Genomic DNA, 105030 nt, shown 5'->3' on the forward strand with positions numbered 1-105030 from the left:
CGTCCCGCGCGCGCCGCCGTCGGACCCGGTCAGGCGCCGACGTACGCCGAGAGGTGTTCGCCGGTGAGGGTGGAGCGGGCGGAGACGAGGGCCGCGGGGGTGCCCTCGAAGACGATCTTGCCGCCGTCGTGGCCGGCGCCCGGGCCGAGGTCGATGATCCAGTCGGCGTGCGCCATGACCGCCTGGTGGTGCTCGATGACGATGACCGACTTGCCCGAGTCGACGAGCCGGTCGAGCAGGCCGAGCAGTTGCTCGACATCGGCGAGGTGGAGGCCGGTGGTCGGCTCGTCGAGGACGTAGACCCCGCCCTTGTCGGCCATGTGGTTGGCCAGCTTGAGCCGCTGCCGCTCGCCCCCGGACAGGGTGGTGAGCGGCTGGCCGAGGGTGAGGTAGCCGAGCCCGACGTCGGCGAGCCGCTCGAGGATCTTGTGCGCGGCAGGCGTGCGCGCCTCGCCGTCGCCGAAGAACTCCTCGGCCTCGGTCACCGACATCGCGAGCACCTCGCTGATGTCGCGGCCACCGAGGTGGTACTCGAGCACCTCTGCCTGGAACCGCTTCCCCTCGCAGTCCTCGCAGGGGGTGGCGACGCCCGCCATCATCGCCAGGTCGGTGTAGATGACCCCGGCGCCGTTGCACGTCGGGCACGCGCCCTCGGAGTTGGCGCTGAACAGCGCCGGCTTGACGCCGTTCTCCTTGGCGAACGCCTTGCGGATCGGTTCGAGCAGACCGGTGTACGTCGCCGGGTTGCTCCGTCGCGAGCCGCGGATCGGAGTCTGGTCGACCGATACCACCTGCTGGTCCTTGGGAATCGACCCGTGTACGAGGGAGCTCTTGCCGGAGCCCGCGACACCGGTGATGACCACCAGCGCCCCGAGCGGGATGTCGACATCGACCTCGCGCAGGTTGTTCGCCGTCGCACCGCGGATCTCCAATGTGCCGGAGGGCGTGCGCACCTTCTCCTTGAGGGCGGCCCGGTCGTCGAGGTGGCGGCCGGTGATCGTGTCCCCGGCCCGCAGCCCCTCCAGTGTGCCCTCGAAGCAGACGGTGCCGCCCGACGTACCGGCGCCGGGGCCGAGGTCGACGACGTGGTCGGCGATCGCGATCGCCTCGGGCTTGTGCTCCACGACGAGCACCGTGTTGCCCTTGTCGCGCAGCCGCAGCAGCAGGTTGTTCATCCGCTGGATGTCGTGCGGGTGCAGGCCGATGGTGGGCTCGTCGAAGACGTAGGTGACATCGGTGAGCGAGGAGCCGAGGTGGCGGATCATTTTGACGCGCTGGGCCTCGCCGCCCGACAGGGTGCCCGCGGGCCGGTCCAGCGAGAGGTAGCCGAGGCCGATCTCGACGAACGAGTCCAGGGTCCGCTGGAGCGCGGCGAGCAGCGGCGCCACCGAGGGCTCATCGAGGCCGCGGACCCATTCCGCGAGGTCCCTGACCTCCATCGCGCAGGCGTCGGCGATGCTGATCCGCTTGATCTTCGACGACCGGGCCCCCTCGCTGAGCCGGGTCCCGTCGCACTCGGGGCAGGTGGTGAAGGTGACCGCCCGCTCCACGAACGCCCGGATGTGCGGCTGCATCGCCTCCTTGTCCTTGGACAGGAAGGACTTCTGGATCTTGGGGATCAGCCCCTCGTAGGTGAGGTTGATGCCATTGACCTTGATCTTGGTCGGCTCCCCGTAGAGGAAGGCCTGCAGTTCCTTCTTGGTGTACTTGCGGATCGGCTTGTCCGGGTCGACGAAGCCCGACTGGGCGTAGAGCTGCACGGTCCACTGGCTGTCCGACTTCCAGCCGGGGATGGTGAACGCGCCCTCGGACAGCGACTTGGAGTCGTCGTAGAGCTGGGTGAGGTCGATGTCGGAGACCTTGCCCCGGCCTTCGCAGTGGGTGCACATGCCGCCGGTGCGGTGGTAGGCCGCCTTCACGGTCTTGGTCTTGGCGTCGCCGCGTTCGACGGTGATCCCGCCGCTGGCCCGGACGGTGGCGGTATTGAAGGAGTACGCACTGGGCGGCCCGATGTGCGGCTTTCCGAGCCGGCTGAAGAGGATGCGCAGCATCGCGTTGGCGTCGGTGGCGGTGCCGACGGTGGAGCGGGGGTCGGCGCCCATCCGCTGCTGGTCGACGGTGATCACGGTGGTCAGCCCGTCGAGGACGTCGACCTCGGGGCGGGCCAGCGTCGGCATGAAGCCCTGCACGAAGGCGCTGTAGGTCTCGTTGATCAGCCGCTGCGACTCCGCGGCGATCGTGTCGAACACCAGCGAGCTCTTGCCCGAGCCGGAGACTCCGGTGAACACCGTCAGCCGGCGCTTCGGGATCTCGATGCTGATGTCCTTGAGGTTGTTCTCGCGCGCGCCGTGCACCCGGATCACGTCGTGGCTGTCGGCAACGTGCGGCGCAGGCGGCTGTGGGTCCGTTCCCTTGGCCTTGCTCATCGTGTCTCCATCCGAACGGCTTCGAGCAGTACCTGTCCGGTTCTACTTCGTCTTCACGATCACGGCAACGGTCCGCCGGTCGGTGATCGACGTGTCGGCCGTCCGGGCTAAGGTGTGCCACCGGACGACCCGTACGGTTCGGATCGTCAACGACTGCGAGGACCGGGGGCGTTGGTGGAGTCTCTGCAGCCTGGTGATCTGCCGGAAATCGGGGGATACCGCCTGTTGGCGCGGCTCGGCGCGGGAGGGATGGGCGAGGTGTTCCTGGCCCGGACGGCCTCCGGCCGGCCGCTGGCCCTGAAGACCGTCCACCGGGACCTGAGCCTGGAGCCGGGGTTCGCCGAACGGTTCGCCCGGGAGATACGCACCAACGACCGGGTGCGCTCCCCGTGGACCGTCTCGGTGGTGGACTTCAGCCCGCCGGACACCTCGCCCCAGTGGCTGGCGACCGAGTACGTCGCCGCGCCCTCGCTGGGCGACTGGGTACGCCGGCACGGGCCGCTGCCGGAGTCCGCCGTACGGTGCCTGGCCCGGGAGCTGTCGGCCGCGCTCGTCTCCGTACGCGCGGCCGGGGTGGTCCACCGCGACATCAAGCCGGGCAACGTGCTGCTGGGCGCGGAGCGGCCCTACCTGATCGACTTCGGCATCGCCCGCGCCGTCCGCGACCCGCGCCGCACCCGGACGGGCACGGTCATCGGTACGCCCGGCTACCTCGCTCCCGAGCAGGCGACCGGCGCCGTGGCGGCGGCGCCGGCAGATGTGTTCTCCCTGGCCGCGGTCCTCGTGTACGCGGCCACCGGCCGCAGCCCCTTCCTGGCCCGCGGCGAGGAGCTGGGCCTGCCGGCCCTCCTGTACCGGATCGTCCACGACGAGCCCGTTCTCGACGGGGTGCCGGAGTCGCTTGTTCTGCTGGTGACGGAATGCCTGGCCAAGGACCCGGACCGGCGTCCGGCCGCCGAGGAGGTGCTGGCGCGGCTCAGGGCCGCCGAGGAAGTGGAGTGGAGCAGGGTGGTCCCGCCGGCCCTGGTGGCGGATGCCGGCAGCCGGGAGGCGGAACTCCGGGGTCTCCTCGCCGCATCGCAGCCGCCGGTCCACGCCCCTTCGGTGCCGGGCACCCTGCCGGCACCCCCGGCCACGGCCCCGGCCACGGCCCTGGGCACCCCGCTCCCCTTCACCCCCGCCCTCGTTCCCGTTCCCGCCGGGCGCTCCCGTCGGGCCTGGGTGATCGGCGCGGCGGCCGGCGCCGCCGCCCTTGCCGCGCTGGTCACGCTCCTGATCCGGCTTACCGGGGGTGGCGAGGGGGACGGCAAGGGGGCCGCGCCCGCACCGTCGTCGCCGTCCGCACACTCCTCCACCAAGCCGTCGCTGTCGGCCGCGTGGGAAGGTACGTGGTCCGGCGTCGGGCCCGGCACCCCGGACGCGGACGGCGTCACCCGGGCGCGGACCCAGGAGTTCGCCGTCACCGTCACCGTGCATCCCGGGGCGGTGGGCGATGTCATAGGACGGCAGGTCAGCGACCTCAAGGAGGTCGCCACCGGGCGGAACCTGGGCTGCACGGAGGCCCTGGAGCTGCGGCAGATCCGCGGGAACACCGCCATCCTGGCGGCCGTGACCAGCCACCCCACCGACCCCACGGCCGTCATCGACTGCCCCCGGGGCAACATCTACCTGGTGACCATGACGGAGCCGGACCGGTTGACGCTCGAGCTGGAAGGAGCACAGTCCGCCGGCGCCCCCGCATCCCTGACCCGTACGCGCTAGCTAGGGGGTGGCGGGGTAGACCTGCTTCACCTTGCCGTCCAGGCTTGCGGTGAGGTAGCCCGTCCCGCCGTATGCGTTGGTGAGGTAGATCTTCAGGCGCGGCTCGGCCTTGTCGAACATATCGGGTTCGATCACGATGTAGCGCATCGTCGCCTTCTCCACCCGGAGCTTGCGCTCGGCCTCCTGGAGGAGCCCGGGCAGGACGTTCCAGTCGACCTTGCTCAGGTCGATCGGCTTGGAACCGTCCCGCACCGTGCCGCCGGGACCGAAGCGCGAAACCCCGCCCCGGTACTGGTAGCTGTCGTAGGCGCCGGCCGGGGAGGCGACCGGCACATACGCCAGCGCGTACGTGTCGTACAGGGCCAGGCGTACGACCTCCCGGCGCCCGGTCTCCTCCTGCAGTGCCGCCGCCACGGCCCGGGCCCCGGCCGGGGTGTGCAGGTCGTCCGGTGCGTCGGGCGTGCTCGGAGCCCCGCTCTGGCGTGCGGCCGGGCTGCCCGTCGCGCCGCCGGCCGGCGCCCCGCCGGTCACTGCGTCCGGAGTGCGGCTCGGGCTGCCCCCGCCGGTGGGCCCGGCGGAGGCCGCCTTGTCGTCCTTCTTGCCGTCGCCATCGCCGTCCGGCAGCAGCCAGTTCACGGTCCCGGCAGCCCCGGCCAGCAGCACCCCGATCGCCACCAAAGACACCAGCACGGGGCGCCGGCGCCGGGCCGGCGGTACGGACGGGACCGGCGCCGTGACCGCACCGCCGGCCGGCGGACCGAAGCCGTTCGCCGGCGTCGGTGGCGTCGTCGTCGGCGGGTACACCGCGGCCGGACCGTACCCCTCGGGCACGGTCGGCGGCCCGGCCGGCCGCTCCCCGGCGGCCGTCGGCACCGCCCGCAGCAGCCGGTCCAGCCGCGCGGCATCCGGCCGGGCGGCCGTGTCGCGTACCAGGAGCTCGGTAAGTACGGGGGCGAGCGCGCCGGAACGCGAAGGGTAGGGGAGGGGCTCGTCGAGCACCGCGACGACAGTCGCCATTGCGGTGGCCCGGCGCAAGGGGTGGACCCCCTCCGAGGCGACGTACAGCATCATGCCGAGGGACCACAGGTCGGAGGCGGGGTTGCCCTCCTCGCCGCGCACCCGCTCGGGGGCGATGTACTCGGGGGAGCCGACCAGGTCGCCGGTGGCCGTGAGACCGGCCGACTCGGGCAGGGCCGCGATGCCGAAGTCGGTGAGGACGGCGCTGCCGTCGGGGCGCAGCAGGACGTTGGCCGGCTTGACGTCCCGGTGGTGCACGCCGGCTGCATGCGCGGCCCGCAGTGCGGACAGTACGTCCAGGCCGATCCGCACCACCTCGGACACGGGCAGCGGGCCCTGGGCGAGCCGGTCGTGGAGCGAACCGCCCTGGACCAGCTCCATCACGATCCAGGGGTGCGAGCCGTCCGGCGGTTCGACGATGTGATGGATGGACACGACGTTGGGATGGGCGAGCCGGGCCAGCGCCTGCGCCTCGCGGACGGCCCGCTGCCGCAGTTGCAGCGCGAGGTCCGGGCGGGCCTCGATCAGCGCCGGGTCCGCGGGCCGGACCTCCTTCAGCGCGACCTCCCGCTGCAGGGCGGTGTCCCGGGCCCGCCACACCGTACCCATGCCCCCGCTGCCCAGCCGGGCGATCAACTCGAAGCGGCCGTCGACGAGGCGTCTGCCGCCCTCACTTGTGTCCATGGCTGGACATGGTAGGGACTCAGGCCGGCTCGGCCACCTTCGGGGCTGCGGGCTCGGAGGCCGCCGCGACCACGGCGGTCCGGGGGCCGTGCCCGCCGCGCAGACCCAGCCACCCGATGAGTGCGACCAGGGCGAAGGCCACGGCCCCGATTCCGAAGGTGAGGGTGAACCCGGACTCCGCAGGCAGGTCGGGGGCGCCGGCGGGCAGGTGCTCGATGGTCTTCGACGCCAGGATCGTGGTGACGATGGCGCTGCCGATCGCGCTGCCGGTGGAGCGTGAGATCGAGTTGATGCCGTTGGCGATGCCGCTCTGGTGGTGCGGGACGCTCGCCATGATGACGGCGGGCATGGCCGCGTAGCCGAAGCTGACGGCCGCGCCGACGACCACGCCGGCGCCGATCACCGAGGCGGTGTGGCTGTGGTCGAGGGCGAGCCAGCCGAAGCCGAGGGTGCCCAGCGCGGCGGCCAGGCCGAGCGCCGCGCGCGGGCCGCGGTGGCGGACCAGCTGGCCGCCGATGGGCGAGGCGAGCAGTGAGACGATCGCGCCGGGCAGCAGGAACTGGACGGACGCGCGCAGGATCGAGGCGTCGAAGCCGTAGCCGGTGAGCTCCTTCGGCATCTGGACGAGATAGGAGACGCCGAGGAAGTTCGCGAACATGCCGAAGCCGACGAGGATGCCGGCCAGGTTGGCCATGAGCACCGGACGGTGGACGAACATCCGCATGTCGACGAGCGGCTCGCGCACCGTGCGCTCGACCCACACCCAGACGGCGGTCATGACGGCCGCGCCGGCGAAGCTGCCCAGCGTACGGCCGGAGGCCCAGCCCCACTCGTGGCCCTGCGAGATCGGCAGCAGGAGCAGCAGCAGCGCGATGCCGAGGGTCAGCGCGCCGAGGTAGTCGGTGCGCCCGCCCGTCTTGTGGCGGGTCGCGGGGACGAGGAACACGACCGCGAGCAGCGCGAGGGCCGCGAAGCCGGTCGCCATCCAGAAGGCGTTGCGGTAGTCGGCGTCGGTGCCGGAGGTGAGCAGGCCGGTGGCGACGAGTGCGAGCCCGCTGCCGAACGCGAGCGTGCCGCTGACCAGCGCCATCGCGCCGGGCAGCTTCTCCGGGCGGACCTCCTCGCGCAGCACCGACAGGGCGAGCGGGAAGATCGCGGTGGCGGCGCCCTGGAGTACGCGGCCCAGGATCAGCAGGGGCAGCGAGGTGGCCAGGGCGGCGATGACGGAGCCCACGACCATGACGCCGAGGACGGCCACCAGCGTCCGCTTCTTTCCGTGCTGGTCGCCGAAGCGGCCGAGCAGGGGGGTGAAGACGGCGGCGGAGAGGAGGGTGGCGGTGGTCACCCAGCTCACGCCGGCGGTCGAGGTGCCGAGGTCGGTGCGGATGAGGCCCAGGATCGGGACCGGCAGGGTCTGCATCATCGACACGACCATGGCGGCAAGGCTCAGGGCGAAGACGATGACCGTCTCGTTCCTGGCCTTGTTCTCGGCGGGGCTGGGGGCGGTGGTGCTCATGTCCGGGGAGACCTTCTCGCTGCTTCAGATCGTGGATGGTTGAGGTCATGAAGTAACTCGATCGAAGGTAGACCTCGATAGTTAAGGTGGTCAAGTAAATAATTGATAATGTCAAGGGTCCTCAAGTACGCTCCAGGCATGAGCACCACCACGACCCCCGGGCACCCCACCAAGCTCCAGCTGCTGGAGCTGCTCGCCGCCATCGGCACCGCACAGTGGCGGGATTTCGCCACCGCCGCAGCCCGCTACGGCCTCACCTCCACGCAGGCGAAGGTCCTCGCCCAGCTCGACGGCCCGCTCCCGATGCGCGGCCTCGCCACCCTGCTGGTGTGCGACGCCTCGAACGTCACCGGGATCGTCGACCGGCTGGAGGCCCGTGAGCTGGTGCGCCGCGAGCCCGACCCCGCCGACCGCCGCGTCAAGAACGTGGTGGCCACGGATCTCGGCCGCGAGACCATCCGGCGGGTCCGCGAGGAGATGCAGGCCACGCACGGCGCGCTCGACCTGCTCGGCGCCGAGGAGAGCGCGACTCTGTACGCCCTGCTGGAGCGCCTCCGTCCGGGTATGGAGAAGAACGCCTGAACGAACCGCTCGGCTACTGGGCGGTGAGTGCGGCGAGGGCGCGGCGGAGGGCGGAATCGTTCGGCGGGCGGTCGCGCCAGCGGGCGCCGATATGGCCGTCCGGCCGGATGAGCAGTGCCCCGTGGGGGCGGAGGCCGCAGCGGTCGGCGTGCTCGTCGGGAAGAGCCTCGATGCGGAGCGGCCACGGTGCGGCGCTCTGCTGCTCCCAGTGGGTGGGGCGCGGAGTGAGCAGGGTGAACCATTCGCCGCAGGCGTCGACCGTGGAGCGGTCGCGCGCGAGCCAGAGGTGCGGCATACGACGGCCCGGCTCCGCGGTGGGTACGTACCCCGTGCCCCCGTCCGAGTCCATGTCCGTGTCCGGGTCCTCGGCGAGGACCGCGCCGGACCGGTAGGTGACGCCGAGCACGAGGCCGAGCTGGGCGAAGTACCGCTCCGACCAGGGTGGTCCGGTGCGGGCCGATGCCGCCTCGCCGCTGTGGAGCTGCTCGCGGCGGCGGCTCTGTACCTCGAGCATGAGGTGGGTGTCGGCCACCGTCTGGCGGAGGGTCCGGTGGGCGACGGGCCGCCGTTCCGTCTCGTAGCTGTCCAGCAGGCCCGGCTCGGCCCACCCGTGGAGGACACCCGCCAGCTTCCAGCACAGGTTGTGGACATCGGCGACGCCGGTGTTCATGCCCAGGCCGCCGGTGATGGGGATGGCGTGCGCGGCATCGCCGGCCAGCAGGATCCGGCCGTGGCGGAAGCGTTCGGCGACGAACGCGTTCATCACCCAGTGCTGGACCCGCAGTGCGTTGACCCGTACGTCGGCGCCCGGGCCGAGGGCGCGCGAGACCAGCTCGGACCAGTCGGTGCGCGCCGCGTCTTCGGGTGTGGGGGCGAACCAGGCCCAGCCTCCCTCGGGGTAGAGCGGGGCGAACGATCCGTGCGCGGTGAAGTAGACCCCGGCGGGCTGACGCGCGGACCAGCGGTCGAGGTCGGCCTCGAACACGACGGTGGTGAAACCCCCCATCACTCCGGGCCCGTCGGTGTCGATCCCCAGCAGCTGCCGGGCGGTGGAGTTGGCGCCGTCGGCGGCGAGCACATGGCGGGCGCGCACGCGCGTCTCCTCGCCGCTCCGGCGGTCGACGAGCAGGGCCGTGACACCCTCGGCTTCCTCGGTCAGCCCGATGAGCTCGACCCCGAACCGCACCTGTGCGTCCGCTGCGGCGAGCAGCGTGGGCTCCAGCCGGTCCTGCGAGGTGACCACGCCGATCGCCGGGCTTTCGGGTACCGGTGCATTGACCCCGAGCATCGGCGCCGTGGCGAAGTCGGGGCCGTGCAGCGTGTCGCGGAAGCGGACGCGCCCGTACTCCGGCCCGAAGGCGTTGGCCGTGATCGTGTCGGCGAGCCCGAGCCGGCGGTAGATCTCCATCGAGCGCACGTTGACCAGCCGGGACCGGGGGAAAGGGGACAGCCGGCGGTGCTTCTCCACCAGCAGGGTCGGCACGCCCCAGCGCTCCAGGAGCACCCGGGCGGTGAGCCCCACCGGCCCGCCACCGACGATCAGGACGGCCACCTCGTCGTTTGCCATCTCTGGATCCTGGCCCGTTTCCCCGGCACCGTGCCGGTGCCGCGGAGTTGCATCAGAGTGATTCCGGCCCGGCAGCGGTGCGCCGCGGCGGCCCGGCGCGGGTTCACCCCGCAGCCTGCTCGGGGGACCCGGCCCCGGTGGTGAATGATTATGTAGATTGGTGCATACTCTTCCTATGTCCAAGGTTCTCACCTCACTGCCCGCCGGCGAGCGCGTCGGCATCGCCTTCTCCGGCGGCCTCGACACGTCCGTCGCCGTCGCCTGGATGCGCGACAAGGGCGCCGTCCCGTGCACCTACACCGCCGACATCGGCCAGTACGACGAACCCGACATCGGTTCGGTCCCCGGCCGCGCGAAGACGTACGGCGCGGAGATCGCCCGCCTGGTCGACTGCCGGGCCGCCCTGGTCGAGGAGGGCCTCGCTGCCCTCGCCTGCGGCGCCTTCCACATCCGCTCGGGCGGGCGCGCCTACTTCAACACCACCCCGCTCGGCCGCGCCGTCACGGGCACCATGCTGGTCCGGGCGATGCTCGAGGACGACGTACAGATCTGGGGCGACGGCTCGACGTTCAAGGGCAACGACATCGAGCGGTTCTACCGCTACGGCCTGCTCGCCAACCCCCATCTGCGCATCTACAAGCCCTGGCTGGACGCGGACTTCGTCACCGAGCTCGGCGGACGCAAGGAAATGTCGGAGTGGCTGCTCGCCCACGGGCTGCCCTACCGCGACAGCACCGAGAAGGCGTACTCGACCGACGCCAACATCTGGGGCGCCACCCACGAGGCCAAGACCCTGGAGCACCTCGACACGGGTGTCGAGACGGTGGACCCGATCATGGGCGTGCGGTTCTGGGACCCCCAGGTGGAGATCGCCGCCGAGGACGTGACCATCGGCTTTGAACAGGGCCGCCCGGTGACGGTCAACGGCAAGACCTTCCACTCCCCGGTCGACCTGGTGATGGAGGCGAACGCGATCGGCGGGCGCCACGGCATGGGCATGTCGGACCAGATCGAGAACCGGATCATCGAGGCGAAGAGCCGCGGCATCTACGAGGCGCCCGGCATGGCACTGCTGCACGCGGCGTACGAACGCCTGGTCAACGCGATCCACAACGAGGACACCCTCGCCCAGTACCACAACGAGGGACGGCGCCTCGGCCGGCTGATGTACGAGGGCCGCTGGCTCGACCCGCAGGCGCTGATGGTGCGCGAGTCGCTGCAGCGCTGGGTCGGCTCGGCGGTCACCGGCGAGGTGACGCTGCGGCTGCGGCGCGGGGAGGACTACTCGATCCTCGACACCACCGGTCCCGCCTTCAGCTACCACCCGGACAAGCTGTCGATGGAGCGCACCGAGGACTCGGCGTTCGGCCCGGTGGACCGGATCGGCCAGCTCACCATGCGCAACCTCGACATCGCCGACTCGCGGGCCAGGCTTGAGCAGTACGCGGGCCTCGGCATGGTCGGCACCGGCCAGGCCGCGCTCGTCGGTGCCGCGCAGGCCGCCTCGACGGGCCTGATCGGCGCGATGCCGGAGGGCGGCGCCGAGGCCATCGCCTCGCGCGGCGAGGTTGACGACGAGGAGATGCTCGACCGCGCCGCGATGGAGTTCGGCACCGACTGAGCACACCGCCCGTACGGGGCGCTGCCGCTGCCCGGGCAGTGCCCCGTACGCCGTGCCATCGTGGTGCCATGACCATCGATGTGCGCCCGGCCACGGACTTCGAGGACGTCCGTGCCGTGCTCGGCCCCAAGTCACCGACAGCCAACGTCTGCTGGTGCCTGAGCCACCGGATCCCGTCGAAGCCCAACAACGAGCTCCGCGGACCGGCCCGGGGCGAGTACGTCGCCCGCCTGTGTGCCGCGGACCCTCCGCCGGGAGTGCTCGCGTACGAGGGCGACGTGGCGGTCGGCTGGGCCGCCGTGGCACCGCGCTCGGCCACCGCCTACGCGCACAGCCGGACGATCCCGCAGGTCGACGACCTGCCGGTCTGGTCCCTGTGGTGCATCCGGGTCCGCCCCGGCCACCGCAAGAGCGGGATCTCGCACGCCCTCATCGCCGGCGCGGTCGAGTTCGCCCGCGCCCATGGCGCACCGGCCATCGAGGCGTACCCTCTGGACAACGACGATGCCAAGGTCGACCTGACCATGGCCTACGCCGGGCTCCGGAAGAACTTCGAACGTGCCGGGTTTTCCCATGTCGCCGACACCACCTCCGTGCTCGCAGGCCATCCCCGGATCCTGATGCGGCTCGACCTGAGCTGACCCTGCGGGCTTCCTTAGGGGAACCTGAAGAACACCTCCAGGGCGCTCTTTTGGCTGGTCACGGCCTTAGGCTCAGTCGTGATCCGCCCCCTTTCCCTGTGAGGTGTCACCGGCATGAGCCGCAGCCGAACCCCCGAACCGCAGTCCTCCCGAGCCGAAGCGCGACGGAAGAAGGCGGTGCGCACCCGCATCGTGCTCTCCCTCACCGCGGCAGCCGCGGCGGTGGCGGTCGGTGTCGCAGTGGCGGACACCGACGGCGACGGCGATGCACGCGTGGACCAGCGGGCCGACGGTGCCACCGGTACGGAGTCCCGGACGGCAGCCTCCGGCGACGCTGCGGGCACCGGCGCCCCGGCCGCGACCCTCCCCACGGGCACCGCCGACGCGGCGTCCCCGACCGGCCCGACGCCGTCCGGGACACCCGGCGACGGTGCCAAGGGCTCCGCCACGCCCACCAAATCCGCGGCAACGCAGAGCAGTCCGGCCCGTACGACGGCGACGGCGACGCCGACCCGCAAGCCCACGCGTACCACGGCCCCGACCACCGGCGGTGGATCCGGCGGCACGGGCGGCAGCTCGGGCGGCTCCTCCGGCGGTTCCTCGGGCGGCTCCGCCTCCGAGTCCGCGGTCCTCGCCATCGTCAACAAGGAGCGGGCCGCGGCCGGATGCGGCCCCCTGGCCTCGAACGCCAAGCTGAGCGCCGCCGCACGGGCGTACAGCGACACCATGGCCCGCAGTGGCGTCATGTCCCATACCGGACCCGACGGGTCCACCATGACCAGCCGGGTGGAGGCCGCCGGCTACAAGTGGTCCAACCTGGGCGAGAACATAGCCCGCGGCCAGGCCGACGCCGACGCGGTCATGAAGGCGTGGATGAACAGCTCCGGCCACCGGGCCAACATCCTCAACTGCGCCTTCAAGGAGATCGGCATAGGCGTCCACAAGGGTGACGGCGGCCCCTGGTGGACCCAGAACTTCGGCGCGCCGAGGTAGGGCCGGTAGGGGCCCCCGCCACCCCCCGGCCCCGCCTCCCCCCTCGGCCGTCGAATGCCACGTCCTCCGACCCGTACGCGGGCCAGGAGGACGTCGGCGTTCGGCGGTCGTCCGTCCGTCGGCCACTATGGGGCCGTGCCTCGAATTCCGCGGGTTCCGCGTTACCTGCTCATATGGCTGTCGTGTACGGCCACCAGCGTGACCGCCGTGCTCGCCACGGTGCAGTTTGTGGTCGGCTCCACCAGGCCGACGCCTCCCGTTGCCCGGTCCGCCCCCACGGTCCTCGACTCACCGCCGGCCTGGCAGGCGGAGCAGACCCCGTCACCCGGCCCGCAGTCCCCGACCGCGCCGGCGCCCGCGACCGTGATCGGTTCGCCCACCGCGGGGCAGCGGCCGTCCCCCTCGCCTTCGGCCGCCGTCCCGTCGAAGACGCCCTCGGGAACCCCCCGGACCACCGCGCCCAAACCCCCCGTCGACTGCCGGGAAGGCGGACCGGGCCTTTACACCATCCCCTCGCAGGGCGGCAAGGCCACCGTGCGGTACGGGAGTCGCGGCGTCTGCCTGATCTCGGCCGTTCCCGCCCGCGGGTTCAAGGCCGGTACCTCGCAGACCGCCGACCACACCCTGACGGTCACCTTCAGCAGCGCGGACCATCGGTCGGACATCACGGCGACGGTCACCCCCCAGGCGAAGGCCAGCGTGCGCGAGACCTCGTTCTGACCGGTTTGCGGGAGTTCCGGTGAAGCGGAAGGTGAGCTCTTCCTTAGGGGAACCTCAAGATCACGTCCAGCCGGTTCCGACAGGCCACAGCGGTCCTATGCTCGCGTCAACCGAGCCGTCCGAACCGCGCCCTGGGGTGTTTCCACCATGAGTCCTCGCCTCCTCCGACCTGCCCTTGCCGCCGCGGCCGTGCTCGCGGCGGGGCTGACCGCCGCGTGCGGGCCGTCCTCCCCGTCCGCCGGGTCCACAGCGCCGTCCGCAGCCGGACAGGCTTCGAACGCCCTCCCCGCCGGGACGGATTCCGCATCCGGGGCCCCGGAGGACTCCGGGGCCCCGGATGCGTCGGCCTCGCCCTCGGCCTCCGCCAAGGCCCTGCCCGGCTCCTCGCCGACCCCCTCGCGCACCGGGTCCGCCGCCCCCACCCGGACCCCCGCCGCCCGGACGACCCCCGCCAAGCCGCCCCGTACGTCCGCCGCCCCCGCGCCGGCCCGGATACCCGGTCCCGGCTACGACAGTTCGGCCGACGCACAGAAGCAGATCGACGCGGCGCTGCGCGCGGCCAAGGCCGACGGGCGGATGGTGCTGCTCGACTTCGGCGCCAACTGGTGCGGCAACTGCAAGGCCGCCGACAAGGTGTTCGCCCAGCCGAAGACGGCCGCGCTCCTCGGCGCCTCCTACCACCTGGTCAAGGTCGACATCGGCGGCAACAGCTCCGCCAACTTCTCGCTCCTGAGCAAATACAGCTCCGGGGGCGGAAGTTACAAAATGCCGGTGCTCATTGTCGTCACCCCCTCCGGCACGGTGCGGACCGATACCCACGTCACCGGCAACCCGTCCCTGACCTCGGACGGCATCAACTCCTTCCTGCGCAAGTGGGCATCATGAGACGACCGCACCCGACCCTGCGGCGGACGGCCCGGATCACGGCCGCCCTCCTCTCCCTGGCGGCGCTCACGGCATGCGGCGGCGAGCAGCCCGCCGGGCGCGACGACATCGCAGCGCCGCCCACCACACGCTTCACCGAGAACGGGGTCACCGTCACCCTCTCGGTGTCCGACTGGCGCGCCCCGAAGGGCACCCTGACCGCGGTCTTCACCCCCGAGGCCAAGGGATTCCACCTCTACAGCACCGATCTGCCGGCCACCGGAATCGAGGGCGTGGGCCGCCCGACCGCGGTGGGCGTCACCGGAGTCCTCGCAGCGGACGGGAAACTGACCGCCGCCGCGGAGGTACGGTCGATCAGCCTGCCGGGTGTCGACGCCCCCGTCCCCGTCTACCCCGACGGCCCCGTCACCACCACGCTGCCCATCCGCGCCAACGCCAACGGGGACGCGACCGTACTGATCGGCTACGCCAGCTGCAGCTCCCGGGAGGGCTGCACCATCCCCGTCTCCGACCGCCCCGTGCAGCTCCGCATCACCGACGACGGCCCGGCGTTCGGCACCCCTTAGCTGCGCCTAAGGTGTCCCCATGCCCAGCGTCCTGGTCGTGGAAGACGACCCCAGCATCCGCCAGTCCCTGATCGAGGTCCTGGCGGAGCACGGGTATGCCGTACGCAGCGCCCCCGACGGCTTCGGCGGCCTGCGCGAGGTCACCCAGACGCCCCTCGACGCGGTGGTCCTCGACCTGGGACTGCCCGACTTGGACGGCGCGGACGCCCTGCGCATGATCCGCGGCATCTCCTCGGTCCCCGTCCTGGTGGCCACCGCCCGCGACGACGAGGCGGAAATCATCAAGCTCCTCAACGCGGGCGCCGACGACTACCTGGTCAAGCCCTTCTCCGGGGGCCAACTCATCGCCCGCCTCTCCGCCGTCCTGCGGCGCACCAGCCACGTTTCCCCCGCCTCCGCCCCCGCCACGGGCGGTGCGCGGCCGGCACCCTCGGCCGAACCGCTGCGCCCCACCACCGTGGGGGAGCTGGCCGTCGACCCGGGCGCGCGCACCGCGTACCTGGCGGGCCGGGAGCTCCGCCTCACCCGCCGGGAGTTCGACCTCCTGGCCTTCCTCGCCCACCACACCGGCCAGGTCGTCTCCAAACGCCGGCTGCTGACCGAGGTCTGGCGCGAACCGTACGTGGACGACCAGACCGTCGACGTGCACCTGTCCTCCCTGCGCCGCAAGCTCGGCGAACGCGCCGCAGCCCCCCGCTACCTGCTCACCGTCCGCGGCGTCGGCATCAAACTGGTGGCGCCGCGTTGAGACGTTCCCTGGCCGGAGTGGCGCTCGCCGTGACCTCCATGGTCGCCCTCTCCTTCCTCATACCGCTGGCCGCCCTGGTGATGTCGCTGGTCAAGGAGCAGAGCGTCACCGCGGCCGAGCAGCGTGCCGCCGCCCTGGCGCCCGTCCTCACGCTGACCACGGATCCGTCCGCCCTGCGGGAGTCCGTCGCCGGCCTGGACGCGGCCGAGCGCCTGGTCGTCCATCTGCCGGATGCCCCGGCCCTGGGCACCTCCCAGGCGCCCGCGGCCCTGCTGGAACGGGCCCAGCGCGGACGGGAGTCCATCTCCCAGCAGATTCCGGCCGGCTGGATCTGCCTCCAGCCGGTCGTGCTCCCCGGCGACCGGGTCGCCGTCATCGAGAACTTCGTCCCCGAGGAGGAGCTGACCCGCGGGGTCAAGGAGTCCTGGGCGGTCATGCTCTTCCTCGCCGTGGGACTGATCGGCGGCTCCGTGCTGGTCGCCGACCGGCTCGGCGCGAAGGTGGTCCGGTCCTCCAAGAGGCTTGCGCAGGCTTCGCGGGCGCTGGGGGAGGGCGACCTGGACACCCGCGTGGACCCGATGGGCCCCAGGGAACTGCGCGACGCAGGCGTCGCCTTCAACGCGATGGCTCACCGGATGACCGAGCTGCTCGCCGTCGAACGCGAGCTCGTCGCCGATCTGTCCCACCGACTGCGCACCCCGTTGACCGCCCTTCACCTGGCCTCGGAGCGGATGGCCGGAACACCGGAGTCGGCCCGGCTCGAGGCGGCGGTGGGCGAGTTGGAGGCGGAACTCCACGCCATCATCACCGCGGCGCGCACCCCGCTCGCCGTGGGCCCCATGGGCCAGGGCATGCTCGGTACGGAACCGGGCCCGGTCGACCGGCCCACCCGGCGTCCCGTCGCGGGCTCCGTGGCGGGCCCCACCGGACCCCGTTGCGAGGCTGCCGAGGTCGTCCGCCGCCGGACCGCCTTCTGGGCGGTCCTGGCGGAGCAGCAGGACCGGCCCTGCTCCCTCGCCATCACCCAGGAGCCCACGGCCGTCAGCCTCTCCGACGACGACATCGCCGCGGTCGTGGACGCGCTCATCGGCAACATCTTCCGCCACACCGCGCCCGGGACCCCGTTCGGCGTCCATGTCGTACGCACGGCCCACGCGGTGGAACTGGTCGTGGAGGACGCCGGAGCGGGCATCCCCGAACCGGACCGGGCGCTCTCCCGCGGAAGCAGCACCGGCTCCACGGGCCTCGGTCTCGACATCGCCCAACGGGCCGCAGCCGCCACCAGAGGCTCGATGCACATCGCCCGCAGCCCCCTGGGCGGCGCGCAGATCACCGTGACCTTTGCGCTGGCCTCACCCTCCCTGTCCGGGCGCAGGTCGCGCATCTCCCGACGGCGGGCGGGATGGCCGCGCAGACGGTGAGAGGGCCGTGGTGGATTCGGCGAGAGACCGTCACCAAGCTGTGAAGCTCCCGCGGGACGCTGGTACTCAGCCCGGCGCACTCCGCGCTTCTCACCCAAGGGGAGCACCACCATGAGCACTGCCACGAGCACCGTACGCAGAGCCGCTGTCGTCCTCGCCGCCGTGTCCGCACTGGCCCTGACTGCCTGTGGGCCCACCGAGGACGACGCGTCGGGCGGGGCCGCGAGCCCGACCGCCGCGAGCCCCACGAAGTCCTCGCCGCCGGCGACCCCGGCGCCTTCGGCGAAGCCGACCAAGCCGACGACTCCGGCGAAGCCGACGGCATCCCCGGGCAAGGGCTCGCCCGCCGACCCGGACCACGACGTCTTCCCGTGCAGCACGTTCGACGTGAAGTTCACCGCGTCCCTGGCGGAACCCACGACCGGCAGCTACCTGCTGAAAATCACCAACAAGGGGTCCAAGGCGTGCCGGGCGCTGGGCCATCCGGTCGTGACCTTCGGCGCGCTGGACGGACAGGCCACGGAGCGGGGCTCGGCCCCCGGCATCGAAGATGCGCTCAGGCTCGCCCCGGGCGCGTCGGCCTACGCCGGACTCATGGGGGGCGGCAACGACGGCAAGGGGAAGACCGTCGACTCGATCGCCATGACCATGAGCACCGAGTCCGACTTGGCACAGAAGCCGCTCAAGGCGTCGACTCCCGGCCTGTACGTCTCGCCCGACCGGAACTCCGTGACCGCGTGGGTCGGCACCGCGGAGGACGCACTCAGCCTGTAGCCGCCCGCGGTCCCCAGGTCAGCGAACGCCGCGGTGGTCGTAGACGGTGAGGGACAGGGCCTTCATCGCGGCGTGGGCGCGCTCGGCGTCCACGCCCTGGTCGACGGCCTCCAGCGCGGCGGCGGCCGACACCCGCACGGCGAGCGGCAGGCCGTCGTAGGCAGCGACCCGGTAGGCGACGGTGCGGCGGGCCTCGCGTTCCTCGTCGGACACGCCGGCCGGGGTGAGAGGGAAGACCGCTGCCTGGTAGGTGGCGATGCTCACGAGGACTGCGTCGGCGATCCCCTCCGCGTACCCGTCGGCCCGGGCGGCGAGATCGTGCGGCCCGGGCCGGAAGAAGGCCACCACATGCCGCCGGGAGAGCAACGCCCCGACCCCCGCCCCCAGTCCGGCCGCACCCCCGGCGGCCAGAGCCGTCATCCGGCCCCCCAGCAGCAGCCCGAAACACGCCCCGCCGACCGACCCGCACATCACCAGCACAAAGGTGATCATCAGATGCATCCGGGTGGCGATCGAGGACGTCATGCCCAGCAGTATGCCCGGCTTCAGCCGAAGGGCCAGGCCTCGATGTCGCGGTAGTGGATCGGGCCCGGGCCGCGCCCGATGTTGCTGCCGACCAGGTGCAGGCGCTCGGCCTGCCACCGGCGCCCGGTGAACGCGGCGAGTCCGGCGGCGGCCTCCACCGCGCAGGACGGCTGGTTGCGGCGGGCGCGGGCCAGCGTCAGATGAGGGCGCAGCGGCCGGTCCGGAAAGGCCACCCCGCACTCCTTGACCACGGCGCGCACGTCGGTGGCGAGCAGGTGCAGCCCTTCGAGGTCCCCCTCGATCCCGGTCCACAGCACCCGCTCGTCGAAGTGGCCGCCGCCGCTGAGGGCCAGCTCCAGGGGCCGGCTCCGCGCCGCGAGGTCCGCGAGCGGCGGACGCAGCCGGGGCACGGCCGTGACCGGGAGCTCACCGAGGAACGCCAGGGTGATGTGCCAGTCCTCGATACGGTTCCACCGCATGCGCGGGTACGCCTCGTAGGCGGGGCGCAGCTCCCGCTCCAGCTCCTCCTTCGCGTCGTCGGGCGGGGCGAGGGCGATGAATATCCGGACGGTCGCGGCCTGGGTCTGTGCGTTCACAGAGGACTTCGTACCTTGCCCGGGCGGGTGAAGTCATCTTCGGTGCCGACGCGCGGTGCCGCCCGGCACGCGCAACGGGCAGGACACTGCCGTTCATGGACGCGGAATCGGTGGCACAGGAGTTGTACGGGCTGCGCCCGGCGGAGTTCACCGCGGCCCGGGACGAGTACGTCGCCCGGGCCCGGCAGGCCGGTGACAAGGAGCTGGCGGCTGCGATCGCCCGCTTGCGGAAGCCGACGGTCGCGGCATGGACGGCCGATCTGCTGGCGCGCAGTCGGCCGGAGGAGGCCCGGCAGCTGGTGCATCTGGGAGAGGCGCTCCGGGCTGCGCACCGGGCCCTGGACGGGGAGCAGCTGCGGCAGCTCTCGCGCGATCAGCACGTGGTGATCGCGGAGCTCGCGCGCACCGGGCGCGAGCTGGCCGCCGAGGCTGGCCAGGCGGTGAGCGAGAGTGCCCTGCACGAGGTGGAGCAGATCCTGCGCGCGGCCCTCGCGGACGAGGCGGTGGCCCGGGAATGGACCGAAGGGCGGCTGGTGAAGTCCCCCGAGGCGGCAGTGGGGTTCGCGGGCCTGGAACCGGCACCGGGCACCGCCCGGCCGCCCGCCCGCAGTCCGGCACGTCCGGCAGGCCCGGCGGCGGAGCGGGCAGCGCCGGAACGCCGGGAGCGCCGGGAGCGGTGGGAGCGGTGGGAGGCGGCCCGCAAGGAGCTGGCCGAGGCGACCGAGGAGGCGGACCGGCTGGAGGGCGAGCAGGCGGCGGCCGGCCGGGCGGCGGAGCAGGCCCACGCGGCGGTGGAGAGCGCCGAGGACGAGGTCAAGGCGGCCAACGAACGCCTCGGTGCCGCCCGCGCCGAGGACAGGCAGGCCCTCGCCCGGCGGCAGGAGGCCGGCCGGGCGGCGTCCAAGGCGCGGGCCCGGGCCGAGTCGGCCGGACGGCGAGCCGAGAAACTCCCCCCGCCGCCCGACGCATGAGGACGATGGGGTCAGGCTGCGGCCGACGGGCGGAACTCGGCCGCATGCTCCGCGGCCCACTGCCCGAAGGTCCGGGCCGCCCGCCCCGTGACCTGCTCGACCGTGTCCCGGACCCGCAGCAGCGCCTCGTTGACGTCGCCACCGGTCACATCGAGCACCGCGTCGGCGGTCTCGTCCCCCATGAGGGCGGCCAGACCGCGGTGCGCCTCCGCCCGGTCGATCCCGGCGAGCGGCACCGTACGGCCCAGCACCGCGGAGAGGGCCGCCACCTGCCGGCGGGGCGACATCCGCTCCGGTCCGGTCAGTGCGTACGTCCGCCCCCGGTGGCCGGGCTCGGTCAGGGCGGCCCGGGCCACCGAGGCGATGTCCGCCGGGTGGATCGTCGGCAGCCCGGTGTCGGGGTAGGGCACCCGGACCGGCCGTCCCTCGCGGATCTCGCCGGCCCACCAGCGGGCGTTGGAGGCGAACTGGGTCGGCCGCAGGATCGTCCAGGCCAAACCGCTGTCCTTGACCAGCCGCTCGACGGCCAGGTTCTCCCGCGCGGGCCCGAGGTGCGGATGGGTCTCGGCCGTCATCGAGGACACCAGGACCACCTGCTCGACACCCGCCTGCCGGGCGGCGCCGAGAACCTCCCGGTCGGGGCCCAGCTGCGGGATCAGGAACAGCGCACGCACTCCCCGCAGGGCGTCCTGCAGCGAAGCCGGGTCGGCGAGGTCCGCCGCGACGGCCTGCACCCCGTCGGGAAACGCGGCCCGCCCCGGATCCCGGGCCAGCGCCCGCACCCCCTCGGCACCACCGTGCCCGGCCAGCTCCGCCACCAACGCACTGCCGATGTTCCCGGTGGCTCCCGTTACGAGAATCACGAGGCCTCCCTCCCGTCGTCCGGTGATCAACAAGAGGTGACGGTAGAAACTCAACCGCGCTTGAGGTCAAGCGGCGGGAGCCCTCAGTGGACGGAGAACCCGCCGTCCACGAAGATCGCCTGCCCGGTGACATAGCCGGAGGCACGGCCGGCCAGGAACACCGCCGCTCCGGCGAAGTCCTCGGCCAGGCCGTTGCGCCCGACCATGGTGCGCGCGGCCAGTGCCGCCACCTTCTCCGGGTCGGACGACAGCCGCGCATTGAGGGGGGTCATGACGAAGCCCGGCACCAGCGTGTTGCAGGTGACGCCGTACGGGGACCACGCCTCGGCCTGGGAGCGGGCCAGCGACTCCAGCGCCCCCTTGGAGACCCCGTACGCGCCGCTCTGCACGAACGCCCGGTGCGCCTGCTGGGAGGTGATGTGGATGATCCGGCCGAAGCCCCGCTCGGCCATGCCGGGCCCGAACCGCCGGCCCAGCAGGTACGGCGCGTCCAGGTTCACCGCCATCGTGGTGTCCCACACGTCCTCGTCCAGCTCGCCCATCGGCGGCCGGAGGTTGATCCCGGCGCTGTTGACGAGGATGTCGGGCTCGCCGAACACCCCGGCCGCCTGCTCGGCAGCCGCGCGCACCCCGTCCCGGGTGCTCAGGTCGGCGCTCACCCAAGCCGCCCGGCAGCCGTCCGCCGTCAACTCTTCGACGGTGGCGGCGAGTTCCGACTCCTTGCGCGCCACGATCACCACGCTCGCCCCCGCTCGCGCGAGAGCCCCGGCGATGGCCCGGCCGATGCCGGAACTGCCGCCCGTCACCAGGGCGACCCGGCCGTCCAGCGAGAACAGTTCGGAGAGGTAGCTGTTCGAGATCATGACCGCACCCTAAAGGCCGTCGTCAGGCCGTCATGACCCAGTTCGCGGCTCAGCTCGTGTTGAGCGCGACCGTGGGGTGGAGGCGGGAGGCGCGGATCGCCGGGTAGAGCCCCGCCACCACGCCGATCACGAGCGTCGCGCCCAGGCCGCCGGTGAGCGACCACACGGGCACCACCGCGGTCCAGCCCTGCGCCCGGGCGAAGGCGACCGTGGCCGCCGCCCCGAGGACGGCCCCTGCCACCCCGCCGAGCGCGGACAGCAACAGGGACTCCGTCAGGAACTGGAGCCGGATCGCGCCCCTGGTGGCTCCGATGGCGCGGCGCAGGCCGATCTCCTGCCGGCGCTCGAGCACCGAGATCACCATGGTGTTGGCCACGCCGACTCCGCCGACCAGCAGCGCGACCGCGCCGAGACCGAGCATCAGAGCGGTGAGCCCCTTGTCGGTGGCAGCCTTCGCGGCCAGGGCGTCGGAGGGCCGGGAGACCTTGACCGCACCCGGGTTCCCGGGGTTGACGGTCCGCGCGAGCACCGCCCGTACGTCCTCGACCGAGGCGTCCGAGGACCGCTCAAAGACCGTCGTGGGATGGCCGTCGAACCCCAGGTACTGCTCGGCCGCCGGGAAGCCGACCAGCGCGACCCGGTCGAGGTTGGGGACCAGCTCCACCGGCTTCAGGATCCCGACGACGACCACGTACGCGTCATTCATCATGATCTTCTCGCCCGGTTCGGTGATGCCCAGCCGCTCGGCGGCGACGCTCCCCAGGACCGTGACGGGCAGCCGCTCCCGGCCCAGGTCGAGCCAGATACCCCGGTCGACCTCCGCGCCCAGCGCGGCCAGCAGATCCGGCCGGGCCGCCTGCACCGTGACCCCGGCAGTCCGCTCCTCCGGCACCACATCGCTGCGCCGGATCCGGGCATCCACCTGGGCTGTCGCCGTGGCGTGCCGGACCGGGCCGATCCGCTCCACCATGGCGACCGCGCTCTTCGGCAGCTTCACCTCCTGACCTGTCGCGTCCTTGCCCGCCTCCGCGGTCAGCAGGTTGGTGCCGAGCCGGTCGAGCCGGGCCATCAGATCGGCACGGCTGGACGTGGACAGGCCGACCACGGCGACCATGGTGGCGATGCCGATCGCAATCCCGAGGGCGGAGAGCACCACCCGGGCGCGCCGGGCCCGCAGCCCGACGGCGCCGACGCGCAGGACGTCGGTCGCGGCGAGGCGGCCGGGCCGCAGTTCGGTGCGGGTCACTGCGCCATCTCCTTCGGTCCGGCCGTCCGGGAGTCGGACACCACGGCGCCGTCCCTGAACCGGATGCGGCGGGGCAGCGAGCCGGCGATCTCGTTGTCGTGGGTGATCACGCAGATCGTGGTGCCCGCCGCATGGAGTTCCCGGATGAGCGTCATGACGACGTCGCCGGACGCCGTGTCCAGAGCGCCGGTCGGCTCGTCGGCGAGGAGTACGTCGGGCTCCCCGACCAGGGCGCGGGCGATGGCGACACGCTGCTTCTCGCCGCCGGACAGTTCGTTTGGGCGGTGGCCGAGCCGGTGGCCGAGGCCGACCCGTTCCAGCGCGGCACGGGCCCTCGTACGTCGCGCCCGTGCCGGCACGCCCGAGTAGAGGAGCCCGTCGGCCACGTTGTCCACCGCGTTGCGGCCCGCGGCCAGGTGGAAGTGCTGGAAGACGAAGCCGATGTGGCGGGCCCGCAGCGCCGAGAGCCGGCGGTCCGAGAGCACGCCGACGTCGTGGCCGGCCACCCGGACCGTGCCCGTCGTCGGCTTGTCGAGCGTGCCGATCAGATGGAGCAGGGTGGATTTGCCGGACCCGGAAGGGCCGACGATCGCCGCGAGTTCGCCCCGGTCGATCCGGAGGTCCACCCCGCGCAGGGCGTGGACACCGCCGGGGTAGGACTTGGAGACTCCCGAGAGTTCGATCACCGGCGGGGCCGCGCCCACCGCCACTTCGCCGCCCACCTCCATTGCGCCGCCTACCGTCATGGCCGCGCCGTTTCGACCGTCATGCCGTCCGCGAGGCCGCTTCCGCTGACCTCGATACGGCCGTCCGCCGTCATGCCGGTCTCTACCCGGACCATCCGCGACCCGCCGTTCTCGAGGATCTTCAGCCCGTAGCCGCCGTTCTCGCCCCGCAGCGCGACCACCGCTTCGACCGGCACCACCAGCACATCCGTACGGCTCTCGCTGACGAAGGTGACGCTCACCGTCGCCTTGGGGTCCTCCGCGGAGACGGCGGAGCCGCCGCCGTCCAGGGCGACCTCGACGGTGATGCCGTCCCGGCCCGGATTGCCGGCCTCGCCGGAGGCCGGGGTGTTCACCGTCCCCGACACCTTTCCCCGGACGGTCTTGCCGCTGCCCAGAGCGACCTCGACCTGCGTCCCGCTGCGGGTCAGTGCCGTGTCGGTCCGGTCCAGATCGGCCCTGACGACCGGCTTGGTCGAGGCGACCGTGAGCACGGCCTGGGCGGGGCCGATCCGGTCGGCGAGCGCGGCGTCCGCCGACACCACCCGGACCGGGCCCGGCTGGAAGACCACATCGCCCTGGCCGACGCTGCCGGAGGGGTTCTCGATCCCGAGCGACTTCTGCCACTTCTTGACGGCGGCCTCGGTGTTCTTGTCGTACCGGGTGTCGATGTACAGGCCGGCGCCGAATCCGAGGTCGCGGAGGTTGCGCTCCAGCTGCAGCACGTCGGGGCCGCGGTCGCCGACCTTCATGTCGCGGAAGGCCGGAGTGGGCCCGTACATGAGGGTGATCGGCCGGGCGTCGCGCTCGTACAGCCGCTGCCCCATCCGCACCTCCCGGTCCACCTCGCCGGCCTTGGTGACGGTTCCCTCCACCGGGGACTTCACGGTCCGGCGCTGCGCGTAGTCGAGCCGCCCGTCGACGGTCTTGCTCTGGACGAGGTCGGTGCGGTTGATCGTGGTGGTGGCCGGGGGAGTGGCGCTCTTTCCGGCCTTGGCGTCCGCACCCTGGCCGTCGCGTCCGATCATCAGCACACCGGCCGTGACGGCGGTCGCCGCCACCGCAGCGGTGGCGGCCAGTCCCGTACGTCGCCTCACTGCATGCCGTCCAGACCGTCGAGCAGCTTGTCCTTGCACGCCTCACGGGCCTGCTTGTAGGCGGGCGATTCCCGGTCGATCTGCGGCGAGGCCGGGGACGGGTCGCCGCCGGGGATCACGTTGCCGCTGGACAGGGTGGGATTGGTGAACTTCGACACGCCCTTCTCCCGCATGCAGGAGGCGTGCGCCAGCATCGACTCGTAGTCCTTCTGCGTGTCACGCGGCGGCTCCAGCTGCATGGCCGCCTGCAGCTCCGGCCCGCAGGCGGCGCCCTTGCCGCCCTTCACAGCCTCGCTCGCCGCCCCGGGCGGAAGGTTCCGGGCGACCTCGTCGATCTTGGCCCAGTCCAGGTAGCCGCTCAGTTTCGGGTCAGGGAAGTCCTTGACGCCGCCCTTGCTGCGCATGCACTGGACGTACTTCATCTGCGCGTCGAAGAAGGCGCCCTTGCCGCCGGCGGGCTGCTCCTTCCCCGGCGCGGATGTCTGTGACGAGTCCGCGGCGGATTCGCCGGGGACCGTGGCAACGCCCTCGTCCCGGGTCCCGCCCGCTTCGCCGCCGCAGCCGACGGAGAAGGCGAGGACGGGGAGGGTGACGAGTGCCGCCAGACGCAGGCGGGCGGCGCCGCGGGCCCCGCGGACTGTGTTGCGCGTGTTCGTGCTCAGGCTCATGCCGCCCATCTCAGGGCGGCCACATGATGGGGTTTCCATGGCGAGATGATGAGAACGTAACAAAGCCCGCCGGGCCCCGATCCGGCCGCCGGAGGGCGTTGAGCAGGCGGGACGCTCACGCATAATCGAACCCATGCCCAGTGTCCTGCTCATCGAGGACGACCCCTCCGTACGTGACGGAATGGAGCTCGTCCTGCGCCGCCACCGCTACGAGGTGGAGGTCGCCACCACCGGTGAGGAGGCGCTCGACCTGCTCGACGGCCCCCGTGGGAAGGGCATCGAGCTGGTCGTGCTCGACCTGATGCTGCCGGGCATCAACGGCTTCGAGGTCTGCCGCCGCATCCGGACCCGCAGCACCATCCCGCTGATCATGCTGACGGCATGCGGCGACGACCACGACATCGTGGCCGGCCTCGAAGCCGGAGCCGACGATTACGTGGTCAAGCCGGTCACGGCCCCGGTCCTCGAAGCCCGGATCCGTGCGGCGCTCCGCCGGGCCGAGCCGGCCACCGGCTCCGCGCCGGGGGAGAAGCACGCCGGGCTCGCCATCGACCGCGCCGGGCTGACCGTCGCCAAGGACGGCACCTCGATCGCCCTGCCCCCCGTCGAGCTGCGGCTCCTGCTGGAGCTCTCCGCCTCCCCCGGGCGGGTCTTCAGCCGCGAGCAGCTCCTGGAGACCGTGTGGGACCACGGCTTCCTGGGGGACTCGCGGCTGGTGGACGCGGCCGTGGGGCGCCTGCGCGCCAAGATCGAGGACGTACCCGCACGGCCCCGCTTCATCCAGACCGTACGCGGCTTCGGCTACCGCTTCGGCCCGCTGTGAAACGGCGCCTCCGCTACGGCGGGCTGCGCAGCCGCCTGCTCGCCGCGTTCGTCCTGGTGGCCCTCGTCAGCGCCGCGACCGCGACCGGGCTCGCCTACCGCGAGTCCCGCACCGCCGTGCTCAAGCGCGCCCAGCAGGCCGTCATGGCCGACTTCCTCGAACAGGTCGGCGAGGCCGCGGCCGACGTGGACATGCCGCCGGACCGGCGCAGCCTCATCCGCTTCGCGGAAAACGTCTCGAACGGCCTGGACCGTGGCACCCTGGTCGTCGCCCACTACCGGGACCTGCGGGTCACCTCCGACACGATGGCGGACCAGACGCGCATCACGCCCGAACTGCGCGCCGCGGTCCGGGCCGGCGGCCGGACGAACTTCCAGCGCGTCGAGCGGGACGGCGAGCCCTACCTGGTCGTCGGCACGGCCGTCACCTTCGACGACGGCAGCACGTCCGGACTGGAGGTCTTCACCCTCGTCTCGCTCCGCGAAGAGCAGGAGGACCTCGCGGGACTGCTGGACGCGGTCCGGGAGGGGATCCTCGTGGTGGTCCTGATGTCCGCGGGGATGGCCCTGCTCGCCGCCCTCACCGTGCTCCGCCCGGTCCGGGACCTGGGCCGGGCCACCCGCAACCTCGCCTCCGGAGACCTCTCCACCCGCGTCGGCGTCAAGGGCACGGACGAGCTGGCCGATCTCGCGGCGACCTTCAACCGGACGGCCGACGCCCTCGAGACCACCGTCGCCGAACTGCACGAGCAGCGGGAGCAGGCGCGGCGCTTCGTCGCGGACGTCTCGCACGAACTCCGCACCCCGCTCGCCGCCATGACCATGGTGTCGAGCGTGCTGGACGAGGACGCTCCCGGACTGCCCCCGGACACGGCCCAGGCCGCCCGGACCATCAGCGAGGAGACGGCCCGACTGTCCCGGCTGGTCGGGGACCTCATCGAGATCTCCCGCTTCGACGCCAAGGTCATCCGGCTCAACTCCGCCGAAACCGACCTCGGCGAGATCGTCCGCTCCACGCTGGCACTGCGCGGCTGGACCACCGAGGTGCGGGCGGAGCTGCCCGAGGGGGTGCACGCGGTGGTCGACAAGCGCAGGATCGACCTCGTCGTGGCCAACCTGGTGGGCAACGCACTGCGGCACGGCGCACCGCCCGTCGCCGTGGTGCTGCAGTCCTCGGACGAGGAGATCACCATCGAGGTCACGGACTCCGGCCCCGGGCTGCCGCCCGAGGTGATGCCCCACGTCTTCGACCGCTTCTACAAGGCCGACTCTGCCCGCACCCGCTCCGACGGCAGCGGACTCGGCATGGCCATCGCCCTGGAGAACGCCCGCCTGCACGACGGGACCATCGAGGCGGCGAACCGGCCGGAAGGAGGCGGGGCGGTTTTCACGCTGCGACTGCCGCGCCAACGCCCCGAGGGCGACCGACACCCGGGGAGCGACCGATGAACCGGCTCCGCAGATCCATCCGTGCGGCCGGAGCTGCCGTTCTCCTCCCCGCAGCCGTCGCCGGCTGCGGGGTCAAGCCCACCGGCGTGATCGACGCCGGCGAGCCCGCGAGCGGCCTCACCAAGGGCATGCGGCTCTACTTCGCCTCCGACACGGGCCTGCGCGGCGTCCCGCGGCCCGACCTGAAGGTGAAGGACCTCAACGACACGTTCAAGCTGCTCCTCGCGGGCCCCGACGAGGCGGAGCGGCAGAGCGGCCTCACCAGCCTCGTCCGTTCCATCAAAAGCTACCGCGCCACCGGGGAGGCGGGCCGGATCGTGGTCGAGGCACCGGAGGCGTACCTCCGCCCCGAGGACCGGCTGCTCCTCGGGCAACTGGTGTGCAGCCTGGCCCGCACGTACTCCGTGCTGCACCCGGAGGTCCGGCCCGACGACGTACGGGTCACCTTGAGGCCCCAGGGCGAGCCGCTCGGCCCGTACCACTGCTCGCCGTTCCTGGCCGGCTGACGGCCCCGGTCAGAAGTCGGGCAGGGCGTCGGTGACGCGGTTCCACAGGGAGCGGGAACGGGTGGCGCCGAAACCGCTCTCGTGCGTCCAGACGTGGGTGCACGCGGGGCACTGGAGGTGGAGGAGGCTGCCGGTGTTGGTGAGCAGGTAGCGCCAGTGGACGGAACAGCTGCGCCGCTGCTCACAGGGTTCGCAGCCGCGCGCGTCCTGGCACTGCGGGCAGGCCACCCAGGCACGGCGCCCGGGGTCGGCCTGCGGGTCAAGCGGCAGCACGGCCGTCTCCCCGCGCGGGCAGCACACCGGCCGCGACCAGCTCGTCGTAGAGGCGCTGCTGCTCCGCGTCGAGTCCGGAGTAGAGCAGGTCGTACGCCGCCTCCTCGCCGAGCAGCACCTCGAGCGGATCCCAGTCCGGGCCGAGCGCCGCCGTCACCTGGGCGCGCCGGAGCACCTCCTGCGAGGTGAGGTCGACGGCGAAGTCGACCAGCGCGGGCGCGCCGGAAGCGTCGGACGCGCCGGACGCGTCGTCGGAGGGGAGGTGGTCGTGGGGGGCCATGAGGTCGAACTTAGGTAACCCTTCTTTCCCGGGTCAAGGGAGGGTGGGCGGAGTCACAGGCCCCGGGGCCGCGGGCGCCGTGGCCGCGGGCGGGCCGGTGATATGCCACAACTTTCGGCCACGAGTTCTGGCGGATGTACCCCTTCCCGGCGTGGACATGCTCATTGAGGATCATCTGGCGCCCGGAAGCGCTCCATCCGCTTCGTCGCCCCCCACTCCGATGAGGACCCATGCTCGCTCCCAACCGGCGGAACCCATCCCGAACGGCGGACGGAGGAGCGCTGGTCCGTTGAGATTCAGGCTCAGTCGCCCAGCGAGCAGTACCCCCGCACCTCCGGCGGACGAGAACCTTCCCCCCACCCCCCTCGTGCGCACCCGTGAGCCGGAGACCGCCGAAGCACCGTTGTCGGACGAGGAGATTGCCCTGATCAGGGCCTCCGTGTCCGTGGTCGAGCCGCTGGCGGCGGATATGACGGTCTACTTCTACGCCATCCTGTTCGCCCGCTACCCCGAAGTCCGCCCGATGTTCCCCCCGGGAATGGACGCTCAGCGCGGTCGCCTGCTGCGCGCGCTGCTGCGCATCGTCGACCTGGTCGACGAGCCGGAGCACCTGGTGCGCTTCTGCGGACACCTCGGCCGCGACCACCGGAAGTTCGGCACCCTGGCCGCTCACTTCCCGGCCGTGGGCGAGTGCCTCCTCGCCTCCCTGGCCCGGTACGCCGGATCCGCCTGGACCGCGGACATCGCCGCCGCCTGGACCAAGGCGTACGGCGTGGTGGCCCAGGTCATGATCAGCACGGCCGAGGAGGACGAGGCGGTACGTCCCGCGGTGTGGCCCGCCACGGTCGTCCACCGGGTCTCGCGCGGACACGGCATCGCCGAGATCACCGTCCGCCCCCACATTCCGTACGAGTACTCCGCCGGCCAGTACGTGAGCCTCGAGACCCCGTGGTTCCCGAAGCAGTGGCGCTACTACTCCGCCGCCAACGCGCCCCGCGCGGACGGCACCCTCACCTTCCACGTCCGCGCGGTGGCCGACGGCACGGTCAGCGGGGCACTGGTGCACCGGGCGGTGGTGGGCGACGTACTCCGGCTGGGGTCCCCGATGGGTGACATGACCCTGGACGCGGCCGTCCACAACGACCTGCTCTGTGTGGCCGGCGGCACCGGCCTCGCCCCGATCCGCGCCCTCATCGAGGACGTCGCCCGTCGAGGCGGACAGCACCAGGTGGACCTTTTCCTCGGCGCTCGCACGGGTGCCGAGCTGTACGGGGTCAACGACATGCTCCGCATGGCCCAACGACACCACTGGCTGACCATCAGGGGCGCGGTCTCGCACGAGCACATTCCCGGAATCCGCGGTTCCCTGCCGGACGTCCTGGCCGAGTACGGGCCGTGGCACCAGCACGATGTCTTCCTCAGCGGCCCGGCCGCCATGGTCGTCTCCGCCGGCGAGAAGCTCACCCTGGGCGGCACTCTGCCCGAACATATCCACCACGACCCGTTCGACACACCCGTCCTCGCCACGCCGTGACCTGCTCCCTGACCCGCCCGGCCACGACCCGTCCCGCCCGAAGGACCCGGACTACTTCACCGGGCCCGTCAGCTGACCCGGGCGGCGATGGTCCGCGCGCAGGCCAGGGACTCGGTGTGCGTCGTGTCCACCTCCAGGTCGTAGAACACCCCCGCGTGCACCACATCCGCCTGCAATGCGGCCATCCCCTGGACCCGGTCTCCCCGCGCGACCTCGCGGCCCGCGGCGACCGTGCTCTCACACCGGACGCCGACCCACAGCACGGGCAGGTCGCCCAGCGCCTTCTGCCACCGCTGCTGGGACCCGGCTCCGCCGAGGAAGACATCGTCGATGATGATCCGCGCACCCGCCCGGGCCATCGCGACGACGCCTTCCGTCCACGCCGCCTCCAGCGCCCGGAAGTCCGCCCCGACACTCACCCCGCCGTCCGCGGCGAACGTGATCCCCTCGTCCGATGCCTGCATCCTGGCGGGCATGGCGTCGACGAAGGAGTCGCACCCGAACGCCAGCCACGGATCCGGCAGTACGGCCTGCAGGCACCGTACGATCCCGGACTTCCCCGAGCTGGAACCACCGTTGAGAATGATCATCTGAGTCGTCACCGCGCCACACTAGGGCGCTGCCCACACGGCACGAAGTGAATATCGGCACGAAGTGAATATCGGACAGGCGGTCACCCGGCCGGGGGTCGCTGCCGCCATTCCTCGGCCGCCCGGATCATGGTCCGGCCGACGTGTTCGAAGAAGTCGCCGATGTCCTGCATCCGGGTCCCGGCGGGGGTGGCCGGGCCGAGGGTCCGGGCGCTGTGACGGGCGAAGTCGGCCAGCATGGTGTTCTGGCGGGCGCTGGCCATCCAGCCGCGGAACCAGGCGTCGGCGTCGATGACATACCGGTCGCGCCGTCGGCCGGGGTCGCGTTCGCGCCGGATGAGCTCCTGCTGTTCGAGTTCGCCGACGGCCTTGGAGACGGAGGCCGGGCTGACCTGGAGCCGCTGGGCGAGCTCGGTGGCGGTCAGGCTGCCCGAGTCGGTGACGTACAGACAGGTCAGCACGCGGGCCGTCATCCGCGGCAGACCGGTGCCGACCATCATCGCGGTGAACTGTTCCGCCAGTTCGTGGACCGCCTCCGGGTCGCGCCCGTGTACGTCATCCACGGTCCGGGAGGCTGCCGGGGCGGCCGGGGCCGGGGTCTGCTTGCGGCGGCTGGCGCGTGCCGTGGTCGCCCGATGTGCCGCCTCGGCCCGGTAGCCGCCGGGGCCGCCGTTGCGGGCCACCTCCCGGGTGACGGTGGAGACGGGCCTGTCCAGGCGGCCGGCGATCTCGGTGTAGGTGAGTCCCGCCGTCAGTCCCTCGGCGATCTCCCGTCGCTCCTGGTGGGTCAGTCTGCCCCCGGGCATCGGCCGTACCTCCGTATCGCGTCGTCGAGATGGCCAGTATTGCGTTCGCAGACAGTCCATTGCAAGACAGCTGAGCTCGAATGTGCATTCACCTTCAGGGTCATTGCAAGAATTAATGGCCGTTGACCTGCGCATTCGCGGTTCCATGCCGCTTTCTTGATTGACGAAAGGGTGAAAGCAATTTAGCTTTTAGTCATCCGCGAACGAGACCTCCTGAAAGGAAAACGGACATGACCACGTCCTCCTCCGACCGCTCCGCGCTGCAGCACGCTCTCGACCACGCCGTCACCCGGAGCGGTGCCCCCGGCATGGTCGTCGAAGTCCACGACGACCGTGGCACGTGGTTCGGCTCGGCGGGCGTCTCCGACACCGGGACCGGGCAGCAGCGCCGGCCGTCCGAGCAGTTCCGGATCGGGAGCACCACCAAGGCGTTCACCGCCACCGTGGTCCTGCAACTGGCGGCCGAAGGCCGGCTGAGCCTCGACGACACCGTGGAGCACTGGCTGCCCGGCCTGGTGACGGGCAACGGCTACGACGGCCGCGCGATCACCGTCCGGCAGCTGCTCAACCACACCAGTGGCATCTTCAACTACGGCAACGACCCGAAGTTCTTCGAGCAGGGCATCGGCGAGGCGTGGTACCAGCACCGCCACGACACCCACGCCCCCGAGCGGCTGGTCGAGATCGGGCTGGCCACCCCGCCCCCCTTCGCCCCGGGCGAGGCCTTCCTCTACTCCAACACCAACTACTTCCTGGCCGCCCTGATCGTGGAGAAGGCTACGGACCGTACGTTCGGCGAGGAGCTCAGCCGGCGGATCTGCCACCCGCTGCAGCTGAGCGGGACCTACCTGCCCGGCACCGAGGCGAAGATCCGGGGGCCGCACCCCCGGCACTACTCCACCCTGTTCTCCTCCGATGCCGAGCCCGAGATCCACGACGCGACCGAGATGAACCAGTCCTTCGCCTGGGCGGCCGGCGGCATCGTCTCCACCACCGGGGACCTGCAGCGCTTCTTCAGCGCGCTGCTCGGTGGCGACCTGCTGCCCGCCGACCAGCAGCAGGAGATGTTCACCACCGTCGAGACCACCGGCCCCGTCCCGTGGATCCCCGGCACCCGCTACGGCTTGGGCGTGTTCTCCCAGACCCTGCCGAGCGGCGTCACCGTCTGGGGCAACGCGGGCGCAACGTACGGCTCATGGACGTACGCCGTGGGATCCCGGGACGGCAAGCACCTGCTCACCAGCCAGGTCAACGGCGACTGGAGCGGCCTGGCCGTCTTCGACGGCATCCTCGGCGCCGAGTTCCGGCCGGCCGAATCCCGGTAGAACACCTCACCAGTACATGAAGGCGGCGTTCCCCGTGCCCCAAGCGGAGTAGAGCCGGGCACGGGCCACATAGCGGCGCCCCTGGAAGAGTTTCACCGTCAGCTGGCCGTTGTTGTTGACGCCGCTGTCGTCGACGCCGGTGAGGAACCGAGGTTCGCCGTCGACGTTCTCGAAGAGCACCAGCAGGATGTCGGAGTCACCGAACGTTCTCAGCTCGTAGTTCCGGGTCTCGGCCGGGACGATCTCGAAGTCCACCTGGCCGCCGGAGGAGAGGTCCAACTCGGCGGACTGGAAGGGCTTCAGCCCGCGCGGTGCGGCACCGAGGGGCGGGTACCACTTCTGGACGAACTCCTTGTCGGTGGCGGACAGGGTGAGCGGGAAGTCGATTCCGGCCCGGTACTTCTCCGGCTGCAGGATGAGGCCGGCCGGGAAGCCGTACTGCATGATCGAGTCGGGGTCCCAGGTCGATCCCTCGACCTCCTCGGTGGACAGCTTGCGCAGCACGTTGTGGAACGTGGTCTGCCGGGGCCAGTTGTTGGGAGGGCCGCCGAGCTCTTCAAAGACCGCTTCCTCGTCCCACACGATGCCGGCGAACGGGTTCTGGTGCTCGTGGCCGTTCCCGATCAGGTGGCCGATCTCGTGCCGGGCGGTCGCCTGGCCGTGCGGGCTGGTGAGGTCCCAGCCGAAGTTCATGGTGCGCTCGCGCCGGCTGATGCCGAGGGCGTCCTTGCCGACGTAGGACCAGGAACCGTCGCCCTGCTGGAAGCCGATCCGCACCTCGGAGTCGGCAGGGTCCTCGACCTCCACGAAGTCCAGCCCGATCCCGACGTTCTTCCACTCCTCGAAGGCGCTGCGCACCTCATCGAGCTGGATCTTGCTGAAGCTGCTGCCGCCACCACCGCCGGCGCCGGGCTCGTCGAAGAAGCAGTAGTGCAGTACGGTGCCGTTCAACCACTTTGAGCGGCCCACCAGTATTGCCCTTGCCCGGTCGGGGCTGAGGTCCGGCCGCAGGACGGGTTTGGTCTGCGGAGGCTGGGCACAGTAGAGGGGTATTCCGTTCGGGGAACCACGGTTGTCGGCCATGACGGCACTCCCCATCTGGGGTGACGAATGCAGGATGGATCAGGATCAGGTCGTCCGCGGCGGCAGGCACACAGACACGGCCGCCGCCCGGAACTCTCGCGCAGGACGTGACTGCGCAGGGGATGAAACCATCGTCTCTCCGCCCGCCCACCGCCGCAACTCGCGCTCCGGGCAACGGACTCAGGGCGCTTCCCGGAGGCAGGCGGCGATCAGGGCGGGGTCGGGCCGCCCGGGTCAGCGCAGGCCGAACGGCCAGGTCCGGCCGCCCGCGGCCCGGCGCTCGGCGCGGACGGCCCGGCGGAACCGGGACCGGGTTTCGGTGACCTCCCGGGTGAGCCAGTGGGTGCCGCCGAAGGCGATGTGCAGGCGGTGCAGCAGCGGCTTGATCATGGCCAGGGCCTGCTCCGGATCACCGGACTCGCCGATACTGCGAGCCGCCCGGTAGGCCACCTCCACATTCCCCCGGCGGGCGAGGGCGTCAAGGTCCGGGTAGAGCTGCCGGTGGATACGGGCCGCGGTGGCGAAGTCTCCGGTCAGCCAGCAGTCGTGGACCAGCCTGGTGCGGACCTCGGCCACCAGCGGGTCGCCGGCCGGCAGGCACCGCTCCAGGTCGGCCAGGAGCGGGACGAGCTGTTCGGCCTCCGCCGCCGCCCGCTTCGGATCGCGCTCCTGCCAGGGCTCGTCCTTGGCGCGGGTGCCCCGGGTGAGGCCGAGGGCCAGCTGCCAGCGGGCGGTCAGGGTCAGCCGGTCGTCCGGCCCGAGCACCCGCGCGGCGTCCTCGATGATCTCGCGCAGCGCTTCCTCGTGCCGTCGGCCGTCGCCGGGACCGTACGCGGCGGCCTCACCCACGTACGCGACCCGCGCGGTGATGGTGTCGCGGTCCGCCACGCCCAGGATCCGCATCATGCGCGGCAGGATCCGTTCCAGCTCGGAACGGTTTTCGTGGCGTACGGACATGGCCCGGTGATGGGCGGCCCGTACCGTGAGCGGGTCGTCCGCGCCGAGTTCTTCGGTGAGGGAGTCGATGAGCAGGGCCAGCCGGTCCGTCCGGTCGGTGGAGCGGTCCTCCAGCAGTTCCGCGAGCCGGTCGCTCAGCATCCTGCGGACCGGGTCGTGGGCCGACTGCTGCACCGCGGAGGGCGGGGCGGCGGTGTCGAGCGCGGTCGGCACGTAGCCGCGCGGTTCCTGCGGCCCACCACTCGTCGTACCGCTCGCGATCTCCGCGAGCCGCCGCACCACCTCCGCCGCGTGCGCGGGCCGGTGCCGAGGGTCCTTCGCCAGCAGGTCGAGGACCAGGCGGTCGAGCGCGGCAGGCACCTCCGGCCGTAGCCGGGAGGGCGGGGGCGGTGCCACCTGGAGATGCTGGGCGAGCAGCTCGTACGGCTCGCGCCCGGTGAACGGCAGGCGTCCCGTGAGGAGTTCGGCTAGCACACAGCCCAGGGCATACAGATCCGCGCGCCCGTCGACGGGCGTGCCGTCCGCGCCGCTCGTCCAGCGTTCCGGAGCCATGTACGGGAAGGAGCCGATGATCATCCCCGCGGCCGTCAGGTCGGTGGTCTGGGCGCCCTGCGCTTTGGCGATCCCGAAGTCGAGGACCTTCGCCACCCGTGTTTCGGTGATCATCACATTGGCCGGCTTGACGTCCCGGTGCACCACGCCCGCGTCATGGGCGGCCCCGAGCGCAGTGGCGATCTGTGCGGACCAGTCCAACGCATCGGACAGGGAGGGCAGCCCGCGGGCAAGGATCGCGGCCAGGCTGTCGCCCTGGAGCAGCTCCATCACCAGGAAGACCATGCTGCGGCCGGCCCGGGTGCCGCGACCGAAGTCGTGGACGACGGCGATGTTCGGGTGTGCAAGACCGCCCGCGAGACTGGCCTCCCGCTCGAAGCGGCGGGCCTCCTCGGCGTCCTCGGGGTAACCGATCTTCACGGCCACCCAGCGGCCCACGCGATCGTCCCAGGCCCGCCAGACCTCTCCGAACCCGCCCCGTCCGAGTAACTCGTCCAGTGCGTAACGGCCTTCGATGAGCTCCCGCACCCGCGCTGTCCCCCTCCATCGCCCCACCGACGCGGCCCGGCCACGCTGCCGGGTCATTATGCGCGACCCAGGGCCCGCTGTGCGGGAGGGGTACGGCAGGCGGTCGGGCAGGCCGAATACGCCTCCGGGTTATGCCTGAAACATGACTGTCCGCGATCAGGCGATGTCGGATAGCAATGGGTCGGAGCCTGGAGCGGTCCGTCGACGGTCGGCGGCGAGTCCAGCGCGCCGAGAGAGGATTCCTCCCGTGATCCGCACCCGTATCGCCGTTTTCGCCGCCACGGCCGTCACCGCCCTCGCGATCGGCGCGAGCCCCGCCTCCGCGGCTCCCGGCGACACGCTCAACGTCTGCGGCAGCACCCTCACTCCGGCCGGCTGGGTGGACGTCCAGTGGTGGAACAGCGGTGGCTGCGGCTCCGGCTTCACGCCCAACGCCAAGCAGATCAAGGACCTCACCGGCTACCCGGTGGGCACCCAGGTCAATGCGTGCGCCTCCACCTGGCCGCCCGCCGGCTGGACGATCGTCAGCAGCTACTACTCGAGCGGCTGCCGCTACTCCGCGGTCCCGAGCCTGAACCACAACTCCTGGACCCTGAAGCGCACTTCCTGACCGCAGCGGTCCGCGGGCCCCGCCGTTTGCGGGCGGGGCCCGGTACGCGCCCGGCCGTCGCCGACGCTCCGGTTCACAGTGTCCCGGTCACGCTCGCGACGTACAGACCGACGACGGCGACCACGGCGGCGACCACCACCCACGACGCCACGCCGGTGTGCCTGCCCGTACGCGCGGGCCGGCCGCGCCGCCTGCGCCGCTCGGCGCCGCTCCCCGGTCTCCGCCCCGACGGCAGCGGAGCGGACGGACCGGCGGTCTCGGCCAGCAGGCTGCGGCAGACCGCGGCCAGCCCGGCGGTCCCGGCGGACAGGCTCGCGACCGCCTCGGAGCGTGCGGGGGCGGTCGTACCGCCTTCGAGGATCCGGCCTGCCCGCAGGAGTACTTCATCGCGGCCGGCGGTGGGCGCCAGGCTGATCCAGCGCTGGACGTGAGACCCCCGGATGACCACCGCGCCCGCGCGGTCCCGGTAGATGCTGTGTTCCCTCCACAGCACCTCCGCCAACTCCACCGCCGTTTCCCTCAGTTGCCCGCTCACCGCGGCCCCCCTGTCACTTTCCTTGATCGAACAAACAGGGGGACAGTAGCCGTCGCCACCGACAACCCCGCAGCCGGGGTCACCAGGCACCGCCCGCCGCCTGGCGCGGAGCAACCCCCGCACCCCCAACCGAGTCATGTCGATCGATTGATCGATTGACCGATCGATACGGCTACGGACGAGGGGAAGCACGTGAAGTTACGTACGGTACGGAGCGGTCTGGTCGGTGCGGTGCTGGCCGGGGTGGTGGGAAGCGCGGCGCTCGCCACTCCCGCCGTCGCGGCTCCCGATGTGCGCGCGGCTGCGACAACCGGACACGAGAAGACCCAGGCCGCGTTGGACGAAGCCGTCAAGGACGGCGCCGGGGCACTGATCCGGAGTGTGGACCGGCACCGCGTCTGGAAGAGCGCCGCGGGTGTCGGCGACCTTCAAACCCGGACGCCGCGCGGTGCCGACGACGTTTTCCGCGCCGGGAGCATCACCAAGACCTTCACGGCCACGGTTCTCCTCCAACTGGAGGCGGAGAAGCGGCTGTCCCTGGACGACTCGGTGGAGCAGTGGCTTCCGGGGGCCGTACGGGGCGACGGCTTCGACGGCAGCACGATCACTGTCCGTCAGCTGCTCAACCACACCAGCGGGCTCAAGGACGCCTGGGACGACCCGGACTTCCGCAGCAAGGTGACCGGAAGGGGCTTCCTGGAACACCGCTACGACACATGGACCCGCGAGCAGCTCATCGCCGCGGCGCTGCGACAGACGCCGGCGGGCAACGCGGACCAGGGGAAGCACGACTACTCGAACGTCAACTACACCCTGGCCGGGATGGTGATCGAGAAGGTCACCGGGAAGCCGTACGAGGCCGAGGTCAAGCGCCGGATCATCAACCCGCTGCGCCTGAGGTCCACCGTGCTGCCCGGGACCGACCGCCACATGCCCGCCCCGCACAGCCGTGCGTACCGCAAGCTCCTGGCACCGGCGGACCCGGAGGCCTTCGACGTCACCGAGTTCAATCCGTCCCTCTTCGCCTCCTCCGGCGACCTCATCTCCTCGGCGGACGATCTCAACCGCTTCTTCCGTGCGCTGCTGGGCGGACGGCTGTTGCCGGCGCAGCAGCTCAAGGAGATGAAAACGACGGTTCCGGACGGGGGCAGCGGGTACGGGTTGGGGCTGTCGCCCGTCACGTTGTCCTGCGGAGTGACGGTGTGGGGGCATGCCGGCCGCGTACCGGGCTCGGCCTCGGTCGCCGGTGCCACCACCGACGGCAGCCATTCCACCGTGATCAACTTCAACTCGGACTGGAACAGCGACCCTTCGCGCATCGTCGAGGCGGAGTTCTGCGGCTGATCCACCCCTGAGAGCGGGTGTCAGGGTTCGCGGTCCATGACCCGACGGGCTGCCTCGGCCTCCGCCGCGGGCGGGGACAGTTCGTCGAGGGTGTCGAGCTCGTCGTCCGAGGCCAGCTCCTCCTCCCAGGCCGCAGCGAGCCGATCCTGCTCCTCGCGCGGCCTGTTCCCGACGTCCTCCCGGTACTGCGGTTCCAGAGCCGCCAGGAAACGTCCGACCGGGTCCGTCGGCATGCTGTACTCCTCGTCTCGGTAGGGGAGGGGCGGCAGCAGCACGGTGCTGCCGCCCGGATCAGCATGGCGAACCCGGACCCGCGCCGGCCGCCCGACACGGCCTGCTGCCACCCGAATGACCGCGGGGCGCTCAACAGCCGTGCATTCGGTTCAGGCTTTCCTGAATTCAGGATCCCGTGTACCGTCGAAGCTGTGCTGACTCTTGCCTCCGATATCGAGGTGCTGGCCCGGTTCGGCCGCGCCCTCGCCGATCCCATCCGCTGCCGGATCCTCCTCAAGCTGCGCGAGGCCCCGGCGCACCCCTCCGACCTCGCCGACACCCTCGGTATCTCCCGTACGAGGCTGTCCAACCACCTGGCCTGCCTGCGCGACTGTGGCCTGGTCCTCGCCGTGCCCGACGGCCGCCGCACCCGCTACGAACTCGCCGATCACCGCCTGGGCTACGCGCTTGACGACCTGCGCGCCGCCGTGGTGGCCATCGCGGCGGACACGACCTGCCCGGACGCGGACGCGAAGGACTGCTGCTGATGACCGCGATATCCCTCGGGCCCACCCCGGCCCGCCGCGAGGCCCTCGCCCGCCGGATACGCCTTCTGGTCGCCGTGACCATCACCTACAACGTCATCGAGGCGATCGTCGCGATCACCGCCGGGACGATCGCCTCCTCCACCGCGCTGATCGGCTTCGGCCTCGACTCCGTCATCGAGGTCTCCTCCGCAGCCGCCGTCGCCTGGCAGTTCTCCGCCGCCGACCACACCGCACGCCAGGCGCGGGAGAAGACCACCCTGCGGATCATCGCCGTCTCCTTCTTCGCCCTCGCCGCCTACGTCAGCATCGACGCCGTCCGCGCCCTGACCGGCAGCGCAGAGGCCGACGCGTCGATCCCCGGCATCGTCATCGCCGCGCTCTCCCTCGCGGTCATGCCGTTCCTCTCCGCCGCCCAGCGCCGCGCGGGACGCGAACTCGGCTCCGCCAGCGCGGTCGCCGACTCCAAGCAGACCCTGCTCTGCACCTACCTCTCCGCCGTTCTCCTCGTCGGCCTGCTCCTCAATGCCACCCTGGGCTGGACCTGGGCCGATCCCATCGCCGCCCTCGTCATCGCGGCCATCGCCCTCAAGGAAGGCCGCGACGCCTGGCAGGGCAAGGGCTGCTGTGCCCCGACCGCGCATCCCGCCGCCGCCGTGCCGGACTCGGCGCCCGAGACGGACGGCTGCGGCTGCCGCCCCGGCTGCACCTGCTGCTCCTGAACACCGTTCACGTGCTGTGGTGCGCGGGACACGCCCCCGGGTGCCCGAATCGGCGGTCGCGGGGGCGCGGCAGCCTAGGCTCGCCGTATGGGTGAGAGGGTGTCAGTCGCTGACGAAGTCTTCGACCGGTTGGACGCGGACGGGGACGGGATGCTGGTCGCGGACGACTACCGGGCCAATGCGGAGCGGCTGCTCCAGTCGTACGGCATGGGCCCGAGCTCGCCGAAGGGACGCGCCCTGATCGAGGCGAGCCTCGCGCTGTGGGAGCGGCAGGCCGAGCAGGTCGACCGGGATCACGACGGCAGGATCGGGCGGGAGGAGTACCGCGAGTGGTTCGCCTCGCTGACCGCCTCGGCTTCGCCGGAGGTACTGGCTGTGCTGCACGCGCAGTTCAACGTGGCGGACCGGGACGGGGACGGGCTGATGGACCGCCATGAGTATGCGGTGTGGCGGTCGCTGAGAAGCGTGCCGACCGAGGCTGCGGAGGCCTCGTTCGAGCTGGCCGACACGAACGGGGACGGTGTGATCAGCTGGGACGACTTCGCCGCCGCCGCCCGCGAGCACGGACTGGCGGCGCTGCTGTTCGGGCCTTAGCGGGCGTCGGCACAGCAAATGGCGCTGCCTAGGTGTGGTCGCGGACGGCCAGGGTGAGCGAGCCGTCCGGCTCGGCTCGCACGGGTGAGCCGAAGCCGTGGCTGATCCGGTCCAGGGTCTCGCAGAGCCACTGACAGTCCTCCGGCGCCGCGCGCCGCAACCGCATCCGGTGGGCCTGGAGGGGGACGAGGCGCAGCCCGAGCAGTTCTCCGGTGCCGGGCTCCAGCGAGGGGAAGTAGAGCAGCCGCAGGTCGTCCCGGTACAGCTCGTAGCCGGAGATGCCCTCGTAGTCGTCGATCAGGTCGCCGCAACCGTAGGTGATCAGCCTTCCCCGGTACACCTCGAGCGGTCGGGGGTGGTGCGAGGAATGCCCGTGGACCACGTCCACGCCGCCCTCGACGAGCGCGTGCGCGAAGCGGATGTGCTCGCGGGGAACGAGGTACCCCCAGTTGGAACCCCAGTGGATAGAGGCGATGACGACGTCGCCCGGCTCTTTCACCTGCCGGATCCGGGCGACCACCGGGGCGGCCGTGGCAGCAGAGGGCTCGGTCACGAAGTCGATCCCGCTGCGGTCCGCCGTGGCGGCCCAGTCCGGCGGTATGCCGCTGGACGGCATGCCGAAGGAGAAGACCAGGATCCGCCCGCCGCCGTCGAGGGGGACGACCGCCGGCCGGCCGGCCGCGTCGGCATCGCGCCCCGCGCCCGCCGTACGGAAGCCCGCGCCGGCCAGAACCTCCAGCGTCTCCTCGAGGCCGGGCCGGCCGTAGTCGAGGACGTGGTTGTTCGCCAGCACGCACACATCGGGACGGGCGGCGGCCAGACAGGGCAGGTTGGCGGGGTGCATCCGGTAGTGGACCCCTTTGCCGGGGACGGGGTCGCCGTGCCGCGTGATGCTCGTCTCCAGATTGAGCACCCGGGCGTCGGGCGCAGCTCGCTCGAGCACGTCCAGCGCGTCCCCACACGGCCAGGAGAAGTCCACCGGCTGCGGGATCGGCCCGTTCGCCGCCTCCGCCAGCTCGACATACGAACGGGCGTCGCGCAGGTACGCCTCCGCCAGCGCCGGATCACCGGGGTGCGGGAGGATCTGGTCGATGCCACGGCCGAGCATCACATCGCCGGTGAGGCACAGCGTGACCGGCTCACCCTGCATACCCCCAGGTTAGACCTGTCCGCACCCGGCGGCTTCGACTCGAAACCGACCGCACTTTGTGTCAGGTCGGCGGTCTGTGCGCCGGGGCGGCCGGGCGTGGGCCCGGCCGCCCCGGCGGGTTGCTCAGGGGGTGAGCGGGGCCGGCGCGGGCGTTCCGTAGAACGTGATGGGTGCCCAGCCGCGCGCCTCGGCGAGCTCGGTCAGGGCGTTGGCTATGTCGATGGGCGCCACGCCGTTCGAGGCCGGGGCGTCCATGACCGCCACGCTGAAGGTGATCGCCAGCTCTCCTTCACCGCCGGTGGTGGCGGCTCTTCCCTTGAACTGGGTCCCCGGGGGGAAGGTGGTTGCGGCCTGGGTTCCCTGCGCTGCGTTGGCTGCGGCGGCCCCGGTGCCCGTCGTGTCCGCAGCCTGGGCAGCGCCGGCGGTGCCGAGCGCCGCTCCTGCCGCGGCTGTTCCCGAGTACCCCAGCAGCGAACGCCGTGAAATTCCTGACATGGTTCCCCTCCATGGCGAAGACGTGTCGTAGTGCCGGCAAGTGATCGTAGGCGCCGCCGGCACCGCCCACGGCTGAATACGATCTTCCGGACGGCTGCGACTTACGCGCTCAGGCGGTGGCGGCGCCGAACCACCTCGGCAGGTGGCTGAGCAGGTCCTGCTGGTCCTCGCCGACCCAGGCCACATGGCCGTCCGGCCGCAACAGCACCGCCGGCACGTCCAGTTCCTCGCTGACGTCCACGACGTGGTCGACCCGGTCCGCCCAGCCCGCCACCGACAGCCGGCCGGTCTGGTCGAGCAGCAGCCCACGGCCACCGTGCATCAACCCGTACAGGCGTCCCCGCTTCAGTTCGACATCCCGCAGCCGCCGGCCGAGCAGGTCGTGGCCCTCGCCGAGGTCGTAGCGGACCCCGACCGCTGTGATCATCTCGGTCACGTACCGGTTCACCTCCTCGAAGTCCAACAGCTTCGAGAACAGCTCCCGCAGCGCCTTCGCACCGGAATCCGCCTCCAGCAGCAAGCCCTGCGCACGGGTTTCGGCCAGCACACGGGCGCCCTCCGGGTGGCGCTCGGCGTGGTAGCTGTCCAGCAGCCCTTCCGGCGCCCAGCCGGCCACCTCGGCGGCCAGCTTCCAGCCGAGGTTGAACGCGTCCTGGATGCCGAGGCTGAGCCCCTGCCCGGCGGTCGGCGGGTGGATGTGCGCCGCGTCGCCGGCCAGCAGCACCCGGCCGACCCGGTACCGGTCGGCCTGCCGGCTGGCGTTGCCGACCCGGGATACCCAGCGCGGCGAGTGCACACCGAAGTCGGTGCCGGCGAACACCCGCAGGCGCTCCCTGAACTCCTCGAAGGTCGGCGGGGTCGCACGGTCCTCGGCCAGCCCTTCGGCGGGCACGATGATGCGGTACACCCCGTCGCCCATGGGCACGGCGCCGAACCGTACGTGGGTCTTGCGGATTTCGGCCGTGACGGCGGCGAGCGTCGCCGGGTCCTCGGCCACCTCCACATCGGCCAACAGCGTCTCGACCGTGGCGGGTTCACCCGGGAAGCCGACACCGAGCAGCTTGCGCACCAGACTGCGGCCACCGTCGCAACCGACCAGGTAGCGGGCCTGCAGCCGTGTGCCGTCGGCCAGTTCGGCGGTGACGCCGTCCCCGTCTGCGGACTGACTCAGCCCGACCAGTTCGCAGCCCCGCCGGATCTCGGCACCGAGTTCGACGGCGTGCTCGGTCAGCAAGCGCTCCGTGACCGGCTGCGAGATGGAAATGCCGTACGGGTGGGCGGTGTCCACCCCGTCGGGCCACTGCTTGATGATGCCGGCAAAGAACCCCCCTGCCTGGAACTTCTCGCTGACGGCGAGGAACCGGTCGAGCAGGCCACGCTGGTCCATCATCTCGACGGTGCGCGCGTGCAGTCCGCGCCCGCGGGACTGCCCGGTCGGCTCGGTCAGCTTCTCCAGCACCACCACGTGCACACCATGCAGCCGTAGCTCGGCGGCAAGCATCAAACCGGTCGGTCCGCCACCGGCAACAATCACGTCGACCATCACAACCCCCATGTATTTGTGCAGGTCCTGGCTTCGACTGGCGATTATGCGGCAAGATCTGGATCTTGCAGAAAGCGTGACCGACCGGGCGGCGTACCCTCGGTTCCATGCCCCGCAATCCGAGGAAGCCCCGCCGCCTGGTCGCCGACGGGCGCGTGTACCTGTGGTCGCTCCGCCACAGTCACCGTGTGACGGACAGCGGCCGGTCCGCGGACTGCCGCGAGACCCTCACGCTGCACCCGCAGCCGGCCGGCACCGGTGGCTCGCTGCGCATCGTCTTCGCCCAGGAACCGGGCCGGTTCGTCCCGGGCGGGGCCCCGCTGGGCTCCGGGGACGTGGGATTCATCCGGGGCGCCTCCCTGAACCTGCATGAACCGGGCGCCGTCCGGGCCCTGCTCGACGCGGCGACGGCCCGCGGGTGGCAGCCGGGGGAGCGGCGGGCGGTGGAGCTGGACGGCTGGTCCCTGCTGGAGGCGGCGGCAGCCGCTCGAGCCGAGGACGCCGCCGCTCAGCCTTGACGATCGGCATTTGGGCTTTCAGCCGATGGAATGGTGCGGCCTTGGTCCGGACAGCACATTGCCTACGGGGGTGCCGGCAGCTTCGATTGCCAAGATCAAGACGGCCGGGGCTGAAGGAAGTGAAAGCGGATGACATCCATGCTCGACGGCTGCACGCCCTGGCCCGAGGAGTTCGTCGACCGCTACTGGGCGGCCGGGCACTGGCGTGGCAATACGCTGGACAACCTGCTGCGCGGCTGGGCCCTGCAGTACGGGCCGCGGACGGCGCTCGTACACGGCGGCACCGGCACCGGCACCGGCGCTGGCACCGGCGCCGGCACCCGCCTCACGTACGCGGCCCTGAACCGGCGCGTGGACCGGATGGCCGCCGGATTCCGGCTGCGCGGCCTCCGGCCCGGGCAGCGCGTCGTCGTCCAGCTGCCGAACGTCCCCGAGTTCGTCATCACCGTGTTCGCGCTGATGCGCGCCGGCGCGGTCCCCGTGTTCTGCCCGCTCTCGCACCGCACACCCGAGGTGGCCCACCTCGTACGGGTCACCCAGGCCGTCGGCTACGTCGGTCCCTCGACGTCCGAGGGCTTCGACCACACGGCGATGGCCGCGGACATCGCGGCCCGATGGCCCTTCCTGCGGCGGGTGTTCACCCTTGAGGCGCCGGGCGCCTCGTCCCCGTACGGCGGGCTCACGACCGACCCGTCGGGCTGCCAGTACAGCCCGCTGGGCTCCATCGACGCCGCACCCGAGCCGGCGCTCGCGCTGAGCGCCGACCAGGTGGCGTTCTTCCTGCTGTCCGGAGGCACCACCGCGGCGCCCAAGCTGGTTCCGCGCACCCACAACGACTACGCTTACCAGGCGCGGGCCGCCGCCGAGCTGGTGTCGCTCACCGAGAACGACGTGTATCTCGCCGCGCTGCCCGCCGAGTTCAACATCACCTTCGGCTGCCCCGGCATCATTGGCACCCTCTCCGTCGGCGGCACTGTCGTGCTGGCCGAGAACCCGGGACCCGCCGAGTGCCTTCCGGTGATCGGACGGGAGCGGGTCACCATCACCTCCGTGGTGCCGGCCGTCGCCGAGCACTGGCTCGACGTACGTCCCACGGTCCAGGCAGACCTGAGCAGTCTGCGTCTCGTGCAGACCGTCGGCGTCGCGCCCCTGCACCGGGCGACCGCCGAACGGATCGGCCCCGAACTGGGCTGTCGCCTGCAGCAGGTCTATGGCATGGCCGAGGGGCTGCTCACTCTCACCCGGCCCGCCGATCCGGACGAGACCGTGCTCGCCACGCAGGGCCGCCCGCTCTCGCCCGACGACGAGATCCGCATCGTCGACGCCGACGGCAAGGACCTGCCCGATGGGGAGCCCGGCGAACTCCTCGCCCGCGGCCCGTACACCCTGCGAGGCTACTACCGGGCCCCCGACCACAACGCACACTCCTTCACCGCCGACGGCTACTTCCGCACCGGCGACCTCGCACGGCGCACCCCGGACGGCAACCTGGTGATAACCGGCCGCCGTCACACCGGACCGGTGCCGGACAAGTCCTAAGGGGGGAAAGGGGGCGAGCGGCGGTCCCGACCGGCGGGGCGGGACCGCCGGCCCCTAGCGGCGTGAGCGCTGGGCCTCGACGATCTGTCGCACGGAGCCGTCGATGTCCGCCCGGGCCTGGATCCGCTCGGCGAACCCGGGGAACTGCCCGGCGATGGCGCTCAGCAGCCGCAGCTCCAGCGGTGCCACGTTGACCTCGCACCGGTCGCGGCGGACGGCTCGTACGACGCCGTCGGCGACCTGGCCGGGCGTGACCGTCCTGATGCCGTTCGGCGTCGCGGCACCCGTGGCCGCGAACATCCCGGCGTCGCGGACGAAGCCGGGCTGGACCAGGGACACCCCCACCCCCGTGCCCCGCAACTCCTGGCGCAGGGCGAGGGCGAATCCGCGCAGCCCGAACTTCGTCGCGTTGTACAGGGAGGTCGACTTGGTCGCCGCCTTGCCGGAAATGGAACCGACCAGCACGATGTGGCCCCGGCCGCGGGCCACCATGTGCGTCGCAAGCAGCCGCGACAGCAGGACGGGCGCCCGCAGGTTGACGTCGAGGGCGCGGTCGAGCTGCTCCTCGGTGTAGTCCAGGAGGTCGCCGCTGGCGGGCAGGGCGGCGTTCGCGACGAGGACGTCCGTCTCGGCGCAGGTCTCGGCGAGCCGGACGACGTCGGACCGGTCGGCCAGATCGGCGACCACGATGCGGGGGGCCGGTACGCCGCAGGTGTCCGCGGTGGCCTTGAGGGCTTCCTCCCGCCGCCCGGTGACCGTGAGGCGGGCCCCCTGCACGGTCAGGCGCGCGGCCAGGGCGGAGCCGATGCCTCCGGTGGCCCCGGTGAGCAGAACGTTCGATCCGGATATGTCCACGACGACTCCCGTGCGGCGTCCCTCTACTGTTCGTTCGAACGAACAGTAGGGATCGCTCCGCCCCTTGTCCACACCTCCGGCGTCCCCAACTCCCCGGCCCGGCCCGGGCGGACACGTCGGCCAATGGGGCAGAATGTCGACATGCCCCATGCTTCCGACACCCGCCAGAGCATCATCGACGCCGTACTGCGGATCATCGGGCAGGACGGCATCGCCGCCGTCACCAACCGCCGGATCGCCAAGGAGGCCGGAGTCTCCCTCGGTTCCGTCACCTACCACTTCGCCACCCAGCACGAGCTGCTGCGCGAGAGCCTGCTGCACTTCGTGGCCGAGGAGACCCGGCACTTCACGGAGCTCGCCGACACATGCTCCGACGAGCGCTTCGACATCGGGCAGGCGGCCGAGGTGGTGGCGCAGGTCGCGGGCGGCAACGCCTTCGACAGCCGCCACATCGCGCCCTTCGAGCTGTACGTCCAGGCCGGCCGCGACGAACGGCTGCGTGCCGCCGCGGCCGAGTGCTTCGCCGCCTACGACCTGCTGGCCACCCGGATCCTGACCCACCTCGGCGTGCCGGACCCCGAACGCCTGGCAGGCGTGGCCGTCGCCCTGGTCTTCGGGCAGCAGCTGCGCCGCCTGGCCACCGGCGCCCCCGCCGAGGACCTCGTCGACACCCTGCTGATCCTCACGAACTTCACCCCGACGCAGACCCCGTAGCCGTCGGCGGCTTGCCGGGGCGGGGGTGCAGGCCGGGGCCGTGCTTGGCGCCGTGGTCGGGGCCGACCAGGGGAGTGGGGGAGAGGTCGGCCGGTTCTTCACCGGTCTCCAGGAGGGTGTCGGCGGCGCCGACGATCAGGGGGTCGGGCCGGCCGACTGCTGTGGCGTTCTTCCGGTCGTAGTCGATGCGGGACAGCAGGCTTCGGATCGCCTCCAGCCGGCCCCGCCGCTTGTCGTTGCTCTTGACCACCGTCCACGGCGCGTGCTCGGTGTCGGTGGCCCGGAACATGTCGATCTTGGCTGTGGTGTACGCGTCCCACAGGTCCAGCGAGGCCACGTCCGTGGGCGACAGTTTCCACTGCCGCACCGGATCGACCTGGCGGATCGCGAAGCGAGTGCGCTGCTCGGCGCGCGATACGGAGAACCAGAACTTCACCAGCAGGATCCCGTCGGCCACCAGCATGGCCTCGAAGGCGGGACACTGCCGCAGGAACAGCTCATAGTCCTGCTGGGAGCAGAAACCCATGACCCTCTCGACCCCGGCCCGGTTGTACCAGGACCGGTCGAAGAAGACGATCTCACCGGCGGTCGGCAGGTGGGCGACATAGCGCTGGAAGTACCACTGTCCGGTCTCCCGCTCGGTGGGCTTGTCCAGGGCGACGATCCGGGCGCCACGCGGGTTGAGCCGCTCGGTGAACCGCTGGATCGTGCCGCCCTTGCCGGCCGCGTCCCTCCCCTCGCAGATCACCACCAGCCGGGCCCCCGACTCCTTCACCCAGCGCTGCAGCTTCAGCAGTTCGATCTGCAGGATCCGCTTGGTCCGCTCGTACTCGCCCCGCCGGATCTTGCGCTCGTACGGATAGTTCTCCCGCCATGTCCGAATCGGGGCGCCGGACGAGTCCAGCAGCACCGGCTGCTCCGGCCGGCGGTCGTCCACGCTCAGCCCGGCCAGCAGATCATCGGCCTCGGGCCGCTGAAGCCCGTGCTCGTTCATTTCGCCCTTTCCGGGAAAAGGTCCCTACTCGCCCCAAGCTGGCACATCCGGCCCGGACGTGCACGCCGGTTCGCTCATATGCGCGAAAGTGGAGGCCGGTGGGCCTCGGCCGCCGCCGTCAGTGCCGCCACGAAAGCGGCGGCCTGGGGGTGGGGCCGGCGGCGGCGTGGCGTGGCCACCCCGATGTGCCGCACCGGGCGCGGAGGCTCGACGTCGACCACGGCCACCCCGGGGGCCGGGTCCAGCGAGACCTTCGGTACCAGGGACACCCCCACCCCGGCCGCCACCAGACTCTGGGCGAAGAAGTAGTCCGTGGTGGAGGCCGCGACATCGAGGTCGAAACCGGCCCGCTCCGCATGGCGGCGCAGATACGCCTCGGTCTTCATACAGCCCAGCACCCACCGCTCCGCAGCCAGCTCCCCGAGGTCCACACCAGTGCGCCCGGCCAGACGGTGGCCGCGGGGCAGCACGACCGACAGCGGATCGTCCATCAGGGGGGTCCAGTCGATGCCCGGCCGCTCGCCCGGCCGGACCGGCAGGGGGCCGTCGAACCGGTAGGTGAGCGCAACATCCGCCTCGCCGCGCCGGAGCATCGGCAGGGCCGTCTCCGGTTCGCTCTCCCGTACGGTCAGCTCCACCTCGGGGTGCGCGGCCACGAAACGGTCCAGGGCTCCGGGGAGCAGGAAGCGGCCACCGCTGGTGAAGGTGGCGACGGTCAGCCGGGGCCGCCCGGCGTCCAACCGGTCGATCTGCCGGCGTACGTGGTCGATCTCGGCCGAAATGGTCTCGGCGGCCTCCACCAGCAGCCGGCCCGGTTCGGTCAGGGTCACCCCGCGGGTGCTGCGGATCGCCACCGGCCGGCCCAGGGAGCGCTCCAGCACGGCGATGTGCTGGGAGACGGCCGAGGGGGTGAGCAGGAGTGCGGCAGCGGCCCGGTTGAAGCTGCCGTGTTCGGCGACGGCCCGCAGGACACGCAGCCGCTGCACATCGATCATCAGTTTTCCTTCATACCCGTTCAGTGAGTGACCAGTTCTGCCGGTGACCGTATCGCGGCAGAGTCGAGGCATGCGAGACGTATGTGTGATCGGCGGAAGCCGGTACTTCGGCAGGCATGTGGTGGAACTGCTCCGCGAAGCGGGCGCGGCGGTGACGGTGGTCAACCGTGGCTCGGCGCCCGCGCCGGAGGGGGTGACCCACCTGGTGGCCGATCGGGACGACGAGCGGCAGCTGCGCGCTGCGCTGGGCTCCCGTACCTTCGACGTGGTCATCGACCAGATCTGCTACACCCCCGGGCAGGCCGCCGTCGCCCGCGAGGTCTTTGGCGGGCGGACCGGACGCTATGTGATGACCTCGACGATGGAGGTGTACGACCCGGCGACCATCCCGGCGGCCTTCCAGGCCACCGCCACCGCCACCGCCGCCGCCACCGGGGCCCCGGTCACCGAAGAACTCCTCGACCCGGTCGGTCGGCCGGCGCCCGGCGTCCCGGTCGGCACCGACGAGGCCACGGCGTACGCGGAGGGCAAGCGGCAGGCCGAGAGCGTGCTCCTGACCGACCCGGTCTTCCCGAGCACCGTCGTACGCACCGCCCACGTGCTGGGCGGCGGCCGGGCCGAGTTCACCGGACGGCTGGCGCACTACGTCGACCGGATCTCCGCCGGGCAGCCGGTCCTGGCCCACCGCGAGGCGTACCCGACCACCTTCGTCCACCACCGGGAGATCGCCGAATTCCTGCACTGGACGGCCCGGGCATCCTTCACCGGACCGGTCAACGCCTGCTCCCACGGCACGTTGACCGTCACCGACCTCGGCGAACTGGTCGGCGACCGCACCGGGCGGCGGCCCCGCTACGAGCTGGTGGAGCGCGGACTCGCCGCATCGCCGTTCTCCTACGACCGCCCCTACCCGATGGACAACGGGCGGGCGACCCGCCTCGGCTTCGCCTTCCGCAAAGTGGCGGACTGGCTGCCGGAGGCGATCGACGAGGTCCTCGCCGGTCACCTGGCCGGGCACCGGGACGGGGGTGCCCGTTGAGCGCCGAACGCTTCATCGGAGAGGTCCGGGTGTCGGCGGTCGGGCTGGGCACCATGCCCCTGTCCGTGGAGGGCAGGCCCGACCGCGAACGCGCCCTCGCCACCCTGCACGCCGCCCTGGACGCGGGCGTCACTCTCCTCGACACGGCCGACTCGTACCACTGGCACGCCGACGAGACCGGCCACAACGAGCTGCTCGTCGCCCGCGCGCTGGCCGCACGCGGCCCGGACCGCGACTCCGTACTGGTGGCCACCAAAGGCGGCCGAGGCCGGCCCGGCGACGGCTCGTGGACCGTGGACGCCCGTCCCGAGCGCCTCAGACTCACCTGCGAGGCCTCGCTGCGCAGGCTCGGAACCGAGGCGATCGGCCTGTACCAGCTGCACAAGCCCGACCCGAAGGTGCCCTGGGCGGAATCGGTGGGCATCCTGCGCGAACTGGCCGAGGAGGGGAAGATCCGCGCCGCGGGCATCTCCAACGTCACCGTCGAACAGCTCGACCAGGCCCGGGAGATCCTGGGCGACCTGCTGGTCTCGGTCCAGAACCAGTACTCTCCGGCCGTCCGCGACAGCGAGCCCCAGCTGCGCCGCTGCGCCGAACTGGGCTTGGCCTTCCTTCCGTGGAGCCCGCTCGGCGGGATTTCGCGCAGCTCGCTGGACGGCCCGTCGGGACCGACCTCGGCCGGCACGGCCTTCCACCGGGTTGCCGCCGAGCACGAGGTGAGCCCCCAACGGGTCTGCCTCGCCTGGCTCCTCTCCCGCGCCCCGGTGGTGATCCCGATCCCCGGCGCCACCCGCCCCCGCACGGCCCGCGACTCGGCCGCCGCGGCCGGCCTGACCCTGACGGCCACCCAAATCGGCCGTCTGGACGCCGCTGCAGCGGCCTGGGATCAGCCAGCCTGAGGGTGGTCGCCGCTCTCAGCGCCAGATCGTCTGGACGGAATCGAACTGGACCCAGGTGATCGGGTTCCCGCTGTTGCCGCCGTAAATGGTCAGCGAACCGGCGGTGTTGGCCTCGAAACGGCACGCATTGATGCCCTGGCTGTTGTTGCGCGGGGCGGTGGCGCGGACCAGGGCGGTGGGGCGAAGCCCGGCCGGCAGGGTGGCGACCTTCGTATCGGCGGCAAGGTTGCAGGTCACCGAGCCGCGCGCCTGGAGGAAGACCGTACCGGCGATGGTGATCAGCCGGACCTGTGGAGTCGCGCCCGGCTGGGCGGTGACACCGGGTTCGAGGAGGAGATCGGTCCACGGCTGCGCCTCGACGCCGCCCGCCGCGACGGCGGGGGCGGCGACCAGCAGGTTCGTGGCGGTCAGTGCGGCGGGCAGGGCGAGCGCGGCACCGAGGATGCGGCGGCGGTTGTGCGACATGGGTGATCGGTCTCCTTGGCTTTGGCCTTGGCGGAAGGTGGGGGCGAGAGCGGAACGGCGGTCGGGAGGTCAGCGCCAGATCACGCTGAAGTTGTCCAACTGGGCCCAGGTGACGGGGTTCGTGGAGCGTCCGCCGTAGAGCCAGAGCTCCCGGGCGGAGTCCGCCTCCGCCCGTGCGGTGCACACCCCGCCGCTGTTGTTGCGCGGCACACTGCCCTGGGCCGCCATGCTCGGCGCCAGGGCGTCGGGCAGCGTACCGATCCGGGTGTCCGCCTCGAAGGACCCCTTCACCCCGCCACTGAGCTGGAGCACCGTCGTCCCCGCGATGCTGATGAGCCGCCCCTGCGGGGCCCGGACGTCGGCGGTCACGCCGCTCGCCAGCGGGATCGGCTGCCAGTCGGCCAGCACCTTCACCCCGTCGACCTCCGGCGCCCCGGACAGCGACAGGATGGTGCAGCTCCGCGGGCCGGGATCCTCGCCGGCGAAGCCGAAGTGCACATGCGGTACCCCGCCTCGCACCGATACGGCCATCCCCTCGGGTTCGCGCAGCTCCAGGCCCGGAGCGGCGGTGACGAACTGCTGGTCCAGGACGGCGCCGGTGGCCCACTCCACGGCGGTCAGGTACGTGTTGCCGGGCGGCTTCACCGTGTCCGAGTAGGCCTTGCCGGCCAGCATGTACAGGACGCCGCCGAGGGAGGCGTACCCCTGGAAGACCCCCTTCGGGTCCGGCTGGGCGATCCGGGTCAGCGGCGTCCAGTCACCGGCCCTGGCCTTGTCCAGGTCGTACGACTCGAACATCATGCTGCCGCTCTTGAAGCGGACGATCAGCCGGTTCGTCGTCGGGTCGATGGTGCAGGTCACGTTGGTGGCACCGGCCACCGGCCGGTACGGCTCGGAGTGCTGCGAGGAGCCGTGGTCGAGGACGGTGCCGCTGCGGAACTCGAAGTGGGTGACGGCCGTGCCGTAGCCCTCCTTCTCCTCTTCCGGCACGTCGGTGCCCATGGGGATGGACGCCGTCTCCGTCCACAACCGCGAGACGCCGTTGTGGTGTTCGACGCCCATGGACACGCCGTGGCCGAAGCCCCGCAGGTACATGTACCCCGTGATGGTGCCCGCCTGGTCGAGCCGGGTCACGGCCAGGTCGCCGGCGTACGCCCGCTGCCCGCCGGTCCTGGGGCCGGACTCGCCCGGGAGCGTGAGGCTGCCCTGGACGACCTGGAGGACGAAGATCTCGCCGGTGACGGGGTCGATGCCGAAGGACTGCATCACCGTGGTGTTCTTCAGCGGCCGTCGGTGGAGCAGTTTGCCCACCGGACCCGTGAGGTCGATCTGTCCTTCGACGCTGATGCTCAACTGCGCCTCCTGTCCGTTCCAACAGTCTGACAAGCAGGTGAACGTACCAGGTCTCCAGGTGGGGGCTGTTGACCGAGGTGCGCGCCCGCCGCGTACGGTGGTCTGCCGGACCGGAAAGCCGGAGGGGGAGCGATGAGTGGGACCTGGGACGGGGTGCGGGAGCGGGTGCTCGCGCTGCGGGAGGCACCGCGGTGGCAGTCGGTGTTCGGCGCCGAGGGCGGCCACCGCTTCGAGCTGCTGCCCGTCCTCACCGAGGAAGAGCTGCGCGCCGTGGAGCGGTGGCTGGGCGCCGAACTCCCCGAGGAGTACCGGACGTTCCTCCTGCAGGTGGGGGCGGGCGGCGCCGGTCCCCACTACAAGCTGTTCCCGATGGTGCCGCCGGGGCCCGACACCCCGCCGGCCGACGGTCACTGCACGGTGCCCTTCCGGCCCGAGGGCACGGATGAGTTCCACGCGCATGACGCCGAGGAACCCCGGCCGGAAGACCATGCCGACGACGAGGCCTTCGCCGCCGCCTACGCCGCCTGGGACGCCCGGCGTGACGAGCTGGCCGACGCCCTGTGCGAGGGCACGATTCTCCTCGACCACCAGGGGTGCGCGTACTACACGCTCCTGGTGGTCACCGGCCCCGGGCGCGGCACCGTCTGGGAGGACGTACGGGCCGTCGGCGAGGGCGTGGCTCCCGTGCGCCTGGTCGGAATCGAGGGACCCGTGTCGTTCGCGCAGTGGTACCTGAACTGGCTCCGCCATGCGGAGCGCATCGCCTGGGACGAGAGCAGCGAACCCCCGCCGCGCCTTCAGTACTCCTCATGACCGGCCGGCCCAGCGGCGCAGGGCGGCGGTCGCCCGGTCGGCGTCGTTCGGACGCAGGCCGGTGATGGATATGTGGTGGTTGGCCTCGGGCACGTTGAAGAAGTAGGAGTCGCAGGTGCCGTTGCCCGGGCGGAAGTGTTCTGCGACCGCGATGTCGTTCTCGCCGTTGACGAACATGAGTGAGCTGCCGTGGCGGCGTACCCAGCGGTCGATGTCCGCCATGGCAGAGCGCTGGAAATGCAGGGGGATGTCCCGCGGCACATAGGTGCGGATCTCTTGTACGCCCGGGTGGCGCAGCAGACCTTCCAGATGGGGAGTGGCGAACTGCGGGTACCCGAGCTGGGTGCCCAGTTGGTAGAAGTACGGCGTGAAGGCTTCGAGGGTCTGGTCGGTGTAGACGGGCAGCTGGGTGACCTTGGCGACCCATGCGTAGAGGACATCGTCCGTGGCTGTGGCGGCGGGTATGGATGCGCAGCCGCCCGTGGGCTGATGCATCCAGAACATCATCGGGAGGCGCAGCACAGCGAGTTCGAACGCACGGTCCGCGCTGCCGACGGTCCGGAAGGTCTTCTTCTCGCCCTCGGCCCACCGGGCGTACCGCTGTGTCATTGCCTCGCGCCGTATCAGCGCCTCACGCTGAGCGGACTTGATCGCAGCGCGGCACTCGCTGCTGCCGACCTGTTCGAGGCGGGCATCATACGCGGTGTCGTCCCGGTCGTCTGTGTTGTTGGGGGCGGAATAGGCGACCGTACCGGCCACGTCTTGTGGATAGAAACGGCGGTGATAGACGGCCGTCATCCCGCCTTTGCTACCACCGGTGGAGATCCACGCGCCCTGATAGATCGTCTTGAGAGCGGTGACGAGACGGTGATGGTCACTGGCCGCCTGCCAGATGGTGAGCTTGGACCAGTCCGAGTCTTCAGGCCGGGACGTCCCGAAGAACCGCTGCTCGGTGGTGATCTGGTTGGCATCCAGCAACTCGGTCGGCTCGGTCAGGCGGTTCGGCGACGATCCGAGGTCGTAGCCACTGGAGTAGAGCACCATCGGGCGCTGGGCCGACTTGTGCACCAGAGTCAGCCTCTGGTCGAAGGAACCCTGGTCGGCATGCCGATGGTCGGTGGGCTGCCGGTAGGCGAGGTCGAGGATGATCTGGCCTGCGGCGGCGGGCCGTTCGCCGAGCACGCGCATTCCGGGGACGGCCTCGATCCGGGCCCGGATGTCGCCGTCCGACGGCTGAGCCAGAGCCGGCACGGACAGCCCGGTGGCCGTCAGCACGGTCATCAGGAACAGGGCGAGCAGGCGTGTTGTCGCGTTCTTCATGCCTCCAGACAACCGCACGCGGTGGGACCGGGGATCCCCCGAGCGTGGAAGGTGTTTCCCCCTCATGGGGGGAGACACCCTGTGCTCGGGGAGCTATGCCGCCGGGGGAGCCGGCGCGGGGTTCTGGAGCGCAGGCCGGGACCAGGGCGCGTCGACACCGTCGGACTCCGGCCGTAGCCCCAGCTCGCCGAGCTGGTTGACCACCATCATGGCGGTGAACATCGCATTCGGGTTGGCCCCGCCGACCCCCAGCTCAGTGATGGTTTCCGCGAAGCGGGTGGTGAACGCGCTCGGCCGGACCTGTCTGCCCTCCCCGGCCAGCCCGAGCGCCGCCGCCTGCAGGGCGGTGGCCTGCTCCAGCAGCCCGTCCAGATAGGACACCACCTCCGCGCCACGGCGCACGGCGAAGGTGTGCCCGTCGGTGAGGAGTGCGGCTTCTCCCTCTTCGAAGAGGACGGCGACGGCGCCGAGCACCGTCTGGATCTTGAGCTGGTCGGCGTCGGCCATCGCACCGCACGGCCCGTTGCCCTCGTCGGACAGGTGAAGGACGCCGCAGTCCCTCAGGTGCACGATCACATGCCCGGCGCAGTGGCCCTGACTGCGTAGCACCCGGACCGCACCGTCGGCGAAGGTCCAGCCGGTGAATCGAAGCGAGCCGATCCGAATCCGCTCCAGCGGTCGCTCCTCATAGGTCCGGGTCGTCGCACCGAAGGGCCGCATCGGCCGGAAGAGCGACACCACCGTGCCGGCCAGTGCGGGCGCCGCGGGCAGCGGCGCGAACCCGGCGATGCGGTCGAAGGACCGCACCCAGTACGACACCGGGTCCCGCATCTGGTCGAGGTCAAGGGCGGGGACGTAGTGCTCGACCGGCACACCCAGCTCGTCGGCCAGGTCGTTGTTGGCGACGTGGTCCGGATGGCCGTGCGTGGTCAGCACCAGCGCCCGGGACCAGGGCCGGACCCGCTCGGTCGCCTCCCGCAGCGCCGCGCGGAAGGCCGCCGTGACCCCGGTGTCGACCAGCACCAGGGTGTCGCCGACCCGGTGCACAAGGGCGTTGGCGACGTCCGGCTGATCGTGCAAGACATCCAGTTCCTGCCCGAGGACCAGCACGGTCCCGTCGTCGATCTCGATCAGGTCGCCGAGCGCGGTCATGGACCCTCCCGCGGTCTCGTCCCCGGTGAGCCCCCTGCCGACGAGCGTACGCCGCACCGGGCGCGATGTCCCCGGGAAGCCTCCGGCCGCTCGGCGACGGCGGCCCGGAGGCCTCCCGCACATGAGGTTCCGGCCCCCGAAAACCCGTGCGGTTTCCCGTACAACCCCGCGCCGGGCCGGGAGGTCTTGTCGACGTTGAGTTCGACTGGCCGGCCTGACGCCGGCAGGAAGTGTTGGGTGACCGTGGAGATCGCACGCGCCGTCGTGATCGGGATCGTGATCGCAGTGGCGACCGCCTACTACCGCCGCTTCACCGGTGATTCCTCCCCCAGGAGTTCGTCCCGTACGGCGGAAAAACTGGGCTTCCTGCCCCAGGCCAGGCAGAACACCGGGCGATCGGCCCCCGATCCCGAGCTGGAGCGGGCCGAGGCCGCGGCTGCCCGCGGCCGGTGGGAGCCGGCCGCACAACTGCTGGCCGCGACCCGGGAGCGCGGCGACTGGGCACGCCGCTCGTACTACGCCGGTGCCTTCGGCACCCACCAGGCCGCGCGCCCCGGCAGCTGGCTGCACACCTGGGAGGCGGCGGCCGGCCCGGACGACCCGGACGTCGCACTGGTGCGGTCGAAGGCGATGGTCAACCTGGCCTGGCACCTGCGGGGCGGCGGTTGGGCGAAGGACACCAGCCGGGAGCAGTTCGAGGGGTTCCACGCCACACTGGTCCGGGTGCCGCAGGAGAACGCACGCGCCGCGGAGCTGAACCCGGCCGACCCCGCGCCCTACATCAACGAGATCTGGGCGGGGTTGGGCCTCGGCTACTCCCACGACGACATGCGTGGGATCTGGAAGGAGATCACTGCCCGCGACCCGTACCACTACGGCGCGCACACCGCGGCCCTTCAGTACTGGTGCGCGAAGTGGCGTGGCTCGGAGGAGCTGGCCATGTCCTTCGCCCGCGAAGCCGCCGCCGCGGCCCCGCTCGGCAGCCTGCTCACCGCTCTTCCGCTCATCGCCTGGTACGAGCACCACGACACGGACGCGAAGGCGGCCGACTTCCAGGCGCCGCACCTCATCGCCGCGGTCGATGCCGCTCTCGCGGACGTGGCCGCGGCCCCCTCGGAGCACCCCGGCGCGGCCGATGTGCGGCACCTGCTTGCCTACTTCCTGGCCCGGCAGAACCGGCACGAGGCGGCGCTGGCCCAGTTCCGACTGGTCGACGGCTACGTGGACGCCCTCCCGTGGCGGTACTGGAGCGACCCGGCCGCCGCGTACTGCCGCTGGCGCGAGCACGCGGCCCGGGGCGCCCGCCGACGCTGAACGTCCACCCGGACCGCCGTGCCTGCCCGCTGCCTGCCCGCTCAGCCGGAGTGAAGGATCCGAAAGCGATCGGGGTCCGTCGGATCTCGATCCGCAACGTGGATCGGCGCCCAGGCCCACTGCCACACGCTGATGCCCGGCGTGCGGGAGAACCGGATCCGCCCGCGGGTGCCTTCGACTGCAACGCCCGGCCAGGATTCGGCAATGCGCGCCCGGTCCGCGCCGTGAGAACGCAGCACATCGGCGAGGACGGCGACCGTGTCGTAGCCCTCGAAGGCGACGAAGGAGGGCGCTTCGGCCAGCTGCTCGCGGAGGGCCATCGCGACTCGTGCGCCGAGTGGGCTGAGGCGCTCGGGCAGGTAGCGCAAGAACGGGATCGCGGCGCCGTCGTCGCCCAGCAGCCTCGCCCATTCGGTGAACTCCGGTTGCCCGGCCGGAGCACCGATCAGGACCTCGGCGAGGCGCTGGTCGCGGCGGACGGACTTGACGATCGACACGGCCGGCTCCGGGTTTCCGACCAGCAGAAGGAGCGCGGTCGCGCGATGGCCGACGAGTTCCTCGCACACGGCGGTGGGGGAGAGCGCGGCCATGTCGAGTTCGATGACGGTGCCGCCGCGTGGAGCGAAGTAGTCCCGCAGAATGCGGGTCCCGGATGCCCAGTAGACGCTCGGCTCGGCCGCTACGGCGATTCGGGTGTGGCCCGCGGCGAGGACGAAGTCTGCGTAGATCTGCCAGCCGCGGGACTGCGCCGGGGCGAGGCGCGCGACCCATTCCGTCGGCTGTTCGGTGAGCCCGTCGAGAACCGCCGACGAACAGAGGAACGGCAGGCCGAGGGCGTCGGCCCTGGCGGCAGCGGCGCGCGCGACGACGCTGTGATACTCGCCCGCCAAGGCAGCCACGCCCAGGCGAGCCAGTTCGTCCACGGCCGCCGCGGCCTTCTGCGGATCAGCCGCGGTGTCTCGGACCACCAGCTCGAGTGGCCTTCCGGCGATGCCGCCGGCGTCATTGACTTCGCGAACGGCCAGCTCGAGGCCAGCGAGCAAGTGCCGGCCTGCCTCGACCCAGCCAGGCCGAGTCAGCGGAACGAGAGCGCCGATCCGGACGGACGATCCGTCAGCCTGCTCCGCTCCGGGTGGTGATGGTGGCGTAGCCATGCGCTGCATCCGGGTGACCATGCCGGACATTGCATCCACCGCCATCGCCGACGGGCAACCGATTATTTGTTCGCTGCGCCGTCACCGGTCCGTCACCGGTCCGTGCCCGGCGCCGGCGCGTTGGCCCCCAGGGCCAGCCGGGCGTCCAGCCATACCCGCTCGAACTCCTCGGCCGAAATCGCGCCCGCGCGTGGCGCGTCCTCCCATCCCGTGAGCCGGCCCTCGGCGACGAAGCCGTACTGCTCCTCGTAACGGCTCATGGTGGCGATGTCCGCACGCTCCTGATACCGGAGAACCTCCTCCAGGGAGGCGGCGGTCACCGGGGAGCCGTCATCGCCGCGCAAGTCCACCTGCCGGAGAACCCACCCTTCCTCATCACCCTCGAAGTACTGCCACAGGTCCAGGGCCTCGTCATACGTACGGATCCACATCACCATGCCACCACGTTCGCGCAGGCGACGGGCATGCTCCAGGGCGGCACGCGCGTGGCCGCGCCCGGCTCACCCCGTCGCAGCGCGCCGGCGAGCTTGTCTCCGGCCCGCGTGTCGACGAGTGCGGGCTCCGCCGCCGGTCTACCGTTCAGAGCCATCGTTCCGGAGGGAGCGGCAGATGACCGATACGACCGATACGGCCGATGCGACGACTCTCGACCTCGGACCACAAGCCCGTCTCGTGGCCCGCCTCGCGGCCGGCGTCCCGGACGCCCGCCTCGCCGACCGGACGCCCTGCCCCGAGTACACGGTCAGCGACCTGCTGAGCCACCTCACAGGCCTCGCCGTCGCTTTCCGTGATGCAGCCCGCAAGGACCTGGGCCCCACGACGGACACGGCCCCCGACACGGCCCCCGACACCGCCGCCGCGCCTTCCCTGCCCGCCGGCTGGCGCGAGGAACTCCCTCGGGTCCTCGGCGAACTGGCCGAAGCTTGGCGGGATCCGGCCGCCTGGACCGGCATGACCCGCGCGGGCGGCGTGGACCTGCCCGGCGACATCGCGGGCATGGTGGCTGTCGACGAGCTCGTCATCCACGGCTGGGACCTGGCCCGGGCCACCGGCCAGGAGTACGCACCCGATCAGGCCGCGCTGCGCGCCTCGCATGCGTTCCTGCTGGCGTCCGTCGAGGACGAGGACCGAGGGGAGATCTTCGGACCCGTCGTACCCGTACCGGACGACGCCCCGCTGCTGGACCGGGCAGTGGGGCTGAGCGGGCGCGATCCGGGCTGGACGCCGCCAACGTCCATGTGACCCAGGCGGCCGGCCGGGCGCGGGTACGAGCTGGACGGCCGGTTGCGGAATCCGCCGAGGGGCGAAGACTGGACAGTGGAGGCAGTCTCATGCCCGAACCGACACCCTCCCCTGCCGAGAAGCCCGCGCCGCAGCCACCGCCCTGGAAGCGCGTGAAGGTCTGGATCGGGGGAATCGTCGGGATGGCCCTGACCACCGTGCTGGTGAACCATCTCTCCGGTGCGCTTGACTCCGCAAGTACGTCAGTGCGTGAACTCCTCGACGGCGACAACCGCTCGGTCGTGATCCGGGACGAACGCGGCCCCATCCTGGCGGCGACCGTCGAGCAGGGTGACGGAAACGGCTGCAACGCGCCCGGGTGGGTCTATCCCCAACCGCCCACGGCTCCCCTGATGAACACACCACCGGGAACCGGGCCCCGTGAGCACGGCAAGACCTGGGACGAGGATCCGCCCGCCTTCGGCGCCGCAGCCGTCGGACCGGTGACGCTCTACATCTCGGCCCGGGCGAGGGACGACCGCGCCATCATCCTCAACAACATCACCTTCCACGTCGTGGAGCGCAAGCCCCCGCTCAAGGGGACTCGCGTCAGCATGGCGGCAGGCTGTGGCGACAGCCCCACGTACCACATCGGCCGGGTCAACTTCGATACGCCGCCTCCTACTGGATCGCGGTCGGCGACTACATGAAGGAGTTCCGGACCGACGAGCTGAAGTTCCCCTACAAGGCAACGGCCTCCGACCCGGCGACGATCTACATCGAAGTGGACCCGGGCACCTGCAGGTGCAAGTGGCAGGTCGAGCTGTCCTGGACCGACGGCAGCACCTCGGGCAAGACGCTCATCGACGACGGCGGGAAACCCTTCGAGACAACCTCGGCGCAGGGGCTGACCATCTTCACCTGGGAGGACGGACAGAGGAAGGTCAGCGATGCCCGGACCTCGTAGGGGGAACGGGCGCGTAGGCGCTGCGGCCTTCATCGCGTTCCTGATGGTCCTCGGCGCGGTGCTGGGCTGGACACTCGGCACTTGGCCGGCCGGCAGATGGCCACGGAGCCAGCCGGATCCCGCCGTACACCTGACCAATGTGGCCGTCGGCAGCGCCTGGCAGTGGGCGGTTCCCGCGTCCCTGAAGGAACTCGGCACGCCACCCTCTCAGAACCCTTGCAACCCGACCGTACGGAAGTGGCTCACCGCTCGAGGTGCCGTTCCGGCCGGGCTCGACATCCGCTTCCACCTCGTCTCCGAGCGACCCCAGTCCGTCTCCATCACCGGGATCCGCGCCCGCCCGTACGAGCACACCACGAAACCACTGCGCACGATGGTCGAGGCGGAATGCACCGCGCACCACCTGGAATACGGCGAAGGCGAGGTCTACTCCCTCGAGATGGAAGTCGGCTCCGCCGGATCCGGCGCCCGCGCTGAAGGGGGCCTCCCGGGCAAGAGCCTCGTCGATCTCGATCTGGGCAAGGGAGACACGCTCGAATTCCACATCGCCTTGACGGCCAAGGGGCCCGGCGGCGCCGAGCGGTGGACCCTGGAACTCGAGTTCACCACAGGAGACGAGAAGCGGTACGTCCCCATCTCCGGCCCATTTGGCTCCTTCGTCGTAGCCCCGCCACTACCCGACAACGCACCCGCACTCCACCTCCCACCCCGCTGACCCGCCACAGGCAAAGCCCCAACGAGACACGACGGTTCTAGTGCGCGGCGGGCTCGTACGCCAGGGGGACGCCGTCACGCATCACCTGGCGCGCCACCGCATCGGCGGCCGGCCGGAGTTCGTCCTCGATACGCGTCCGGCCGGGCTCGTCGACCGTGATCGCCGCAGGGTGGTCCGGAGCGTTGGCCAGGCGCTGGATGCGCAGGGCGTCCGAAGGCCGTCCGGCAACCTCGAAGGGAGTACCGGGCGCGCCGGGCTCGGCGGACGGGTCACCGCCCCGCTGTTCGCGCAGACCTGCCGCGTGACGGGCGACCCGGTCCCAGAGATCCACCTCCGGCGGGGCCTTGGCGGAGCGGTCGCGTACGACGGTCCTCGCCTCAATGGCCAGGCGGTGCGTTTCGACGATGACCGCGCGGGCGAGGCACCGGTCGCGCAGTACGGCGATGACGGCTTCCGTGGAAGCCGTGCGGGCCGCGGTGTCGTCCGCCGCGAGCAGCGCGCGATGTGCGGCCGGCCGGGTGAGCCACAGCAGCAGGCGGGCCGTCGCGGTGACGGCCACCCTCGGGAGCCATAGCGCCCATTCGCTGGCCCGAGTACGGGCGTTGAAGCGGAGGGCTCCCTCCATCACGTCGGCCGCGTGCCGGGCCTCGGCCAATCCGATCCCGAAGACGACCGCCCGGCCGTCCGATCGCATCAGGTTCGCCCCGGTGGTCAGCGACCGGAGCGCCATGCCGACGAAGACGCCCCGCCGGACGTGGCCGGGATCGAGGTCGGCCATGGCGCGGGCCAGAACGGCGACGCGTTGCTGCGGGGAGTGGGCGGCCCAGAGCGGAACACCGAGGACGAGGCGACGTTTGCGGAAGAACCCGTACGGGAAAACGGTCGCGGCGAACTCCGTGGTGAGCTGGACCGCGTCGAGGCGGCGCACCCCGACCGCGTCCGCGATGCGGTCCAGCAGTTCGAACAGGGTCGGCGCATCGGCTCGGGTCAGCGTCGGCAGGTCGGGATCCAGCCGCCCCAGGCGCGGGCGCAACACCAGGGCCATGATGACCAGCGCCAGACCGAGCATGGGCTGGACGACGGTCTCGAACCCGAGCACGATCAACAGCACCCCACCGAGGAGCAGCCCCGCCGTCAGGAGATGGACCGCACCCGCGACGACGTACGCGGCGGCCGTCGCCACCCGGATGCGCGCTGTGCCCCCCGGCCCAGTGCGGCGGTCTGCCACCACCGACTCCCCTCCACGACAAATGTTCGTACCCGGATACCGGCGATACGACCAGCACACCGAGTACCCCACCACCGACTTGAGCAACATTTGAGGCTGGCCCGCCCCTGGCGGCGCCGCTCCGAGTCGTGTTGGCCTGACGGTTCGGCTGGTGTGATCAGCTGGATCTGTCGCGGACGAGGGCTAGTTCGGTGCTGGTCCGGCGGCGGGTGGGGCGCTGCGCGGAGCGGTCGGAGACCTGTCGGGCCGCCTCCCACGGACCGTCGGGTTCGGCGAACAACTCGCCGTGCGGGCTGCAGCGGTGTATCGGCCACCTTCTCGATCAGCATCCGCGCCACGCCTCGGCCGCGTGCCGCCTCGTCGACGAAGAGGCCGGCACCGCGGTGCGGTAGAACGCCTTGTAACCGCGCGCCAGCGCTTCCCAGGCGGCGCGATCCTCCGCGCGCAACGAACCAATGGTGATCACGACTGCCCATCCTCACCCGCGAGCCTCAACTGATCTGCCGATCTGCCGATTTGCCGGACACTGTTTCGGAGTCGCCCCGGCGGGCCGTGCCGTTGCCCGTGCGCCTGCGAGGCGCCACCAGCAGGCTGAGCACGTCGTACGGACGCGCCGCGACCGGGTGAGCCCCGGCACGGATACCGGCGCGTGCACCCCACCTCGCGTGCACTCCCAGCGATCCCGCGGCGTCGGCACAGCCCAGGTCCACTTCAGCGTCACCCACATAGGCGGTTGCCTCGGCCGGAACCCCGAGCTGCCGCAGTGCCAGCAACAACCCGTCCGGCGCCGGCTTGGGCCTGTCAACCTCGTCGCCTGCGACGACCACGCCAAATCGAGCGTCGATTCCGGCGGCAGCAAGCATGCTCAAGGCCACTCGCCGGGTGGCCGCCGTGAATACGCCCAGTCGCAGGCCCGCATCGGCTACTTCGTCGAGCAGGGCCGGTATGCCAGGGAACGGCCGCAGCTCGGCGATGGCAGGATCCAGGTGAGCGTGGAAGCGCTCGACCTCGGCGGGGCCGCAGGTGCGGCCGAGGAAGTGTGCAAGAACCAGCCCTGTGTGGCCGACATGCCAGGCGGCGACCACCTCATCCGGCGAGACCGGCGGGCCGCCGAGCGAGCGAATCGCGTCGGCGTACGCGCGGGACACCGTGGGGACGCTGTCCAGGAGCGTCCCATCCATGTCGAACACAACTGCACGCATGGCTCACGATCCTGACTGCGTCGTCGCGTTCGACGCCAGGGCCACTTCCCAAGCACTGGCTACATTCAGCGGGTTCTATGTCGCGGCAGGCGACTATCCTCCGGCCCGCTTCATCAGCTCCACCAGGCTGGAGAAGCTGTCCGCGGCATGTCCGGCGTCCATACCGCGCCGGAACAGAGCGGCCACGGCGGCCGGAAGCGCTGTGTCGACGCCCGCGTCGGCGGTGGTGTGCAGAACGTGTTCGACGCTGGCCATGCCCATGGCGAGGCGGTCCACATCGCCGCTGTGCTCGCCCGCGTCGATGCGCTCGGCGTAGAAGGAGAGGAAGCCCGGCATCCCGGTCATGGTCGCGGTGGCGTGGGGGAGGACGTCCGCCGCCGTGAGGCCGTTGGCGTCGGCGACGGCGATGGCCTGCCAATAACTGAGCATGGAGGTCCAGAACATGACCATGCCGATCTGGTACATGAGCGCGGCGAGGCCGGGATCCTCACCCTGGTAATCCGTGCCGGTCAGGACTTCGAGGGTGGACCGGTGCGCCTCGAACACCTCGCGGGGCCCGCTGTAGAAGGTGGACGACTCGGGCCGGCCGATGCCGGAAGGCGGGACAGTGACGCCACCGGTGAGATGGACCCCGCCATGCTCGGACACCCACCGCGCCCCGGCGCGGGTCTTCTCCGGGGTGTCGGAGCTGAGGTTGACGAGCACGCAGCCGGTCAGGGCGTGGGACGCCGGTTCCAGCACGGCGTACATCGCGTCGTAGTCGGTGAGGCTCAGGATGACGAGATCGTTGGCCGCCAGGGCGTCTTCGGCACTCTTTGCCAGTACGGCGCCGCGCGCGACGAGAGCATCGGCGCGGGACTCGGTGCGGTTCCAGACGGTGACCTGGTGGTCCTTGTCGAGTAAGGCGTGAACCATTGCCTGCCCCATGGGGCCGAGTCCGATGACGGTCACGGACTGCTTGCTGCTGCTCATGGGGAAGACCTCCGTGGTGCGAGTGACGACGACGGCTGATTAAAACGAGCGTTCTATCTAGAGCGCTGGAAGCAATGTAGCACGGCTCTAAAACGAACGCTCTAGCCAATGGGTGGGCGGCAGCAGGCAGTTGGGGCCACTGCCATCAAGTACAGCGGCCACGCGTTCGCGGCTGGCCGCCGGGAGGCCCTGGACGGCGCGGGCCCAGCTGAGCTGGTAGTCGAACCATGCCCGCCTCCGGCAGCGCGTCCAGCAACTCCTGCGTCGATGCTGCCAACTAGTCCGACAGGACCGTGCGCTCCCGGGGCACAGTCGGGTCGTCCTGCGGTGCAGACTTGGCCGTGGCGTCAGGCTCCGGAAACCGGACATCGAGCTTCATGGCCGACGCGGCAGGCGGCGCCATGCGATCAGTCAATGCGGAGGCAGTGTCGTCGCTGCGGCCTGCGTGAGGTGGTCCAGCAGCGCCGCAGTCGCCGGTGGGTCGGGCGCTTCTCCGTGCACCGCAGCGGTGATCAACCGTTCCTGATCGGGTAGGCGTACCAGCCGTACCGAGGGGTTGTGTTGGGCGGCCAGGGCCAGGGCCGGCAGTGTGGTGACGCCCAGCCCGGCCGCGACAAGTGCCTGCACGGCGACGTAGTCGTCGGTGGTGAAGGCGATGTCAGGCGTGAAACCGGCGGTGGCGCAGGATCGCACCAGGTGCCTCCGGCATCGCTCGCAGCCCGTGATCCACCGACGCTCGGCGTGGTCGGCCAGAGTGTCACCGGGCAGGCCGGCCGGGGTTACGAGGTAGATCGACTCGGTGAGCAGCGGCGTTCGGCGTAGCCCGTCGTCGGTCGGTGAGGTGTCCGGGTAGCTGAACAGCAGCGCCACATCGACCTCGCCCGATCGCAGCAGCTGTGCCGCATCGGGCGGTTCGGCCTCGGTGAAGCGCAACTCGACATCAGGGTGGGCGGCGGTGAACGCAGCCGCGGCCCGCGGGACGAACGTGCCCAGGGCGGAGGGGAACGCGGCCAGGCGGACCCGGCCCGCGCGCAGCCCTGTGTGCGCGGCAAGTTCGGCCTCTGCCGCGTCGAGGCGTCCCAGGATCTCCTCGGCGCGCTCAGCCAGCATCCGGCCCGCGTCGGTCAGGCGAATGCCGCGGCCCGCCCGCTGTACGAGCTTGCTGCCGGTCTCGGCCTCCAGCCGGGCCAGGTGGTGGCTGACCGATGGCTGGGCATAGCTGAGCGCCCGGGCCGCGGCCGTAACCGAACCGTGTTTGGCAACCGCGGCAAGCACCCGCAGGCGGGTCACGTCGAGCATGGCCTCCAACCTATCAATCCCATTGATGAATGCACAGGAAGAATGGCATTGGACCTATGGGACGGTCCGGCCCACGATGGCGACATGGAAAGGGAACACGAACTCAGCTTTGCCGACGTCCTGGCTGCACGGGACCTCCTGGCCGGGCACCTGCCCGCCACGCCGATGTGGTCTTACCCGGCGCTCGATGCGGTGACCGGCGCAACCGTCTATGTCAAGCACGAGAATGTGCAACCGGTCGGGGCCTTCAAGGTGCGCGGCGGGCTCACCCTGCTCGCCACCATGGCTCCCGCGCAGCGGGCCCGCGGGCTCATCACCTACTCCACGGGGAACCATGCGCTGTCGCTGGCCTACGCATGTGCCGTGTACGGCGCACCCTGCACGGTCGTGATGCCGGCAGCGGCCGGCGCGGAGAAGGTGCGTGCCGTTCGCGCGCTCGGTGCCACGGCGGTTCTGTACGGCGCGGACATGGCCGCGGCACAGGAGCGTGCCGAGCAGCTGGCGGCGGACGATGGCCGGCACCTGGTCAGCCCTGGCGATACCCCGGCCCTGCTGGCCGGCGTCGGCACCACGTATCTGGAGATCCTGGAGGCCCGGCCCGACCTCGACGCCGTGGTCGTACCTGTCGGCAGCGGCACCGGAGCCGCCGCGGCCGGCCTGGTCGCCGCGAAGCTCGCACCGGGATGCCGGGTCGTCGCGGTGCAGTCGTCCGCCGCGCCTGCGGCACATGATTCATGGCGGGCCGGCGCCTGCGTACGGCGTCCGAACCGGACCGCTGTCGACGGCCTGGCCACGGGACGCGGGTTCACGCTGCCGCAGCAGCTCATGCGTGCCGGCCTCGCCGACTTCCGGCTGGTCTCCGACACGCAGATCTTCGAAGCACAGCGGCTGCTGGCCAGCCATGCGCACACCCTTGCAGAAGGCGCAGGCGCAGCCGCGCTGGCAGCCGTACTGGCCGATCCGGACGGCTTTGCCGGACAACGCATCGCCGTGGTGTGCACGGGAGGCAACGCCTCTGCTGCCGAGATCGCCGCACTGGGCAGCGGTGCCGAACCTGTACGCCGGGCACCGGGCCGACAGAATCCGTAGCCGCGCCGGAGGCGACCGCGTCGCGGTCGACGAGTAGGGTACGGGAGCGGGGGCGCGGCATGAGGTCGGACGGATCGGCGGAGCGCGAGAACAGCATCCGAGGCGGGACGTTCCGCATGCCGGTGATCCAGGCCGGCGGCGACGTCACCGTCCACTACGCGAACCCCGACGGCCCGGTCCCGCCGCCCGGCCCCGTGGTGAGCACCGCGCCGCCGTTCGGGCTGCGGGACCCCGGGCGGCCCCTGCGCGGCCGGCACGAGGAACTCGATCGCCTCACCCGGCTGCTGTCCGGGCCGTCCGACGGGACGGTCCACGTGCTGTGCGGGCCCGGCGGGTCCGGGAAGACCGCCCTCGCACTCGAAGTGGCCCACCGGGTTCCGTTCCGGCGCTGGTGGATCGACGCCCGGCACCGGGCCTCCCTGGAGGCCGGGCTGCTCGCCGTCGCCCGTCGCCTGGGCGCTCCCCTCGAACACGGCACCGGCGACCCGGCGGACGGCCTCTGGGACCGGCTGACGCACCTCGGACAACCCTGGCTGCTCGTCGTGGACAACGCCGACGATCCCGCCGTACTGGACGGCAACGGCCGGCTGGCGGACGGTACGGGATGGGTCCGGCCCCACCTCGCCCCGTACGGGCACGTCATCGTCACCAGCCGCGACGCCGCCCGGAGTTCCTGGGGCGCGGCATCGACCCAGCACCGCCTCGGCGTCCTCGGGGAAGAAGACGCGGCCCGGGTGCTGCTGGACCATGCGGGCCCCCGCGCGGGAGGGCCGGCGGACGCCGCCGGACTGGCGCGACGGCTGGGCGGGCTACCCCTGGCCCTGTACACAGCGGGACGGTACCTCGCGGAAGCGACGGCCGTTCCCGACGCCTTCCGCGACGCCACGGTGCCCACCGCGTTCGCGGCGTACCGGGAGACCCTGGACGCCAGGCCCGAACTGCTCGACCCCGACGGGTCGCTCGCGAGCACCTGGGAGCTCTCCCTCGACCTGCTGGACCGGCGGGGCCTGCCCCGGGCCCGAGGCCTGCTCGGACTGCTCTCCGTCTTCGCGGACGCGCCCGTACCGTACGTCCTCCTCCTGCACCCGCCGACGCTCGCGGCCGAGGACGGCTTCACCGGCTTCACTGGCTTCACCGGCCTCGACGGCCCGGGCCTGTGGAGCCATCTGCGGGCCACGGCCGACTTCGGACTCCTCGACCTGCCCGCGCCCGAAGGCGACGCCCCGCACCTGCTGTACCTCCACCCGCTGGTCCGCGCTTTCAACGCCGACCGCTCCCTGCTCCCGCTCGCCGTCCGGCTCCTGAGCCGCGCGGCCGGAGCCGACCGTCCTGCGGACCCCACTGACCCCGCTGACCCCGCTGACCCCGCGTACCCCCACGAGGCCCGGCGGCGGCCGGACTGGAACGTGCTCGCGGCGCACGCCCGCCACCTGGCGCGGCGCGCCGTCGACACGGACGCCGCCGACGCAGTCGTCGAGCCCGCCCTCACGGCCGCGCTCGGGGCGGCCGTGCACCACCGCGACAACGGCCTGTTCCAGCAGGCCCACGCGGACATCGAGTTCGTACGCGACGCCGCGGAGCGACGCTGGGACCGCGAACACCCGGTCGTCCTGGCGGCTGCCCACGCCCGCGCCACGACGCTGCGGACGATGGGCCGGCTGCGGGAGGCCGAGGACGGACTGCGCGAGGTGGTGGAAGTCCGTCGCCGTACGTCGGGAGACCGGCACCCGGCCACCCTGGCCGCCCGGCACGACTTGGGCGCGGTCCTGAACTCCCTCGCCCGGCGTTCCGAGGCCCGGGCGGAGTTCGAACTCGTGCTCCGCGCCCGGGTGGAGCTGCTCGGCGAGCGGCATCCCGTCACCCTCAGGACCCGGCACCGGCTGGCCCGGGTGCTCTTCGCGCAGGGGGCGTACGCCGAGTCGCTCGCCGAGTTCGACGCGGTACTCGCCGGCCCGGGCGCCCGCGCCGACGACCCCGCCACGCTGACCACGCGTCACCACCGTGCCCGGGTACTGCTGGCCCAGGGCGACATGGCAGAGGCCACGGCGGAGTTCGAGGCCCTGCTCCGGGACCGGCGGCGCCTGCTCGGGCCGGACCACCCCCTGGTGACCACCACCCGTCACAACCTTGCCCTGGCCTTCCTCGCCCAGGGCCGCTCCGCGGACGCCGAACGCGAACTGTGCGCCGTCCTCCTCGACCAGCGGAAGGTCTTCGGCGAACGCCACTACTACACCCTCGCCACCCGCCACGAGCTCGCCCGGGCCGTCTTCGCCCAAGGCCGCCACGAGGAGGCCGAGTCGGAGACGGCCCTGGTCCTCGCCGCGCAGCGGGAGGTGCTCGGCGACGACCACTCCTACACCCTGGCCACCCGCCACACCCACGCCGAGACCCTCGCCGCGTCGGGCCGGACGGCGGAGGCGACGGCGGAGCTGGCGCAGGTCCTCGCCCGCCGCACCCGGACCCTGGGAGCGGACCACCCCCAGACGGGCGCCACGCGCACCGCCCTGCACGCCATCGCGCCCCCGCCCCCGCCCGGCGACGAGCACCTCAGAGGACCCGGTGCACCCGGTGCACCCGGTTGTGTCACACCTTCTCTTCCGACGTCCTGAGCACGTCGGTCAAGGCCGGCCCGGCCGTTGGGCCGTTCGGAGGCAAGCCCGCGTCGGTCGGCTGCCGTCCCCGCCCGAGCCGCCAGAATCACCGATCGGTGAGGGGGTTTCTGCACATCTGGGTTTCTGCACATCTCAGGAGGCGATCGTGGTGCTCTCGCGGCGCGGACTTGTGAAGGGAGCCGCCGCCGGCGGTCTCCTGCTCGGCTTCCCCGGGCTCACCGTCCAGTACGAGGCCGTGGCGGCGCCGCCCTCCAGACCCCTCGTCGACCCGGTCGCCGACGCCTGCGCCCGGCTCGCCGACCGCGGCTGGCGCACCCTGCTCCGTACCGTGACCCGGGGCGTACTCGACATCGGAGCCCCGGACCTGGGCTCCGAGCTCGCCAAACCCGTCCCCGACCTGGACCGCTCGGTGCCCGGCTTCGAGGACTTCTCCCCGGCCCTGCCCGCCCGTGGCATCGAGCCGGGGATCCCGGCCCGGAGCCTGCTCTACCACGCGTTCGCCTCGCCCCACGTGACCACCGACGGCCGGGGCCGGACCCTCGGCGCGTTCCCGAGCCTCGCCGAGATCGAGGCCGTCGAGAACTACGTCTACGGGGTGCGCCCGCCCACCCTGGCCCGGCTCCGGGAGATCGCCGGGGAGAACCCGCTCGGTGTGGTGGTGTTCGCCCTTGACTACCGCGACGCCACCGGCTCGGTGCACGGCCGCCACGCCGACCTCTGCTTCTCCCGGACCGGCATCACCCGCATGGGTACGACCGGCCCGCACTACAACGCCCGGACCCGCCAGTTCGCCCCGCTCGACCCGAAGCGGCCGTTCGCCTTCCGCACCGTGCCGCAGCGCTTCGCCCCGTACATCGCCATGCAGGTGACCGGGGCCGACGGCCGCACCTTCGGACCCCGGAACATCGTCTCCGGCGACGACGAGCGCGCCTTCTGGGTGCCGGTGCACAAACTGTTCCCCGGGCGGGAGTGCATCGAGGGCCTGGACCTGTCCCTCACCCTCGACTCGCACGTGGTCAACGAGAAGCTCAAGCGGATGCACCTCTACCTCCGGGAGCAGGGCTATCCGACCGAGTGGACCGGTAAGGACCTGGAGAAGTTCCCCTTCACGATCCGGGGCGAGAAGATTGCCGCCCTGCTGCCGCCGCAGAAGGGAGCGTACGGCTCCGGGGTGCTCGCCCCGAGTCCCGGGCCGCTCGCGCACCGGGCCCGGTTCGAGGGAGAGTGGCTCAGCTTCAACGTGTCCGCGGACCTGGTCCAGGACCCGGGAATCCTGTATTTCTCCTCCCTCCAGCTGATCCCCGGCTCCCTCGAGACCGAGCCGACCTACCTGGAGGGGACCGCCCCCGACAACGACCGGCGCGCCCCCGAGTACGTCAACATCCGCCACCGCCTGCACAGCGACGGCCGGCTGGAGGACCTCAACCTCAACCCGGACATGGACACGATCATCCGGGAGGGCGGCTACCGGGCCCAGCACTGGGTGGACTTCGCCGGGGACGGCTTCGTCTCCGTCGACTGCCCGCAACTGAAGTCCGAGATCGATACGTTCAAGCCCGCCTTCTGCAGCGTCGCGCCCCCCGACTTCTTCCCCCACGTCAACCAGCACGACCTCGCGGTGTGGTGGCGCACCGAGGTCCCCGAGGCGATCCGCGCCGCGCTGTGGGCGGTACCGCCGCACCCGCTCTCGGAGTTCCGGTTCGCCGGTGACATCACCCTTCCCAGGGGCTTCGACATCTACGACGACACCCTTACCGCCGTCCTCGGCCACCCGGCGCCCGGCGAGCCCGTCGCCCGCCCGCTGCCCGCCGGCGCGCGCGGCCGGTACACCGGCCTGCCGGACGCGGCGGCCGGGGTGACGGACCCCGGATGGGAGGTCAGCCAGGGCATCGTCTACAGCGAGCCCGGACTGCCGCTCCAGCGGTACATGCAGTCGCACAGTCTCGGCTCCCCCTTCCTGGAGGACGTCAAACTCTGTGCGGCCCTCGGCAGTTACTGGCCCTCCGTGTCGCCCGATGCGACCCGCACCTTCACCCCGCTCAAGGACGCCCCCGGCTTCGCCTACCCGTGGCCGACGATCGTCCCGCTGACCGACGCCGAGATCGGCATGGAGGAGGCCGCGGACGGGCTCGGCCGGCTGCCCTGGGACGGGATCCGGGGGCCGGAGGTCCGTACGGTGGGCAGCCGGCAGGTGGTCGCCTACCAGGACATCGACCGGGCCGACTACCTCACCACCCAGGACCGGTTCACCGCCCACCTCACCGCCCGCGTGGACCTCGCCGAGACCAAGTCCCGGGTCCTGGCCATGTCGGCGGTGTACTGGAGCCTGGGCATCCAAGACCCCGAGTTCGTGACCCGGTTCGGCGACCGGGCCGTCGTCGAGATCCTGAAGGCCAAATCGGCGTGGGCGGTACTGTCCTTCACCACGGTCGACGCCGACGACACCGGACTCGCGCAGGCCCAGCAGGCCACCGGCAGCCGGCTCACCGGGACCCGGCGCTACCGGGTCCGCAGCTACCGGCCCGGAGCCGAATCGCGGGATCCCGACGACATCCAGAAGGTCCTGGTGGAGATCGAGGAGGACGTGCTGGCCTTCACGGACGGTACGGCCGTCCTGCTGCGCAGGGGCGGAGGCCAGTGGACGCGCGACGCGACGATCCCGACGAGGTGACGGTGGACGACCCGCCGGCCAAGGACCCGGCCTGCGACGGCGCGGCCGTGGACGTGCTCATCGCCGGCGGCGGGCCCGCCGGCTGTGCCGCCGCGATCGTGTGCGCGGCGGGCGGGCTGCGGACCGTACTGGTCGAACGGGCCGACGCCCCAAGGGACCGGCCGGGAGAGGCGCTGCACCCGGGCGCCGAGGCCCTCCTCGCGCGCCTGCTGCCGGAGGGCTTCGAGTCGGTGGTCGGCGCCCGGCACGAGGGGATCACCGTCGGCTGGGGCAGCGAGCCGCGTTTCGAGCCCTTCGGCAGCGACGAGGACGGGCCTTGGCGCGGCTTCCAGGTCGACCGGCGGCGGCTGGACGGGCTGCTGCTGGACCGGGCCCGGCAGGCCGGGGCGGAGGTGCGGATGTCCTGCCGGGTGCTGGAACCTCTGGTGGAGGGCGGTGCCGTGACGGGTGCCCGCACCCGGGGACCGGGGCCGGGCCGGGCGGCGGTGGTCCGCGCGCGGACCGTCATCGACGCGACCGGCCGTGCTCGGTGGGCCAGCCGTACCCTCGGGCCCACCGGGGCCGGCCGGGCGCGATCGCCGCGGCTGCTGATCCGCTACGGCTACGCGGTGGGCGCCTGCCCGGTCCGTGATGCGGCGCCCGCGATCGTCGCGGACCACACCGGCTGGACCTGGACGGCCCGGGTGGGGGCGGCCCGGTACCAGTGGATGCGTCTGGACTTCGTACCGGAGCAGCGGTCGCGCAGCTGGCTGCCCGAGGAGTTCGCGGGCCTGACCCCCGAGGGCCCGGCACGGGCCGCCGACGTGACCTGGCGGCTGTGCGGGGCCGCGGCGGGGCCGGGCTGGTTCGTGGTCGGCGACGCCGGCGCCCTGCTGGACCCGGCCTCCTCCCACGGAGTGCTGCGGGCACTGCTGTCCGGCTGGACGGCAGGCGGCCTCACCGTGGCGGTGGCGGACGGCGCGCTCGATCCCCACCGGGCTGCGGTCACGTACCGGCGGTGGCTGTACGAGGGCGCGGAGCACGACATCCACAACCTGGCCGGCATGTACGCGACCCTCGGCGCGCAGGGCTTCGGCTGACCCTTCGAACGGTCGGGTGGTGCGCTGCCTCACAGGCCGCCGGTACGGAGCAGGGCGAGGGCCTCGGCGCTGGGGCTGTCGGGGTCGGCCTGGTAGACGATGAGTTGCTGACCGTCCGGAGCGTCGCGGATGTCGAAGGCGAGGTAGGTGAGGGTGAGCGGGCCGGCGTCCGGATGCAGGAAGTGTTTGGTTCCCTGCGTCTTTCCTGTCACCACATGGTTGTTCCAGAGGCGGCCGAAGTCCGTGCTGTGGCCGCACAGGGCGCTCACGAGTTCCCGCAGCCGCCCGGCGTCCGGGTCGAGGCCGGCCGCCTGGCGCAGATGTCCCGCAGTGGCTTCGGCCGTGGCATCCCACCGGGTGTAGAAGCGCCGGGCCGCCGGGTCGAGGAAGACCATGCGGGCGAGGTTGTCCATCCGCTCGAACGGTGAATGCAGGGCTACGGCCAGGTCGTTGGCCGCCAGGACGTCCAGGGTCCGGTCGATGACGAACGCCGCCGCACTCCGGTGGCTGTCCAGCAGCTGCCGCAAGGCGGGAGGGACCTGGTACGCGGCGCGGGCGCGCGGCACGCCCGGTACGGTGCCGGCCAGCCGGCTCAGGTGCGCCCGGGCATCGGCGTCCAGTCGCAGCGCGCGGCCGATCCCTTCGGTCACCTGGGCCGAGGGGTGCCGCTCGCGCCCCTGTTCCAGCCGGGTGTAGTAGTCGGCGTTCACTCCGGCCAGGACGGCGACCTCCTCGCGGCGCAGCCCGGGGACCCGGCGCACGCCGTGGCTCGGCATGCCCACGTCCTGGGGCCGCACGCCCGCCCTGCGCGCGCGGAGGAACTCTCCCAGCGGGGTTTCGGTCGTGGTCATGACCCCAAGGCTAGACCGGTGCAGGGGCAGCTGCCTGGGTGCCGTGCACCCAGGCAGCACACGTCCTGGTGGGGATGCCGGCGCCCTGCCAAGACTTGGCGGAGCACGCCGCACCGGCGGCGCGCACCCCAACGACAGGAGTTCACGGGCATGCAGAACACGTCCAAGGTCGTGGCAGTCACCGGAGCCAGCAGCGGAATCGGCGAGGCCACCGCGCGTCGCCTCGCCGCCGACGGCCATCGCCTGTTCCTGGGCGCGCGGCGCACCGACCGTCTTGCGGCACTGGCCCAGGAGATCACCACCGCGGGCGGCACCGCCGCGTTCCGACGGCTGGACGTCACGGACGCTGCCGAAGTCACGGACTTCATCTCCGCCGCCCACGACCGCTACGGACGCCTCGACGCGGTCGTCAACAACGCCGGCGTGATGCCGCTCTCCCCACTGGAGGCGCTGCGGACCACGGAATGGGACCGCATGATCGACGTGAATGTGCGGGGGGTCCTGCACGGCATCGCCGCCGCGCTGCCCCGGATGCGCGCCCAAGGCGGCGGCCACTTCGTGAACATCGCCTCCGTCGGCGCGTACGAGGTCTCTCCCACGGCCGCCGTCTACTGCGCGACCAAGTACGCCGTCCGCGCCATCTCCGAAGGCCTGCGGCAGGAATCCGCAGGGGACATCCGGGTCACCCTCGTCTCCCCGGGGGTGACCGAGTCCGAACTCGCCGACAGCATTTCCGATCCGGCGGCGAGGGAGGCCATGAAGAGCTACCGTGCCGTGGCGCTGCCTGCCTCCGCCATCGCGGACGCCATCGCCTACGCGCTCGCCCAGCCGCCGGAGGTCGACGTCAACGAGATCGTCGTCCGCCCCGCGGCAAGCCCTCAATGACCCGGCGGCCCGCACTCCTTCGGCGTTTCGCCGGCCAAGGGATACGAGTACCAGCGGCCGGCCCGACGGGCCCCGAGCCGATGGGCCCCGAGCCGATGGGCCCCGAGCCGACGGGCCCCGAGCGCCGACGGAGCGGAGCGTCGTCCACACGGCCGGTCCGATAATCGGTGGGGTCAGGGCCGCGCCATCCGGCACAATGCCCGCGATGATCTCCACTGCCGACGAGCTGCTCGCCGCGCTCGAACCCCTGCCGCACGCCGCCCGGCTCCGGTACACCGCCGTCACCGCCCACCGGCTCGCCGCCCGAGGCGGACTACGGCCCCTGCTCACCGCCCTGGACGCGCTCGGCCCGTACGAGCGTCGCCTCGCCGCGCTCGCCGCCCTGACCGCCGGGGAGACAGGCCACCTGGCGGCCCGCCTCGCCGACCCCGACCCGGTGGTACGCCGGTACGCGCTGCGCGGCGCCCGGCGACTGCCCGTTCCGGACGCCGCCGTCGAGGCCGCGTACGACGACGCGCCCGCCGTGGTCCGCGCCGACCTGGCACGGCTGCTGTCGGACGGGCGGCGGCCCGGACTCGCCGAGCGGCTGGTGCTCCGGGTGCGTACCGAATACAGCGACCGGGACGCGGCCCGGCTGCTGGCGGGCTGCTCGCGGGAGTTCACCGTGCGGCTGCTGCCCGAACTCGCCGGGGCGCTCGCGTTCGAGGACTGGAGCAGGCTGGCCGTGCGCCATCCCGTCGCCGTCCTCGACCACGCGGAGCGGGAACTCGGCGACCTGCGCGACGGGTTGCGCGACCGCTGGTGGAAACGGCACGCCACCGGAATCGCCGCCGCCCTGCCCGCCGCGCCGGGGCGCGTGCTGGACCTGCTGGAGCGGTATGGCCCGGACAACCTGCCCGGTCCGGTGCACGACCGGCTGGGCGACCTCGTTGCGGTGGACGCCGAGCGCGTCGTGCGCTGGCTCGCCGACACCCGCCGGGCGGCAGCGCGGTGGGAACGGACACCCGGCCGGGCGGTCATGCGGCAGCTGGTGGCGGCAGATCCGCCCTCCCTGCCCGGGCTCGGGGCCCGGTGGTTCCGCCGGAACGCCTTCGGCATTCTGCTGCGAGCGATGCCACCGGCGCGCCGACCCGGCTTCGTGGACGCCGTCGTTGCCGCAGGCAATCCCGGCAGGAACGTCCGCGCACACGAAGGGGTGCTGGCCCTGCTGCCCGCCGCCCAGCGGCACGCCCGGGCCCGCGTCGCGGTCGAGGCCCTCCGCGCCGAACGCAGCCCCGGCTGGGACCTCTGGGGCCCGCTCGCCCTCCTGCCGCCCGCCGAGGCCCGTCCCGAACTCCTGGCCGCCCTCGCCACCGGTGACGCCGACGAGCGCGGGACGGTCTGGGACCGGCTGGCCGCCAACGCCGGCCACACCCGTGACCCGAAGGAGGTCGCGGAGGTCCTCGCGCTGGCCGCCGGCCGACTGACCAACGAGCGCGACCCCGTACGCGGGGAGGCCCTGGCCGCCTTCGCCGACCTGCCGGCACCGCTCCTCGTGGCGGCCCTCGGGGGCCGGACCGGGGGTGAATCCCTGGAACGGCTGTGCCTGGATGCCCTGCGGGCCCGGGACTGCTCGTCCGGGACCCGGGACACGATCCGGACCCTGGCCGTGACGGTGCTCACCGCCGCTGCCGTGGCCCCGGCCGCGGCCGACGGCGCGGGCACCGCGGACGCACCTGCCGACGCGGACACGACTGCCGAAGCCGGTGGTGCCGCCGCCGCCCTGCGGACCGCCGTACGCATCGTGGAGGCACTGACCACGCACACCGGCACGGTGGAACTCGGCCGTCCGGGCAGCGTGCTGCCCGGCAACGGGGTACGCGCCGTGCTCCACGCCCTCGGCCCGTGGCTCGACCGGGCGTCCGCCCGCGGGGACCTCGCGCCCCTGCTCGCGCTGGTCACCTCCTGCGGACACCGCGCGTACCGGATCCCGGAACTCCAGGACCGCCTCGAACAGGCCCTGCGAACCTGCCCGGACGGGGTGTTCGGCGAGGTCGCCGCGGCCTGGCTGGCCGACCCCGCGACCCGCGGCGCCCGCGTGGCCGAGCTGCTGGAGCGGGAGCCCTCGGCGGTCTTCGTGCCTCCGGTGCTCGCCGTACTCGCCGCGGAGTGCACCGACCTGCTGGACCGCGCGCTGTCCGAGATCCCGCTCCCCGGCGGCCGGTTCCCGGTGGCCGGAACCTTCCGGCCGCTTCCCCCCTTCCGGTACGCCGACCGGTGGCTGCCCCGGCAGCAGCGGGCCGCGGTCCGGCTGGCCGAGGCCGTCGTCGCCGATCCTGGCCGGGGCCTCGACGAACGCGCCGCGCTGCTCCGCGCGGTGGCCCGGGTGCCGGAGCACGGGCGGGCCCTGCTCCAGCGGTACACCGCATCCGTGCCGACCGCAGCCGGCCCCGAGGCCACGGCGGGGTCCGCGGCCGGCCATGCCGAGTCCGCCCTGACGGCAGCAGCCCTGACGGCAGCAGCCCTGGACGCGGCGGCCCACACGGACGACCCGGCCTCCGCCCTCGGTACCCTGCTCGACCACGCCGGTGACGACCGGGCCGCAGCCGCCTGGTCCGCTGCCGGCCGCGCCGCCGCCCACACCCGGCCCACCCACGTCGCGGCCCTGCTCCGTGACGTCCTGACCCGCGAGAGCGGAGTGAAGGTCACCGTCCGCAAGGCCGCCGCCCGGCTCGCCGCCCGCCACCTGCCCCCGGGCGCCGCCACCGAGCTCCTGTCCACGGTGGGCCGCACCCCGGGCGTCCATCCGGACGTGTACGCCACCGTCGTCGGTGTGGCCACGACACTGCTGCCGGCCGAGGAGATGTGGGCCCTGCTGGAGTCCGCGGTCGCCGACGGGCCGGATGCCGCCCGCAGCGCGCTCCTGGACCTGAGCTCGGAGGATCTGGCCCCGGCCCACCGGTCTCGGTACGGGGAGCTCGTCGCCCGGCTGCCCTTCGTCGCCGGGGAACAGGCGGCGGATCTAGCCCTGTTCGTCCTTGGCGACTGGGCGCCGTACACGCCCGCCGCCGGCACGGCGCTGGCGGACGTATACGCCGACCTCGCCTCACCCCTGAGTATCTGGCGGGCGAGCTACCGCCTGACGGAACTGGCCCAGTCCGAACTGCCCCACCCGATCGGCGGCGTGGAGCCCGGCAGCCTTCTGCACGGCGTCGTGGACCGGCTTCTGGCGCTCATCGCCGCCGGCGAACCGGAGGGCGGCCCCGGGCCTGGTGAGGACCTTCCGGCACGCCGTCGCCTCGAAACCCTCATCGGCTCGTCGATCCGGGACCCCGGGATGTGCGCGGTCCTGGCCCGGCAGCTGACGGCGGAACCGGCAGTGACCGCCATCCGCACCGCCCTCCTGGTACGGGCGGTCGACCTGGCGGCAGCCGAGCCCGAACTGCTGCTCTGGCTCCGCGAGTTGACGACAGCGATCGAGGGCCGCCCCGTCCTCGCGGTCCGGGTGGCCGAGGACCTGGAGGAGGCACACCGGTACGGTGACCCGCTCGCCGACCCCGCCGCGGCCCTTGCCGCGGTCCGTGCCCTGAGCACCGACGGCGGTCTCGTGGAAGGCCTCCTCGCCGTCGGCCTCGCCACGGCCCTCGGAGGCCGCCAGGGCTGGCCGGACACCTGCCGGGCCGCCATCGTCGAACTGCGCCGCCACCCGGATCAGGAGGTGCGGGAGACGGCGTACGCCACGGTCCTGAGGGGACACTGAATCCGGGCCCGGGGTGTGTGTCAGTGGTGCTGGATATGGTGCGCGCCATGAACAGGGATCAGCTGGTCGGGGAGCTCACGGGTTCCTGGGAGGCGACGCGGGCGGTGCGCGACGCGTTGGTCGAGCGCGGGGCCGAGGTCGTGGGGCCGGTGCTCGAGGTGCTCTGCGACGAGCGGTCGCCGGTGGAGTGGACGGTTTCTTCGGATGTGCTGTGCCGGATCGGGCAGCCCGCACTTCTGCCCCTGGCCGGGGCCATCGCGTCAGCGGATTCGCCCGAGGTCGAGCGCAGGGCAAGCTACTCGCTCGGACGGCTTCAGGTGCACGATCCGGCGGTCTACCTCCCCTTGCTCACCCACCCGCATCCGACAGTCCGTGCCGACGCGGTCTTCGCTTTCCAGTGTCTGGGCGAGGCCGCCTTGGCTTTCGCAGACCGGCTGATGCCGTTGCTGGGCGATGCGGATACGGCGGTCAGGCAGCGGGCCGTCTGGGCATTCCGGGCGATCGGTGCGGCGGCGGTTCCGGCGTTGCAGCGCATACGCCGGGCGCCTGCTCCGGGCCGGCGGCTTCGGAGCGGTGTCCTGGAGGCCCTCGCGGCCATCGGGGGGCCGACTGCCCTGGACGGGCTCGACCGGGACGCCGTACGCCGGCTGACCCGCATCAAACAGGCGGACGAGGTGCTGGAGGGTATGCACCTGTGTGGTTCCTGGTACGCGGTGCCCACAGATGATCAGGGTGCGGTCCTGGAGGCCTTCGACCTGGGCGTGGGGGAGCCGGTCACCGTACGAACAGGGGCTGCCGCCTGGAACCACGATCACCACAACTGGAGCCGCCGCGACCACGACGCGTGCGCGCGGGTCTTCGTCAGCCCCGTGCTCGACGGCTTCACGCTCGTGTTCGGCGACTCCTCCCAGGACATGCACCGCATCGAGGACGCCGGCGACGACGGCCGGGACGAGGCCATGGAATGTGTGGTGCGAGAGCGGTGCGCCGACCTGAGCCGCCGGTTCGGGGCCGCGCAGTGGTACGGGATGAGCTGCGGGGACGGGTGGACTGCCTGGTGCATCGCCGAGAACGGTGAAGTGGTCCGCTTCTACGACGCGTTCGACGCGGAAGAGTCCGGCGACGACGGCCACGACGGCCACGACGGCGACGGCCCCGGACATCCGGCGGAAGCCGGCTACTTGCTCCCGCATGAGGACGGCTTCCCGGACGACGCCTTCGACGGGGTGAACCTTTCGGATCCCGAGGCGTTCACGGCCCGCTACAAGCAGGTGAAGGAAGAGCTCGACATCCCCGACACCTGCTATGCCGTCGACGTAGCCGCGCGGCTGTCGGTCGACCCCGGATCGCTCGGAGCCGCCACCCCTGTCAGGGGCCATGGCCTCCTTGCCCTGACGGCGTGCGGCCGGGAACACGGCCACCCCGCCGGTGCCCTCCCGGTCTGACCCACCAAACCTGTCGGGGTCCGACCGTCATACCCCGCCGAGCCAGCTTGTGGCGTCCAGCCGGTAGGTCGTCTCCGCCGGTACGACGGTCCGCAGCGCGGCCTCCATGTCCCGTACGCGGTCGGCACCGACAGCCGTTGCCCATTCCGCCCGCAGTTCGTCGAAGATCGCGGCTGAGCGGGCCAGGGCGTCGTACCCGCGCGGTGTGAGGCGGACGAGCTTGCGGCGGGCGTCAGTGGGGTCGTCGGTGCGCTCGGCATAGCCGACGGCGAGAAGGCGGTCCACGGTCTTGCCCGCGGCCTGCTTCGAGACGCCGAGCCGACGCCCGATATCGCTGGCGGTCGCCCCTTGCGTGCCGATGGCCTGCATGGCGAAGCCGTGCGCGGGGCGCATGTCGGGGTGGCCCTCGGCGGCGAGACGGGCGTGGAGCCGGTCGATCAGGGTGCGAAAGCCGGCGAAGAGGAGGAGCGGCAGCTCGTATCCCGGCTCATATCCCTTGCCATCATCGACAACCTGGTTTACGTTTTCCTCATCGACATAGTCAACCATGTTGTCCATTCTAATCCATCTCACCTGGAGCTGCCTTGCACAACGATCTGACCGCCCGCACCGCCAACGCCGTCGCCCTCCTGAAGGAGTCTCCGCACACCCTGGACGGCTTCCTGAAGCTCAGCGAGATCTTCGAGTCCACCACACTGGACCCGCACTCCCGCGAGACCGTCATCCTGACGGTCGCCGCCCGCAACCAGTGCCACCTGTGCGTGGACATGCACGAGTCGAAACTCGCCGCACTGGGCCCGGCCCCGGTCCCGGAACGGCTCGAAGCCATACGACAGTTCACCCTCCAGGTCCTCGCCTCATCGGGTGCGGTGAGCGACGACGAGCTCCGGCGGTTCCAGGAGTTCGGCTATACGCGCCAGAACGCCTTGGAGGTAGTCCTGGGCATCGGCACATACACGGTGTCGACGTTCGCGAACCGGCTTACGCGAGCCGCATGATGCGGAGCAAGCCGTCGGGCGCCTGACGCTCGCGTGGCATACCGGTCAGACCGCTGGCTGCATATCCTTGTGGCCATGACTGCCCAGACTCCGGAGCCCTCACCGCGCCCTGCTCCATCAGGAGAGCTCCGCGCCTCTCACGACGACCGGGAAGCAGTGGTGGAGCAGCTGCGCGATGCGGCTGCCGAGGGGCGAATCGATTTCGATGAGCTGGATTCACGCCTGGAGCAGGCGCTGACGTCCAAGACTCACGCCGAGTTGGCCGTCCTGACCGACGACTTGCCGAGGCTGAATTCCCCTGAGAGCCAGCCGCCGCTGGTGCTCAAGGGCGGCATGTATGGCGTGACTCGAGGCCCCGGGCGCTGGGAGGTTCCCGGCCATGTGATCGCTCACGGAGGCTTGGGGGGTGTGCAGCTTGACTTCACCCGGGTTGAGTGCCGCCTCACGGAGGTCGCAGTGGAGGCGTACGGGGAGACATCCGGTGTCACGATCGTCATCCCCGACGCCTGGGCCGCAGACGCCAGCGGGATGGATCCCAGCGTCGGCGGCCTGAAGGACAAAACCACTCCCGACCGGCTCCCGGGAACTCCGCTGATCCGGCTCACTGGGTCCGGCGGCGCGGGAGGAGTAGTCATCCGCCACCCCAACCGCCGGGAACGGCGCAAGCTGCAGAGCAACCCGGCTCAGGGCTAGGGCGCGTACCGAGGCGTTGATTGGTGGCGGGAGTCGCCACGCGCTACGAAAACTCGCCGTCCGCTTGCGGAATCGCCCGGCCTACGCTGTCCGTCATGCCCACTCATCATCCGTCGTTCACCGTCGACGACGAAGTCGAAGTGCCCGATCCCGCATCGGGCGAGGTCTGGACCGTCGGCGCCGTCATCCTCAACCGGGACGGTGCAGCCTTCGCCCAGAAGCGAAGCCCGGACCGGCGCCTTTTCCCCGACACCTGGGACATCGTGGGCGGCCACGTCGAGGCTGGGGAAACGGTCTTGGAAGCTCTCGCGCGCGAGGTCGAGGAGGAGACCGGCTGGTGCCTGACCCACGTGCGGCGGTTCCTCGGCACCACGACCTGGACAGGGGACGACGGCGGTGGACTCCGTCACGAGGCCGACTATCTCGTGGAAGTCGACGGCGACTTGGACAACCCCACGCTGGAATGGTCCAAGCACTCCACCTACGACTGGTTCAGCCCCGACAACCTCGCCCGCCTCAAAGAGAACCGCAGGCCCGGGGAGTTCTTGATCCACGACCTCATCGCACGGGCCATCCAAGCGCCGAACGCATGAAGTGCTTCCTCGTCCTCACCCGTGCCCAGCCGAGGCCGCTCCATTGCTGTGCGGGGCAGCACTGCCCCGCACGAAGCCCCACTCGGTGTCGGAACCGACAGACCCTAGGCGGGGGGCCATCGGGGTCGAGCCCGTGCGGCCGGTGTCAGTGCTGCTGACTAGGGTGATCACTTCGGGGGGCACGGATGGCGGGACGGGACAGCCTGTGCCCGTGAGGAGGGAGGCGAGCGTCATGGGTGACGGCATTCAGTGGCTTGTGGATCAGGACGACTGGCAGCACGGCGTGATTTTCGCGCGCGGCATTGGGCCGGAGGAGCTGGGCGTACGGATGGGCGGCACGCCGGGATCCGTCGTGTCACCGATCACGGACACAGAGGCGTGGAACATGGTCCTGGACCTGTCGACGGACGACGATGACGTCGTGCGGGTCGGTGCCTGCGGCGGCTGGTCCTTCGCCGTTGAGTACGGGATGGGCGACGGGGGTGACAGGCTGGCCGAGATTTCCCGGAACGGAGTGGAGGCCATCCACCTGGATCCTTCCCCGGACCATCCGCCGGCGATGTTCTCTTACGCCAGAGACGGTGCGGACGTCTGCAGTTTCGGAATCGGTGAAGAAGTCTGGCGCTGGGGTGAGCAGCCGGACCTTCTGCTGCCGGAGCTGATAGCGGCTGGTGTGCTGCACCCGGACGGCGAGTACGCACGGCCGGACGGCGAGTCCTACACCGACCGGGACCGCCACACACTGGCGCTCATAGAGACCCGATTCGGTCTCTCCCTCCCCCAAGACGAAGTGGTGAACCAGCGTCTACTGGCCTTCGTCATCGGCTGAGTGACAGCAGGGCTGGCGCCGCCGTGCGCTGCGCGGCACAGCTCTGCCATGTCTGCAGCCGCCCGCTCCGGCCCGGCTCACCTGCCGGAAAAGGCCTTGCCTGCTTCTGGGAGCTGCTACTTGTCCAAGAGCGCCACGGCTTCGCGTTCGAGGGTCAGGGAGTGGTCCACGTGTTGTGCGCAGGCGTCGAAGAGGGTGCGGCGCTCGGCGGTGTCGGCGGTCGGGCCGGCGTTACGGGCGAGTGCGGCCAGGGCCGACCAGTGGCGGGCCGACTCGCGGAAGAGTTCGGCGGGCTCCCGGTGGCCTACGAGGTCGAGGAAGTCCGCATAGAGGGGGCGGGTGGCGCCGGGAGCGGTCCATTCCTCCTCCAAGCAGGCGTACAGACGACCGGTGCCGGCCTGGAAGGCCTCGGGCGAGCTGCCGAAGCGGCGCTCCCAGCCGGTCGCGGTGGTGCGGTCGCGCAGCTGCGTGGCGAGCTTCTCCATTCCGGTGAAGCCGAAGTTCACGTCGAACTTGTTCCCCAGTACGGGCCCGGTGAGGTGCCTGACGGTGGAGGCGATGGCTCCCGCCACGTCCGGCTCCTCCTCGGGCGGCCCGGTGGGCACGATCAGCTGGTGGCGGCCCTTGCGGTGCGCGGTCCAGGCCGCGCCGAACTCCTCGCGGTCGATCCGGTACGGGGCATCGGCGCCGTCCTCGATCAGCAGGTCGTCGCCGTCGTACCCGGCGATGACAACGGTGTACGGGTCGGCGCCGGTCATCTCGGCGTCCGGGTCGGCGGCGTGCCAGGGCAGAGAGGAGCGGTCGACCACACAGAAGGCGGGCTGCCCCGCATCGAGCGCGGCTCGGACCCGGCCCCAGCGCGGGTTCATTGCGCGGGTGGCCTCGTACGGGACCCCCAGGCGGCCGAGCGCGACCTGCACCCAGGGTTCGGGGTGGGACTGGGCCACGATCGTGGCGATGGGCAGCCGGCCGGCGTACTCGAAGACGAAGTACATGAAGCCGATCCCCCCGGCCAGGCCGGCGACGAGCTCCTCCTCGTGGACGCTGCCCAGGGCGTGCCGGATCAGGGACGCCTCGCGGTGGCGTCCGGTCCCGAAGTCTTCGTACACGAGCGTGGTCATGGCGCCCACCCTAACCGCGCGGGCCATGGGCCATAGGCCATGGGCCGCGGGGTGGCCCGGCCGGACCCGGGAGGGGCGGCCTTGCCCAGGTTGTAGCGGGGGATGCGGAACGGACCGTCCGTGCCGTGCGGAATATGACCGGACTGTCACAAGATCCGCTCGATGGAACACTTTCGGCGCGATGTACATCCTGGAATGCGGCGGGGCGGTTTCGAGCCCTGGCGGAATGTATCTGCGAGCAAGGCTGGGTTGGGATGACGACGGTAGCGGTGACGGGTGGTTCCCCGGAGACTCCAGAGTCGGAAGAGGCGCCGGCAGCGGTTGCTGCGGAAGGCCCCGGCGGGGCGCCCGCACCGGAAGCCGGCCCGCGGGCGGAGTCCGGGACAGCCGTACCGCCGGAGCCGGACGAGGACCCGGATCACCTGGATGACGACCCCGACCGCGTGGATGAGGACGCCGAGGAGGCCGGCGAGCCTGCCGAATCCGCTGGGCCCGCCGACGCGATGGTGGCCCCTGACGCGCCGACAGCCCTCGGCGCGGAGGCGCGCACCGATGCCGAGAACCCGTCCTCCCCGGCTCCGGAGGCAGAAGCAGAGACAGAGGCGGAGGCGGAGGCGGAGGTCGAGACCGGGGCGCCGGACGCTCCGGACACGGAAGCGTCCCCCCAAGACCGCACCGAGGAACCGAGGACGGGTGCGTCCGAAGAGCCGGCAGAGGACGCGCCGGGCGTCCCGGACTCGAGGGTGCCCTCCGGAACCCCCGCCGAGGACCCCAAGGCGCCGGAGGTGGAGGAGCCGGCTGCCGCCGCCCCGGCCCCAAAGCAATCCGGAACGGCCGTCCCGGACGAAGATGAGCCCCCGACGGCCGGCCCGCGCCCGACCGTGCCCTCGTGGGCGCGCCCCGAGAGTGATGCCGAGCGCACCAGCACGTTCGTGGCCCTGAAGGACCTCGACACCCCCACGACCAAGATCGCCGCACCCGCACCCGCACCGGCCCCCGCGCTCGTACCCGCACCCGCACCCGCACCGATAGCCGGCAAACCGGCGGCACCTGCACCTGCACCCGCGCCGACGGCCCCCGCCGCCCCCGCCGCGCCTCCCCTCGACCTGCTCGCCCAGCTGACCAACACCCCGCCCCCGCCTGAGACCCCCCGCCGCACCGCGCTCCGCCGCGTCAAGGTGTGGACGCCGGTCCTGCTGCTCCTCGCCGGTGCGTTCACCGGCGCCCAGATGCTGCGCCCGCTGCCCGAGGCACGGCTCGTCGCGTCCGAGCAGGTGCACACCGTGGCAGGGCAGTTCGACATCCCGTGGCCCGCTAAGGGCCAGGGTGCGGTGCGCATCCCCGGCTCCGGGACCATTGGCACCTTCGGTGAGCAGAAGCCGGTGCCGACGGCCAGCGTCGCGAAGGTGATGACGGCCTACGTGTTGCTCAAGGACCACCCGCTGCGCAAGGGCGAGGCCGGTCCCTCCATCGAGATCGACGCGAAGACTGTCGCGCAGGGAAATTCCGAAGACGAGTCCCGCATCGAGGGGCTCACCAAGGGCAGCAAGTACAGCCAGCTGGACATGCTGAAGATGCTGATGATTCCTTCGGGCAACAACGTCGCCCGGCTGCTGGCCCGCTGGGACACCGGCAGCGACTCCGAGGCGGCGTTCGTGCAGAAGATGAACGCCGCCGCGCAGGAACTCGGCATGAAGGACACCACGTACACCGATCCCAGCGGGCTGGACGCGGGCACCGTCAGCACCGCCGTCGATCAGCTCAAGCTCGCCGAAGCGGTGATGAAGAACGAGGTGTTCCGCTCTGTGGTCATGTTGCCGGATGCCGAGATCAAGAACCTCTCCCAGCGGCTGATCAACAACAACTCGCTGCTCAGCGCACCCGAACTGAGCATTCGCGGCATCAAGACCGGGTCGAGCAGCCCGGCCGGCGGTGCCCTCATGTGGGCCGGCTACAAGTCGGTCGGCGACGAGACCCCGCTGATCCTGGGCACGCTCATGGACCAGCGCGTGGAGGGGCCGGACCCGAACGCGACCCGCAGCCTGGCCCTGGTGCTGGCCAACAGCAAGAAGGTCATCGGGGCGGTCCGCGGAGCGTTGGCCTCCGCGCCGGTGGTCCGCAAGGGCCAGACGGTCGGCTACGTCGACGACGGACTCGGCGGACGTACACCTCTGGTGGCGATGAAGGACCTGAACGTCATCGGCACACCCGGCCAGCGCCTCCGCGTCTCGCTCGGCACCGCCGGGAAGGGCGGACCGGGCGGACCGGTGCCGCACTCGGCCGCGGCCGGGACCGAGGTCGGCGTGCACACCGTGGGCGAGGGCGCCGGGGCCAGGAGCGTACCGGTGGCGGTCGGCGAGAACCTGGCCGAACCCTCCTTCGGCACCCGCCTGACCCGCCTCGGCTGACGGCAGCAGGGGCACCGGCACCCGGGCCCGGCGTGAACCACTCCGCCGGGCCCGGCAGGGCCGCCGGTCGGCGGGCCGGCAGTCGAAGTAGTCGAAGGCCGGCTGAACATCCGCAACCTTTTCAAGTTCCGAGGGCGCCCGCACCCGGCCGTCGCACCATGTGGACGTCGATCGGGTCCTGAACCTCCACAGTGAACCCGTGACGCTCGTACAGCCGCTGGGCGGCGCTGCCCTGCAGGACATTCAGGCGGACGAGCACGCCGTCGGCATCAATCTGCTTCAGCAGTGTTCGCAGCACAGCCGATCCGAGCCCCCGGCTCTGGAGGGCCGGAGCGAGATAGAAGTGCTCCAGCCACCGCCCGTCCTCAGCCGGGCGCACGGTGACGCAGCCCGCGAAGGTTCCATCGGCCATCACGATGACCGACGTGTGCTGGGGCGAGAAGGAATCCCGCAGCCGCTGCCGGACCCGATGCTCGTCGAACCGTCCCAGCCGCTCCAGGTCCGGGCGCATCACCGTTGCCCGCAGCTCTGCGATCGCCTCGACATCCGCCGGCTCTGCGGAACGCAGCGCCCATCCAATGGGACGGCCCGCCCCGATCCCGGGCGCCGCCCGGCCCGGCCGTATCCCGCCCGCCCTCGCACTCGTATCCATGGCCGGAGTATCTCAATGGCCCCCTGTGGCCACGTATGCAGCAAGTTCGTTCACCGGTGGGAGACCGAGGTGGGGGTGATGCGCGATGCGGCTGTGGCGCAGGCGAAGGAACCGGGCAACTGCCGAGACGAAGCCCGACACGGTACGGGCACGATCGCAGGCGCCGGAGCCGGAGCCTGAGCCGGGAACCGACCCGTGGCAGGACTGGCTGAGCCGTTCGCCCGAGGCGCTCACGGTCCGGCAGCGGTGGGCGGACGGGGTCGAGCAGACCGCGCGGCTCGGTGAGGACGGGTACTGCGAGCGGCTGGGCGAGCTGCTCTCCCGGCTGTCGCCCCGCGACTTCGCGGCGCTGGGCCTCGGTTGCTCCCGCCGGATCGACCGCGCCTGCCGGGAGCCGCAGACCTGCTCACAGGACCCCATCCCGCCGCCCGCGGGCGAGCGGCCGGCTCCGCGCCAGGGCCCGGTGGCCGGCGCCTGCAGCGACTTCTGGGACTGCTACACCCGGTACGGGGTGCGGGCTGTCTTCACCGCCGACGACCGCCACCGGGCGGTGACCGTCCACGGCACCCACATCGTGGACCCCGAACCGCACGAGAACTGGTCCTTCCCGGCCGCGGTACTCCGCGACGGACAGTGGCGCCTCTACCCGACCCTCGAGGCCCGCGACACCGACCGTCCCGACCGCACCCTCACCCTCCCCTGACCGAGGGACGGGTCAGGCCGGACGTTCCGGCCGCGCGCTCGAAGACGCGGCGGCGTTCACCGCGGAATCGCCCAGCCCGGCGCCCAGGTCCCGGCGGCGTCGTGGTCGGCCGGCGTGGCGGCGAGGTGGGCGCGGAGGGTGGCCAGCGCCGGGTGGGGGTTGTCGCGGTGCCAGAGGAGCGAGTGCGGGTAGACGGGCGTCGGGTCGGTCACCGGGATGCGGCGCAGGCCGTGGCCGGCGGGCCAGACGAGGCGGGTCTGCTCGCCCATGAAGGTGGCCAGGGCCGGGGTGTCGGCGATGGTGTCGAGGAGCGCGTCGGAGCCGAAGTTGGGGCCGGTCGCCTCGATGGTGAGGCCGAACCCGGCGACGAGGTCGTCGTAGTAGGCGGCCCACTCGGTACCAGGCACGATGCCGGGCATCCAGATCCGGTGCCCGGCGAGCTGAGCGAGGGACACCGACCGGGCGCCCGCCAGCGCGTGGGCGGGGCCGGTGAGGAGCTGGAGCGGCTCGTCGAGCACCCGGACGGACTCGATGTCCTCGGGAAGGGGCCGGCCGGGCGCGGCGACGGCGCGGAAGGATGCGTCGATCGCACCGGACCGGAGGGCGGCGACGGCCGTCTCGATGTCGAACAGCATCACCACATCGAGGTCGATCTCGGGGTGTGTGCGGTGGAAGCCGCGCATCAGGCCCGACGGTGCGACGCGCGAGGCGATCACGTCGACGCGTAGCGGACGGCGGCCGGGGCACACGGACGCGACCGCGCGCTCGGCCACGCGCAGCAGCTCGCGCGCGTGGGGCAGGAACGCCTGCCCGTCGATGGTGAGTTCGGCGCCGCGCGCGGTACGGGTGAACAGCCGCACGCCGAGGTTGCGCTCCAGCGCGGCGATGCGTTTGGAGACGGCCTGCTGGGTGACCGCCAGCTCGGCGGCGGCCTCCTGGAACTGCCCCGCGTCGGCGGCGGCGACAAAGGTCCGGACGGTGTCGAGGTCCATGCCGCCACCCTATGGGTACAACCATTGGTTGTGGCCAGACGGTCCTGCGGTTGTTTGACCCCCGGATATCGCGCTCGCTTTGATGCTTCCGATCACGGATCGGTTGTGCGGGTGAGTGGCGAGGGGCGGTGGGCATGAGGATCAAGAGGATCGGGAGGAGCGGGCGCCGGCCGGGCCATCTGCACGGACATCGGCTGGGGCGGAGGTTCGGATGGCTCTGGGGAGCGTACGGAACCAGCGCGCTCGGCACGTGGCTCGCCTTCGGCGCGTTCCCGCTGATCGCCGTCCAGGTGCTGCACGCCGGACCGGCCGAGGTCGCGGCGCTCTCCTCCGTGGGGGCCGCGGTGGGCGCGGCCGTCGCGGTGCCGCTCGGTCCGTGGGTGGAGTTCCGTCGCAAGCGGACGGTGCTGATCACGATGGACCTGGTGCGGTTCGCGGCGCTGCTGACGATCCCCGCCGCGTTCGCGCTCGGCGTGCTCACCTTTCTTCAGCTCCTGCTGGTCTCGGTCGTCGTCGCGGCGGCCGACATTGCCTTCCGCGCCGCCTCCGGCGCGTACCTCAAGACGCTGCTGCCGACCGAGGACCTGCTCGTCGCCAACGCTCGGTTCGAGTCCACGACCTGGACGACCACGATCATCGGACCGCCGCTGGGCGGGGTGGCGATCGGGCTCCTCGGTCCGGTGGCGACGGTGGTGGCCGACGCGGTCAGCTATCTGCTCTCGGCCCTGGGCATCCGCGCGATGGGCGGGCACGAGCCGCCGCCCGAACGCCGGGAGGCCGCGCGTATGCGGGCCGGGGACCTGTTTGACCTGTTTGACCTGTTCGACGGTTGGCGGTACATCCTCGCCGACGTGACGCTGCGTCCGCTGTTCTTCAACACCGTCTTGTTCAACGGCCTGGTCATGGCCACCCAGCCGCTCCTGGCCGTCCTGATGCTCGGCCCACTCGGGTTCGCACCGTGGCAATACGGCCTTGCCTTCGCCGTGCCCTCGATCGGCGGCCTGCTCGGTTCACGGCTGGCCCGACCACTCGTCACCCGGTTCGGGCCGCACCGGGTCCTGGTCGTGGCCGGAGCGCTGCGCGCGCTCTGGCCCGTCGGCCTGGCCTTCCTCGGGCCGGGCACCGCAGGGCTGCTGCTGGTGATGGGCGTCGAGCTCGGACTCATCTTCTGCTGCGGGGTCTTCAACCCCGTCTACGCGACCTACCGCCTCGAGCGCACCCCGACCGACCGGGTCGCCCGCACGCTGTCCGCCTGGTCGGTGACGACCAAAGCCTCGACCGCCCTCCTGACGGCCCTCTGGGGCCTGTTGGGCGTCCTGCTCGGCCCGCGTACGGCCATCGGCCTGGCCGGCGTACTCCTGCTGGCGACCCCGCTGCTGCTGCCCCGCCGCGCGGCAGCGCATCTCTCCGACCCGGAGCCGGAGCCGACACCGAGCCGCACCTGACAGGCCACCACGGCGGTCACCACGACCGGTCTGCGCCGCGTGCGGGCCCGGAGTCAGGACGGCGTGGGGGCGAGCGACGCGGCGGCCTCCCAGGCGAACCCGTCCGGGTCGGTGAAGGCGTCGGCGATGCTGCCGAGGACGATGCGGTGCGAGCCGGTGCCGTCGGCGGGGACGCCGAGGTCCTTGGCCAGAGCACGGCGCTTGTACAGAGCCAGCTTGACGGGGCTGGACTGACCGGTGGCGAACTCGGCGTACTTGCCGCCGAAGCTCTTGGCCACGGTCAGGCCCCGGCCGACGTAGAACTGCTTGGTGGCCTTCACGTCCTCGACGCCGAGCAGCAGGACGACCTCGTCGATCTCGCGGGTGGCGGGGCCAGTGTCCTTCTTTGCCGAAGTCGCGATCTTCCAGATCGTCCCGTCCGGGGCCTGGACGACGCCGCCGTAGCCCCACAGCGACTTCGCGGCGGGCTTCAGCACAGTGGCGCCGGCGTCCACGGCGGCGCCGACGAAGCCGTCGACGGTGGCCGGCCCGGACACCGTGAGCGCCAGGGTGAAGCCGCGGAATCCGGTCGAGTGCGCCTCGGACGCCCGGAGACGTACGTACGTATCCACGCCGAAGGCGCTGTAGAAGCGGCGGGCGGCCCCGGGGTCGGCCACCTCAAGGGTGACGGACGCGAGGGACGTGTTGGCTGCGGTGGAAGCGGTGGTTGCCATGACCACCACGCTAGGGGCTGCGCTGCGGCCGAGGCTTCTCGATTCCTGACCGGTCTTGAGGAGAGGACCTGTGGCTCGTCCGTGACACACGATTCGTGGGTTGGGCGTATCAGGCATGCCGGCACGGCGGAGCCTGCTGATGTCAACGAGGTGGTCGCGACAGCTGGGCGGCGCCGCCCACTGGGCGAACGTCATCGTCGAGCTGAACAAGCGAGGCTTCCGGGCTGACGCTCCGCAGCCTGCTACAAGGGGCGAGCCGGGCCTCCCTCGCCCGGCTCGCCACAGCAGCTGGACGCAATCCACCCCCCAACCGTGTCCGCCGACGAGGACGGACCCTGGGCCCACGCCGTCGCCGGCCTGATCGACGCCATCGGCGACGTGGACGTCCCCGCCAAGCAGCCCGAGCAGCCAGCGGCGGCATGCGAAGCGCTCAAGAACACCTGCGGGCTGTTCACGAGTGACTCTGACCAGTGGGGCAGCCACCGTCGGTGGTGTGATCGTTTCCCGGCGGATCTGCGGAACGGGTACGGTCCACCGCATGGTGGGCGACTTCGATGCAGCTGTGGCCATGCACGACGGCATATCGGACCGGTCGGAGGCATGGGATTTCATCCGGGCCTTCGCGGCCGGGTGGTATGCGCCGTTGGCCGACGGTGACGGCGTCGGCGAGGAAGAGCTCAAGCAGGTGGAAGGCCAGCTGGGTCTGTCGCTCCCTACTGCTCTGCGTGAGGCGTACCTGCTCTTCGGCCGCCGTCCGGAGTTGTTCGAGCACCAGGATCCGATGCTGCCGCCCTCAGAACTCTTCGTGCACGAGGACCTCGGGGGTGTGCTGTGCTTCCGCAGCGAGAACCAAGGGTGCGCCTTCTGGGGGGTGCGTCTGGGAGATCTGGGCGAGACCGACCCGCCAGTCGTCGTGCAGTCGCGGGACGGTTGGCGGCCCTTCATGAACAGGATCTCGCTGGCGTGTGTGGAACTTGTCCTGTCGGAGGCGCTGTTCAGCGAGGGGCGGCTCTACAACGCGTGCGAATTGCCGCCTGATGCTGCGGATGCGCTTCCGCGGCTCTTTGAGCGAGTCGCTCTCCCGGATTACCCCATGTGGACGGGGGACGATGAGTCTCCGGTCCGCTGGTACTCCGCCCCCGGGCTTCTTCTGCGACAAGACGGGCTGACGGCTTTCAGCTGGCTGCATGTCCGGGGACAGAGCCTGGCCCACCTTGCGGCAGCTTGCGCCGCCGTCCCGGGTCGGTGGGCCCAGTGGCAGGGCACTGAGCCGACCGTGGTCGACGAGCTGCCCTTCTAGCTTCATACGCTTTCTTCCACGCGAACAGCGTGGACCACCGCGGCAGAACAGCGGAACAGTGCCGCAGGCTACTTGCTCGGGCTCCGCAGGGAACTCGATCCGCCCAGCACCCTAGCGCGTATGCGGCGCGCGCTGTTCGGAAGGGCTTGAAGGCGGGATTAGCCGGGTGAGACCACCCGGTTGCCGTTGGACACGACAACGCCACCGAGCTGGCTACACGGGAAGTCCCACCGAGCCATACGGGGGGCCGGTTGCGGAGGGCGAGCCCCCGGGCGCCGGTGCGGCTGCGGGACCACCGGGTGCTCCCGTCGAGCCCCGGTGCGGGAGGGCGCGGGGCTGCGCGGTGACGGCTCGCGGTTGTCAGGTCACGGTGGGACTCCTGTGCTCGACGAGGACGACGTCGCGCCACGTCCCCTGGTGGCGGCCGATGCGCTCGCGGGTGCCGATCACGCGGAACCCGGCCCGCTCGTGCAGGGCGAGGCTGGCGGTGTTCTCCGGGAAGATCCCGGACTGGACGGTCCAGATACCTGCGGCCTCGGTGGAGGCGAGCAGGGCGTTCAGCAGGGCCAGGCCGACTCCGCGACCGCGGGCGTCGGGGTGGACGTAGACGGAGTGCTCGACGACCCCGGCGTACGCGCACCGGTCCGAGACCGGTACGACCGCGACCCAGCCCAGCACCCGGCCGCCGCCGTCGAGGGCGACCAGGCGGTGCTCGGGCAGCTTGGCGGTGTCGAATGCCTCCCAGGTCGGGGCAGTGGTCTCGAAGGTGGCGTTGCCCTCGTCCATGCCGAGCCGGTAGATCGCCAGGACCTGCTCGGCATGCGCGGGCCGCATCAGCTCGATGCGTACGCCCGTCTCGGATGCGGACGTCATGCCGATGCCGGGATGTCGAGTTCGGCGAGCAGGCCGCGGATGCGCTGCTCGATTTCGTCCCGGATCGGCCGGACGGCCGCTACGCCCTGTCCTGCGGGGTCGGTCAGGGCCCAGTCCAGGTAGCGCTTGCCGGGGAAGTACGGGCAGGCGTCGCCGCAGCCCATCGTGATCACGACGTCGGAGGACTGCACCGCCTCCACCGTGAGGACCTTCGGGGTCTCGGCGGAGATGTCGATGCCGGCCTCGGCCATGGCCTCGACGACGGCCGGATTCACGGCGTCGGCGGGGGCGGACCCGGCGGAGCGGACCTGGACCCGGTCCCCGGCAAGGTGGGTGAGGAAGGCGGCAGCCATCTGGGAGCGGCCGGCGTTGTGGACGCAGACGAACAGCACGGACGGGACGGCGGGGTTGCTCATGAGGTCAGGGCGCTTTCTTCAGCAGGGCGGGGCGGGCGGCAGGGACGACGGCCTTGCCCGTCGCGGTGGTGGCGGGTCGGCCGAAGCAGACGGCGACGAGACCCAGGCCGAGGACGCCGCCGAGCAGTTGGGCCGCGATGAACGGCGTGAGGGAGCCGGGGGCGATTCCGGCGAAGGTGTCGGTGAACGCGCGGCCGATGGTAACGGCGGGGTTGGCGAAGGAGGTGGAGGAGGTGAACCAGTACGCCGCCCCGATGTACGAGGCGACGAGAGCCGGCGTCAGGTGCGCGCGGCCGGTGCGGGCCAGCCCGAAGACGAGCCAGACCAGCCCGGCGGTGGCCACCACCTCGCCCAGCCACAGGTGCCCCGCCCACCGGTCGTGGGACGAGAAGGCCATGACCGGCTTGGCGAACATCGCGTCGGCGAGCATCGCGCCGCCGATCGCCCCGGCGATCTGGGCCGGGACGTACGCGGCGACCTCGCGCAGGGTGAGCCCGTCACGGCCGCGGCGGCCGGTGAACCAGGCGGCGACCGTGACGACCGGGTTGAAGTGCGCCCCGGAGACCGGTCCGAGGAAGGCGATCAGCACGCCCAGGCCGAAAACGGTGGCGAGGGAGTTGGCCAGCAGCTGCACGCCGACGTCCCGGGTCAGCTCGGTGGCCTGTATGCCGGAGCCCACGACCACCGCGACGAGTGTCGCCGTTCCGGCCGCCTCGACCGCGACCCGGCGGGCCAGAGGCACCGAGGTGCTCACGCGCCGGCCTTCGCGGGCGCGCCGGCCTTCGTGGGCGCGGCGGGGATCTGGAGCAGGGCGGACAGCTGGGCCAGGGCCTGGGGGATCACCCAGTAATACACCCAGGTTCCGCGCCGCTCGGAGCCGACCAGTCCGGCCTCGCGCAACACCTTCAGGTGGTGGGAGATCGTCGGCTGGGAGACGTCGAACGGGCCGATCAGATCGCACACACACGCCTCGCCGCCCTCGTACGAGGCGATCAGTGACAGCAGCCGCAGTCGGATGGGGTCCGACAGCGCCTTGAACATCCGCGACAGCTCGGCCGCGGCCTCCTCGCCCAGCGGCTCGCGGACCATCGGCGCGCAGCACACCGCATCGTCCTGCCCGAGCACCGGCAGGCCAGCTTGTTTCGACATTCCTCTATGTTGACAGTCATCTAATCCAGTGGCAACGTCTTCTATATCGACAGACATCGAAACAACAACTTCCGGAAGGGGAGACCGCCATGTCCCGTGTCCAGCTCGCCCTGCGCGTCGCCGACCTGGAGGGCTCGATCGCCTTCTACTCCAAGCTCTTCAACACCGAGCCGGCCAAGCTCCGGCCCGGCTACGCCAACTTCGCCATCACCGAGCCGCCGCTCAAGCTCGTCCTGATCGAGGGCGAGGCGGCCGAGCCCACCCGCCTCGACCACCTCGGCGTCGAGGTCGCCACCACCGAGGACGTCACCGCCGCCACAACCCGCCTGAAGGAAGCGGGGCTGGCCACCTTCGAGGAGAACGACACCTCCTGCTGCTACGCCCTCCAGGACAAGGTCTGGGTGACCGGCCCCGGCAAGGAGCCGTGGGAGGTCTACGTCGTCAAGGCCGACGCCGACACCCTCGGCAAGAGCGCCGACAGCGCCGACAGCGCGCCGCAGGCGTGCTGCGACACCACCGCCTGCGGCACCCCCGACGAGCAGTCCGCCGCCGACTGCGCCTGCGGAAGCTGACCGGCGTACTCGGTCACGTATGACGGGCGAGCTTGACCGCGGAGACGAGCAGGATCACGGCCAGCGTGGGGATGAGCACCAGGTCCGAGAACACCCCGAGCAGCAGCCCACCCAGCACAGCCCCGGCGATCGAGCCCGCGATCATGACCAGGGTGAACCGCCTGTTGGCACCCAGCACCGCGAAGCTGCCGTCCCGGCTGTAGCGGGCGAAGGCCACCAGCATGGTCGGCAGCGACACCAGCAGGGAGATGCTTCCCGCCGTCTTGATGTCCAGGCCGAACAGCAGCACGATCGTCGGGATCAGCAGCTCCCCTCCGGCCACGCCCATGATCGCCGCGACCACCCCGATGCCGAATCCGGCCACGACCCCGATCGGGACCTGCGCCGCGAGGGGGAGGGCGAGGGTTTCCAGGGCGGTGGTGTGGGTGACGACCAGGGCTGCGGCCATGAGAACCATCAGGGCCGCCAGCACCCTGTAGAGAGTGGAGCTGCGCATCCGGACCGCCCACGATGCTCCGGCCCACGCGCCCAGCAGGCTTCCGGCCAGCAGGTTGGCCGCGACGGGCCAGTGCGCGGCGACTTCGGAGGCGGGGACTGCTGCCATGCGGGCGGGGAGCGCGACCAGGACCACGACCAGGCTCATCGCCTTGTTCAGGATGACCGCGGAGAGCGCGGCGAATCCGAAGAGACTGATCAGCAGCGGCAAGCGGAACTCAGCGCCGCCCAGACCGATCATCCCGCCGAGGACGCCGATGGCCGCTCCGGCACCGAACACCAGGGGCGTCGAGTGCGTTGAACGTAGAGGGGCGAGACGCTGGTCGGTGCTCATGGCGGGCATCTTCCCTGGTGGCAGGCGCTGCCCGCTATGGCCCAGCCCCACCTTCGGGGAAAGCAACCGGGCTCCCGTCCCAGATTCGTCCGGACCTCTGAGCGCCGTGGCGTCCTCAGCGGGGCCTATGTGGCTTGTCGGGCCTGTTCGGCTTGCAGCCGGTGGCGATGGCTTCGTCGTGCGCGGCGAGGATGCGGTACAGGGTGGAGCGGCCGACGCTGAGGTGCGCGGCGATGGCGGTGACGGACTCCTTCGCGTCACGGCGCCGGCCGACGACGAGCATGTCTCCACCGACGGCCGGTGGTCGGCCGCCGTGCTTGCCGTGCGCCGCGGCGGCATCCAGGCCGACGAGGGTCCGTTTGGGATCGGCAAGCGGGGCGCCGACCAGGGCGGGTTGTCGCGTATGGGGGGACGTCGAGCATGTCGGCGACCATGCCCTCTACGATGGCGGGGTCGAAGGTCTCCGGCTGCTCGGACACCGTTTCGTCACGGTTCGCGGAGCCGATCGCGGCCAGGACCTGTGCACCGGCGGGCAGGCGTGTGCCACCCAGCTCCACCTGTCGGGTGGTCATGCGCTCGACGAGCCCGAACGGTGGCATCCATCGCAGGACTTCGTGGACGGCGTCGCCGAGGAGCTCCGGGTGGTCCCGGGCGAGTCCGCGCTGTTCCGGCTCGTCGAACAGTGCGACCAGGAGGCTGCCGGCCGCCCACCCCGGTTCGGGAAGGGACGGGAGGACCACGCGGATCGTCGGGAGTACTTCTGCGGCGCTTCGCGGGCAGAGGCCTCCAGGGGTGCCGTGCCGCCACCGTGCGGTCGCCGAGGACGGGTCCGGGGCGAGGCCTTCCAGCCAGGGGGTGAGCGCGGCGTCGAGCTCGGCCATGGCGGCGGCCGACACCGCGACCTTGGAGGGTCTCCCGGATTCAGGGCGCCCAGCCACAGGGCCCGTGCCATGCGCAGCAGGGTCGTGCTGTCGACGTCGAGGCTCAGCATCCATCGGAACACCTCTGCCGCGACGGGTTGCAGGACCTCGCCCATGAGGTCCGCCCGCCCGTGCATGCCCGAGCCCCGCTCGATGACCAGCTTCCCTGCGTGCTCTCGGGCCAGACCGGCCCGTTCGGGCTCGAAGAGCTCCTCGACGCTGACACGCAGGCCTTTGTGGCGTCGCCGCCACTGGACAGGATGTTCTCCGGCCCGAAGATCTCCGACATTGCGGACGGAAAGTCCGTGGTGAAACCATCGCTGTCGCCCATCACCCGACGCACGTCCTGCCGGCGCGTCACGAGCCAGCAGCCGAGTGCGGGGATCTCGGCCACAGGGTGGTCACGTCGGAGCCGCTGATCAACCGGAGAGGGATCCGCCTGGAGCACCTCCGGCGTGATCGTGTCCAGGAGCGAGGTCATGGGTCCTCCCGAAATGCTTCGCGGGCGGTCTTCGGTCTTCATTGACTCCGGGGACCCCGAGGTGGAGAAGCGCCTCGGTCCCCGAGCTTCCGGCCGAAGTGGGGTGAGCCGGGGGCCAGGGGAGGTGACGGGCTGACGGGGCACCTTCTCGGGGTGTTGCCCCGCACGCGGGGACGTGCGGGGCAACATCGCCAGACGGCCGGAGGACGTCTGTGGTCCGACTGCCCGTCCGCGGGTCAGCGCTGGCGGGGAAGCGGGGGTCGCTCGGCGTCCTGTTCGGAGGAGCGGTCGAATGCTCCGGGGCGGGACAGGTCGTCAAGGAGCTCGTCGATGAGCTCCTGCGTGACGTGCGGCATCACGTAGACGTGGCTGTAGTCGTGCCGACGGCCACCGAGGTTGAGCGGAACGCAGGCGAGCGAGTACTTCTGCGCGATCCCGGCGCGGGGCTGCTGGAACCAGACGCTGAGCGCGTGGTCGCCGTGGCCGACCTCGATGCCGTCCTCGGCCCAGGGCTCGCCGCGTTCCCGCAACTGCTCGCTGAGGCTCCTGAGGCGTTCCGCCGTGTACTCGGCGATCCGCAGGACCTCGGCGGCCTGCCGTACCTGCTGCTCCTCGCTGAACTGAGCCAGGTGATTCCACATGGCCAGAGAGGCGAATCCGCTGCGGGATCCGGCGAACGTGCTGTCGGGGGAGGAGACCACGGCGGGGTCCGACGGCGGCCGCAGCTTGGATCCCGCACGGGACATGTAGATCCCGGTGGGGACGGGCGCACCGGGGTACTTGTGGCCGCTGGTGACGATCGAGGACACCTCGGGAATCCGGAAGTCGAACACCGGCGGCGCGCTGTCGATGAGTCCGCAGTCGCGGGCCTTCTCCAGGTAGGGTGCGTAGGCGCCGCCGAGTGCTCCGTCGACGTGGATCCAGTAGCCGTTGCGGACGCTGACCCGGGTCGGGTCGTCGGGGTCGAAGCGCACGGTGCGGTCGACGAGGCCGTGCTTCTCGAAGACCGGGCGCAGGCGCTCGCACGCGGTCTGGACGTCGTCGTAGGCGCCCTTGAAGACGCTGCCCACGTTGAAGTTCACCAGGACCGGGTGGCCCTTGGCGGCGAAGAACTCCACGAGGGCGACCAGGGCGTCGACGTCGACCGTGCCCGGTCCCTCATCGCCGCCGGTGGTCGGGACGCCGCCGAGGGGCCAGCCGTTGTAGGTCTGCATCCCGGTGCCGGCCACGTCGATGGGGCACTCCCCTGGGTAGAGGCTGCCGCCCAGGTCGTAGAAGGTCGGGATGTCCAGCACCCGCATCGCCTTGATGTGGGAGTAGTGGGTCTCCTGCGAGAAGAACGCCACCGGGGAGTATGCGTTGGGGTTGTCGTCGGGGTGCTGGGCGCGGAGGTAGCTGGTCCGGCAGCTGGCTTCGCCGGAGACCTCGTCACGTACCAGGGCATTGCCGTCGAGGTAGTCACGCGCGTTCCACATCGCGTACAGGTTGCCCTCGGTACTGCCCATGGACAGCACGTACCCCCACCCGTCCTGGTTGCCGGGGCGGGCCGGGTCCTGGGGCAGGGGGGCGTGCCACAGGCGGGCGTAGTGCTCCAGGACCGCCCGCTCCAGCCACCGTGAGTGAAGGCTGTAGTTGCTGTCGACGAACGGGTCCCCGATGTTGTTGATGTGGTAGCCCAGGAAGCGCCCGAGGGCGGCGTGGCCGTCGAGCGACAGGTTGACCTGGTACCCGAGCAGACGCCCGCTCCGCTCGTCAAGGTACCCCTCCAGCTTGGAGAGGACCGCGATCCGCTGCTCCTCGGTGTAGGCGTCGGTACCCAACTGGTAGTCGTCGTTGGCCGGAAGGGCCGCCAGAGGCGCGTCGGCGTGTTCGGTAATCATTCCATGTCCGATCCTGAGCAATTTCCCGAAGCGACATTCAGGCGCGGGATCGCCGCCAGACGGCACGGCTTCGGCAGGTGCTCGTGTCCAAAGAGATGAGGGCTTCAGCGAGAGTCGTCCGCCTGTAAGACGCTCAACGGGTGGGTGGCCGACGCACCCCGTCACCGGGATGTCGACCTGCACAAGAGGCGGCAATTGCCATGTTTGGCCGTCCTGTCCAGGGCCTCGCGGGACACAGGATATGCGTGAGATGACGCCCCGATGACCCACCTGTCTACGTTTACTGCAGCCCTAATCAATTTGAGTGAAACGGGTTTACCTTGTATTTCCCGGAAGCCCCTTTGAGAGTGACGTTTCAGCAACTCTCGGGATTGCAGCTTTGGGTCATGAAGAATGCGCGGATGGCCGAATTCGACGCTCGGGGAGTATCGGAGCGGTGAGCGGTGGTTCCGCCAAGCGCCGGTGGGCGTGGTCGCTTGAACGCCGGCGAAGCACGGCGAGGTCGGTGTGGGCCTCCTGCGCGGCCCACCGGCCTCTGCCCGAGCACTCACCGCTTCATCGTCTGAGCGGGCCGGCTCGGGGCAGTAAGACATTGACGACCGCGCGACCCGTACTGGCGTGCGTCATGTCGGCGCAGACGTCATCGCCGGTGGCGCAGACGGCACCACAGCGGCAGGCCGCACCGGAGCCGGACGGTCGGTATCCGGGTCGAGACCGGCTGCGCCGGCCGCCGGTACCGGCGCCGCGACGGGCTCGCCCCCGGTCGGCAACGGCAGAAGGTCACGGGCCTGCGAGCACCGCTGGGCGGCAGCCATCGCCTGCAACTCATCGCTGCCCTCCTCGAAGGCGGTCGCGTCCGCGAGCTCCGTGATCAGGGTGAGCGTGTCCCAGACCGCGGCCAGCACGGTGGCGGCGTCCGGCGCATCGAGCTGTGCGCCGAGGTAAGCCAGGGCGGGTGTGGACATCCGTATCCCCTCCTTCACGTCGGATGCCGATGGTCCCATCCGTAGGCAGCAGGCAAGGGAGGGCTGTGGACAACGTCGGGAGTGTGGACAACCCGCGCTTCGCCGGACTGGCGGTCCTTCACCACGGAGCGCGCCGGGAGGCAGCCGCCGAGGCTGTGCCGAACCGCCTCACTCCTACGGGTGGCTTTACTGGTCCCGCCACCCGCTCGTCTGGAGGACGCCTGGCGTCTAACGCGCCGGGCAGGGGCGCTGAGCTCGTTTGGGGTTGCGGCGTCACATGACTGGAGGCACCGCCGCCGCCCGCGGGGGCGTAGTGGTATCCATCTCCCTGCCCACGCCGTGGGCAGTTGGACGGACAACACACAATGAGGCAACTGATGGAAGTGCCGCGGAATCGTCTGTTGCCCGCCTAACATTGCAGGTCAGTAAGGCTGCTCCCCGCGCATGCATGCGGGGATGCCCCCCCCGTGAAACTCCGCCAACTTGAAGAGGCTGGTCAAGGGCCTGGCGTGATGCTGTTCCGGGGTGCTCGTGCTGGTCGTGGGCGGCTGTCTGTGGTGCAGATCGTCTGGCAGGACGGTTTGCGGATTCTGGTCCGTCGCCGCCGGTGTGGCTTGTTCACGTTCAGCGGTTCTGGCTCAGGTTCTGAACCTGAGCCAGAACCCGTTCTCGTGAACAAAGCCAAGCCTGAAACCAACGGCCGGTGATCACTGCTTCGGGTGGACCGAGCGCCAGTCAGTCCTTCGGTCGGCTGGTTGACCCCGAGGTGTGGGCCCGAATGCGGTGGACCATCCGGCCGGATCGGTGGCATCGTCAGCGATTGTGACGAAGCATGGTTTCCTGGCGTTGGCGCCGCAGTACACCTCGACATCCGAGTTGCTCTCGGCGTCGGCGCGGCGGCGGGGATTGGACGTGGAGGTACTTCCCGCGCAGGGTGGTGCGGGTACCGCCCTGGGGAGGAGTGGTGGCCACTACTATGGCGGCCCCGTTTTCGCGGCACGCGTTGTGGATGCCCTTGAGGTCGCGCTCTTGGAGCCGTCTGATGACTGGCTGAGCACGTTGCCCTGCGAGTACACCGGGCGGCGCATCGCCATGGCGACGCTGGGCGAGGCGCGTTGTCTGTCCCGGCCGGCGTTCGTCAAGCCGCCGAGCGACAAGAGCTTCCCGGCCGCGGTGTACACCAGCGGTGATCGCCTCCCGGCCCGGTCGGAGCTGTCACCGGAGGTGCCTGTACAGATCAGTGACGTGGTGACCTGGGCAGCGGAGTTTCGCCTGTACGTCCTGGACGGCGAGGTCCGCGCGGGTTCGCAGTACGCCACCTTCGGCCGTCTCGACGCCAGGCGACTGGACGGGCACCGTCATCAAGACGCTGTCCTGGCGTTCGCGGATGACTTCCTGGCCATGTGCGGCAGTGGCCTGCCCAGCGCGGTGGTGGTGGACATCGGGCTCCTGACCACACCTGAGCACGGGGCCGCCGACCAGTGGGCGGTGGTTGAGGCGAACATGGCGTGGTTCAGCAACAGCTATGCCGCGGACCCTGACCGGGTCCTGGATGTCGTCCTGCGGTCAGCTGGTCCGCGGAGACGGATGGCGGAGCGAGACCGCCGGTTCTGCCGGAGCATCGAGGATGCTCACCTCGCTGGCTGACATGCCGGCGTGATCAGTGACAACAAACCCTGCCATTGTCCGCATGCAGGATGCGCCACGCTGTCGCTTCGACATCACTGAGCCACCACTCACCGATCCTCGCGGGCGGGAATCTCGAGACTTCGACGTCCTCCAAAACCTCCGCAACCACGACACCGGCAGCAACCCGCTGATCGCGATCCAACGCTGCCCCAGCGGCGCGGTCGCTTCGGGCGGGTTGGCTGGCAAACGTCGACCCTGTGCCGGATCGAGGGCGTGAGCCGGGCCGCGCCCGGTGCCTTGGCCGGCGCGGTGAACGTCGCACTGCCCGAGCGCGCCGCCGGGTAGGAGACGATCGACGGCTCCACGCTCATCCCACGCACCGCTCCGACAGCCGCAGGGCGACCGCCTGCCCCCGGGGCCCGAGGTCGATCGCCTGCGTGGCCATCCCGCGCAGGGCGGTCGCGGCCGGCTCCGCGTCCCCGGCCTCCTCGGCGAGCGCGAACGCGTGCGCGTAGTAGCGCTGGGCCAGGCCCTGGTGGCGGTCGTCGCCGCTCTCGTCCTGGACCATCCAGCCGCACAGGTACACCAGCTGTGACGCCGCGGCGAACAGGTCCCGGCCGACGGACTCGGTGTACCGGCCCTCCAGCCAGGGCCCGACGCGGTCGGTCAGGTACTGGACCGCCAGCCGGCGGGCGTGGGCTCCGCCGAACTCGGCGGCGGCGTCGCCGAGGGTGCGGGTCATCTGCCGGATCGCGGCGACTTCACCGGCGCCCACCTTCGGGGCGCCGGCCGACGCCGCGGCCACCCGGCGGGTGACGGCCTCAGCGTCCGGGAGGTTGAGGCCGACAGGGCGAATCCGGCGGTCGCGGCCAACATCGTGCGGCGTTCCACGTCGCTCTTCCAGTGCGGGTCCGGTCCCGGTCGAGCCGTAACACCTGGACGACGTACGGGAGCCACACCTCCGGGGACGGAGTGCGCTCACCCCTCATCCACCTGCGGGCGTACTGGCTCCAGCCCGTCCGGACCGCGGCCGGCGGCCAGGGAGACCTCGCTCGTGGGCCAGTTTCGTCGGACCCCATCCGCGCTCCTCGCACGCCGCCCGGATTAGGTCCGTGATGGTCGCCGTCGCCGTCCGCACCGCTGCCCCCTGACCTGCACCTGACCTGACTGACCTACGCGGGCCTACAGGATGGCCTCTCCTCCCGTGCCGTCACAGCCCGTTGACTGATCCTCACCCACCGGGGCCCGGCTTCACCCGACACGAGTTCCACCCGAACCCCGTTTGCGGAGGCCTCGTGCACCACCACTCCGACCCACTAGCCGCTCAGGTCTCGCCGCCCTCGCCGGCTCCACCGTTTGGTGACCGGCGGAGCCGGACTGGTCGGATCCCGCATCACGGCCCGGCTCCGGGAGCTGGGAGCCCATCCGGTCTGCCTGTGCGCCATGAACGCCTACCCGGAGCAGGTGTACGCCGACCTGTTCGGCGTGCATGCGGACGACCCCGGCGTGGTCCTGGGCGACGTCCGGGACGCCGCGCTGGTCCGCAAGCTGGTGGCCGACGCTGCTACGTCGTCCATGCCGCCGCCCTGGCGGACGTCGCCGCGTGCACGCGCGAGCCGCTGACCGCGATCGACACCAACGTGGCCGGCACCCAGACGGTGCTGGACGCAGTGGCAGCCACCGGCCGCGTCCGACGCATGGTCTTCGTCTCCTCCGCCAGCGTCTACGGCGACGGCAACCCGGAGGAGACTTCCCAATGACATTGTCAAGCTCGCGCCGTGACCGGTGGTGCGGCTTGGTAGCACGCTCCGTCGCGGATCATGGCCCACAGGACGTTG

At 71.6% G+C, this 105030-nt stretch carries 105 protein-coding genes; 52 read left to right on the top strand and 53 right to left on the bottom strand.

What is annotated here, in order from left to right; all coding sequences use genetic code 11:
• Positions 1–29: 29 nt before the first annotated feature.
• Positions 30–2426 (bottom strand): ATP-binding cassette domain-containing protein, encoded by a 2397-nt coding sequence (locus tag ABT123_RS11880; RefSeq protein WP_351312305.1) that lies wholly within the window; start codon positions 2424–2426, stop codon positions 30–32.
• Positions 2427–2600: 174 nt separating this feature from the next.
• On the opposite strand from ABT123_RS11880, the gene ABT123_RS11885 reads away from it, so the two are divergent.
• Entirely contained in the window at positions 2601–4187 is a 1587-nt protein-coding gene (locus ABT123_RS11885) for a serine/threonine-protein kinase (protein ID WP_351312307.1), read from the top strand.
• Here ABT123_RS11885 and ABT123_RS11890 read toward each other — a convergent pair whose 3' ends face one another.
• Together ABT123_RS11890 and ABT123_RS11895 are read right to left on the bottom strand one after the other, a co-directional pair.
• Positions 4188–5888 (bottom strand): serine/threonine-protein kinase, encoded by a 1701-nt coding sequence (locus tag ABT123_RS11890; protein ID WP_351312309.1) that lies wholly within the window; start codon positions 5886–5888, stop codon positions 4188–4190. It abuts the gene before it with no gap.
• 19 nt (positions 5889–5907) lie between these two features.
• Positions 5908–7404, bottom strand: a complete 1497-nt coding sequence (locus ABT123_RS11895) for an MFS transporter (protein WP_351312311.1) — start codon at positions 7402–7404, stop codon at positions 5908–5910.
• A 138-nt stretch (positions 7405–7542) separates the two neighbouring features.
• Here ABT123_RS11895 and ABT123_RS11900 point away from each other — a divergent pair, with 138 nt between their 5' ends.
• Positions 7543–7986: a MarR family winged helix-turn-helix transcriptional regulator gene (locus ABT123_RS11900; RefSeq protein WP_351312313.1), complete on the top strand. Its 444-nt coding sequence runs from the start codon at positions 7543–7545 to the stop codon at positions 7984–7986.
• Between the two features lie 13 nt (positions 7987–7999).
• On the opposite strand, the gene ABT123_RS11905 is transcribed toward ABT123_RS11900, so the two are convergent.
• On the bottom strand, positions 8000–9553 hold the full coding sequence (locus ABT123_RS11905; RefSeq protein ID WP_351312315.1) for an FAD-dependent monooxygenase: 1554 nt from the start codon (positions 9551–9553) through the stop codon (positions 8000–8002).
• A gap of 175 nt (positions 9554–9728) precedes the next feature.
• Here ABT123_RS11905 and argG point away from each other — a divergent pair, with 175 nt between their 5' ends.
• The 9 genes from argG to ABT123_RS11950 all read left to right on the top strand — a co-directional run bounded on the left by argG (position 9729) and on the right by ABT123_RS11950 (position 17922).
• Positions 9729–11174, top strand: coding sequence for an argininosuccinate synthase (gene argG, locus ABT123_RS11910; RefSeq protein WP_351312317.1), 1446 nt, complete (start codon positions 9729–9731; stop codon positions 11172–11174).
• Between the two features lie 68 nt (positions 11175–11242).
• The gene (locus ABT123_RS11915) at positions 11243–11815 is read left to right on the top strand and encodes a GNAT family N-acetyltransferase (protein ID WP_351312319.1); all 573 of its coding nucleotides are present in this window, start codon (positions 11243–11245) and stop codon (positions 11813–11815) included.
• 114 nt (positions 11816–11929) lie between these two features.
• Positions 11930–12808, top strand: a complete 879-nt coding sequence (locus ABT123_RS11920) for a CAP domain-containing protein (protein WP_351312321.1) — start codon at positions 11930–11932, stop codon at positions 12806–12808.
• A gap of 198 nt (positions 12809–13006) precedes the next feature.
• Positions 13007–13528: a hypothetical protein gene (locus ABT123_RS11925; RefSeq protein ID WP_351312323.1), complete on the top strand. Its 522-nt coding sequence runs from the start codon at positions 13007–13009 to the stop codon at positions 13526–13528.
• Positions 13529–13675: 147 nt separating this feature from the next.
• A complete protein-coding gene (locus ABT123_RS11930) occupies positions 13676–14413 on the top strand; it encodes a thioredoxin family protein (RefSeq protein WP_351312325.1) in 738 nt (245 codons plus the stop codon).
• On the top strand, positions 14410–14979 hold the full coding sequence (locus tag ABT123_RS11935; RefSeq protein ID WP_351312327.1) for a hypothetical protein: 570 nt from the start codon (positions 14410–14412) through the stop codon (positions 14977–14979). Before ABT123_RS11930 ends, ABT123_RS11935 begins: the two co-directional genes overlap by 4 nt.
• 19 nt (positions 14980–14998) lie before the next feature.
• Positions 14999–15727 carry a response regulator transcription factor gene (locus ABT123_RS11940; protein WP_351312329.1) on the top strand — a complete coding sequence of 243 codons (729 nt, stop codon included), beginning with the start codon at positions 14999–15001 and terminating at the stop codon, positions 15725–15727.
• Entirely contained in the window at positions 15724–17148 is a 1425-nt protein-coding gene (locus tag ABT123_RS11945; protein WP_351312331.1) for an ATP-binding protein, read from the top strand. The genes ABT123_RS11940 and ABT123_RS11945 overlap by 4 nt, the downstream gene beginning before the upstream one ends.
• A 111-nt stretch (positions 17149–17259) precedes the next feature.
• The gene (locus ABT123_RS11950) at positions 17260–17922 is read left to right on the top strand and encodes a DUF4232 domain-containing protein (protein WP_351312333.1); all 663 of its coding nucleotides are present in this window, start codon (positions 17260–17262) and stop codon (positions 17920–17922) included.
• 18 nt (positions 17923–17940) lie between these two features.
• On the opposite strand, the gene ABT123_RS11955 is transcribed toward ABT123_RS11950, so the two are convergent.
• Entirely contained in the window at positions 17941–18447 is a 507-nt protein-coding gene (locus tag ABT123_RS11955; RefSeq protein ID WP_351312335.1) for a hypothetical protein, read from the bottom strand.
• A gap of 20 nt (positions 18448–18467) precedes the next feature.
• Entirely contained in the window at positions 18468–19043 is a 576-nt protein-coding gene (gene thpR, locus ABT123_RS11960; protein ID WP_351312337.1) for an RNA 2',3'-cyclic phosphodiesterase, read from the bottom strand.
• Positions 19044–19138: 95 nt separating this feature from the next.
• Here thpR and ABT123_RS11965 point away from each other — a divergent pair, with 95 nt between their 5' ends.
• The gene (locus ABT123_RS11965) at positions 19139–20014 is read left to right on the top strand and encodes a hypothetical protein (RefSeq protein WP_351312339.1); all 876 of its coding nucleotides are present in this window, start codon (positions 19139–19141) and stop codon (positions 20012–20014) included.
• 11 nt (positions 20015–20025) lie between these two features.
• Here ABT123_RS11965 and ABT123_RS11970 read toward each other — a convergent pair whose 3' ends face one another.
• The 6 genes from ABT123_RS11970 to ABT123_RS11995 form a co-directional block, all read right to left on the bottom strand.
• Positions 20026–20877 carry an SDR family oxidoreductase gene (locus tag ABT123_RS11970; protein WP_351312341.1) on the bottom strand — a complete coding sequence of 284 codons (852 nt, stop codon included), beginning with the start codon at positions 20875–20877 and terminating at the stop codon, positions 20026–20028.
• An 83-nt stretch (positions 20878–20960) separates the two neighbouring features.
• Positions 20961–21740, bottom strand: coding sequence for an SDR family NAD(P)-dependent oxidoreductase (locus ABT123_RS11975; RefSeq protein ID WP_351312343.1), 780 nt, complete (start codon positions 21738–21740; stop codon positions 20961–20963).
• 49 nt (positions 21741–21789) lie between these two features.
• Complete coding sequence (locus ABT123_RS11980; RefSeq protein ID WP_351312345.1) at positions 21790–22986, bottom strand: ABC transporter permease; 1197 nt, start codon at positions 22984–22986, stop codon at positions 21790–21792.
• Positions 22983–23732, bottom strand: coding sequence for an ABC transporter ATP-binding protein (locus ABT123_RS11985; RefSeq protein ID WP_351312347.1), 750 nt, complete (start codon positions 23730–23732; stop codon positions 22983–22985). Before ABT123_RS11985 ends, ABT123_RS11980 begins: the two co-directional genes overlap by 4 nt.
• Positions 23729–24808 (bottom strand): peptidoglycan-binding protein, encoded by a 1080-nt coding sequence (locus ABT123_RS11990; protein WP_351312349.1) that lies wholly within the window; start codon positions 24806–24808, stop codon positions 23729–23731. The genes ABT123_RS11985 and ABT123_RS11990 overlap by 4 nt, the downstream gene beginning before the upstream one ends.
• Positions 24805–25476, bottom strand: a complete 672-nt coding sequence (locus ABT123_RS11995) for a hypothetical protein (protein WP_351312351.1) — start codon at positions 25474–25476, stop codon at positions 24805–24807. The genes ABT123_RS11990 and ABT123_RS11995 overlap by 4 nt, the downstream gene beginning before the upstream one ends.
• Positions 25477–25609: 133 nt before the next feature.
• Here ABT123_RS11995 and ABT123_RS12000 point away from each other — a divergent pair, with 133 nt between their 5' ends.
• From ABT123_RS12000 to ABT123_RS12010, 3 genes are read left to right on the top strand one after another with little or no spacing between them, the layout of a single operon-like run.
• Positions 25610–26299 carry a response regulator gene (locus ABT123_RS12000; RefSeq protein ID WP_351312353.1) on the top strand — a complete coding sequence of 230 codons (690 nt, stop codon included), beginning with the start codon at positions 25610–25612 and terminating at the stop codon, positions 26297–26299.
• Positions 26296–27747: an ATP-binding protein gene (locus ABT123_RS12005; protein ID WP_351312355.1), complete on the top strand. Its 1452-nt coding sequence runs from the start codon at positions 26296–26298 to the stop codon at positions 27745–27747. Before ABT123_RS12000 ends, ABT123_RS12005 begins: the two co-directional genes overlap by 4 nt.
• Positions 27744–28253, top strand: coding sequence for a hypothetical protein (locus ABT123_RS12010; RefSeq protein WP_351312357.1), 510 nt, complete (start codon positions 27744–27746; stop codon positions 28251–28253). The genes ABT123_RS12005 and ABT123_RS12010 overlap by 4 nt, the downstream gene beginning before the upstream one ends.
• Positions 28254–28262: 9 nt before the next feature.
• Here ABT123_RS12010 and ABT123_RS12015 read toward each other — a convergent pair whose 3' ends face one another.
• Together ABT123_RS12015 and ABT123_RS12020 are read right to left on the bottom strand one after the other, a co-directional pair.
• The gene (locus ABT123_RS12015) at positions 28263–28526 is read right to left on the bottom strand and encodes a hypothetical protein (RefSeq protein ID WP_351312358.1); all 264 of its coding nucleotides are present in this window, start codon (positions 28524–28526) and stop codon (positions 28263–28265) included.
• Positions 28513–28806: a DUF6400 family protein gene (locus ABT123_RS12020; RefSeq protein WP_351312360.1), complete on the bottom strand. Its 294-nt coding sequence runs from the start codon at positions 28804–28806 to the stop codon at positions 28513–28515. The genes ABT123_RS12015 and ABT123_RS12020 overlap by 14 nt, the downstream gene beginning before the upstream one ends.
• 367 nt (positions 28807–29173) lie before the next feature.
• Here ABT123_RS12020 and ABT123_RS12025 point away from each other — a divergent pair, with 367 nt between their 5' ends.
• On the top strand, positions 29174–30340 hold the full coding sequence (locus tag ABT123_RS12025) for a globin domain-containing protein (protein WP_351312362.1): 1167 nt from the start codon (positions 29174–29176) through the stop codon (positions 30338–30340).
• Positions 30341–30408: 68 nt separating this feature from the next.
• Here the strand turns inward: ABT123_RS12025 and cpt are convergent, their stop codons facing one another.
• Both cpt and ABT123_RS12035 read right to left on the bottom strand, forming a co-directional pair.
• On the bottom strand, positions 30409–30942 hold the full coding sequence (gene cpt / locus ABT123_RS12030) for a chloramphenicol phosphotransferase CPT (RefSeq protein WP_351312363.1): 534 nt from the start codon (positions 30940–30942) through the stop codon (positions 30409–30411).
• A 71-nt stretch (positions 30943–31013) separates the two neighbouring features.
• Entirely contained in the window at positions 31014–31736 is a 723-nt protein-coding gene (locus tag ABT123_RS12035; protein WP_351312365.1) for a GbsR/MarR family transcriptional regulator, read from the bottom strand.
• A 230-nt stretch (positions 31737–31966) separates the two neighbouring features.
• On the opposite strand from ABT123_RS12035, the gene ABT123_RS12040 reads away from it, so the two are divergent.
• A complete protein-coding gene (locus ABT123_RS12040) occupies positions 31967–33061 on the top strand; it encodes a serine hydrolase domain-containing protein (RefSeq protein ID WP_351312367.1) in 1095 nt (364 codons plus the stop codon).
• 6 nt (positions 33062–33067) lie between these two features.
• On the opposite strand, the gene ABT123_RS12045 is transcribed toward ABT123_RS12040, so the two are convergent.
• Together ABT123_RS12045 and ABT123_RS12050 are read right to left on the bottom strand one after the other, a co-directional pair.
• Complete coding sequence (locus ABT123_RS12045) at positions 33068–34144, bottom strand: M12 family metallopeptidase (RefSeq protein ID WP_351312369.1); 1077 nt, start codon at positions 34142–34144, stop codon at positions 33068–33070.
• A gap of 234 nt (positions 34145–34378) precedes the next feature.
• Entirely contained in the window at positions 34379–36181 is a 1803-nt protein-coding gene (locus ABT123_RS12050; protein ID WP_351312371.1) for a serine/threonine-protein kinase, read from the bottom strand.
• Between the two features lie 247 nt (positions 36182–36428).
• Here ABT123_RS12050 and ABT123_RS12055 point away from each other — a divergent pair, with 247 nt between their 5' ends.
• Positions 36429–36791: a hypothetical protein gene (locus ABT123_RS12055; RefSeq protein ID WP_351312373.1), complete on the top strand. Its 363-nt coding sequence runs from the start codon at positions 36429–36431 to the stop codon at positions 36789–36791.
• 73 nt (positions 36792–36864) lie between these two features.
• Here ABT123_RS12055 and ABT123_RS12060 read toward each other — a convergent pair whose 3' ends face one another.
• Positions 36865–37326 (bottom strand): hypothetical protein, encoded by a 462-nt coding sequence (locus ABT123_RS12060; protein WP_351312375.1) that lies wholly within the window; start codon positions 37324–37326, stop codon positions 36865–36867.
• Positions 37327–37518: 192 nt separating this feature from the next.
• Between ABT123_RS12060 and ABT123_RS12065 the strand changes: the two genes are divergently transcribed.
• Positions 37519–38670, top strand: a complete 1152-nt coding sequence (locus ABT123_RS12065; protein ID WP_351312377.1) for a serine hydrolase domain-containing protein — start codon at positions 37519–37521, stop codon at positions 38668–38670.
• A 20-nt stretch (positions 38671–38690) separates the two neighbouring features.
• Here ABT123_RS12065 and ABT123_RS12070 read toward each other — a convergent pair whose 3' ends face one another.
• Positions 38691–38903, bottom strand: a complete 213-nt coding sequence (locus ABT123_RS12070; protein WP_351312378.1) for a hypothetical protein — start codon at positions 38901–38903, stop codon at positions 38691–38693.
• A gap of 192 nt (positions 38904–39095) precedes the next feature.
• On the opposite strand from ABT123_RS12070, the gene ABT123_RS12075 reads away from it, so the two are divergent.
• The 3 genes from ABT123_RS12075 to ABT123_RS12085 all read left to right on the top strand — a co-directional run bounded on the left by ABT123_RS12075 (position 39096) and on the right by ABT123_RS12085 (position 40744).
• Positions 39096–39431 (top strand): ArsR/SmtB family transcription factor, encoded by a 336-nt coding sequence (locus ABT123_RS12075; RefSeq protein ID WP_351312380.1) that lies wholly within the window; start codon positions 39096–39098, stop codon positions 39429–39431.
• The gene (locus ABT123_RS12080) at positions 39431–40150 is read left to right on the top strand and encodes a cation efflux transmembrane domain-containing protein (protein WP_351312382.1); all 720 of its coding nucleotides are present in this window, start codon (positions 39431–39433) and stop codon (positions 40148–40150) included. Before ABT123_RS12075 ends, ABT123_RS12080 begins: the two co-directional genes overlap by 1 nt.
• A 99-nt stretch (positions 40151–40249) precedes the next feature.
• Positions 40250–40744 carry an EF-hand domain-containing protein gene (locus ABT123_RS12085; RefSeq protein WP_351312383.1) on the top strand — a complete coding sequence of 165 codons (495 nt, stop codon included), beginning with the start codon at positions 40250–40252 and terminating at the stop codon, positions 40742–40744.
• 28 nt (positions 40745–40772) lie between these two features.
• On the opposite strand, the gene ABT123_RS12090 is transcribed toward ABT123_RS12085, so the two are convergent.
• From ABT123_RS12090 to rox, 3 genes are all read right to left on the bottom strand, one after another.
• A complete protein-coding gene (locus tag ABT123_RS12090) occupies positions 40773–41894 on the bottom strand; it encodes a CapA family protein (RefSeq protein ID WP_351312385.1) in 1122 nt (373 codons plus the stop codon).
• A 123-nt stretch (positions 41895–42017) separates the two neighbouring features.
• Positions 42018–42389 carry a hypothetical protein gene (locus ABT123_RS12095; RefSeq protein WP_351312387.1) on the bottom strand — a complete coding sequence of 124 codons (372 nt, stop codon included), beginning with the start codon at positions 42387–42389 and terminating at the stop codon, positions 42018–42020.
• Between the two features lie 109 nt (positions 42390–42498).
• Positions 42499–43932, bottom strand: a complete 1434-nt coding sequence (gene rox, locus ABT123_RS12100; RefSeq protein WP_351312496.1) for a rifampin monooxygenase — start codon at positions 43930–43932, stop codon at positions 42499–42501.
• Positions 43933–44039: 107 nt separating this feature from the next.
• On the opposite strand from rox, the gene ABT123_RS12105 reads away from it, so the two are divergent.
• Complete coding sequence (locus ABT123_RS12105; RefSeq protein ID WP_351312389.1) at positions 44040–44450, top strand: hypothetical protein; 411 nt, start codon at positions 44040–44042, stop codon at positions 44448–44450.
• Between the two features lie 129 nt (positions 44451–44579).
• On the top strand, positions 44580–45989 hold the full coding sequence (locus ABT123_RS12110; RefSeq protein ID WP_351312390.1) for a (2,3-dihydroxybenzoyl)adenylate synthase: 1410 nt from the start codon (positions 44580–44582) through the stop codon (positions 45987–45989).
• Between the two features lie 54 nt (positions 45990–46043).
• Here ABT123_RS12110 and ABT123_RS12115 read toward each other — a convergent pair whose 3' ends face one another.
• On the bottom strand, positions 46044–46844 hold the full coding sequence (locus ABT123_RS12115) for an SDR family NAD(P)-dependent oxidoreductase (RefSeq protein WP_351312392.1): 801 nt from the start codon (positions 46842–46844) through the stop codon (positions 46044–46046).
• 141 nt (positions 46845–46985) lie between these two features.
• Between ABT123_RS12115 and ABT123_RS12120 the strand changes: the two genes are divergently transcribed.
• Positions 46986–47558: a TetR/AcrR family transcriptional regulator gene (locus tag ABT123_RS12120; protein ID WP_351312394.1), complete on the top strand. Its 573-nt coding sequence runs from the start codon at positions 46986–46988 to the stop codon at positions 47556–47558.
• On the opposite strand, the gene ppk2 is transcribed toward ABT123_RS12120, so the two are convergent.
• Both ppk2 and ABT123_RS12130 read right to left on the bottom strand, forming a co-directional pair.
• Positions 47536–48552 (bottom strand): polyphosphate kinase 2, encoded by a 1017-nt coding sequence (gene ppk2, locus ABT123_RS12125; protein WP_351312396.1) that lies wholly within the window; start codon positions 48550–48552, stop codon positions 47536–47538. The genes ABT123_RS12120 and ppk2 overlap by 23 nt on opposite strands.
• A 74-nt stretch (positions 48553–48626) precedes the next feature.
• Positions 48627–49547 carry a LysR family transcriptional regulator gene (locus ABT123_RS12130; RefSeq protein WP_351312398.1) on the bottom strand — a complete coding sequence of 307 codons (921 nt, stop codon included), beginning with the start codon at positions 49545–49547 and terminating at the stop codon, positions 48627–48629.
• A 70-nt stretch (positions 49548–49617) separates the two neighbouring features.
• On the opposite strand from ABT123_RS12130, the gene ABT123_RS12135 reads away from it, so the two are divergent.
• The gene (locus tag ABT123_RS12135; RefSeq protein WP_351312399.1) at positions 49618–50586 is read left to right on the top strand and encodes an NAD-dependent epimerase/dehydratase family protein; all 969 of its coding nucleotides are present in this window, start codon (positions 49618–49620) and stop codon (positions 50584–50586) included.
• The gene (locus tag ABT123_RS12140) at positions 50583–51485 is read left to right on the top strand and encodes an aldo/keto reductase (protein ID WP_351312401.1); all 903 of its coding nucleotides are present in this window, start codon (positions 50583–50585) and stop codon (positions 51483–51485) included. The genes ABT123_RS12135 and ABT123_RS12140 overlap by 4 nt, the downstream gene beginning before the upstream one ends.
• A gap of 15 nt (positions 51486–51500) precedes the next feature.
• Here the strand turns inward: ABT123_RS12140 and ABT123_RS12145 are convergent, their stop codons facing one another.
• The gene (locus ABT123_RS12145) at positions 51501–51950 is read right to left on the bottom strand and encodes a hypothetical protein (RefSeq protein ID WP_351312403.1); all 450 of its coding nucleotides are present in this window, start codon (positions 51948–51950) and stop codon (positions 51501–51503) included.
• A gap of 69 nt (positions 51951–52019) precedes the next feature.
• On the bottom strand, positions 52020–53303 hold the full coding sequence (locus ABT123_RS12150; protein WP_351312404.1) for a phage baseplate protein: 1284 nt from the start codon (positions 53301–53303) through the stop codon (positions 52020–52022).
• A 132-nt stretch (positions 53304–53435) separates the two neighbouring features.
• Between ABT123_RS12150 and ABT123_RS12155 the strand changes: the two genes are divergently transcribed.
• Positions 53436–54116, top strand: coding sequence for an SMI1/KNR4 family protein (locus ABT123_RS12155; protein WP_351312406.1), 681 nt, complete (start codon positions 53436–53438; stop codon positions 54114–54116).
• Here the strand turns inward: ABT123_RS12155 and ABT123_RS12160 are convergent.
• Both ABT123_RS12160 and ABT123_RS12165 read right to left on the bottom strand, forming a co-directional pair.
• Positions 54111–55436: a S28 family serine protease gene (locus ABT123_RS12160; RefSeq protein ID WP_351312408.1), complete on the bottom strand. Its 1326-nt coding sequence runs from the start codon at positions 55434–55436 to the stop codon at positions 54111–54113. The two genes, ABT123_RS12155 and ABT123_RS12160, sit on opposite strands and share 6 nt — an antisense overlap.
• A gap of 93 nt (positions 55437–55529) precedes the next feature.
• Positions 55530–56588 (bottom strand): MBL fold metallo-hydrolase, encoded by a 1059-nt coding sequence (locus tag ABT123_RS12165; protein WP_351312410.1) that lies wholly within the window; start codon positions 56586–56588, stop codon positions 55530–55532.
• A 237-nt stretch (positions 56589–56825) separates the two neighbouring features.
• Here ABT123_RS12165 and ABT123_RS12170 point away from each other — a divergent pair, with 237 nt between their 5' ends.
• Positions 56826–57902: a hypothetical protein gene (locus ABT123_RS12170; protein WP_351312411.1), complete on the top strand. Its 1077-nt coding sequence runs from the start codon at positions 56826–56828 to the stop codon at positions 57900–57902.
• 41 nt (positions 57903–57943) lie between these two features.
• Here ABT123_RS12170 and ABT123_RS12175 read toward each other — a convergent pair whose 3' ends face one another.
• The gene (locus ABT123_RS12175; protein WP_351312498.1) at positions 57944–59056 is read right to left on the bottom strand and encodes an ABC transporter substrate-binding protein; all 1113 of its coding nucleotides are present in this window, start codon (positions 59054–59056) and stop codon (positions 57944–57946) included.
• A 92-nt stretch (positions 59057–59148) separates the two neighbouring features.
• Positions 59149–59493, bottom strand: coding sequence for a hypothetical protein (locus tag ABT123_RS12180; RefSeq protein ID WP_351312413.1), 345 nt, complete (start codon positions 59491–59493; stop codon positions 59149–59151).
• A gap of 172 nt (positions 59494–59665) precedes the next feature.
• On the opposite strand from ABT123_RS12180, the gene ABT123_RS12185 reads away from it, so the two are divergent.
• From ABT123_RS12185 to ABT123_RS12200, 4 genes are all read left to right on the top strand, one after another.
• Positions 59666–60298, top strand: coding sequence for a TIGR03086 family metal-binding protein (locus ABT123_RS12185; RefSeq protein ID WP_351312415.1), 633 nt, complete (start codon positions 59666–59668; stop codon positions 60296–60298).
• 89 nt (positions 60299–60387) lie between these two features.
• Complete coding sequence (locus ABT123_RS12190) at positions 60388–60987, top strand: hypothetical protein (RefSeq protein WP_351312417.1); 600 nt, start codon at positions 60388–60390, stop codon at positions 60985–60987.
• Positions 60984–61244: a hypothetical protein gene (locus ABT123_RS12195; RefSeq protein WP_351312419.1), complete on the top strand. Its 261-nt coding sequence runs from the start codon at positions 60984–60986 to the stop codon at positions 61242–61244. The genes ABT123_RS12190 and ABT123_RS12195 overlap by 4 nt, the downstream gene beginning before the upstream one ends.
• A complete protein-coding gene (locus ABT123_RS12200) occupies positions 61228–61959 on the top strand; it encodes a hypothetical protein (RefSeq protein WP_351312421.1) in 732 nt (243 codons plus the stop codon). Before ABT123_RS12195 ends, ABT123_RS12200 begins: the two co-directional genes overlap by 17 nt.
• 37 nt (positions 61960–61996) lie before the next feature.
• Here the strand turns inward: ABT123_RS12200 and ABT123_RS12205 are convergent, their stop codons facing one another.
• The 5 genes from ABT123_RS12205 to ABT123_RS12225 all read right to left on the bottom strand — a co-directional run bounded on the left by ABT123_RS12205 (position 61997) and on the right by ABT123_RS12225 (position 66660).
• Entirely contained in the window at positions 61997–63187 is a 1191-nt protein-coding gene (locus ABT123_RS12205) for a M48 family metallopeptidase (RefSeq protein WP_351312423.1), read from the bottom strand.
• A 322-nt stretch (positions 63188–63509) separates the two neighbouring features.
• On the bottom strand, positions 63510–63653 hold the full coding sequence (locus ABT123_RS12210; RefSeq protein WP_351312425.1) for a hypothetical protein: 144 nt from the start codon (positions 63651–63653) through the stop codon (positions 63510–63512).
• 25 nt (positions 63654–63678) lie between these two features.
• A complete protein-coding gene (locus ABT123_RS12215; protein WP_351312427.1) occupies positions 63679–64389 on the bottom strand; it encodes an HAD family hydrolase in 711 nt (236 codons plus the stop codon).
• Between the two features lie 93 nt (positions 64390–64482).
• Positions 64483–65361, bottom strand: coding sequence for an NAD(P)-dependent oxidoreductase (locus tag ABT123_RS12220; RefSeq protein ID WP_351312429.1), 879 nt, complete (start codon positions 65359–65361; stop codon positions 64483–64485).
• A 411-nt stretch (positions 65362–65772) separates the two neighbouring features.
• The gene (locus ABT123_RS12225; protein WP_351312431.1) at positions 65773–66660 is read right to left on the bottom strand and encodes a LysR family transcriptional regulator; all 888 of its coding nucleotides are present in this window, start codon (positions 66658–66660) and stop codon (positions 65773–65775) included.
• Positions 66661–66744: 84 nt separating this feature from the next.
• On the opposite strand from ABT123_RS12225, the gene ABT123_RS12230 reads away from it, so the two are divergent.
• From ABT123_RS12230 to ABT123_RS12245, 4 genes are all read left to right on the top strand, one after another.
• A complete protein-coding gene (locus tag ABT123_RS12230) occupies positions 66745–67749 on the top strand; it encodes a threonine ammonia-lyase (RefSeq protein WP_351312432.1) in 1005 nt (334 codons plus the stop codon).
• Between the two features lie 59 nt (positions 67750–67808).
• Entirely contained in the window at positions 67809–70358 is a 2550-nt protein-coding gene (locus ABT123_RS12235; protein ID WP_351312434.1) for a tetratricopeptide repeat protein, read from the top strand.
• A gap of 148 nt (positions 70359–70506) precedes the next feature.
• Entirely contained in the window at positions 70507–73032 is a 2526-nt protein-coding gene (locus ABT123_RS12240; RefSeq protein WP_351312436.1) for a hypothetical protein, read from the top strand.
• A complete protein-coding gene (locus ABT123_RS12245) occupies positions 72999–74111 on the top strand; it encodes an NAD(P)/FAD-dependent oxidoreductase (protein WP_351312438.1) in 1113 nt (370 codons plus the stop codon). Before ABT123_RS12240 ends, ABT123_RS12245 begins: the two co-directional genes overlap by 34 nt.
• Before the next feature lie 29 nt (positions 74112–74140).
• Here the strand turns inward: ABT123_RS12245 and ABT123_RS12250 are convergent, their stop codons facing one another.
• Positions 74141–74962 carry a helix-turn-helix transcriptional regulator gene (locus ABT123_RS12250; RefSeq protein WP_351312440.1) on the bottom strand — a complete coding sequence of 274 codons (822 nt, stop codon included), beginning with the start codon at positions 74960–74962 and terminating at the stop codon, positions 74141–74143.
• Positions 74963–75112: 150 nt separating this feature from the next.
• Here ABT123_RS12250 and ABT123_RS12255 point away from each other — a divergent pair, with 150 nt between their 5' ends.
• The 3 genes from ABT123_RS12255 (at position 75113) to ABT123_RS12265 (ending at position 81031) form a co-directional block, all read left to right on the top strand.
• Positions 75113–75847 (top strand): SDR family oxidoreductase, encoded by a 735-nt coding sequence (locus ABT123_RS12255; protein WP_351312442.1) that lies wholly within the window; start codon positions 75113–75115, stop codon positions 75845–75847.
• Between the two features lie 205 nt (positions 75848–76052).
• Positions 76053–79586, top strand: a complete 3534-nt coding sequence (locus tag ABT123_RS12260; protein ID WP_351312444.1) for a hypothetical protein — start codon at positions 76053–76055, stop codon at positions 79584–79586.
• A gap of 47 nt (positions 79587–79633) precedes the next feature.
• The gene (locus tag ABT123_RS12265; RefSeq protein ID WP_351312446.1) at positions 79634–81031 is read left to right on the top strand and encodes a HEAT repeat domain-containing protein; all 1398 of its coding nucleotides are present in this window, start codon (positions 79634–79636) and stop codon (positions 81029–81031) included.
• 27 nt (positions 81032–81058) lie between these two features.
• Here the strand turns inward: ABT123_RS12265 and ABT123_RS12270 are convergent, their stop codons facing one another.
• Positions 81059–81589, bottom strand: coding sequence for a MarR family winged helix-turn-helix transcriptional regulator (locus ABT123_RS12270; RefSeq protein ID WP_502970938.1), 531 nt, complete (start codon positions 81587–81589; stop codon positions 81059–81061).
• A 26-nt stretch (positions 81590–81615) separates the two neighbouring features.
• Between ABT123_RS12270 and ABT123_RS12275 the strand changes: the two genes are divergently transcribed.
• The 4 genes from ABT123_RS12275 (at position 81616) to ABT123_RS12290 (ending at position 84144) form a co-directional block, all read left to right on the top strand.
• Positions 81616–82029, top strand: a complete 414-nt coding sequence (locus ABT123_RS12275) for a carboxymuconolactone decarboxylase family protein (RefSeq protein ID WP_351312447.1) — start codon at positions 81616–81618, stop codon at positions 82027–82029.
• A 75-nt stretch (positions 82030–82104) separates the two neighbouring features.
• A complete protein-coding gene (locus tag ABT123_RS12280) occupies positions 82105–82722 on the top strand; it encodes a DUF1707 SHOCT-like domain-containing protein (protein WP_351312449.1) in 618 nt (205 codons plus the stop codon).
• 95 nt (positions 82723–82817) lie between these two features.
• A complete protein-coding gene (locus ABT123_RS12285) occupies positions 82818–83315 on the top strand; it encodes an NUDIX hydrolase (RefSeq protein ID WP_351312451.1) in 498 nt (165 codons plus the stop codon).
• 232 nt (positions 83316–83547) lie between these two features.
• Positions 83548–84144, top strand: coding sequence for a DUF6461 domain-containing protein (locus ABT123_RS12290; RefSeq protein ID WP_351312453.1), 597 nt, complete (start codon positions 83548–83550; stop codon positions 84142–84144).
• Between the two features lie 116 nt (positions 84145–84260).
• On the opposite strand, the gene ABT123_RS12295 is transcribed toward ABT123_RS12290, so the two are convergent.
• Positions 84261–85265 carry a BtrH N-terminal domain-containing protein gene (locus ABT123_RS12295; RefSeq protein WP_351312455.1) on the bottom strand — a complete coding sequence of 335 codons (1005 nt, stop codon included), beginning with the start codon at positions 85263–85265 and terminating at the stop codon, positions 84261–84263.
• 254 nt (positions 85266–85519) lie between these two features.
• Here ABT123_RS12295 and ABT123_RS12300 point away from each other — a divergent pair, with 254 nt between their 5' ends.
• A complete protein-coding gene (locus ABT123_RS12300; RefSeq protein ID WP_351312456.1) occupies positions 85520–87673 on the top strand; it encodes a serine hydrolase in 2154 nt (717 codons plus the stop codon).
• Between the two features lie 121 nt (positions 87674–87794).
• Here ABT123_RS12300 and ABT123_RS12305 read toward each other — a convergent pair whose 3' ends face one another.
• The gene (locus tag ABT123_RS12305) at positions 87795–88325 is read right to left on the bottom strand and encodes a GNAT family N-acetyltransferase (RefSeq protein WP_351312458.1); all 531 of its coding nucleotides are present in this window, start codon (positions 88323–88325) and stop codon (positions 87795–87797) included.
• A gap of 85 nt (positions 88326–88410) precedes the next feature.
• On the opposite strand from ABT123_RS12305, the gene ABT123_RS12310 reads away from it, so the two are divergent.
• Entirely contained in the window at positions 88411–89028 is a 618-nt protein-coding gene (locus ABT123_RS12310) for a hypothetical protein (protein WP_351312460.1), read from the top strand.
• A 56-nt stretch (positions 89029–89084) separates the two neighbouring features.
• On the opposite strand, the gene ABT123_RS12315 is transcribed toward ABT123_RS12310, so the two are convergent.
• A complete protein-coding gene (locus ABT123_RS12315) occupies positions 89085–90020 on the bottom strand; it encodes a LysR family transcriptional regulator (protein WP_351312461.1) in 936 nt (311 codons plus the stop codon).
• A 134-nt stretch (positions 90021–90154) separates the two neighbouring features.
• Here ABT123_RS12315 and ABT123_RS12320 point away from each other — a divergent pair, with 134 nt between their 5' ends.
• Positions 90155–91465 (top strand): MFS transporter, encoded by a 1311-nt coding sequence (locus tag ABT123_RS12320; protein ID WP_351312463.1) that lies wholly within the window; start codon positions 90155–90157, stop codon positions 91463–91465.
• A gap of 53 nt (positions 91466–91518) precedes the next feature.
• On the opposite strand, the gene ABT123_RS12325 is transcribed toward ABT123_RS12320, so the two are convergent.
• On the bottom strand, positions 91519–92178 hold the full coding sequence (locus ABT123_RS12325; protein WP_351312465.1) for a glyoxalase: 660 nt from the start codon (positions 92176–92178) through the stop codon (positions 91519–91521).
• Positions 92179–92716: 538 nt separating this feature from the next.
• On the opposite strand from ABT123_RS12325, the gene ABT123_RS12330 reads away from it, so the two are divergent.
• Positions 92717–93478 carry an SMI1/KNR4 family protein gene (locus tag ABT123_RS12330; RefSeq protein ID WP_351312466.1) on the top strand — a complete coding sequence of 254 codons (762 nt, stop codon included), beginning with the start codon at positions 92717–92719 and terminating at the stop codon, positions 93476–93478.
• 360 nt (positions 93479–93838) lie between these two features.
• On the opposite strand, the gene ABT123_RS12335 is transcribed toward ABT123_RS12330, so the two are convergent.
• Genes ABT123_RS12335 through ABT123_RS12350 form a run of 4 tightly spaced genes read right to left on the bottom strand, consistent with a single transcriptional unit; the run spans position 93839 to position 95916 of the window.
• Positions 93839–94351, bottom strand: coding sequence for a GNAT family N-acetyltransferase (locus tag ABT123_RS12335; RefSeq protein WP_351312468.1), 513 nt, complete (start codon positions 94349–94351; stop codon positions 93839–93841).
• Positions 94348–94767: an arsenate reductase ArsC gene (locus ABT123_RS12340; RefSeq protein ID WP_351312470.1), complete on the bottom strand. Its 420-nt coding sequence runs from the start codon at positions 94765–94767 to the stop codon at positions 94348–94350. Before ABT123_RS12340 ends, ABT123_RS12335 begins: the two co-directional genes overlap by 4 nt.
• A 4-nt stretch (positions 94768–94771) precedes the next feature.
• Positions 94772–95521 carry an aquaporin gene (locus ABT123_RS12345; RefSeq protein WP_351312472.1) on the bottom strand — a complete coding sequence of 250 codons (750 nt, stop codon included), beginning with the start codon at positions 95519–95521 and terminating at the stop codon, positions 94772–94774.
• Complete coding sequence (locus ABT123_RS12350; RefSeq protein ID WP_351312474.1) at positions 95518–95916, bottom strand: ArsR/SmtB family transcription factor; 399 nt, start codon at positions 95914–95916, stop codon at positions 95518–95520. Before ABT123_RS12350 ends, ABT123_RS12345 begins: the two co-directional genes overlap by 4 nt.
• An 89-nt stretch (positions 95917–96005) precedes the next feature.
• Between ABT123_RS12350 and ABT123_RS12355 the strand changes: the two genes are divergently transcribed.
• Positions 96006–96488, top strand: coding sequence for an ArsI/CadI family heavy metal resistance metalloenzyme (locus ABT123_RS12355; protein WP_351312476.1), 483 nt, complete (start codon positions 96006–96008; stop codon positions 96486–96488).
• Positions 96489–96501: 13 nt separating this feature from the next.
• Here ABT123_RS12355 and ABT123_RS12360 read toward each other — a convergent pair whose 3' ends face one another.
• The 5 genes from ABT123_RS12360 to ABT123_RS12380 form a co-directional block, all read right to left on the bottom strand.
• Complete coding sequence (locus tag ABT123_RS12360) at positions 96502–97317, bottom strand: sulfite exporter TauE/SafE family protein (RefSeq protein ID WP_351312478.1); 816 nt, start codon at positions 97315–97317, stop codon at positions 96502–96504.
• A gap of 115 nt (positions 97318–97432) precedes the next feature.
• Positions 97433–97600, bottom strand: coding sequence for a helix-turn-helix domain-containing protein (locus ABT123_RS12365; protein WP_502970939.1), 168 nt, complete (start codon positions 97598–97600; stop codon positions 97433–97435).
• Positions 97575–98555, bottom strand: a complete 981-nt coding sequence (locus ABT123_RS12370) for a cytochrome P450 (protein ID WP_351312480.1) — start codon at positions 98553–98555, stop codon at positions 97575–97577. The genes ABT123_RS12365 and ABT123_RS12370 overlap by 26 nt, the downstream gene beginning before the upstream one ends.
• 399 nt (positions 98556–98954) lie before the next feature.
• The gene (locus ABT123_RS12375; RefSeq protein WP_351312482.1) at positions 98955–100598 is read right to left on the bottom strand and encodes a pyridoxal-dependent decarboxylase; all 1644 of its coding nucleotides are present in this window, start codon (positions 100596–100598) and stop codon (positions 98955–98957) included.
• Positions 100599–101221: 623 nt separating this feature from the next.
• Positions 101222–101563, bottom strand: coding sequence for a hypothetical protein (locus ABT123_RS12380; RefSeq protein WP_351312484.1), 342 nt, complete (start codon positions 101561–101563; stop codon positions 101222–101224).
• Positions 101564–102382: 819 nt separating this feature from the next.
• Here ABT123_RS12380 and ABT123_RS12385 point away from each other — a divergent pair.
• The gene (locus tag ABT123_RS12385; RefSeq protein WP_351312504.1) at positions 102383–103210 is read left to right on the top strand and encodes an ATP-grasp domain-containing protein; all 828 of its coding nucleotides are present in this window, start codon (positions 102383–102385) and stop codon (positions 103208–103210) included.
• Positions 103211–103559: 349 nt separating this feature from the next.
• Here the strand turns inward: ABT123_RS12385 and ABT123_RS36720 are convergent, their stop codons facing one another.
• The gene (locus ABT123_RS36720; RefSeq protein ID WP_502970940.1) at positions 103560–104174 is read right to left on the bottom strand and encodes an NsdA family TPR-like regulatory protein; all 615 of its coding nucleotides are present in this window, start codon (positions 104172–104174) and stop codon (positions 103560–103562) included.
• Positions 104175–104551: 377 nt separating this feature from the next.
• Here ABT123_RS36720 and ABT123_RS12395 point away from each other — a divergent pair, with 377 nt between their 5' ends.
• Positions 104552–104815, top strand: coding sequence for an NAD-dependent epimerase/dehydratase family protein (locus tag ABT123_RS12395; protein ID WP_351312488.1), 264 nt, complete (start codon positions 104552–104554; stop codon positions 104813–104815).
• Positions 104812–104952 carry an NAD-dependent epimerase/dehydratase family protein gene (locus tag ABT123_RS12400; RefSeq protein ID WP_351312506.1) on the top strand — a complete coding sequence of 47 codons (141 nt, stop codon included), beginning with the start codon at positions 104812–104814 and terminating at the stop codon, positions 104950–104952. Before ABT123_RS12395 ends, ABT123_RS12400 begins: the two co-directional genes overlap by 4 nt.
• Positions 104953–105030 lie beyond the last annotated feature (78 nt).

Source organism: Streptomyces sp. NPDC002054, from assembly GCF_040296685.1.
GTDB lineage: Bacteria > Actinomycetota > Actinomycetes > Streptomycetales > Streptomycetaceae > Streptomyces.

Excerpts from the sequence above, each read along its gene's own strand:
- ABT123_RS12300 (WP_351312456.1), top strand. The coding sequence starts at position 85,520 with ATGACGACGGTAGCGGTGACGGGTGGTTCCCCGGAGACTCCAGAGTCG.
- ABT123_RS12105 (WP_351312389.1), top strand. The coding sequence starts at position 44,040 with ATGCCCCGCAATCCGAGGAAGCCCCGCCGCCTGGTCGCCGACGGGCGC.
- ABT123_RS12185 (WP_351312415.1), top strand. The coding sequence starts at position 59,666 with ATGACCGATACGACCGATACGGCCGATGCGACGACTCTCGACCTCGGA.
- ABT123_RS12120 (WP_351312394.1), top strand. The coding sequence starts at position 46,986 with ATGCCCCATGCTTCCGACACCCGCCAGAGCATCATCGACGCCGTACTG.
- ABT123_RS12325 (WP_351312465.1), bottom strand. The coding sequence starts at position 92,178 with ATGGCAACCACCGCTTCCACCGCAGCCAACACGTCCCTCGCGTCCGTC.
- ABT123_RS12010 (WP_351312357.1), top strand. The coding sequence starts at position 27,744 with ATGAACCGGCTCCGCAGATCCATCCGTGCGGCCGGAGCTGCCGTTCTC.
- ABT123_RS11940 (WP_351312329.1), top strand. The coding sequence starts at position 14,999 with ATGCCCAGCGTCCTGGTCGTGGAAGACGACCCCAGCATCCGCCAGTCC.
- ABT123_RS11895 (WP_351312311.1), bottom strand. The coding sequence starts at position 7,404 with ATGAGCACCACCGCCCCCAGCCCCGCCGAGAACAAGGCCAGGAACGAG.
- ABT123_RS11880 (WP_351312305.1), bottom strand. The coding sequence starts at position 2,426 with ATGAGCAAGGCCAAGGGAACGGACCCACAGCCGCCTGCGCCGCACGTT.
- ABT123_RS11930 (WP_351312325.1), top strand. The coding sequence starts at position 13,676 with ATGAGTCCTCGCCTCCTCCGACCTGCCCTTGCCGCCGCGGCCGTGCTC.
- ABT123_RS12195 (WP_351312419.1), top strand. The coding sequence starts at position 60,984 with ATGAAGGAGTTCCGGACCGACGAGCTGAAGTTCCCCTACAAGGCAACG.
- ABT123_RS12255 (WP_351312442.1), top strand. The coding sequence starts at position 75,113 with ATGCAGAACACGTCCAAGGTCGTGGCAGTCACCGGAGCCAGCAGCGGA.
- ABT123_RS12165 (WP_351312410.1), bottom strand. The coding sequence starts at position 56,588 with ATGACCGCGCTCGGCGACCTGATCGAGATCGACGACGGGACCGTGCTG.
- ABT123_RS12225 (WP_351312431.1), bottom strand. The coding sequence starts at position 66,660 with ATGCTCGACGTGACCCGCCTGCGGGTGCTTGCCGCGGTTGCCAAACAC.
- ABT123_RS12370 (WP_351312480.1), bottom strand. The coding sequence starts at position 98,555 with ATGGTTTCACCACGGACTTTCCGTCCGCAATGTCGGAGATCTTCGGGC.
- ABT123_RS12315 (WP_351312461.1), bottom strand. The coding sequence starts at position 90,020 with ATGGACCTCGACACCGTCCGGACCTTTGTCGCCGCCGCCGACGCGGGG.
- ABT123_RS12000 (WP_351312353.1), top strand. The coding sequence starts at position 25,610 with ATGCCCAGTGTCCTGCTCATCGAGGACGACCCCTCCGTACGTGACGGA.
- ABT123_RS12350 (WP_351312474.1), bottom strand. The coding sequence starts at position 95,916 with ATGTCGAAACAAGCTGGCCTGCCGGTGCTCGGGCAGGACGATGCGGTG.
- ABT123_RS12090 (WP_351312385.1), bottom strand. The coding sequence starts at position 41,894 with ATGCAGGGTGAGCCGGTCACGCTGTGCCTCACCGGCGATGTGATGCTC.
- ABT123_RS12260 (WP_351312444.1), top strand. The coding sequence starts at position 76,053 with ATGATCTCCACTGCCGACGAGCTGCTCGCCGCGCTCGAACCCCTGCCG.
- ABT123_RS12250 (WP_351312440.1), bottom strand. The coding sequence starts at position 74,962 with ATGACCACGACCGAAACCCCGCTGGGAGAGTTCCTCCGCGCGCGCAGG.
- ABT123_RS12335 (WP_351312468.1), bottom strand. The coding sequence starts at position 94,351 with ATGACGTCCGCATCCGAGACGGGCGTACGCATCGAGCTGATGCGGCCC.
- ABT123_RS12200 (WP_351312421.1), top strand. The coding sequence starts at position 61,228 with ATGCCCGGACCTCGTAGGGGGAACGGGCGCGTAGGCGCTGCGGCCTTC.
- ABT123_RS11955 (WP_351312335.1), bottom strand. The coding sequence starts at position 18,447 with ATGACGTCCTCGATCGCCACCCGGATGCATCTGATGATCACCTTTGTG.
- ABT123_RS12190 (WP_351312417.1), top strand. The coding sequence starts at position 60,388 with ATGCCCGAACCGACACCCTCCCCTGCCGAGAAGCCCGCGCCGCAGCCA.
- ABT123_RS12320 (WP_351312463.1), top strand. The coding sequence starts at position 90,155 with ATGAGGATCAAGAGGATCGGGAGGAGCGGGCGCCGGCCGGGCCATCTG.
- ABT123_RS11975 (WP_351312343.1), bottom strand. The coding sequence starts at position 21,740 with ATGATCTCGAACAGCTACCTCTCCGAACTGTTCTCGCTGGACGGCCGG.
- ABT123_RS11900 (WP_351312313.1), top strand. The coding sequence starts at position 7,543 with ATGAGCACCACCACGACCCCCGGGCACCCCACCAAGCTCCAGCTGCTG.
- ABT123_RS12310 (WP_351312460.1), top strand. The coding sequence starts at position 88,411 with ATGCGGCTGTGGCGCAGGCGAAGGAACCGGGCAACTGCCGAGACGAAG.
- ABT123_RS12215 (WP_351312427.1), bottom strand. The coding sequence starts at position 64,389 with ATGCGTGCAGTTGTGTTCGACATGGATGGGACGCTCCTGGACAGCGTC.
- ABT123_RS11920 (WP_351312321.1), top strand. The coding sequence starts at position 11,930 with ATGAGCCGCAGCCGAACCCCCGAACCGCAGTCCTCCCGAGCCGAAGCG.
- ABT123_RS11915 (WP_351312319.1), top strand. The coding sequence starts at position 11,243 with ATGACCATCGATGTGCGCCCGGCCACGGACTTCGAGGACGTCCGTGCC.
- ABT123_RS11890 (WP_351312309.1), bottom strand. The coding sequence starts at position 5,888 with ATGGACACAAGTGAGGGCGGCAGACGCCTCGTCGACGGCCGCTTCGAG.
- argG (WP_351312317.1), top strand. The coding sequence starts at position 9,729 with ATGTCCAAGGTTCTCACCTCACTGCCCGCCGGCGAGCGCGTCGGCATC.
- ABT123_RS12045 (WP_351312369.1), bottom strand. The coding sequence starts at position 34,144 with ATGGCCGACAACCGTGGTTCCCCGAACGGAATACCCCTCTACTGTGCC.
- ABT123_RS12375 (WP_351312482.1), bottom strand. The coding sequence starts at position 100,598 with ATGATTACCGAACACGCCGACGCGCCTCTGGCGGCCCTTCCGGCCAAC.
- ABT123_RS12365 (WP_502970939.1), bottom strand. The coding sequence starts at position 97,600 with ATGCTCGTCGTCGGCCGGCGCCGTGACGCGAAGGAGTCCGTCACCGCC.
- ABT123_RS12220 (WP_351312429.1), bottom strand. The coding sequence starts at position 65,361 with ATGAGCAGCAGCAAGCAGTCCGTGACCGTCATCGGACTCGGCCCCATG.
- ABT123_RS12110 (WP_351312390.1), top strand. The coding sequence starts at position 44,580 with ATGACATCCATGCTCGACGGCTGCACGCCCTGGCCCGAGGAGTTCGTC.
- ABT123_RS12070 (WP_351312378.1), bottom strand. The coding sequence starts at position 38,903 with ATGCCGACGGACCCGGTCGGACGTTTCCTGGCGGCTCTGGAACCGCAG.
- ABT123_RS12285 (WP_351312451.1), top strand. The coding sequence starts at position 82,818 with ATGCCCACTCATCATCCGTCGTTCACCGTCGACGACGAAGTCGAAGTG.
- ABT123_RS12155 (WP_351312406.1), top strand. The coding sequence starts at position 53,436 with ATGAGTGGGACCTGGGACGGGGTGCGGGAGCGGGTGCTCGCGCTGCGG.
- ABT123_RS11935 (WP_351312327.1), top strand. The coding sequence starts at position 14,410 with ATGAGACGACCGCACCCGACCCTGCGGCGGACGGCCCGGATCACGGCC.
- ABT123_RS12020 (WP_351312360.1), bottom strand. The coding sequence starts at position 28,806 with ATGGCCCCCCACGACCACCTCCCCTCCGACGACGCGTCCGGCGCGTCC.
- ABT123_RS12130 (WP_351312398.1), bottom strand. The coding sequence starts at position 49,547 with ATGATCGATGTGCAGCGGCTGCGTGTCCTGCGGGCCGTCGCCGAACAC.
- ABT123_RS12180 (WP_351312413.1), bottom strand. The coding sequence starts at position 59,493 with ATGGTGATGTGGATCCGTACGTATGACGAGGCCCTGGACCTGTGGCAG.
- ABT123_RS11905 (WP_351312315.1), bottom strand. The coding sequence starts at position 9,553 with ATGGCAAACGACGAGGTGGCCGTCCTGATCGTCGGTGGCGGGCCGGTG.
- rox (WP_351312496.1), bottom strand. The coding sequence starts at position 43,932 with ATGGTCGACGTGATTGTTGCCGGTGGCGGACCGACCGGTTTGATGCTT.
- ABT123_RS11995 (WP_351312351.1), bottom strand. The coding sequence starts at position 25,476 with ATGAGCCTGAGCACGAACACGCGCAACACAGTCCGCGGGGCCCGCGGC.
- ABT123_RS12340 (WP_351312470.1), bottom strand. The coding sequence starts at position 94,767 with ATGAGCAACCCCGCCGTCCCGTCCGTGCTGTTCGTCTGCGTCCACAAC.
- ABT123_RS12040 (WP_351312367.1), top strand. The coding sequence starts at position 31,967 with ATGACCACGTCCTCCTCCGACCGCTCCGCGCTGCAGCACGCTCTCGAC.
- ABT123_RS12175 (WP_351312498.1), bottom strand. The coding sequence starts at position 59,056 with ATGGCTACGCCACCATCACCACCCGGAGCGGAGCAGGCTGACGGATCG.
- ABT123_RS12080 (WP_351312382.1), top strand. The coding sequence starts at position 39,431 with ATGACCGCGATATCCCTCGGGCCCACCCCGGCCCGCCGCGAGGCCCTC.
- ABT123_RS12035 (WP_351312365.1), bottom strand. The coding sequence starts at position 31,736 with ATGCCCGGGGGCAGACTGACCCACCAGGAGCGACGGGAGATCGCCGAG.
- ppk2 (WP_351312396.1), bottom strand. The coding sequence starts at position 48,552 with ATGAACGAGCACGGGCTTCAGCGGCCCGAGGCCGATGATCTGCTGGCC.
- ABT123_RS11950 (WP_351312333.1), top strand. The coding sequence starts at position 17,260 with ATGAGCACTGCCACGAGCACCGTACGCAGAGCCGCTGTCGTCCTCGCC.
- ABT123_RS12290 (WP_351312453.1), top strand. The coding sequence starts at position 83,548 with ATGGGTGACGGCATTCAGTGGCTTGTGGATCAGGACGACTGGCAGCAC.
- ABT123_RS12360 (WP_351312478.1), bottom strand. The coding sequence starts at position 97,317 with ATGAGCACCGACCAGCGTCTCGCCCCTCTACGTTCAACGCACTCGACG.
- ABT123_RS12355 (WP_351312476.1), top strand. The coding sequence starts at position 96,006 with ATGTCCCGTGTCCAGCTCGCCCTGCGCGTCGCCGACCTGGAGGGCTCG.
- ABT123_RS12380 (WP_351312484.1), bottom strand. The coding sequence starts at position 101,563 with ATGTCCACACCCGCCCTGGCTTACCTCGGCGCACAGCTCGATGCGCCG.
- ABT123_RS12270 (WP_502970938.1), bottom strand. The coding sequence starts at position 81,589 with ATGGACAACATGGTTGACTATGTCGATGAGGAAAACGTAAACCAGGTT.
- ABT123_RS12305 (WP_351312458.1), bottom strand. The coding sequence starts at position 88,325 with ATGGATACGAGTGCGAGGGCGGGCGGGATACGGCCGGGCCGGGCGGCG.
- ABT123_RS12280 (WP_351312449.1), top strand. The coding sequence starts at position 82,105 with ATGACTGCCCAGACTCCGGAGCCCTCACCGCGCCCTGCTCCATCAGGA.
- ABT123_RS12265 (WP_351312446.1), top strand. The coding sequence starts at position 79,634 with ATGAACAGGGATCAGCTGGTCGGGGAGCTCACGGGTTCCTGGGAGGCG.
- ABT123_RS12230 (WP_351312432.1), top strand. The coding sequence starts at position 66,745 with ATGGAAAGGGAACACGAACTCAGCTTTGCCGACGTCCTGGCTGCACGG.
- ABT123_RS12145 (WP_351312403.1), bottom strand. The coding sequence starts at position 51,950 with ATGTCGCACAACCGCCGCCGCATCCTCGGTGCCGCGCTCGCCCTGCCC.
- ABT123_RS12295 (WP_351312455.1), bottom strand. The coding sequence starts at position 85,265 with ATGACCACGCTCGTGTACGAAGACTTCGGGACCGGACGCCACCGCGAG.
- ABT123_RS12235 (WP_351312434.1), top strand. The coding sequence starts at position 67,809 with ATGAGGTCGGACGGATCGGCGGAGCGCGAGAACAGCATCCGAGGCGGG.
- ABT123_RS12330 (WP_351312466.1), top strand. The coding sequence starts at position 92,717 with ATGGTGGGCGACTTCGATGCAGCTGTGGCCATGCACGACGGCATATCG.
- ABT123_RS11985 (WP_351312347.1), bottom strand. The coding sequence starts at position 23,732 with ATGACGGTAGGCGGCGCAATGGAGGTGGGCGGCGAAGTGGCGGTGGGC.
- ABT123_RS12135 (WP_351312399.1), top strand. The coding sequence starts at position 49,618 with ATGCGAGACGTATGTGTGATCGGCGGAAGCCGGTACTTCGGCAGGCAT.
- ABT123_RS12160 (WP_351312408.1), bottom strand. The coding sequence starts at position 55,436 with ATGAAGAACGCGACAACACGCCTGCTCGCCCTGTTCCTGATGACCGTG.
- ABT123_RS12095 (WP_351312387.1), bottom strand. The coding sequence starts at position 42,389 with ATGTCAGGAATTTCACGGCGTTCGCTGCTGGGGTACTCGGGAACAGCC.
- ABT123_RS11965 (WP_351312339.1), top strand. The coding sequence starts at position 19,139 with ATGGACGCGGAATCGGTGGCACAGGAGTTGTACGGGCTGCGCCCGGCG.